Here is a 115,343-nt window from a genome sequence, read left to right as displayed (position 1 = left end):
ATAAGCGTCCGCAATTGCCCTTGTGTCAACCACGAGCCCTCCCCAAAGCGCCCCGGCTGAGTAACGACCTTGGTACGTTCGTCACGGGCACCGCTATTTCGATCGATGCAGGTTGATCATTCGATGAGGCGAGGGATCGCGAGTGCGGATGTTGGGAGCGGAATTACCTGGCGACAACGGATACGGAAACGCGCCTCTCGCCATTGACCGAGCTGCGTAGGTTGCCGATGGGCCAGCCCCTAAGCAGATCGACATTGGCTAAGATTCTCTGGAGATTGGCGTTGCCTTCGACGTCCTCTGGCCGGACCGAGCGATGATCGTTCTTGTCGCCGCCACCGCGAGCCTTGAACCCTATCAACTGCAGCAACATCTTAAGTTGCTTGTTATCGGCCTCGACGATGATCTCCGCGAGTGCCCCCACGGGCAGCAACACGCCGATGTGAAGGAGGACCAGCGCATTCGCGAACCGGTTGGTCGGTACGCGGCGCTTCCTGCCGCGCGCGTCTAGTTTTGAACCCTTGGCCTCCACGATCCAGGTATCGACCACAAGCGCGGCGGGGGCGAACCCGGGCGGGGTGATATGGCTGAAGTCGAGATCGACCGCACCGCCAGTGCCGGCATGCGAGAACTCGGCACCGTCAGCAGTCAGTGGCAGGACGATTGACACCGCGATCGGACGCCATGCCCCCAGCCGACCGTCGGTTTTGAACAATGCGAGGAAAATGTCCGGGCGCCACCGCCACCATCGCTCGTAAAGCCGATTTCGGGCACCACCGTGTAGCTCGACGTGCCGGAGCGCGATGGCGATCTCGGCGTCCGATATCTCGACGAACGGCGCCAAACCCGGCGGGCCATCGGGCATCGAGACATGGTAGGCGTATTTGCTCGGCCGTTCGGGAACAGACATCAGATGCGCCAGTCCGACGTATCCCTGTCGGGGGCGAGTCGAGGCAATCCAGACGAGCACGGTGCCACCGACGGTGGCCGCGACAAGGCTCAGCCCCTCGATGAGCTCAATCACACGCAGGTAGTATTCCGGCAGTTCCGGCAGCTCCCAACCCGTAAACGTCGCGTGGCGGACGTAGCGCAGCGCCTCGGCTCGTACGAACACCACTACTGTCACGATTGAGACGGTCTTGATCTCCTCCCGCTTGCGCAGGCACCACCACATCAACTTTGTCCTGCCCAAGACCATTGACGAGCCCCAAACCGCCTCCGGATGCAAGTAACCGATTGAACAGACCACAACAATTGACAGGACGGAAGCGGCGAGCTTCGCAGCATGGGTCAACCCCATGCAGCCTGTCTCAGGCGCGCCTGAGCTACCCACTCGCCGACGACGACGATTACATGAACGGACGACCGCTTTCCGGGAGCGGCATATGGCCGCTGAGTAGCGGCTTCTGGGTCATTGCCGCGCCCGAAATTCTTCAAAGACCGACCTTCACATCCTCGATGTGGTATGGCTTGCCGGTGATGTGCGCCTTGATGAATGACAACACTGACACGACGCCCGCACCGGGGGTATCCCAATACTCCGCGCCGTCGGCATGAACTTTCACAAGCATGATCTCGGGATCCTCCGGCCCGTTCGGAAACCAGGCTTCGATCCCGGCATTCCAAAGCTGCTTCGCCTTCTCGGTGTCGCGCACCAACTCCGCATTGCCGCCTACGGATATCCAGGCGCTGTTGGACGACAGCGTAATGTTTACGCGCGGCTCGCGGGCGATCTGCTCCGCCTTGCGTCCGCCGACCTTGGTGAAGAACCAGAGGTCGCCATCGAACTCGACCTCCTGGACCGCCATCGGGCGGCTCATCATCTGGCCGTCGGCATCCGTTGTCGTAAACATGGAAACGCGGATGCCGGACATCAGTTTGGCGAGCCGGGCTACCTGCTCTCCATGCGATTGGTCTCTGTCGTGCGCTACTGCACTCATGTCTTTCTCCATCGACGTCCAACGCGTCATCAGGAGAACCCGCGTCGAACGCTGGCGATCCCGGACGAGACAGCCTGGAACGCGGGGCGCCGCGTCGAATGACAGCTTGCATCATCTCGAGTGTTAAAACCTGCGCGTCGGTATCGCCCCTACGCAAGGTCAACGCGTGAAAGATCAGGTATCGGCGAATATTTGGATCACGTCGGGCGGCGAATGGCTTGACCGTCGTTCGCAGGCTGGAGCGACGACTGCCAGTGAGATGAACAGATGACCGCTTGTGGGAAGCGCTCGGGCGATTTTGAGCGTCCGAATCTGGGTCAAAAGTAGCTTAGGCGACGAGCAACTTCTCGATCCGGACCGGTAGTTCGCGAACGCGTACGCCGGTGGCGTGCCAGACGGCATTGGCGACCGCCGCGTTCAGCCCGACATTGCCGAGTTCGCCCAACCCCTTGATGCCCAAATCGTTCACCTTCTCGTCCTGTTCCGGAAGGAAGATCGTCTCGACCCGGGTGATGTCGGCGTTCACCGGGATCAAATACTCGGCGAGATCGTCGTTGTAGTAGCGGGCGGTCCGCCGATCGATCTCGGTCGCCTCGTGCAGCGCGGCGCTGATGCCCCAGATCTGCCCGCCCATCAGCTGGCTCTTGGCGGTTTTGGGGTTCACGATCCGGCCCGCGGCATAGGCACCGACGACTCGTGAGGCGCGCACCTCGCGGGTAAGGCGGTGGACACAGACCTCGGCGAACTGCGCGCCGAACGCGAACTGGATGCGGTCCTTCATCTTGGCACCGCCGGCGAGCTTGCCCTGGCCCTTGTAGAGGCCCTGCAAGGCGTCGGGCTTCACGCCATGGGGGATGTTCTCGGCATAGGCCTCGATCGCGCCGCCAGTGGCGCGGGCCATCGCCTGGGCGAGCGGCTCGGCGCGGCCATCGGGGGTCGTCAGCTTGCCGTCCGCCAGCACCAGCGAGGCTGGCGTGACGCCCGCGAACGGCGCACCGGGCACGACCGCGGCGCTGACGATGCGCTCGCGGATGTCGGCGCAGGCCTTGGCGACGACGTTGCAGACGCTGGCCGTGCTGTTCGATCCGCTGGCGACGGGGGAGGGGGGCAGGCGGCTGTCGCCGACTTCGACCGTCACCTGGTCGAGCGGCACGCCGAGCCGGTCGGCGGCGGTCAGCGCGATCACCGTCGTCACCCCCTGGCCGATCTCGTGCGTGGCAGTCTGCACGATGACGCGGCCCTGCGGCGACAGCGTCACGCGCGCCGACGCAGCGCCCATCTGCGTCGGGTACATCGATGAGGCGCAGCCCCAGCCGATCAGCCAGTCGCCGTCGCGCATCGAGCCGGGCTCCGGCGTCCGCTTCGACCAGCCGAACGCGGCGGCGGCGGCGTCGAAACAGGGCATCAGCGCGCGGCTGGTATAGGGCAGGCCCTTGATCGGCTCGACCTGCGTATCGTTGACGCGGCGCAACTCCACCGGGTCCATCTTCAGCGCCACCGCCAGTTCGTCCATCGCGGACTCCAGCGCGAACAGGTATGGCGTCTCGGGCGGGGAGCGCATGAACCCCGGCGTGTTGCGATCGGCATGGACGATCGTGACGTTCGAATCGACATTCGGGCAGGCGTAGAGCCGAGTCGATGCGTCGGTGCCCGCGACTTTATAGTCGTCGGGGCGCGAGCTGATCTCCCAGCCCTCGTGGATCAGCGCCAACAACTTGCCGTCGTGCCCGGCGGCGAGGCGGACGCGGTGGCGCGTCTCGGCGCGATAGGTAGCGATGGTGAATCCGTCCGACCGCGTCGCCTCGAGCCGCACCGGGCGGCCGACCATCTTTGCGGCCAGCGCCACGATCGCGGTGCGCTGCGTCAGCGATCCGCGCGATCCGAACGCGCCACCGACGAAGGGCGACACCGTGCGGACCTTGTCGGCGGGGATGCCGAGCTGTTCGGCGAGCCCGTTCTTGAAGCCGTACATGTTCTGCGACGACTCCCAGACGGTCAGCTCGTCGCCGCTCCATGCGCAGGTGGTGGTGAACAGCTCGATCGGGTTGTGATGCTGGGTCGGCGTTTCGTAGCGCTGGTCGACTTTCACAGGTGCGGTGGCGAAGGCGCTTCTGGCGTCGCCGACCTTCGGATTCTCGTCGCCGCTCTCCTCGCCTTCCTTGGACTTCGGCTTGGGATTGGTCAGCCCTTCCTTGAGGCCGGGACTGTCGAACGTCGCCGAGGGGCGTTCCTCAGCATAGGCGATGTCGAGCCGCTGGGCCGCGTCGCGCGCCGCTTCGAAGCTGTCGGCGACCACCAGTGCGACGATCTGGCCAGCGTGTTGGATGCGATCCGATGCTAGCGGCGCGATCGAGCTGCCCATATAGCCCTGGTCGGACAAGGTCTTCCCGGGCTTGATCCGGTCACCGACGTTGCGGAAGGTCAGAATCTCCAGAACGCCGGGAACGCGCCGCGCCTCAGTCTCGTCGATGCGGGTGACCCGCCCGCGCGCGATCGCGCTGGTGCGCAGATAGCCATGCGCGGGCTGCCGGCCGCCATCGATGTCGGAGCCGTAGCGGGCACCGCCGGTGACCTTCAGCCGGGCATCGACACGCGAGGTGGCCGCGCCGATCGCGGGCTTGGCGGCATCCTTGGGGGCGAGCAGCATCGGCTCGGAGGGACCGGTGACGGACATCAGACCTGCATGCTCCCGACCTGCATCAGCGCGCGCACCAGCGTGCGCCGTCCAAGTTCGATCTTGTAGCGATTGTGTTCGCGAGGCTGCGCGCCGGCATAGGCGGCGCGGGCTGCCATCTCGGCATTCGCCTCGGTCAGCGGCTTGCCCGCGAGCATTGCCTCCGCCTCGCGCGCCCGCCACGGCCGATACGCGACGCCCCCCAACCCGATCCGCGCCTCGCGCACGGTATCGCGGTCCATGTCCAGCGCCACCGCCGCGCTGGCGAGCGCATAGGCGTAACTCTCCCGGTCGCGGACCTTCACGTACGCCGAGCGACGCGTCCAAGGGCCCGCGGGCACGACGAAGCCCGTGATCAGCTCGCCCGGTGCCAGCACCGTCTCCACCTCGGGCGTGTCGGCCGATCGATGCAGCTGCTCGAACGGTAGGGTGCGCGCACCGTTCGGGCCGAAGAGCTCGACGCTGGCACGCAGCGCGACCAGCGCTTGCGCGAAGTCGCCGGGATATTCGGCGATGCAGCGCTCGCTCACACCCAACACCGCATGCTGCCGGTTGACGCCGTCGAGCGCCGCGCAGCCGCTGCCCGGCACGCGCTTGTTGCACGCCGACCAGCCCGGCTCGCGGAAATACTGGCAGCGGGTGCGCTGGAGGACGTTGCCGCCGAGGCTCGCCATGTTGCGCAATTGCGCGGAGGCGGCGAGGTTGAGCGTGTCGGCGATCACCGGATAGTCGCGCCTGACCGTCGCATCGTCGGCGGCCTGCGCCATCCGCACCAGCGCGCCGAGCCGCAGCCTTTGTGGCGTCGCCTCGATCCCGCCGTGCCGCGTCTCGAGCGCGTTGACGTCGACGAGAACGCCCGGCTGCATCGAGCCGAGCTTCATCAGATCGAGCATCATCGTACCGCCGGCGATGAACTGCGCTCGGGCGGCGGTGGGCGCACCTTGCTCGCCACTGGCGGCGCGCACCGCGTCCGGCACGTTGGCAGCGCGGACATAGTCGAAGGGTCGCATCGGCTCAGGCCTTTTGCATCTGGCGAGCGGCCTGCTCGATCGCCGCGACGATGTGCGGGTAGGCGGCGCAGCGGCACAGATTGCCGCTCATATATTCGCGGATCTCGTCGGCGTCGCGGACGTGGCCCTCGTCGACGCAGGCCACCGCCGACAGGATCTGGCCCGGCGTACAATAACCGCACTGGAACGCGTCTTGATCGATGAACGCCTGTTGCATCGGGTGAAGCGTGCCATCGGCCCCGGCCAGCCCCTCGATGGTGGTCACGGGTTCGCGCACCATCGCCGCCAGCGTCAGGCACGACAGCGTCCGCTTGCCGCCGACGAGCACCGTGCAGGCACCGCACTGGCCATGGTCGCAGCCCTTCTTCGATCCCGTCAGGCCCAGATCGTTACGCATGGCATCGAGCAGCGTCGTGCGGCTGTCGAGCGTCAGCCGGTTGGCGCGCCCGTTCACGACCAGCGTGACCGGCAGCATCTGCGGTCGCCCTTTTTCCGTCGCCGGCGGCGTCGCAGCTTCAAGATGGCCTGCGGCCGACGTCAGCGCGGTTCCGACCACGGTTGCTTTCAACAGGTCGCGTCGGTGAACGCCCGATGCGCATGGCGGGGTCTCGGTATACATGCGTCATCAACGCGGCTGATCGAGCTCGTTTCCGTGATATCCGACACGGCATCGGAAAATAGCGACCGGTCAGAACGGATTGCGAGTTACCGCCGGGCCGCTGTGGTCGCCGCGTGGTCACCAGTTGGTCAGCCAAAAGATTGAAGCTGAACGAGCGACCGAATCTGAAATGCCGAAGAGCGGGCGTGACTGTCCGCAACTGGGTCGGCACCGCCGCGCAGTACGTTCTCCCGACGACGTTAAGGATTAATCGAAACAGCTCACGAAGCCTTTTGCCCTCGGCGACATCGCTTTGATCAATCAGATCTACCCGTGGATCTCGTCCCGCCAGCGATCGGCTCGCGATCGAAATCGACGTTCCATTTGGGAGCGACGATGCCGGCGTTGACGTCGCGAAGCCCGACATCTGCGGCCGTAAAGAGGCCTCAGCCAGTCCAGGCGAGGTCGGCGTCCCAACGTTTGGGCGGTTTGCCCTCTCGCTTAATTACGCCGGAGCAGATCGGCTGTGATGGCAGCGGCTGCATGCTTCCGCGGATGAAGACCTGATCCCTTCCGCAACGATCACGTCGGTTTGTCTCGGGCGCGGGTAGCGCCTCGCTGATTGCGGTTCGCCGAAGCGGAGGTGACGCGCGAGAGCCCGCCGATCGAACGGCGGCACCGAGAGCATCCACATTGGCTCTACGTGTGAGTTGCGTCTGACCATCCATACCCATCGCAAGGTCGATCTCCGTCGCGGTCGCTCCGGCGGCGGCATAGCCTTGCCGAGTTCTCGCCAGGTATTTTGCCACTTTTCCATCAAGGCCGAGATAGTAGGCGTCGTAGGCTCGCCTCGCGGAGCAGCCGAGCTCCTCCAACGCCATCTCGATGTTCATTAGGACGAGCATCTCGTCCTCGACGACGAGCATCCGGCGGCCGGCGAGGAGGCCGGTCATTTCTTCACCGGGTCTGGAGCGGGAATGTCGATCGTGCAGGCCACCCCGTGGCTGTGATAGTCGAGCGTGACCCGGCCGCCCAGCTCGTGCGGGAGACCGCGCTCGATGACCCATGACTCGAAGCCTTTGCGCGACGGCGGCGTCACCGTTGGGCCGTCGCGCTCCCGCCACCGCAGCACCAGGCGATCGCCCGCTGCGTCCGGGACCACCGTCCAATCGATCGCGATCGTTCCCGCGTCGTTCGAGAAGGCCCCATACTTGACCGCGTTGGTCGCGAGCTCGTGGATCGCGATCGCGAGCGAAAGCGTGGTCTTGGGTGTTAATCGCACGTTATCCCCGACGACCGTGAAACGCTCGGGTCGGCCGAAGATGACCTCGAACGGCTGCAAGGCGGTGTCGACCAGATCGTGAAGGCCCGTTCCATCCCAATTGCCGCTCGTGAGCAGGTCGTGTGACCGAGAAAGTGCGAGAATGCGTGACTCGATCGCCTCACCAATTGCAGCGGGCTCGGCTGGCCTGCGCAGCGCTTGGGTGACGATCGACTGCACGGTTGATAGCGTGTTCTTCACGCGGTGATTGAGCTCGTCGATCAGCATCTTGCACCGGGCATTGTCCTGCCGATGATCGGTAAGGTCAACGAGCGATACGAATTGCTGTACGATCGCTCCGCTCGCGTCGCACACTGGGCTGACGAACATCGATGCCCAGAACTCGCTACCGTCCTTGCGCTTGTAATGGATCTCCGGCTCGCTCTCGCACTCTCCGCGAAAGGCCGCTTCGACGATCGGCATCGTTTCCGCGTCGACGCCAACCGCCAGGAGCGACTGAAAGCTTTTGGCGAGCACCTCCTCGCGCGCGTAGCCCGTCAGCGCCAAAAAGGCGTCGTTCGCGAAGATGACAGGGTGACCGGGCTCCTCGCCTGTGAACACCATCGGCATGCGGGTCTTTTCGGCGGCCACCACGAACGGGCCGAGATCCCGGCGAAACGCGTCGACCGACGCTTCGCCCTGTTTCTGAACGTCTGACTTTGCCTTTACGTCCGCCATCCGAATATCCCTGGCCGGCCTCGGCTTACTCCTTAAAACTCAGTGCGCCTAAGTTTACTTGGCACCGCGAGAGTCGGCCGCCGTGCGGATGCACTTGATGTAATCGCTTGCAGCCTGAACGAGCGTCCGCTTTCAATGTTGGCTGAGGGTGCTGTGAGTGGCGGCTCATGGGTCTACGGGACCGCAAGGAGCACGCGCAGCACATCACTTTATTCATGCGCCAAGTTCGGGCATACTGCTGTCGCTGGCGATGACTCGCGAGCTTAGCCCTAAAACTGCATCGCTCGATTGCTCGCCGACCAAGCCGATCACCACTCCTGCAGCAACGTCGCCGACATAGTGTGTTCCACGCGGTATCTGAACGGCTGATACCGCCAATGCCGCTACGTGTGCGGCGATTGCATGGTCCGGGTAGCTGCGCGCAAATGCACGAGCGACGGCAACCGCGCCCGCGCTATGCCCCGACGGGAACGAGTTGTCCTCGTGAGCATGACTATTGCCGCGGCGTACTGCGGGATCGTCGCCAGCGTCAGGTCGGGTGCGATTAATTACCGCTTTGATGCTGCTTTTTCCCCAAGTAGCCACGGTGTGCGCTGCGAGCATTTTCACCCCGGTCTTTGCCAAGTGAAAGTCGCGTCGGCTGAGGCCTATCGCGATGGTGCTGGCGCATAGCAACCGCATCTGCGGCTGGTCCCCAATATCGCTGACGAAGCCTACAACGCGCATCGGCCAGCTATCTTGCTTCCGGTTGACTTTGCGGCTTGCATCACGATCCGCCCGTTCAAGGCGTGTGGCGTTCTTTCTAGTGGGCATGCCGTATTAACCGACGACCGACCAAATCGGCTACAACTCCACCCCTCAAACCTATCGGGCACTGCCGACGTGCCGGCAGATCACCGCTACGTTTTGTCAGCGCATCGGGCGGGCCGACCGCGAGGACTGTTCGATCCTGGTGATGACCGCTGTGGTGAGCCGCCTACCACGCTCGAGGCTCGCTTCCGATGCGTCGTGCTACGTTTTCTTCGACCTCGTTCAGGTCGGCCTGCGATACGAGGCTAGAGGCCATCATTTTACGAATCAGCTGGTCCACCAGTGCCGCAAGAAAGTGGATCTCCGTGCGCGCGGACCCGGTGTCCTCACCCAAAGCATTCACGCTCATGTCCAAGATCCTCTTCCGATTGGCCAGCTTGCCTTAAAACGCATCGGCTGCACAAATTGCCCCAGACAAGGGGCGTACCGTCGTTTGGCAATCGACAATTCGTAATCCCAATGCAAAGCCGGAAGCTGAACGAGTGACCGAACTTGGCAACTACGGGAATCAGGCTGAATGTCGTCTTCTTGGTTTTCGATGCAGTTGGGCGGACTTTCCCCGTCTGCCTTAAGGCACCACACCGTTGTTGCTTCGGTCGCGGTCCGGCAAAAGATGGTCTGGGTCCAGCATGACCGATGATATGCGGCCGGCGGGCACCGCAATGACGAGCTTGATTTTTGCGCTCTTTAGACCGGGCCGCCGCTCCCCTTCGGGATTTTCGATTGTCGCAAGGAAACGCTATTTTTCCAATTCCCAAATGTTCGTAAAGATGTGACGGAGTCCGGTCCCCGACTCCTGTTCTGAACGCACGAGAGATACTCCATGTTGATATGACACTCAGTGGCAGACGAGAATGGTCGGCTTTTGTCTGTCGATCCTCAGATTTGCGAGATCATGCAGCGCGAAAAACGGGAGCTGGTCGGAGTAACGTATGACACACTAACACACGCTGATGATCGATCCAGAAACGTAATGTTGATCGTGCGGCTCGCGATTGGTGATGGACCGGTTACGATCAGAAAACGGTACGTCAGACCAGATAGTACAGTCGTCTGGGCAAACGTTCGGGCTTCCCGACTGTCTGAGAGTGGCCGTATCGTACTAGTCGGCACCATTGAACTGTTTAATCTTCAGAGACTAAATTGTAGTCCGGAAGACTTGCGGCAGTCCGCCCTAAACGCTTTGTTAAATATGGAGCGTCGTCGTAAGGAGTTGGGCGATTCATTGTTTTCCGACTACGCGTGGACTATTCTCGTCCAAATTTACCTAGCGGAAGCAGAAGGCCGGATCGCTGACGTAGCTGACATTTGAGGTGGTGCCGGTTTTCTGGACAGGAGGCTAAGCTATCCCGGACGTGAGGGATGGACGGCAATGAAGACGACGCGGAAGCGCTATACGGGGGAGTTCAAGGCCAAGGTGGCGCTGGAGGCGATCCGGGGGGACCTGACGCTGGCCGAGCTGGCAACCAAGCACGGCATCCACCCGACGATGATCGCGACGTGGAAGCGACAGGCAATCGATGGCATGGCAGCGACCTTCTCGGGCGCGACCGAGGCGGCGAAGGTCGCGGGCGACACCGAGATCGAGAAGCTGCACGCCAAGATCGGGCAGCTGGTGGTGGAGCGGGATTTTTTGTCGAAGGGGTTCGCGCGATGAGCATCGCGCGACGGCGGCAGATGATTGAGCGGGAGCATGCCAGCCTGTCGATCACGGCGCAGTGCCGGCTGGTATCGATCAGCCGGTCGTCCTTCTACTATGCGCCGGTGCCGGAGACGGCCGAGACGCTGGTGCTGATGGCGGTGATCGACGCCTCGTTCCTGGATCATCCCTGGTATGGCAGCCGCCAGATGGCACGGCACCTTTGCCGCCTCGGCCATACGGTCGGGCGTCGGCGGGTGCGACGCCTGATGGCGAGGATGGGGCTGGCGCCCATCTACCAGCGCCCGCGGACGAGCGATCCGCACCCGGAGCACCGTATTTACCCGTACCTGCTGCGCGATCTGGAGATCACGCGGCCGGGTCACGTCTGGTGTGCCGACATTACCTACCTGACAATGCGGCGGGGCTTCCTCTACCTGGTCGCCATCATGGACTGGGCGAGCCGGAAGGTGCTCGCCTGGCGGTTGTCGAACACGATGGATGCGGAGTTCTGCGTTGAGGCTTTGAAGGAAGCGCTGGCGCGCTTCGGCAGGCCGGAGATTTTCAACACGGACCAGGGCAGCCAGTTCACGAGCAGCGACTTCACGGGCGTGCTGCGCGACGCGGAGGTGCGCGTCAGCATGGATGGCCGCGGCCGCTGGATGGACAACGTCTTCATCGAGAGCCTCTGGCGGTCGCTGAAGTACGAGTGCGTCTAATTGAACGCCTTCGAGACCGGCTCTGAGCTGCGGACGGGGCTCGGCAGGTGGTTCACCTATTACAACGGGCAGCGGCCTCACTCCCGCCTCGCCGGCCGAACGCCGGACGAGGTGTTTGGGCGAGGCGGCGCAACGCCATATCCGGGGCATGCCCCGGATATGGCGCTCACCAGAATGGCGGCGTAAACCAACCCGGGTATAGCTTAGCTCAGCCGCCAAACTGTCCAAGAAGGCGGGACCACCTCAGCGCGACGAGTGCCGCCAGCTGTGCCGCAAAGTAGAAGAGGCTGACTCGCTTCGCTGCCCATCCGTCGCACCATAGTGCGAGAGCAGCGGTGGCAAATAGCGCCAGCGTGTAGATCAGCGGGAGCGACATGGTTGGAAAATGCCATTTCCGCTGATTTCCTGCAAATCAGGTTTCGGCCGAAGCCTCGGTTTTGCCAATCATCCAGCGGCCGGCGAAGGAGTCGCCAGGGGGCGGGTCGTCGGGTTTACTGAACATTTCGCTCATGCCGAGCCTTTTCAGGTCGACGTTAAGCGCGCCGTGGGCACGGATCACGTGTTCTCGCGCTTCGACGGCAAGCGCTGCGGCCTTTAATCGGTTCCGTCGCAATCAGATGGGGTTCCGCTTCGACGCCTATTCACAAGCTATGGGCAATTCGTTCGAGCGGTGCGCGTGATCGCGACCCCAGCGGCCGGCGGTAGAGCATCTCGATCCGCATCCGCTTTATCAGCATCGCGACATGAGCCGGCCAACGCTCACGCCTTCCTGCCGGAGCAGGTCGCGCAGCATCCGGCTGCCCGCGAACGGATAGAGCAGATGAAACTCGTCGATCCGCCGCATGATCGCCAGATCGGCTGGCGATACAACTCGCGGCAGATAGTAGATGCTGCCGCGGCTAATCCCGGGCCGCTGCGCCTGGGCGACCAGCGGCAGCGCGTGACCACGGTCGATCATAGTTTTGCACTCGGCAACAGACCGGCCTTCCCGAGCGCACCGGCCAAAAAATCGTTCGCCAGCGTCAACTCGCCGATCTTCGCGTGCAGCACCGTCACGTCGATCGCCGGCTCTGCTGAGGCCGGCTCCGCGCCGAACACGTCCGCCGCACCCTCCAGCAGCCGCGACCGCCAATGATTGATGAGGTTCGGATGCACCTAATACTGCTGTGCCAATTCCGGCCCGCGTCTTCTCGCCCTTGATGGAAGCCAAGGCCACCTTCGCCCTGAACGCCGAGTTTTGGCCCTAAAACGTGAGCCGGCACGAAAGTTCTTCAACTCGACAATATTACATTACAATACCCGAAAAGCTTTTAAGTTAAGATAGACTGACTAACACAGTCCGGAGCTGAAAAATAGAGGCTCTTGCTTTTCACGACTGGTCCAATGGTTTGCGCCAAGGCGATATTTATCATACCAATAGAGTCGAAAGGGACCAATTCCCCCCCTGTTTAAACTATAGACCTGAAATAAATCGCGATATGTATTAAAAGGCCGGGGCGGTGAATAAGAGAAGTCGATTAGCTTATCTCGAATCATATTAGGCCCAGTAAGGTCGAAGATCGAGTATGCCGTTAAAGCGCCACGGTTACTCCTCTCGATATCCCGCTGGAATCGGAGATTAGCAAAGGCCCGCGTCAACAGATCGCCCAGAATATCCGCGTACGGCCTAGCAGAAATTGGGCTATTAAATATTCTATTGAACGGTATCGAGGATTCTTGTGAGTCTATTTCTGGAATTGTCAAATCAAACATAGTTGAAGAATGCATATAATTACGCAAGATATCAAAGTCTCCCGGTACAGTATGGCCATCAATATAAGTACCCCCTCGCGCTTTAAGCAATGCCAATCGCGCTATATCGGAACGACAGGCAGGTATGCGAATATCAAGATAAAGATCGAGAACTACCGCGGGCCATGATGATAGTGCATTCAGGACTGCCGTGTCATCGAATACCTCAAAGCCAGGATCAAACGTCCGCCATGCATCGCGGCATGGAATCGGAAAGCCCTTTCCCAATGGACCAGGACCTTCTGTCCAAAAGCCGAATATAGAAGCTGGTTCTGCGATATGGAACACAGATTAGCTCGAAAAGTAGCGCGCAACGATGGAAATGCGCATCGGATCTGAGTTACTCCGCGTTGCATTGAGAGGGGTAATTTTATGTTCGATATCTACCGCCCGAAACAATAAAGCGTCGCCCGGATACAACGCTACGTCGGACTCTATCCCGTACCTTCTGATCTGAAAAACCCCCCCGCACTCCGGCGGCGGCTGACAAATGCTAAGTAAAATCTGCACAGCACCATATTTATCACGATGCCAGGAAATGTGCTGTCCTGGCGTGTAAGTATTTGCCCAAATCGAAGGTCGGAGCTGGAGTCCCTGATTTGAGACAGATTGCGCCCAGGTGTGAATAACCTCCGAAGCTAAAGTGTCGGCGATCAAACCCGAGTCTTGGATATCATATTCTAGCCAAGACTCACCAAAGTCTCCAACGTGAACGCTCCGTGGTTTAACACCGAATACCTCGTCCCGTAGGGCGTTCGCATTGCTCAACACGGATTGCTTAAAGATGTCCGTCTTTATCAAGCCGTCAATTTCGAACACATTCATTTGCGACAAAACGGATGCCGTGTCGGACTCGTGATTAAACCCGCTCTGCCTTCCATCAATGCTAGATAGCATAAGGTGCCATCCTTCCAAATTAAGTCACTCCGACGCCTATTTATACGGCGTGCATACATTGTAGGGATTGCAGAGGTTAGGATAGCAATCACCGGGACCACAACCGGAGTCATTCGGACCGCAGTTTGGCTGCACCGGCGAGCAGTGATACGGAGTGCAATCTCCGGATGGCGTGCAGCCCATAGGCTGGCATGGGGCCGCTGGTCCACAATCAGGCGTACACATGGAGGACCCTGGCACCTGATCCTTATCTCGCGACCCTAAAACGTGGGCACCATAGTCGCGGCGGAAATTACTCAACGGGCGCGAGATGACGATTTCTGAAATGGACTGCTCTCTTACGTTTCCTACTACGACATCGCGAGACATGATGCAGGGGTAGCATTTACCATCGTATGAAATTGCAAGCTTCCCGTTCCAGCAAGCGCCGCATAGCGTCTCAAACTGTGAGACGAACGGGCTCATCTTTAACCCACGGCCGACTGGTCTCACAGAGTCCTGACCGATCATTCTTCGATCTACACCCTCACTCTCCAAAAAGGCCACTTTTTCGTCGTGCGTCTCACAATCCGGTGATGCATCGATAACGCCCACTCTTAGTCTTAGGCCGCTTGCAACGGCATTACGGATGCCTTCGATTGTGTCATCGAAGCTGCCTTTCGTAAGCGTCACGTATTCATGTAAATCCGCCCTCGTCGAATAGAATGACGTCGCAACATTCACGCGATGTGCTGCGAGAAATGTGGCAGTTTCGTCGTCAAGCAATGCCGCGTTTGTAAACACTTCTAAAAAGTCAAACCCAAGGCTGTACGCCAAGCTTACGAATTCGCGTATTTGTGGGTGGGTCAGGGGCTCGCCCCCTATGAACTGAATTTGACGACACCCTTCGTCGTACACTTGACGAATCACAGACGCCCAGTTAATAGTATTATGCGGCCGAGTCGGAGAAGACGAAGTATAACAATGGCGACAACGAAGATTACAGTGTTGCGTAATCTCGAGCCAAGCGAACGTTAGTTTACTTGGAAGCGACTCATGCGTGACGCGAGGTTCGGATAAAAAATCTATGGCATGGCTGTTCATTTAACACCTCCTTCGAAACACTTAGGACGAAGTTATAGTGGGGCGGTAATATACTTTGTTTAAGAGAGCCTCGTCTAATGATAACTAGAGAGCCCTTTTTGCAATTTCTAGTAAGACTAGCTCTATGCAGAGCCGAAAGTCAACGTGAATAGCAACGAGGGTACACCGCCCTCTTGCGTGGCCGTTCAAACTTGCATATTGGCGACCTATCAGGAACCCCCATTGTATCACGTCGAGCTGGCGGGTGCTGTCGATCTCGCAGGCGACATATCCCGGCTTCGACGGCGAAACGTAATCCTTGTCGACGGTCAGCTCGCTCCGCCCTTCGTCCCTCGACTGGATCTAGTCATTGAACTCGGCGCGGCTGACATTGATGTTATAAAGATTGGACACGCGGCAATTCGCTCACGAGCGGTAGCGCAACACAAGGCTCTTCCAATCGCGTTCATCGGGTAGGCGGCTGCGGTCCTTCGAGCCGATCGCGGCCGACCTCGATCGTTAGTCCCGAGCGATGGCCGTCTTTCCGGCAGGCGAGCAGGCGAACCGGCGCGCGGCGCAGATCGTCGGGTCAGCGGCGTTGCTGGAATAACCACTAAACCGAGATTGTATTGAGGACATGCACTCGTAAATGGCTAGCGCTGGCGTTGAGTTGGTGATTCAAGCTCCGTGAGGGAGCCGATGATGAGCCAGCGGCGGTACGAACTGTCGGATTTCGAGTGGTCGGTGATCGCGCCGTTGTTACCGAACAAGCCGCGCGGGGTGGCGCGGGTTCATGACCGGCGGGTGCTGAACGGGATTTACTGGCGGTTGCGGACGGGGTCGCCATGGGCCGACATTCCCGAGCGCTATGGTCCTTATACGACGTGCTACAACCGCTTCGTGCGCTGGGGGAAGCTGGGTGTGTGGGACCGGCTGTTCGATGCGGTATCAAAGGCCTACGCTGGTAAGGTGCAGATGGTCGACTCCTCGTCGATCCGCGTTCACCAGCATGGCGGCAATGCTAAAAAGGGGGTCCGCACGACACCGGCACTGCCCTTGGGGACGACACTGGAGGCCGCTGCATGGGGCGCTCGCGTGGCGGGCTGACGACCAAGATCCACGCGCTGGTCGACGCCAACGGCCTGCGCATCACGCTCAAGCTGACACCCGGCCAGGCGCACGACGGCCGCAGCGCCGCCGACATGCTCGGCACGGTCGGCGCGGACGACGTGCTGCTCGCCGACCGCGCCTACGACAGCGACGCCCTGCACCGGACCCTCGCCGCGCGGGGCGCGGGCCAACGTCAAGCCGATGCCGCAGCGAACCAACATCCCGCCATTCGATCGCGCCCTCTACCGCCAGCGCAACCTCGTCAAACGCTTCTTCGGCAAGCTCAAACACGTCCGTGCCATCGCCACCCGCTACGAAAAGCACGCCGCCAACTATCTCGCTCTCGTCAAACTCGCCGCCGTCAAAATCTGGATGCGGTTTATGAGTCGATGACCTAGACTAAACGAACGGCCGCTTACGCCATCTGAATGCCCGAACGCGGCCGGGCCGTAATCCACCATCATTCCCGAATTCTGCCGGTCCGCTTTCACCAGCAGTACCGTTTAGATCGGCCTTAACCGTTCCGGGAGCGCGCCTGAATTGCAGATACGGGAGCACCGGACGCAGCCATATAAAAGGAGATTTAGAGCGGTTTCTGATCATTCTGCATCGTATCCTGCGGCAGCGAAGTAGTTCGAGCATTCCTGTGGCGAGTAGAGGTCGACGATGCGGCCAATGGCGTTCCAGAGACCGTGGATGGTGCGCTCAGCGGCCTTCCGCAGATGCGCCTTCAGCTTCGAGAACGCCATTTCGATGGGGTTGAAGTCGGGACTGTAGGGCGGGAGGAACAGGAGCGAGGCACCCGCCTTTTCGATGGTGGCGCGCACGGCCGGCGTCTTGTGGCTCGACAGGTTGTCCATAATGACGACGTCACCGGGCGAGAGCTCGGGCACGAGGACGCGGGTCACGTAGGTGAGGAAGGCATCACCATTTATCGGGCCATCGAGCACCCAAGGTGCAACCATGCCGGAGCGGCGCAGACCGGCGACGAAGGTTGTGGTCTTCCAATGCCCGTGCGGTACGCCGGCGCGCAGCCGCTCGCCGCGTGGTGCCCTGCCATAGCGGCGCGCCATGTTGGTCGACGCCCAGGTTTCGTCGATAAAGACGAGGCGATCCGGATCGAGATCGAGCTGTCCCTCGAACCAGTCCTCGCGCCGTTTCAGGATGTCGGGACGGTCCTGCTCGCTCGCATGCGCCGTCTTTTTTTACGCGTGATCCCGCGGCGATCGAAGAACCGCCATATCGTGCCGAGCGCGACTTGCGTGCCGTGGTCCGCCAGCAGCACCTGCAACTCCGCCAAGGTGATGTCGGGCGTCGCCGCATAGGCGTCCAGGATCAGGTCCGCACGCGCCTCGATCTTACCCGAACGCCGATCGCCGCCCTGCTGCTGAGGCTTCGGCGTTCCCTGCTGCGTCACAAGTTGCTGCCACCGGATCGCGCTTGCCGCGCTCACGCCGAACCGATCCGCCGCCTGCCTGCGAGACAGACCGCTTGCGATCGCCGCCACCACTCTGTCCCGAAGATCTGCCGACAATGCTCGTACCATCCATCCTGGCCTCCAGCACCAGCAAGGATCGTGAATCAGAAAATCAGGCCCGGGGAATCCCCCTCGATCCAGCGAGGTGAGAAACCGCTCTAGGGCGAAGCGCATTAAGCACAACACTGGGCATTCTCGGTAGCTGTATCCGGCGCAACCGGGATGTGAGAACGTGCTTGAGAACACGCGCCAGCGCCTTGTGCTCGAAAGCGGATATGCGCGCCGGCAACCCGGCCCGCCGGACGGCACCTCGATACGATGGGCGCACTGCGCGTCGCAACCGCCAAAGCGATTCGGAATGGATCGAAGCGGCCTGTTGCCCCTTACCAAGCGTCACGGAGGTGCAGAGAATCAAGGCGATGCGCACCGATGTCGATCATCTCCCGCCCGTCCAGCAAGGCGAGCTTCGGCGCGTGCGGATGTGCTGATGGAGGAGTTCGGCGAGGCGATCTCGCGCTCCACCTCCGCATCGCGGAAATACGGCAAAATCTACAAGATCATCCTGTTTGGCAGCTATGCGCGTGATGATTGGGTCGATGAACCAGATAACGGATACCAGTCCGATTTCGATCTGCTCGTCGTCGTCAGCCACCGCGACCTGACGGACATCGAGCATTATTGGTATGTCGCCGAGGACAAGATCCTGCGCGACGCGTCGATCGATCGTCCCGTCAACATCATCGTCCACTCGCTCGACGAGGTAAATCAGGCGCTGGGGCGCGGCGAATATTTCTGGGTCGATATCGCGCGGGACGGAATCGCGCTGTACGAGTTGCCCTGCCATCCGCTCGCGACGCCAATGCCACTGACGTCCGTCGACGCTTATGAGATGTCGCGCGGATATTTCGAGGACTGGCTTGGAAAGGTGGACGACGCGATCGAGATCGCAGAATTCTGTCTAGAAAAATTGAAATTAAAGGACGCTGCCTTCACGCTCCATCAAGCAACCGAGCGCGCCTACATATGCTTTCTGCTGGTCCGGACGCTTTACTTCCCGCGCTCGCACAACATAAAATTCCTGCGTTCGCTGGCCGAGGATCACGAACCCAGGCTGATCGGCCCTTGGCCTCGGGACATGCGCAGCGACCGTCGGCGCTTCGAACTGCTCAAGCGCGCTTATGTGGAGGCTCGCTACTCGAACGCATATGCAGTGACCGCCGAGGATCTCGTTTCGATCCTGACATCCGTCCGCCAATTGCGTGATGTCGTCGAACAGATATCCCGCGAACGTCTCGTCGAACTGCGCGAAATCGCGGGGTTCGACACCTGATCACGGCACCGTCAGCCCGAACTCCTCAAACGTAAACGCATAACGCTCGCTCGACGGAAACGCCGCGAACGCCGTCATCTGTCCGGCCTCGTAGCGCAGGTGCCACGTCTGCTCGATCGAGGGCGCAGGAGCGGCAAATCCGGCCGGATCGAACAGGGCTATGTTGAACCGGTGGTCCGGATCGCGTACCGACGCATATCGAACGACCTGCCCGCCGATACCGCGCGCGGCCGCCGCGAACGTCTGGCAGGCACGATAGTCGTCCGGCTTCATCCACCGCGCGGCATGTGTATCGAACGGCGGGATAGTCAGGTCGAGAGCGCGGTCGACTGCGATCGGCACCGTGAACGCCGAATGCTCGACCACGGTCGTCGGCGGTACTAACCCGGGCGAGCGGGAGAAGAACAGCAGGCGCCAATAGGCGGTCTCGGCCACCGCAGTGGCAACGTGCTCGGAGCCGTAAAAGATACCCGGCCGCTCGTTCGCTCGCCGGAACCGCGATGCCTTGGCGTACCCGTAGCGGAACGGGGTGCCGAGCAGATAGTGCAGCCCACGCGCCGCCTGCGGCATGACCGGCTTGGCCTCCTCGACCAGCCGCTCGAGCAGCGCCTGATCCTCGACGCCTGCCGCCAGCCGGTTGGTCGAGATACGGTGCTGCGCCTCGACCAGCCGCCAGATTTTGCCCGTATACGCCCGGAAGTCCGCCGAGGTCGGGACGACCTCAGACCTGGGCGCGGAAGTCATCGACATAATTCGCTACCGTACCCAGGCCCCGGATCGAGCGGATTAGGTCGATCGGCCGACCATCGAGATCGAGATTGGGGCTGCGCAGCCACGACATCGATGCCTCGTCGTCGCTGCCCATCAGCGCGTCGAGACCGCGGAACAGGCGGACGAGATACTGGCCGAGCTCGAACGCCTTGCTCGACCGGTCGAGTTCGAACCCCCCGGTCCGCAGGCGCGAGGCGGTCGCGGGCGAAAGGCCTAGCACCGCGCCCAACTGCTCGTTGGTGAGCTTCCAGCACGCCGCGACGCGCGACACGGAGGCGGTCAGCACTCGATTCTCGTCGTTCTTCGCCAGCGGTCGCGCGGTTGCCATGATCGTTCCTTGGAATGAAATAGTTAATAAGTGTTTATAGGAACGGAACGTGACGGCGGCAAGTCTGGGAGCTTGGACGGTCGCATGATTGAAGCTGGCGCAAACCAGCGTATTTTCACGCAACAGCACAATTCTGTTTTCGGCACCGTCCGGCGATCCTTGCCCGGCCCGATCGATCGACGATCCGGCGGGGAACGCAACCACCATGACGCCCACGAGACTGTTGATCGGCCAGATCCTCATCGTCTTCGCGATCGTCATCGCGGGCGTGTGGGCGGCGACGCAGTGGGCCGCAGCGATGCTCGCCTATCAGCCCGAACTCGGGTCACCCTGGGCGATCGTCGGCGGTCTGCCGGTCTATCGGCCATGGGCGCTATTCGCATGGTGGTATCACTACGGTGCCTATGCCGAACCCGTGTTCGACCGCGCCGGTATGCTGGCCGGGGCGAGTGGGTTCATCGGCTGCAGCGCTGCGATCGCCGGATCGCTGTGGCGCGCGCGCCAGTCGAACAATGTCACGACCTATGGATCGGCGCGGTGGGCAAGCGGTCGCGAAGTCGATGCGGCGGGATTACACAAGGATGTCGGCGTGCTGCTCGGCAGCCTTGGCGGCAGGTATCTGCGCCACGACGGTCCCGAGCATGTCATGGCGTTTGCGCCAACCCGCTCGGGCAAGGGTGTCGGGTTGGTCGTGCCGACGCTGCTGTCCTGACGGGGTCTGCCGTCATCCACGACATCAAGGGCGAGAACTGGACCCTGACCGCCGGATGGCGGGCGCGCTTCTCGCACTGCCTGCTGTTCAACCCGACCGACTCTCGCTCGGCGCGGTACAACCCGCTGCTGGAGGTGCGCCGCGGCGCGTCCGAGGTCCGTGACGTCCAGAACATCGCCGACATCCTGGTCGACCCCGAGGGCGCGCTGGAGCGGCGCAATCATTGGGAGAAGACCAGCCACTCGCTGCTGGTCGGCGCGATCCTCCACGTCCTCTATGCCGAGGAGGAGAAGACGCTCGCTCGCGTCGCGACCTTCCTGTCCGATCCGCAGCGCAGCTTCGTCGCGACCCTGAAGCGGATGATGTCGACCAACCATCTGGGTGACACCGATCATCCGCGGGTCCATCCGGTCGTCGCGTCTGCCCGCGCGAACTGCTCAACAAGAGCGAGAACGAGCGCTCCGGCGTGCTGTCGACCGCGATGTCGTTCCTGGGCCTCTACCGCGATCCGACGGTCGCCGAGGTCACCTCGCGTTGCGATTGGCGGATTGCCGACCTGATCGAGGGCGAGCGACCGATGTCGCTCTATCTCGTCATCCCGCCGTCGGACATCAGCCGCACCAAGCCGCTCGTCCGGCTCGTGCTCAACCAGATCGGGCGTCGTCTTACCGAGCGGCTAGACCAGCCCGCGGATGGTCCTCGCCGGCACCAGCTGCTGATGATGCTCGACGAGTTTCCGGCGCTCGGGCGACTTGATTTCTTCGAGACCAGCCTTCACCGTCTTTGATCCGACCAATTTCTCGCAGAACGTACTGACTGCGGCGCGCACGCTACAGCAGATCAACAATCAGATCCGCTCGCTCCAGAACGAAGCGGCGATGCTGATCAATCAGGCGAAGAACCTGACAGCTGTCAGCTTTCCCGAACTACAGGCGATCACGAGCACGCTTCGCCAGATCGACCAGTTGAGGGGGCAGGCACAGGGCATCCAGTTCCGTGTCGCCTCGACCGATCAGCAATTCCAGCAGCTGTTTCCATCGGCGTCCAATCCAGCGCTCACGCTCAACGCACAGGTCGCCGCGGCGCGGGCGCGGATGGACGTGTCGATCGCCGCTTTTCGCCAAACCATGTCGGTACAGTCGCAGATTGTCGAGAATGTGACTGCCGACACGCAGACTGTGCATGGTATCGTCGCGCGCAGCCAGGGAGCGGACGGCGCGCTCGGTGTCGGTCAGGCGACCAACCAATTGCTCGCGCTGACGGCCAAGCAGCAGTTCCAGATCCAGACTATGATGGCGGCGCAGTACCGCGTCGAAGCACTGGAGCAAGCGCGGCGGGGCCAACGCGCGTCTTCCATTACTGCGTTGATCCATTTGGCGCACCATGCAGGCGAAAAGTCATCACCGTCCCATGCGTCGGGGACGAAGAGGCTTCCTAGCTTCCAGAGCAGCGCCGACTGATCCGGGGCGGGCATCTCGATCGACGCGCCTTCGGTCGAACACTGGGCGTCGCTCAGGCGATCGCTCTCCTCAAATTCTGCTTCGCCGATCGGCGGATCGTCGACAAATGGCCTGGTCACCTCCTGCACCGCATACCGGGGCGGCTCGATCCCTATTGGCTGGAAGTCGCTGCGCATCGTCCAGCGTTACGCCGCCGTCGATACAACTCACATGCATGAGGCTGTCCAGAATTTGAAATAGCGTCAGCGCCAACCATCAGGGCATCCGTCTGCATAATATCGCCAAGTATGTTCGAGACAACATGCCGCTTTGGCCGAATGATATCCAAGAGTCTCAGCGGATAAATTCTGCGAAAAGATCATTTGAGTGGCAGTGACGAATACCGTAAACTGTTTTCTCCGAACAGTCGACTTGCGGTGCTGCTGGGCACACGCTGGGCATAGCATATTTGATAGGTAGTTAAGATGCTGAAAGATAGGCGAAATATGGCCAATGAAAACGGCTTTGACATCGCAGGGGTCGCAAGTTCAATCCTTGCCACGCCCACCATTTTCTCCTCAGCCGCCAGTCGCTGCACAAGGCGCTGAGCGCGGACGGCAACCCGACGCTCGACATGGTGATGAAGGTGCTCGACGCGCTCGGCCTTCAGCTTGAGGCGAGGGTACGCGTGGCCGAGACGGCCTGAGGCGCGACCGCGCGAGCGAGGCTGCTTCACGGAGCGCGATAGCGCAAGGCGTTGATTCTCCCTATGTTCCTGGCGGGGAGCGGAGCGCCGAGGTGGAACACAGCAAGATCAAGCCGCCACGTCGTCGTGACGGCAATCATAATAGAATGCATCGCGCGCGACGGCATCAGCCCAACCTATGAGGAATTGGGTCGATGGATCAGATCATTACCCGGATCGGCCACGCGCTGCTCATGGCGGTCAGCATGTTCTGGCAGACCGGCTGGAGCCTGGTACCGGGTCCATCATCGCCGCGCGCCTCCAGGCGATCTTTCCCGCCGATCAGATGCGGCGGAAAGGGCTATGCGGTCTGCAAGGGCGGGACTTTAACCCTCGGTGCTGCCCCGGTTACCACCCGAAGCATTACGTCCGATAGCGTCCCTCCCCCAAATGGTGGAAGCGGCGAACGCCCGTCTGCCTCAAGACACACCAGTGGTGCTTTCACGGGAGATATTCGATCATGACGCTGATACCCGAACGTCAGGCTACTCGCCAGAGCCTGTTCAAGAGTGCTTTCGCCATCATTGCTACAGCCTCGATACTGGCAAGCCTGGCGAATGCAAAGGGGATGGCACAGGAGCGCCCCGTTCAGATACCGGGGGCATATGATGACATGAAGAGGCGATTGAGCGCGCTTGAATCCAGCAATCAAGCTCTTAACAATCAGGTTGCCAATCTGCAGTTGCAACTGAACAACAATATTGGGGCGACGACGGCCGTGCGCCGGGAATTGACGAGCTTCCAAGCCACATATTCCAGGCACACGCATGCCCTCGGCTTTGGCTTCATGAACCCGGCGACGGTAGCATCGACAAATAGCCCAATCCTGCTGCCTTTCGTCACTCAGGCAAACATCCGGGCATTGACGAGAACGGGAGGCCCTACCGACTGACGAAGGCTGCTAAGCAATTATCGCAGCATAAGACGCATGGTCGCTCTAGTAATCGTCATGTGGTATAAGTGCATTACCGGTCACGAGCCTTTGCTCAACTGATTATTCACTGGCTTGATTCAATTTTTTGAAGCCGCGGCTAATAATTTATGCCACGAGCCGTCATGCTGTTCAAAAACGGAAAGCGCCTGGATATGGCTTGCACCCTCGGACGCAGCGCCCGTCCGGCAACTCACCGTCGCCGCAGCAGCGCGATCAGCCCGTCGCGCATGGTCATCGCATACGCGCGATCGGAGGAAGCAACCACTACCGCCGTATAATTACCCGTCGCGGTGGTCGATCTGGTGGCGACCAGAACGGAGGCCCTGCCGTTCGATGCCACAAAGGATGCGGCGTTATTAGCTTCTCCCGTCAGGGCCGGCTCGACCTGATATCCCCCATCCTGCACCAGCTTCTCTTCTTTCAGGGACGCTGCATGCACGTTGCCGTGCGCAGCGAACCCGGCGAACTGAATATGCAGAGGATTGCCGGAATTCGATAGTCGCGATCCGCTTACAAAAACTCTTGGTGGAAACCGTTTGCAAGAGCTGACCTTGCCCCTTCAAGGTTCGAACTATCACTGGATGCCACCGCGGCTATAATATCGTTCGTTGTTGACGGCATCCCCGGAATACAAGCGATGAGCGCGGAATAATGCTCAAAATGAAGGACGGCGGCGACGTCATTAGCGGCAGAAGCCTTATAGCCGTTCTTGGCAATCTGGGCTTTGACGAAGTCGGCGCAGCTGGGTGCGGAGCCGCTGTTGAAAGCCGCGCCCATGATCATGACCTGCGACGGCAGCGGGATCGGGGGTTAGAATGCTTCTCGGTCAGCAGGCGCTGCCCCAATGCAGAGCCGGCAATACCGAAAACAGTGGCCAGCAACGGCCAGGCTAAGACTTTCTTCATTACGTTCCCCTCGCTGGTTCTGCGGTTCGATCAAGCGGCCAAAGTGGCGACACGCCATCCTCCTTCACGCGAAAGACAGCTTTGCCGGGCTGGCGAATGCACGGCACTTGTTCTCATCCCGCGTAACTGGGCTTCTCCGAGCAAGCCCGCGTCCTCCGTATAGGGGACCATGCGGGGCGATTTACCGGCTCGACCATGGCAACACGTGCCTCCTCCATCTACGAAAGGCGATGGCGCGTCCGATGTGCTCCGTCACCGCCGTCCGGCCCGGGCGCGACATCGTTCCGGAGATTGCAAATCGCCGATCCTGGATGCTCCGACGGCGCGGAAGCGCTGCAATGCATGGGCGGGGGGGATTTTCGCGTCCACGAACGATCACGACGCCTTCGCTTTCGCGACATCACGCCGTCCCGCGAGCGATGTCTCCCGCAAATGAGGGACGCGCACGCCGCCGCCGCCGTTTATTCAGCGGCGACATCGCAGGACGAACGCGGTTTCTATCGCCAGCTGCATACGCTCCGCCAATGTAGGGCGCGGTGCCGCCGGGGTGCTCGTACATACCGTAATCAGCGGAAGGACATGAAGATGTTTCGCCGGATCCTGTACGGCATTGCGTTCATCGGCGCCGGCCTGCCTCTGAAACCGGCGTCCATCGGCGCGCAAATGCGACCGGGGTCCGGGCCCATAGAGACGGTTGAGACGCCGCTCGCCTGTCAGCTGCTCGCCGGTGCCGCGACATCCGCACCGACGGGTGCAGCGCCCGGATCGATTCAGCAGATCGTCGCGCGCAGCCCCGATATAACGCGCGAAGGTATGCTTGTCCGTGCCTTCGTCCATATGCGCAACGGACAGGTCGTCACCGTCAACCTTTCGACGCCACCAAAGCTTTGGGCCGGACAGTGGGTAAGGGTCGGCGAGGTCACCGGCGGACAGTCCTGTAGCGCGACGCTCTTTACGCGCAGCCAGCGAGGCTCTCCTCGCATGCAGCCCTGACGAGGTGCAGCGCGCTTCGCCTTCGCTCATGGTGAACGGCGTTCGCCGGCCATGCGCAGACGCGGATGCACGAGCAGCCCTCCATGATCGCTAGGATCAGCCTCACCGCAAGCGTGTCGGCCGTCATCGCCGTAACGATGATCGGGTCGCCGCTTCGGGGCGCGGGCGGCTACTCGCCCGAGGACCGCATGGCAATGGGCTCGTATGTTCTTACCACGTCGAAAATGGTACGGTGGATATCCGCCGAAAGCGCGCTCAAGGCCGCACAAAGCGCCGACCCTGAATTGCGGGCGGACGAGGAAGATTTGAGGCGTTCAAACGGCGACCTGGCGCAGTTGCTCGCGGCCATGCGCCGCCATCCGCGGTTTACCCATTTCTTTCGCCGCGCGGGATTATCGGATCGCGATGCCGTTCTCTTTCCGGTCGTGATCGCGAATGCGGCCGTTGCGGCGCTGACCGGGACGGACCTGGACGGCGAGGCATCCTTTTCGACGCCACCGCAGATTGCGTTCTACCGCGCGCATCATGATGAGCTGGACGGTGTCTTGCGACGCTGAAGAACCGGCGCGTCGGCTCGCGGCAAGCGATTTCGCCAACGGGCATCCGTGTCATGCGCTGCCGGGCGACTTTCGTTTGCCTGGCTCATGCCTTTCGCGCTCGCCGGGTCCACCGATGCGGTCGCACAGATGGAGCAGGGTGTCCGAGTCGCGCTCAGTCGGGCCGCGCCGTCGGCACGAGCAGCAGGACTTTCAGGTCGCCGGCCGGCCGGAAATCGGCCCGCGTCAGTTCGAAGGTCGTCGGACCCGTCTTGGTCAACCCGTCCATGCACAGGCTGACGAGCGTCTGGGGGTCGCCCTTGTCGATGGTCAGGTGGAAGCGGCCGATCGGCCCGCGCCAGTTGGCACCGGTGTGCAGGATATAATCGATGCGTTGCTCGCCGAACGGCGGGTAATCGAGATTGCGGCTCCGCATGGCGCTTGCGATCGTATCCAGCAGATCGGCATCGGGGCAATAATCCGGCGCATAATGCGCATTGCCGCGTTTCTGGCGCCAGTTGGGCAGGCCGATGCCGGTTTGCGACGCGCTGCCGATACTCGGCTGATAGTCGTGCTCGATGTGCACGGGACGATCGGACGGGAAATGCTGCGTCCAGTAATATGTCGAGTGCAGCGTCCAGTTCGGTTGCAGATGCTGACGGGCCGGCTCCTCGGTTTCGGCCATGACCATGTTGACCAGCCGCATCGTGACGAGCTTGGCCCGTGTCGCCGCCGGCAGTCGGTCGAGCGCGGCCGAGGTATGACTGGATGTGGGTACGAGCGGGATGCCCAAACCCGTGAGCACCGCCGTACGGTCCACGCCGCCTACGATGGCATGTTGTTCCAGTTGCACCGCAACCGGCATGCCGTCCACCTTCAGCCGGAAGGCGAAAGGGTTGCGCGCATCGTCGGTCGGCACCGTAGCATCCGCGTCGCCGTCCTGCCGTAAATCGGGCAGTGGAAAGGCGACCGGCACGTCGATCGGACGCCCGGCATGATTGATGAAGACATAGGCAACCCGAATCCGGTCAGGCGAGATCGCAAGATCCTCCGATGCCATCTCGATATCGGGACTCGTGGCGATCTGCAGGCCACCGGTCGCCAGTTCCGCGGTGGTGTCGTTCGCCGCCAGTGGCGCCGCGACCGGCACCACCGCGCCGAGGGCGCCAAGGAACGCCATAAACCGGCCGATGTGGCGATGTCGCATGTCTTTCGCCTCCCGATGGCAAGACCCTCCCGTGCCGGGCGGACGGGATGCCGTCGTCGCCCGCATGGGGGAGGAACGCCGTTAATCCCGGCCGCGTCGTGCGCGCCACGATACGGGTCGTCCCGGGCGATGGTGACGGTTACCCAGCGTCTCCCCCAGATGGGTGAGGGCGGCTGGCGGCGTCCTCATCATAATGACGATCGTATCACCGACGTCGCGGCGCGCGGTCATCGATATTCAGGGAAAGAGGTAACGCCCATGTCCGGCATGACCAGTCGCTTCCGGCCCTATGATATCGGCTTGTACCTTCTTACGTCGTTGCTGCTCGCGGTAGCATGCCCGGCCATGGCGCGGCCCGGTACGCCCAACGCGGTTTCTTCCTGGTCGCCCGCGCCCGGCGTGATCGCGATCAAATGGCAGAATACGGCGAACGAAGGCGATATCGTGTTCGACATCGAAGGCCAGCAAGACGCGAGCGTCGCCAACTGGCGCCCCGAGAACGGCGTAGGCATGGGGTCGATGGTGACCTATTATTTCACCAAGCTTCCCGCTGGTCGCCACTGTTTTCGCCTCTGGTCGCGGGTGGGCGTGCAGGGGGAACGGTCGAGCGTGCCGTCGGATTTCACCTGCACCGTCGTGACGGCGGCCGCGGCGGCCGGGCCATCGAAGGTCGCCCCGCCGCCGGTGACCGGCAATGGCCAGGGCGTCGGTTTATTGGGGGTCCTGAGGGGGGGTGCGCCGCGCCTGTCCTCGGTAACCGTTCGCTTTCATGGTAATGGCGATGGGAAGGACCGGGACACCGAAGTCGATCTCGGCGTGTCCGACGGCCGGCGCAACCAGATCGCCTATGCCCATATCGGTCGATCGCCCGGCATCGCCAATCTCTTCCCGGCCAATGGCGATAGCCCAAGCTACACACTCGCCATCAACACGCCCCTTACCCGCGCGCAACTTCAATCGGGCTTTTTCAACATTCAGATCGAACCCGTCGGACACGACACGTGGAACTACACGGCGTATCTGACCTTCACCTTCTCCGACGGCAGCTCGATGCTGGGCTATCTACGCGACTCCGTGAGCGAGACCAACACGCATCACACGACGCCGCTCACACAGTTCTTCCAGCATTGATGGGCGAGGGGGTAACCATGCCGCTCCCTATGGTGCCGTCAGCCATCGCCCGCAGCGCAGGTAGGAGCAGCGCTCCTGCGCACGGATCCGGCCCCGCCGCTTCTCGCGGATCGATCTATTCTCCCCCGCTCGGGGGAGGCGCTCTCGATGCCATGCTCTATTCCGATCGTATCGTCTCGGGGAGCATTCTCATGCGCACTACATTGCTTACGATATCGATCCTGAGCTTCGTGATATCGGCATCGAGCGCCATCGCCGACCCCCTTCCGATCGAATGGTCCGTGACCGCCAGAGCCAACCCAATCCACTATGTCGGCAAATGCCCGGCAGTCATCACGTTCGACGCCCATGTCTCGGTCGTTGGCGCACCGGCGATCGAATACCGGTTCATCCGCAGTGACGGTGCGACCGGGCCCATGCAATCGATCGAGAGCCCGCCCCCCGGTATGCCCACATCAACGACCTGGACACTCGGTGGATCGACTCTCAAGCATTATGAGGGGTGGGAACAACTCGTCGTCAAAGAAATCCGACAGAAAGTTCCTCACGGCAAAGCGTCGAGGACGATCAGCGGCAACCGGGCGGCCTTCTCGATCGACTGCACCGGATGACGACGTCGTGGCGATGCCGCTGGACCATCGGCGTCCAAGCCCGAAGCCGACGGCTTGACGTCGAGCCGATAGCGCAAGTCCGGTAGGCCGCTTCTCTGCCCTAGATGGAGGAGGCCGGCGACCGACCGCGTGATTAGCATCGCCCATCATTGGAAGGAAAATACATGACACGCAAAAACCTGATCGTCGTTCGTTCGCTTGCGCTGTCGACCGCCCTCGCCGTGCTTGGTTTGACGGCCGCGCCGGTATGGGCGCGGCCCGGCACGCCCAACGGCGAAGCCTCCTGGTCGCCCGCTCCCGGCACGGTAGCCGTGCGGTGGCAGAATACCGCGAACGAAGGCCATATCGTTTTCGACATCGAGGGTCAGACCGATGCGAGCGTCGCCAACTGGACACCGGGTAATGTCGGGATGGGTTCGATCGTGACTTATACCTTCACGGGACTGCAGCCCGGCCGCCATTGCTTCCGAATTTGGTCGCGGGTCGGCGCGCAGGGACTTCGATCGGATCAGCCATCGGCCTTTACCTGCGCCAATGTAGGCACGCCGGCCAGCTATGCCGTCAACCATGGCCCGACCTCGGCACCGACTACCACGCCGACGCCGGCACCGACGCCGGTCAAGCCCTGCAAGGGTCTGGTCTGTGGCGGCAGCGGCGGCCTGACTTCGCGCCGAAACTGAGCGTCGTAACCGAGCGTCGACCGGCGTCCCTATACCGGGTGCCGGTCTGCTTTCTTCGACATGAACACGAGCTCGCCGCATGACGAAAAAGAAATTATTGCGCCCGGCACCGCGCCCGACCGAATGGATCCCGCTGGCGCTCGTCGGCATTGTCCTGCTGGCGGTGGGAATGATGATCGTCAGGTACGGGTGGATGGCGAGCGCCGATGGGCAGACAGGCGCTATTTTCATCTACGCGTTTGCCGCTCCGTGGCTACTGTTCGGACTATGGCTGACGGGGTCGGCCATGGACACGATCACGCGGTTATTCGAGATCGGCCGTGGATCGACGATGTTTGCGGCCACCATCGTCGAGGTTCGTATTAATTACATCGAGGGGCCACATGGACGGCGGGCCCGTTGGGTCGTGGTCGCGCAAGCCACGTGGCCAGGCGACGGTACGATTCACGACTTCGATTCCGATAACCTGGGAACCGACGTCAGCGGCCGATACCGGCCGGGGCAGATGGTCAATATCCGCGCGGACCTGCGGTCGGGTATCTACCGGATGGACTTGAAAAGCGTATCGGGTGTCGAGCGCACGCAGGTTCCCCGCGCCGACGCTGCTCAAGGCGACGTCGGCCCGCTCGAGCAGCAGACCGTGATCGTGCCGCGAAAAGCCTATGCGCTGTTCGGCCCGGTGGTCGGGATCGGCGCGCTCGTCGCGATCTTCGGCGGCGAGTTTCGGATGTTCGGCATCATCATATTCGTATTTTTCGGTCTAATTTTGGCGCTCGTCCGCCTCTCGCAAAAACAGGCTGAGCAACTTGCAGCGAAAGGGGTTATGTTTCCGGCAACGGTCTCCAGGATCGTTCACGAACGTTATACCGGGGCGGGCAACGTGCGCGACAGAGATAACTGGTCGGTCAGCGCGACCGGAACATGGCCCGATGGGCTCAGCCAGGTCTTCTACGGTCTACCTGCGCTTCATCTCGGCTCACTCGCTGAAGGCGATACCGTGTGGATCGTCGGTGATCCGACCACACGCATTTACGCGCTCAACCTTATCCACCCGTGATCGAACTGCCCTGCGTCTCTCGCAGACAGGGGTCGCTTCGCGTGCGCAGCCGGTCGGCAACTGCAAATCGTCAGCCGGATATCCCCGACGTGGCGAGCGCTTATCGACGACAAGTTGCGGGTCAGCGCGCAGTATGGCTTCGACTTGCGATTTTGGCCAAGGTGCGCGCGTACAACACGCGTAGCTGCGGGGTGGCACCGGCGGGATCGATCGCCAGCGCCCGGGCAAAGTCGCGCGCAGCGGACGCGACGTAGCCGCGCCGGAGACGAATGCGTCCGCGTTGTGCATAGTAATCGGCCAGGATATCGGAGGAGCCGTTGGTCCGGTTCGCCGGGATGGCGACATGGCTCGCGATCGCCGCGGTGAAATCCCGATCGGCGGCAACCAGCAGGCCGCGGTCTTCATAGACGCCCGCACGATCGGCCAGGATCGTCTCGTCGCCCGGCGTGTCGGCGAGGGCCCGGTCGAAATCCCTGATCGCCTGCGTCCTGCGTCCCAGCATCGCGAGCGCTTCGCCGTGACGGGTACGCAGCAACGACCGGTGAAAGCGCCGTAACGGCCTCGTGCGCAATGCGCTCGCGCAGGCGCGGACAATGACGCGGGGTGCCCCGCCGTCAGTCATGCACCGTATCCAGTCGGCCTGCCGGTCGGATGCCGCACCGGCCGCGCTGCCCGCCATCAGCAACAAGCCGAAAAGGCAGATCGCGATAATACGGTTCAAAAGGCCCCGGCGAAGATTCGTGGGTCGAGGATGGCGCGGATTCCGTGTTGGTCGAAAGCGATCGGAGTGTCACGCACGCTAGGCATCGCTTTATGAGATGCCTTCCCCCGAATGGGGGAAGCAGGCGCGGGATCGGTATTGTCTATCTCCACCATGAAGCAACGAACGGAACGCCGCGGTTCGTCCGGCTGGGCATCGAAAACGGGATGGTTGGCAATCGGCCTCACGCTTGCCACCATGACGCAAGCGCAAGAGGCCCGTCCCGGCGCCGGTCCCAAGCAACCCGATTATCCGCCCCCGCCGGCCGTCGCCGTTACCGGCTTCAAGGTGCCCGGCACCCCCAGTAAGTGTCTCAGCTCGATCGAGCAGAGTGGGCGCAGCGATGCCCTTGGCTTCACCCAGAGTACCGATTCGGTTCGCGTGGCTGGAACATTCCATGTCAACACTGCGACGGTGTGCCTTCCGACCGCGGATCCCAAGGTGCAGCGCGTGGTCGTCGCGACCTTCTCAACCGATCCCGCGACGACGACCTTCTACCAAGCCGACTTGCGGGCGCGAATTTTGCAGTACGCGCAGGGCCAGCCGATGACGGGCAGTGGTGCCGTGCCTATCATGACCGGCAACGGCGCTGGGATCACATTGCGCATGCTTTCGGGCCGGGGGCCGGCGGCGGACATGGCAGCCGCCCGCGCCACCGCAAATCAGCTCGGCATGTCGATCGGTAACCCGACGCCCGGCGGGGAGGTTGTCTTGACGGGACGGGGTGCGCAGGTGGTGGTCGCATCCTCGCGGACCAGTCAGCCGATGGGCGGTCTCGCCATTGCCTATCAGACCAGCGCGATCGTCTTGATCGGTTCCTCGACCTACGACCACGAGCCGCTGGGTCGCGAGGCCACCGACGCGGTACTGGCGCGCATCATGCCGCAGCCTGTTTATCTTCGCTAAGACGATATTCGGTCGACCTCGCCGCGATGACCCAGACACGATCGTCGGCACGATGATTGCCAAAGGAAGCCTTTGATGAAGCCAGTTTTCGCATTTCTCGCGCTCCTGTCGGCTGCATCCGCCATGCCCGCGCTCGCACGACCCGCTACACCGAATCGCGAACAGGCGCAGGTGATCGGCCCGCATGCCATCCGGATCAGCTGGCGTGACGCCACGACCTCCAGCGAAGGCAGCTTTCATTCCGGAGGGCCCAACCTGAACTTCGAGGTCCAGGCCCAGGCACCGGACAGGAGCAGCGGCTATCTTCACTTCGACGTGTTCGACGGCAACACCGACCGTGTCCATTGGGACGCCACGAACCTTGGGCCTGGGCACCATTGTTTCGTGATCTGGTCGCGTGATCCGGACAACGACATGCGCTCCGAACTGCCGACCGCCGCCGCTTGCGCCGACATCCCCCTGGATCGGGCGACCTATGCCGGACCGCCGCTCGGTTTCGGCACGATCCGGCCGATGCGCGGCCAGATCGTATGGCTTGCGCCGGACGGTGCGGGGATACGGGCAATGGAAACCGATGGCTTCGTATTGGCGATCACCCCAGGGCGTCTCTGCCCGGCACAATGGCGAAACGTCGTTCATCAGAATGGCGGCTTTTCCGGACTTGGCGGTGCCGGTGCCCGGAAGGCGGCGGACCCGTATTGGCTTTGCTGGTCGGCGCTCCTGCCGCCAGGCACCTCCGTTACGCCCCCGACATCCAGCCAGCCGCCGCTGCGACGTTGAGGAGGGACGGGGATCGGGCAGGACGAGGTCGCCCCGTTAAAAACCGGGGGGGCTTGGGAGGCCCTCCAGTCGAAGAAAATGGCAACCGAAAGGGTAACGATGCTTAAAGCCATGTTCCGCCTGTTGTCGGCTCTGGCGTTCGCCGCATCGGCCAACGGCGCGTTGGCCCAGTCGAGCCCGCTTCCGCCCGTCCCCGCGCCCTCCGCCGATCGTAGCGCGATCCGCGCCTATCGCCTGACGGTGCCGACGATGGAGCGGATCGCCCGCGCCGCCGCTGCCCTCAAATCGGCGGATCCCTCGCTCAGGGCCGAGGATACGGCGGCCGCGGCGGGCAATACGGTCGCTGAACTAATGTCAAACCTGACCCGTGCTTCCAGGCTCAGGGCATTTTTTCATCGTCAAGGTCTCACCGACCACGATGTCGTATTGTTTCCGCTCGTTATCATGAGCGCGATGATCGCTCTGAACGACCCGACGCTCGCGTACATCCAGCCGGTCTCGGCGGATCAGATCGATTTCTACAAGCGGCACCGGCTGGCGCTGGATGCCATCTTCCTTGACGACAGCCCGCCCGCGAAGCCCGGCAAACGCTGATACGCTTCTATGCGCGTGGACCCTCGCATCGTCGATCATTGCGGTAATGGCCCTCCACGTCCCGTTGGCGGTTTGGGGCCCTCGCTGCCCGGACCCGGATGGTAGGAGACATAAGGATGCAACACGGCCGTACATCGCGGTTTCCAATAGCGAAACGACGGCCCGAACCGGACCGACTTTTCGCTGCCATAGCCCTCCAACACGTACTGCAGGACGTACCCGTGGTCCTGATGGCCATTGGAGTAATCGACCGTCCAATCCCAGCCATCGAGCGGTTGCTTGGTAAGATCACGGGTTGCGAACACGATCTGTGTCCAGCTCGAACCTCCCCGCCCGGTACTGGCCTCTTCGACCATGCACGAAATCGTCGTTGCCCACGCCGATGCCGGGGTCGACAGCGCCAATGCGGCAAATACCCACTTGGAAGGACGCATCGTTTTCTCCCGATATTTGCACCGGCATCGGCCGGAATCGCGCAACGAATACCTTCACCGCTCGGACAAGCGAGATCTTACTCTGTGTAGGTAATGATCAGCTGCGTACCGTTCCGATCGGCATACCGCATTAGACAGGATGCCTGGGTGTTAGCGTTCTCGTCCTCGCTGGCACCCGACAGAATAAAGCCGTAATTCGTCATAGCCTGTCCTGCGGCCAACCAGCCGCGAACCTGACTCGTTACGTCGACACTTTTCTTCGCGCTTACTCGACCGTCCTGGTTTGCCGGCGGAAAATTGTTCGGGTCATGCCAATGGTTGCCCTCCCAAAATTTCTCCTTCGCGACGCCCAGGTATCGAGCGCACAGTGGCACGTTCACAGGTCCTTTTCCACCGGCTGGTATGAGAACCAGCATGGCGGAGAACACGCTTTTACCCGTAATGGCAGCTAAGTTGAAATGCAGGCCTAACCTGTTTATCTGATTAATGGTCACGGGCCCCGAATATATACCGAACTTCACGTTGTTATTGTAACCATACCCGACCTCGACGTATTCACCGCCATCAGATGATTTATCTGACGAGTTTCCACCACTGTCGAAGACAGCATTATCTCCGCCGATCTGTCGAGCTTTCTGCATCCAGACCCGGTGATCCGGATTGAGAGTCACCCTCTTGAGCGGCCCGTTAGCGTAGGGCCCGGTAGGGGTCGAAATCGCAGTACAGGTGAACTGGGATGGCTGACCGGACCTTTCTCCTTGAGCGCCAACCCGCGACCAAATGCTGAAACAATGTTCGCCTGGACCCAGGTTGCGGAACGTGTACGATTACGTGGCGTCCATCCTGACGCCGCCCGGTGGCGCCCAGTTCGCGACGCCGGGATCGCTCTTGCCCTCGATATCGAAGACGATTCCCCCCTCGTTGGCGGTGTTGCGCCAGCTTACCGTGATTTGACCGGGTCCGGTCGAAACGGAACCCTCGCCGTTCGGCGTTCCGGGCCGAGCCAGCGCTTCGGCCCCCGTCATCAACGCGGCGAGGGCAACGGAGGAGCGAAGCAGAACCGAGCATTGTTTTCCGGAAAAACATCGCATGAAGTCGCCCGCCATTCGTCGCCGCGACCATGCGGCCGTCACCTGTCCTGACCAATGATTTCTTCCCTCGCCTCCCCCAAACATATGATGACCGTCGCTTTTCCCCGATCTTGGTTGCGACGTCTTTCGTAGATAAGGTAATCGGGCGCGACACTGCACGGCTCGCGCTGAACGCGAAAACATCGAGCCGCTCGCTAGCTGGGCGTGGTCGGCTCCTTATCGCGCTGGCGATCGTTTTACTCAGGTTGAATCGTTAGAACGTACGTTTCTGCCGTGTCTCTTTGCAAGGACGAAGAACGACACGAGAAGGGGTCATCTGTCAGGTAATACCGTAATATCGGCGCGCTGGTCCAGGGAGCATCGCGTGACCTTGGCGACCAGTTCGGCTTGCCGATTGCTTCCCGTCTTTTCGAAGATTCGTTGCAGATGCGTTTTCGCGGTAGACAATTTGATGCCGAGGCGGCCGGCCGCGACCGGTAGACCTGAGCCATCGGCTACCAACGCATGCAACATCTCCGTCTCCCGCGCAGTCAACCGATGCTTCTTTGCAAAACCTTCAAGCCCGCGACACGAGATTGGTTGCGTCACGCGGATGGTAAGCAATGTAGCGGCAAACCCTTGACCGAAAATATCGGCATCGGGTCCAATCGGGTTGACGTCGATGTCTATACGCGCACCGTCCTTGGAATGAAGCGCCAGGTTCCCGGCTCGAGCGGTCGGGTTGCTTCGACGGCCAACGAGCAAGCGCTGCAAATCGGTATCGGCGCTCGGATCCGTCGCACATAGTGTTCCCTTCCGAACCTCCAGCGTCGTCCCGTCTCGCAGCAGGATCTCGGCGACGCGATTGGCATACACCGGCCGATCGCTCGCATCGAGCAAGATAATGCCGACGTCGAGATGATCGAACCCGTTCTTGAACGCCGCTGCCCGACACTCGAGGTCCACGAAGCGTAAGTTGAATGCCATCGCGCGGATAAGGTGCGGCGAAAGCATCTTCAACAGACGAATGTTACCTTCGTCCGCTTCACCCGCGCCGTCCGGCCTCACCAGCGTCAAGGGCACATACCGCGTTCCTTCCCTATGCAGGACAAGTGAGATGGGACTGCATAAGCCCTGCGGCTTTGCCCAGCCATCATAAAACTCGCTTCTTCTGAACTGAGAGGTTTCCACGACCATCTGGTTGGTAACAACGAAGCCGGGCTTCATCCGAGACTCGATGGAAAACAGCGGATTCATCGGCAGGTAATGCGCGAAGTTCCTGGCGACATGATCTTGATCGAACCCAAAAAATGTCAGCGGCCTGCCCAAGCCCGTGCTGGGGTCTTCGATGGTCAACCCGCCCGCAATACACCCGGTCGTGACGGCGAGGCTTTTTAGTACGGTGGCCCAGCCAGCCGGATCGAGCGCCGCAGCATAGATCATGTCGAGCGTTTCGAGAAAACCCTCATCGGAAAACCCGGGCATCGAGACATTCCTGCGCGAAAGACGCCTTTGTCGAATACGACTTCGTCACTCAATTTACCGTCGGCGCAAGTCACTCAAACGCATAATAGCCGACCCAGGACAGCCCTCTATCAGTCTGGTGATAAGTGATAAACCCCCAGCTGCGATAGGACGCGTTACTCAGCTCGATCCGCCGCCTGGCGCGCCCGGCAAGCGCGATACCCGGGACGAGGTGCGAAGCATCTTGTGGCCGGTTGCATAATGCGCCGTTTATCATCCGAACGGATGACGCCTGTCTGTGCAATCCCGGATAGTTTTCGCGCATTGGCTAGATTCGCCGGTCAAACATCCGGCAAGCCGAAGATCGTCGAGGATAATAGGCGCGTTGCAGGCTTACGACCGAGCTTCATAGCGGCAGAGATGACCGAGGCTGCATAGCCGACAACCACTCTATCATAATAGTCGAAAGCAATACCCCGGGGGCACAATGATCGCTGAAACCGCCGCACCGCTAATCGCCGTTCGGTACGATGACGACCCAACTGGTCTTGGTACCGACGCAACGAACAGGTCGAGCATACCCGCCGCCCGATCTCATCAACGAAACTTTACGGCATCGCTAACCTTGGTCCAAGATCGGGCGTTGCCCGCCGCATTTATCGGACCTGGTAAGGATACGACGCCGAGCGAGACCGACGCCGCGATAATGGCGGCGCAATACGGGATGATGAACGCTTTCGATCTCATCCGCCAAGCCGCAATTATCACCAACCATCTCGGTGGCTCACCGCGTTTTAATCGCACAGCCCAAATCCTGGTCGGCAATGACATTCTTATGATTCACGGGCGGCTGCGTGGCATAACCCCCCCCGCGGACCGCGCGTTGCGCGACCTTCTTCTCAGCATCGTCTCTCCTGACTGCGCGAAGCATCACGACGGGATAATATTAAGGCACCGGAATGGGGGGCTGCTTATCGTACAAGCAACAATCCTAAGCCCAGCCGTCTTTGGCCCATCGAGCATCCTGGTGACGGTTAATGATCCGGCGACCCGGCCGAAACCCGTCGCAAGCCTTGTGGCGCAAGCATTCGACCTGACGTCAGCGGAAACCAAACTCGCCAATCTCTTGGTCAATGGGGGCGGTCTTCGAGTTGCTGCGGAGAAACTGGGGGTATCGATCAGCACCGTACGAACCCATCTCAAAGCGATCTTCGGCAAGACCAATACGCACAGCCAAGCTGAATTGGTAGCATCGCTCGCGACTTTCCAGTCAGCACTGTAGAGTTGCTGATCGACCCCGGTCAGCCTGCAGGCGCGAGGAAGCCAGGCTCGAACGGGTGCGAGCCAGCGCAGTCAGTAGCGGTCCAATACCACTGGATATGAAGAGGAGGTCCCTGCGGTGGGCCATTATAGGCGGACCGTCCCCGATAGCCTGCGCAATAGCGCACGAGATTGACGTCATCGCTTGCCGACAGGTTGACCTGATATCCGTCGCGCTCGAGATCGATCGCGTGGCCGAAGAAGGCATATTGCCAGGACCTTTGTGCTTGCTGCTGCAAACAAGTTCCAATCGGATGTTGGCCAGAATTCGTGGCCACCCCATTCGACATATACCACCGGGTGCCGTAATTCGGCTGGAGCAGGCGTCGAACCAAAAACGCCCGACCGTAGAGCCCGACATTGGTTGCTGCTTGATGTTGAGCGATCACCGTATCGTCGGCTGAAGATAGAGGTTTGCGGGCAGCGCCGGCTGAGCCGTCGTGATCACACCGATGTTGCTCTTGTCCTTGGTTGGATCCAGGATGTCCACGCCCTGACCGATCTCGTGCGCGGCGGTCTGCACGATAACGCGCCCCTGCGGCGACAGCGTCACACGCGCCGACGCCGCGCCCATCTGCGTCGGGTACGTCGAGGAGCACAGCCCCAGCCGATCAGCCAGTCGCGCATCGCGCCGGGCTCGGGTGTCCGCTTCGCCCAGCCGAACGCGGCGGCGAGGACGTAGAAGCACGGCATCAGCGCGCCTGCGGCATCGCGGCGCTCCGTCGACGGCAATATCGTCGTTCATGTGCGCACCGATGCCCGGCCGATTCTGCACGCCCGTTCGGGGGAGATACCCGAGTGGGGAGCGCATGCGACGCGGATTGTAATATCCTTCGATGCAGCGAACGATGCTCGGCACGCCTCGGCGCGCGTTGCCCAGCGATTTCATGTACCAGTTCGACCGGCAACGTGTGGAGGACGCCTCTTCATCGGGCGTGATCGTAGCAGTTGCCGGGCCGGCTCATCAGCCGCATCTCGTCGCCATGTTAAGGAGCGACGGAGTGATCGCCGCTCAAAGTCGATAATAGGGGTTGGACGTGTCGTTGAGCGGTTCGCATCCGGTCGCCGTCACCAGCCATAGATCCTCGAGATGTACGCTACCGCCCATGTCGGTCTGCAGCATCGGGCAATCGATGCTCAGCACCATGTTTTCCTCGATCAACGGATCGTCCTTCACGAAGTACGCCCCGTCATTCTTGAACCCCTCGTCGGTGTGGAACAGCCCTACGCTATGCGGGGACGACGGTGTGGCGATGTCGTGCCCCGCCTTCGCGATCGCTTCCCGGCCGATTCGCATGATGTCGGAAAAGCGGAGGCCCGGGGCGAGCGCCGCGGATACCGTCTCGTTGCACAGCACCGCCGCATCGACCGCGCGCAGCAGGGCCGGGTCGGGCTGACCGACGATGATCGTGCGGCCATAGTCCCCATGATAGCCCGCATAGCTGGCGACCGCGTCGATCGAGAACGCGCGGCCTTCGGTGATGACGCCCTTGCGCTGACGATAGGAGGAGTAATCGGTCGACATGAACACCGGCCGGCCGCCGCGACGTCCGGTTTCGGCGAAGAAGGCGTTCTGGAGATCGACATAGCGGTCTCCCGGGCCGACCGACCGGATCGCCACGGTCGCCGCTTCGCAATTCTGCTGTGCCGCGATTCGCATCAATGCAATTTCGTGCGTCGATTTGATCATGCGGATACGGCGCAGCAGCGGACTGGCCGAGCGATAGATTTCGCCCGTGCCGAGCAAAGCCGTCGCGACTTCGCCGTCGGTCGCGATCGCGCCGTCCAGATCGGCAAGAACCGCACCCAGGGCCAGCGTCGCGCTGGGGAAAGCCGGATGAGCCGCGAGTTGCGCCTCGGTGGTAGCGCGCGTCGCGCGCTCGTACGAGTCGACCGCACCGTCCTGCGCCGACCGAAAGAAGGTCGGCGGCATCGCATTCTCGCCGTCCTGGTCGGGAGCGGTGTAGAGCAGGATCTGCAACGGGCTGCCCGGCGGGACGTCGTCGAGATCGAAGAAGTAATGCAGGAATTGCGCGGTAATTAGAGTCACCGGTTTCGAACGATCGGCCGGCACCACCGCGACCGAAGACCCGAGATGACCCATTACCAGCGTCTGTGGCCAGAAGCCGGTCGCCTGATAGATGTTGGTACTGTCGGCCAGCACCAGCGCCGACACACCGAATTCAGCCATGACCGCCTCGGCGCGAGTGCGATTGATGAGGGGGGTCGGCAGACTCATGAGGTTTTCCGGTTGCTTGATTGACAGTGATGTAGGACGCGCGTGAGACCATGCCAGGGATGTGGCTGAAGTCCGTCCGGGGGCCGGACGCTCACCGGGTGGGCACGACCGGCAGCAGCAGGAACGCGTCGATCCCCGGGCCGGTATGAAGTGTCGTCGTGCCGGCAAAGAGATCGTCCGGCCGGTCGAGCGGATCGTTATGGAGAAACGGGCCGCAGCCCCGCAGTTCGTTCTTGAAGTTCGACTGGTGCCCGCCGCTGACGGGATGCTCATAATCGCTGCCACGGATCGTCAGGGCAAGCCTGTAGCCGGCGGGGACGACGATGCTGGTTGGCCATAACTCGACATCCACGTCGACCGGTATCCCGGGGCTGAGCGCTTGGATCTCGTCATGGCTGTGATACGGGCGGTACTCGGTGGAAAGCGTCGGGTCGAGCTTGCGATGCGACGCGCGCAGCCAGCCTTGAGCGACCGGCGTGTGCGGATCGATGGCGCCTTGAAAGGTGACCTCGGTCAGGTCGGGAGAGAAGACCCGCAGTATCGCGAACAGATCGGCGTCCTGCGTCGAGGACGACACGCGCAGCTTGAGCGCGAGCGGACCGGTGAACTCGGTATCCACGGCCAGGGGTGCGGTCAGCAGCGTTAGCCCCGCGCCGGTCGAGGCAAAGCCCTGCGCGACTGCGACGTCGCCGGGCGTTTCCGCCAGCCGACCATGCGTCAGGTCGAGGTGTAGCCGTGTCCATTCGGTGTCCGGGATGGGCCAGGCCGTTTCGGTCCGCTCGACGAAATGTTTCAGGTGCCGCACCTGCAGCCGCACTGCCGGCTCGTCGCGCCATGAGTCGGGGTCGCCTTTCAGGAAATGATCGAAAAAGCGCTTCTGCAGCTCGCGTCCATAATCCGTGTAGAAATGGGTCCAATGCTCCAGGCCGTGCGCTTCCAGCCACTTGTGCGACGAGGCCGCCCGCACGAATCCTTCGAAATTGCCGCGCGTATGCAGCCCCTGTCCGCTCCAGTTCGCTGCGGTCAGCAGCGGCACCGTCACGCGTGCCCAATCGGGCGACCGCGCGCGGTGATAGGCATCGTCGAGCGGGTGCGCGCGGATTTCGCTGCCGAAATCGCAGCGACCGGCCGCCAGTGTCGCCGCGTCGAGCAAGGCGTTGCCGCAAACCAGCTGGCCGGTCACGGCGCTGCGCCGGCCGGCCTCGCCGATACCATGCTGCACCGTCTTCACCTGCATGTCGGACCAGTTCGCCCAGAAGGTGCTGAGGATCCCGCCATGATGCGTCATGTCGCGATAGAAATCGGTGGCACCCTCCCAGACGCATATCGCTGCGAGATGCGGTGGCTGTAGCGAGGCCACCTGCCACTGGTTGATTCCGAAATAGGACACGCCATTCAGCCCGACCTTGCCGTTCGACCAGGGCTGCACGCCGGCCCATTCGATGCAATCGTAGAAGTCGCGCGTTTCGCGCGGCGAGAAATGGTCGATGTAGCCGGGCGACGCTCCACAGCCGCGGCTGTCGACGCGGACGACGGCATAGCCCTCGGGAACCCATTTTTCCGGATCGACCACCTCCCAATTCTGGTAACGATTGCTCGATCCCGCGGTAACGTCGGGATGCTTCTCCGCCATCGTTCGCCATGCGGTGGGATAGCCTTCTTGGAACGAAAGGCCCTTGGCATAGGGGCCATGCGTCAGGAGCACGGGATACTCGCCATCCTCGACCGGGCGGAACACGTCGGCGCGTAACGTCAGGCCATCGTCCATCAGGATGGCCACGTTCCACGCGATACGCATGCCGTCCCGCAACTCGCTCGTCATCATGCGCTCCCGTCGTCGAGTTTCGGGCCGAGTGTGCCCGAAGATCGAGCGTAACTGATGACGCGATCGCGAGCCGCCGATCAGTGCCAAATGCGGCATGAGGTCCGTCGTCATGCGCATGAGTGGCCCGCGAGGCGCGCAGGAGCCGCGATCGACGCTCATACCGAACCCGTATGCGGTAAGTCGCAGTTGGGAGCTTACCAATGGCAGATGTTGCAGGAATACTCCGGCGAGCAGTGACATCCGAAAGGATCGACACCCAAATCGTGACAACCGTCGCTGGAGTCAACATGCGCCGACGCTCATTCCTTGGCGGGCTCGCGATCTCCCCTTTGGCGGGAGGGGTTGGAGTGCCGTCATGCGCCGAGGCGAGCGGCAACGCGGCGGCGACGTGGCGCGGGGCGAGCGTGCTACGCGGCGGCAAGGGCTATGCCGAAGGTCCGCTCGGTCAAGTCCATTACCGCCATATGGGGGGGCATGGCGGCGTGCCGATCCTGCTGCTTCACCAGACGCCGCTCAGCATGGCCGAATTCGCCGAAATCCAGACCGCGCTGGCGCGGCTCGGCCGGGATTCGATCGCGGTCGACAACCCCAGCTACGGTCTGTCCGACCCGGCCCCCGCCGGTGCCGACATGGGCCAGCTCGCCGACAATCTCGTCGCCGTGCTGGATCACCTCGGCATCGAGAAAGCGGTTATCGCCGGGCACCATACCGGGGCCTCGATCGCGATCGCGTTCGCTGCGCGGCATCCCGGGCGCACCGCCGCGCTGATCAGCCATGGCACGCCGTTCTACTCGGAACCGGAACGGACCGAGCGGCTCGCGCGGCCGCCCTTCTGTCCGGAGCTCAAGCCCGACGGCGGCCATCTCGCCGACGTATTCCGTGAAGTCTTCACGCGGCTCGGCGGCACCTCGGACAGCCTGGTTCCGGCCACATGGTCGGCGATCGGCCAGTTTCTCGCGGACAGCGACAGCCCGGTTTATCACGCCGTCTTCACCTACGATATGGCGCAGGACCTGCTGCGCATCCGCGCACCGGCACTGATCCTATCGAGCCCGGGCGACGTGTTGCACGACAATGACGCGCGCGTTGCCGCGCTGCGCCCCGATTTCACGTTTCACGAACTGCCCGCGGGGCACACATTCTCTTTGCTGGATCATGCCGACCTTTGGGCCGGCGCGGTCCATACGTTCGCAGGGCATGCCGCAGTCTAACGCACAACGCGGGACGGCGGTTCTATCTCAACAGACTAAGGGGTTAACGGCATGCAAAGAAAATACTTGTTCGTGGCATCGTGCCTGGCGCTGAGCGTCGCGAACGTCGCCCACGCCCAATCGGCACCACCGGTCGCGACACCGGCGGCGGACTCCGCTGGCACCGGCACCGGCACCGGCAACGGCCCCGCCGCTGCCGAGCCCGGATCGGTGGGCGACATCGTCGTCACTGGGCGCAAGCGCGATGAGCGCCTGCTGCAGGTCCCTGTGTCGATAACCGCCTATACCGACGCCAAGCTCGCCGATCTCAACCTCGTCAGCATCGCCGACATCGGCAAGATCACCCCGGGCTTCAAGTTCGAGCAGCAGGCGTTCAACAACGGCTACCGGTTCCTGTCGCAGACGCGCTTCCGCGGCATGGTCGCGTCAAGCCCGCGCCCGAACACGCAGGTTGGTGCAGTGTTTGTCGATGGCGCCTTCGTGGCAGTCGGTGCCGGCTCGCTCAACACCGACGACGTCGAACGCGTCGAAGTCATCAAAGGCCCGCAAAGCGTCTATTTCGGCCGGAACACCTTTGGCGGCGCGGTCAACTTCATCACCCGCGAGCCGGGCGACGAACTGCGCGTCACCGGCAAGAGCGAAGTCAAGACTTACGGCGGATACGACGTCGGCGGCAGCATCGAAGACGCGATCATTCCGGGGTTGCTGAACGGACGCGTGGTGATCGATTCCTACCGCAACGGCGGCCAGTATGATTCCGGGGACGGCAACAAGGTCGGCGAACAGGATACCAAGTCGATTTCCGCCTCCTTCCTGTTCACACCGACCGACCGCCTCAAGGTGCGCGCTCGCGTATCGTATCAGCGCGACGACGATTACGGCGACCTGATCGAGAATTACAGCCTTGTCGATGCCAATTGCGTGGTCGGCGCGCGGCCGTTCTTCTGCGGCGCTATCCCGCATAGCGGGAGCACCTATCGAAATTATCTTGGGCAGACCGTCACGGTCGATAGTAGACTGGCCTATCAGGACACCAGCCTGCTCGCGCCGGCGCTGGTCGTGTCTGGCCGACCCAATGCGCTGAACGACCTGATCCACAACACCAATGGCGCGCTCAACGACGTGTCCTTCATCAACAAGGTGCCGTCGCTCAATCATTTCGGATCGACGGACCGCATCCTGCGCGCCAACGGCAGCGCTGACTATGATCTCGGTGGCGGATACGCCTTCTCCACGTCGGTCGGCTATGGCCAGGATCGTGGCGCAGCCCTGCGCGACGACGACAACGTGCTGGGCTACGCCACCGCCCGTCCGAACTGCGCGTCGACGCTGCCAGCGGCGGCGTTTCAGACGTGCATCCTCAACAACACCAACTTCGTGTACATCCCCTTCATCGAGTCCGACCTCACCGCCGAAGCACGCGTCAGTTCGCCGCGCGACAGGCGTTTGCGGCTTGTGTTCGGCGTTAGCTACTTCAAGCAGTGGATCGACGGCAATCTGAGCTCTGCGGGCAAGACGCTGGTGGCGGGTACCGGCTCCATCACCCCCTTTGTCAACAACGATCGCGATCGGTCGTATGCAGCGGCGGTGTTCGGCTCGGCCAGCTTCGACATTCTCAAGACGCTGACGCTGGATCTCGAAGGTCGCTATCAGAAGGACGCGCTGCGCCAGTTCACGCAGTCGGGCAGCTATGCCGCCGGCACGATCGCCTTCACGCCGGTCGGCGCGGACTTCAATAAGTTCCTGCCGCGCGCGATCCTGACGTGGAAGCCGACGCGCGACACGACGCTCTATGCGAGCTATTCGATCGGCGAGCTTGCCGGCGTATCGAACGTCAGCTTCAACAACGAAGTCGCAGCGGTCGCGCGCAACCCCACCAATCCGATCGGCTCGACCGATCCCGCGGTGATCAGCAAGTATCTCGCGGGCCTGTTGGGATATAGCGGCACGGTGCCGACGATTGTCCCGGCCGAGCAAATCAAGCAGGTCGAACTCGGCTGGAAACAGTCGTTCTGGAACGGTCGCGGCGCGCTGACGGTGGCGGGCTACCATATCGACTGGACCAACATGAAGACCAGCGCGGCGGTCACCGCGCCGTCCGATCTCGACGGCAATGGCGTGCTCGATCCGGTCGGTGCGACGCTGCCGGGCAAATCACGCATCTGGGGTGCCGAGTTCCAGCTCGACTTGCAGCCGGTCCGGCGGCTTTCCCTGACGCTCCAGGGCGAGAAGGTCAGCCAGAAATTCACCAGCTACACGATCTACGGCGTTGCGGCGCAGATCATCAGCCCGAACGCACAGGCGTCGGGCGTCGGGACGACCTTGCCCCAATATCCTACCTCCACGCTGTTCGGTTCGGCGCGCTATTCTGCTCCGATCAGTGCGAACGTCAGCGCCTATGGTCAGGTCGAGAGCACGCTGACCGGCCGGCAATATCTCGACGAAGGCAATCAGGCATGGATCGCGCCGTACGATACCGTCAACCTGCGCCTCGGGGTCAGTATGAAGGCGTATCGCGTCGAAGCGTATGTCACCAACCTGTTCGACTATAGCGGGCCGGTCGGCGGCCGCCGCAACACACTGGGGGACGGGTTCGTCGGCGTGACGATCTATCCGGCGCAGTTGCGCACGTTCGGCTTGCGCGGATCGTTCGCCTTTTGACCGACATCGCGCGGCACGGAGCTCATGATGTGACCGAACCGATCATCATCATGGGTGCCGGGATCGGCGGGTTGACCGCCGCTCTGGCGCTGCTGCGCCAGGGCGTGCCGGTCAGGATTTTCGAACAGGCCAGGGCGATCGGCGACGTCGGTGCCGGGATCAGTCTCGGCGCGACGGCAAGCCGGGGACTTTATTCGCTTGGCCTCGAGGATACGCTGCGTGCGGCGTCGGATGCTCCGCTCGCTTCGGAAGCACGGCATTTCCGGACTGGGGCGCTGCTCGCACACGGGTTCGCCGATCGCCCTGGCAAAGCGCCCGAGCGACACCTGACCAACCAGATCCACCGCGCCGATCTGTTCGCGCTGCTGCTCGCCGCGGTACAGGCGCATGATGCCGACGCTCTCCGGCTTCACCACCGCTTCGCCAGCGCCACCCAGGATGCGTCGGGCGTTACGGTGCACTTCGCCGAGGGCGGGTGCGTGCGCGGCGCGGCGCTCATCGGGTGTGACGGAATCAAGTCGCGCGTCCGGGAACAGATGTTCGGGGCGAAGGAACCGCGCTTTGCCGGACGACTGGTCTATCGCTTCCTCGTGCCGATCGAGGCCGCACGACCGTTCCTGTCCAACCCCGGCACGGTTTCGTATGTCGCGCCCGATCGCTCGCTGCTGCGCTATGCGGTGCGGCATGGCCGGCTCATCAATTGCGTCGCCTTCGTGCGGAGCGATCAACCGACCCGAGAAAGCTGGACCGAGCGCGTCGACGCCGATGAGCTGATGGCGATCTTCGATGGCTGGCATCCCGACGTGCGCGGTCTTGCCGCCGCCGCGCCGCGCGAGGGTACCGCGAAATGGCCTCTGTTCGATCGCGATCCGCTGCCCGTTTGGATCGATCGGCGTATCGCGTTATTGGGCGACGCGGCGCATCCGATGCTGCCGTTCCTGGGGCTGGGCGCGGCGATGGCGATCGAGGATGCCGTCGTGCTCGGTCGTGTCTTCGCAGAAGGCGGGACTCCGGAAGATGTGCTGTCGCGTTATGCGCGCGCGCGTGCGCCGCGCGCTGCGGAAATGCTGCTCGCTTCGCGCGAGCAGGCCGAAATCTACGCCGAAGGACCCGACACCAAACGCCGATTGGCCACCACCCATGCCGAGCGGATGCGCTACGATCCGGCGACGGTGGCACTGTAGCGACGCTGGATTAAAGCCTCCGCGGAAGGGGTGAAACGCGCTACTTCGTCGGCGGCGCGCGCAGCGGCATCGCCTGGTCGAGATCGGCAATGGTCACCTGCAGGAAAAGGCAGACGCGCTTCCCGGTCGGTGCCACGCAGCGGAACGTGTGACCACGCCCGGTCCAGTCTTCGGCGAGCGTCGCTGTGCCCGGCATCAACTGATGTTCCACGCCGTCGCCGGTCGAAACGAGCAGTTTCCCCTGCAGATAGATCAACAGGTTCTTGTGGCCCGCATAGTGGAAGTCGCGAAAATCGCCATCTTTCCAGTAGCCGATCGTGAACTTCTGCACCGGCTCGTCGAAATAGGTGGTGAGCTTGCCGTTGAGCTTTTCGGGCACCGCCATTTCCTCGATATGGCTTTGGCCATCCGAGGCGGAATAGAGGTGGTTCATCGTCATGATGTTTCCGAAATTCTCGAGCAGGCTGCTCGCCTGCGCGTGCGCCGCGGTATGCCCGAGCAGGGCTCCGCCGAGGCAGGCGGTCATGCCGGCCGCGACGAGGCAGCGACGCAGCCGGGTCATACGCGTGGTGGCGGGTTTGATAGGGTCAAACATGGCGGCTCCTGTGCGTCTTGTGACGCGGCAGTATGCAAAGCATGCTTCACGCTGAACAGCGCAATACGAGAGCATTGCAGATTCCGTATGAGCCAATAGGGACCAGCACGCGCAGCCCCTTCGTGCTAGACCGCTACCGAGCCCTCCCATAGCTTTCGCCGTACCGCACCAGGCGACGACGGGGAACGGCCATCATGGCATCGACATTTCACGACCAGATCGCGCTTGTGACCGGCGCCTCGGGCGGCATCGGCGGCGAGACCGCGATCCGTCTCGCCGCGCGAGGCGCGAAGGTGGCCTTGCAATATAATTCGAACCCCGCCGGTGCCGAAGCAACGCTGAAGAAGATCACCGCTGCCGGCGGCACTGCGATCACCGTGCAGGGGGACGCCAGCGACGCCGCCGATGCCGCTCGCGTCGTCGACGCGACGGTCGGCGCCTTCGGCAAGCTCACCCTCCTGATCAACGGCGCAGGCATTTCGACCCCGCTGGCGTTCGGGGAGATGACGGCGGAAACGATCGACCGCGAATTCGCCGTCAATGTCCGGAGCGTCATTCTGATGACGCAGGCCGCCGCCCCGCATCTCGCGAACGGCGGCCGCGTGGTCAATGTCAGTTCGAACCTCGCTTTCGGGCCCTTGCCCGGCCTCACGCTGTATAGCGCCGCAAAGGCAGCGGTCGCTTCGCTCACGCACGGCCTGGCGCGCGAACTCGGCGGGCGCGGCATTACCGTCAACGCGGTCGCGCCAGGCGCGACGCTCACGCCGATGACCGACTGGCTCGACCGCTCGGTGATGGACGGGATCGCCGCCAATACCCCGCTCGGTCGCATCGCGCAGCCGGACGACATCGCCGACGCCATCCTGTTCCTCGCTTCGCCCGACAGCCGCTGGATCAACGGCCGCACGCTGATCGCCGACGGCGGCCTGATCTAGCCCATTCCTACAGGAGACTGACGTGACCGACGCCAAGGCCCCACAATCGATCTGGCCCGATATTCCGCAGCCGCTCATGCCATACAGCCCAGCGGTCAAGGCAGCCGACTGGGTGTTCGTCTCCGGGCAACTGGCGAGCGACTTCAAGACCGGCATCGCGCCCGCCGCCAAGGCGACCAACGCAAATCTCGAGGACGAGCTCGGCCTGCAGTCTCGCTTCGTCATGGAGACGCTGAAGCCCACACTCGCCGCCGCCGGTGCCGACATCGCGAGGGACGTCGTCCGGATCTGGCAGTGGTTTCCCTACGACACGCCGACGTACGAGCAATTCGAGCAGGGCGACAGCTGGCCCGGCCTGTCGATCACACCTTATCTCGACGTGCGCAACGATTACATCTTCGAGCCCCGCCCCGCCTCGACCGCGGTCAGCATCCGTGCGCTCCCCGTGCGCAAGGCGCGGATCGAAGTCGACATGATCGCGATCGCGGATGGCGGCACCTCGGTCGGCTTCGCCGCGCCGGAGGGCGTGCCGATGCCGCTTGCCGGCTATTCCCCCGCGCTGCGTCGCGGCGATTGGGTGTTCCTGGCGGGGGAGGTGCCGACCGACTGGGTCGGCGACTATGGCGAAGCGCGCAACATGGGAATGCCGAGCGCGCTCGCGCGCGAGGCGCGCGTCAACCCGCACGTCTGGTACGGCTCGTCGATCGAGGCGCAGACCGACTACACGCTAGCCAAACTCGCCAAGATCGCGGAAGCCGCCGGCGCTTCGCTCGAACGCGCGGTCAAGGCCGATGTCTATATCGGCCATCCGAGCGATTACGCGGGCATGGACCGGGTGTGGAAACGCTGGTTCCCGAACAACCCGCCGGCGCGCTGCGTCATCCCGTACATGGGTCTCGGCACGCGTGGCAGCCGCATCGAAATCGCCTTCACCTTGCTCGCCAATGACTCCGCGTTGACGATCGAGCGAATCGAAACCTCCGACGCGCCCGAGCCGTGGAGCCACGAGCCGCAGGCGGTCAAAGTCGGCAATTTCCTGTTTCTCAGTCAACAGATGGCATGCGACAGTCGCGGGGCGCTCGCCGACGGAATGGTGCGGCACCCCGAATTCCCCTGGTACGGCCTGCCGGGAAAGAATCAGATGCGTTACATGTTGGGGAATGTCGCGGCGATCTGCGAAGCGGGCGGGACACAGCTCGAAAATATCGTGCGCCGCGCCTGCTTTCATGACGAAGGCACTTGGTTCGCCGATTCGATCGAGGAATGGGCGGCGCACTTCCCGGGCGTGAAGCCGGCGTCGACGACGATGAAGATCGGCGGCCCGCTGGTCGTTCCGGGGGCCAATGCGTTGCTCGATCTGATCGCGTACGTGCCGGATTGAGGTTATGTCTCCCGCCGAGCCTCTCCTTCGGGGGGAGAGGCTGAAGTCGCCGTTTCCACCCGCTCAGCCAGTTCGGCGGCCGCTTCGCGGAAGGGTGCGAGCATCGTCGCGACCAGGCCCTTGAGCGCCGCCTCGCGCTGCACCCGCACGATCTCGTCGGGTTCGAAGCCGGTGACGGCCGCTGGCGTCACCGCGGCCTGCGCCTCCAGCAGGCGCACCACGGTGTCGAGCTTTTCGTCCACTGCCGAGATTTCGGCCCCCAGCGCCATCACCATCGCAAACAGCCGATCGACATTCTGTTCCGGAAAGAAGAATTTGGGAGCACCCTTCACCACGAATTCTCTGTCTGCCACGTGCGTCATCCTCTGTACGTTCGCCAGCACGCGTTCCCCCGCGCGCGGTCGAACAGTTCTGCATGAATATCAGGCTCCGCCCCCGTCAGCGAGCGTTCGCAAATGTCCGAGCAGACGCTGGATCAAATGCAGATTGGTACAATCGGTGCGATGCATCAGGCCGGTAACATAGCGGAAGTCGAGCGCCGGAACGTCCAGCCGCACCAGCCGCCCGTCGCCCACCTCGCTTACCACCGAGCTTGCCGGCAGCATTGCCAACAGGCCCAGCCGCAACGCCCCGATCTTGGTCATCGAGATCGACGACGCGTTGAGGCTCTGGATGGGGATCGGCAGATTGTTGCGGAAAAACGCGCTTTCGAATCGGTAGCTCACCGACATTTCGAACGGCACCGCCCAGCAATGCTGGACCATCGTCTCGAGCCGCGGTGCCTCGCGCAATGCCGGATGGCCGGCCGCTGCATAGGCCGAAACGAGGTCCTCCTCGATGGAATGGAACACCAGTTGCGAGGCGTGTTCTTTCTCGGTGTAGATGTAATCGGGGATCTGACAGATACCGACGTCGCTGTCCCCGGTCAGCAGATTGTCGATCAACGCCTCGCGCGTGCCCGAGGAGACGCGCACGTTCAGCCCCTGCTCGTCGGCGGTCAGGCGCGCGATCGCTTCGGGCAACAGGTCGAGATAGAAATTCGGTGACGCGCCGATTAGCAGCCGCCCCCCGCTGCGCGCGCGGCGTACGCCGATGTCTGCGGTCAGCCGCTCGGCTTCGTTCAGCACCGAGGCCGCGAGCGGGAGCAGTCGGCTCCCTTCCGCGGTCAGCAGGGATCCGCGCGGCGATCGCTCGAACAGGACGATACCGAGATCCGCCTCGAGCGAGCGGATGTTGCGAGTCAGCGTCGGCTGGCTGAGGTACAGCGCCTTGGCGGCTTGGCCGTAACTGCCAAGCCTGGCGACTTCCATGAACTGCGCAAGATGCTTGAGGTTCAAGCCGGGTCCTCGCCCAAAAACGCGCGCAACGCGTCCACCACTTGCTCGCGGTCGAGCTTGAAGAAGCCATGCGCCACGCCGGGAAACTCCAGCAATCGTCCGTTCGGGATGATCGAGACGACCTTGCGGGTATTGTCCCACAGATCATCCTCTGGACACAAGATCAGCGTGGGCTGGTTCAGCGCTGCGAGATTACCGAGGAAGTCATATTGATACACCGCCCTGAAACCCCAGGGCAGCCGACTGCCCGCGCGCAGGCATTCGGCGAACGACAGCTGACGCCATTCGGGGTCGATACGCGGATCGTTCAGGCTCTCGACGAGCGTCCATAGCGCGACGATGTTCGAGCCATCGGCCTGCGGAACAGGGAAACGGTCGATTGCCGCGAGCCGACGGGCGCGTTCCGCTGCATCGTAGGCGGCGAGGCCCAGTAGGCCGATCCGCCGAATGCGGTCAGGCCGGGACCGGCCTAGTTCGGTGCAGATCACCGAGCCGGTATGATAGCCCAGCACGTCGATCGGTCCGTCCGGCAATTCGCCCGCGGCCAGCATCCCGTCGACGAAGGCCATCATGACCTGCGCATAATCCTCGATCGTCGTCGGCGCGTCGGGCGCATCGCTGCCGCCGTAGCCCGGCGTGTCGGGCGCGAGGACCACCCGGTCGCGCGCGAGCCCCGCCATGATCGGCTCATAGTCCCAACCCGATTTAGGCGACTGGTGGAAGCAGACCAGCGTCGGCCGCGTCGGGGCGGTCGACGGGCGGGCGATGCGATAATGCAATTGGCCGTAGCGGCTGGCGGCATATGCGCGTTCGACATGGGGGACGCGCAGGCTCATGCGATTGACTCCGGATCGTCTGGAACGGGGAGGCTTACGAAGCGAGATGGGAGCGGTCTAGCGGGCCCATGGGCCGCCTTCACGGATCAGGGAACCCGATACACTTTGCGCATGAGGCGCTCGGCGCAAGTCCCGTTGCGATCCGCGCGCACGTCTGCGGGGTTTTGGGAACCAGGAACGCGAAGATCGATATGGATCGGCTTCGTGGCTGCCGCAGCGCATTGCCCCATACGCAAGGCGCATTGCACCTGTATCGAGCCTGTACGCCCTGCCGCAGGGTCCCTAAAATTTGTCATGTCGAACCCGACATCGTCCGACACGGAGGCTTTCCGTGTCGGCTGACCCACTCCTCAAGCGCATGGCGACGATGATGCGATTCCATCCTGAAAGTCCCGATATCGATGGCGAAGCGATGTCGCGGCTGCGCTTCGTCGCTGCGTTCAAGAAGGAATTGCACGGTCTCACTACAGGCAACGCCGCGGCGTATCGCGCCGATGTCGCCGCCCTCCCGACGCCCGAAGCCCCGGACGATCGGCGGGCGGCGCTCCGGCAACGGATGGAGCAACATCCCTATTTTATGGGCTGGTCCAGTTTGATGCGCGCGTCGCAGGACTTGATGTGGCACTATACCGGCCGGGCCGTCCAGGGCAGCGGCGAACGGCTCGCGACGCGTTACAAGTCGATGTCGAACCAGGCGAGGGGGACGGTGGCGCTCGATCCCGGTCTTGCCGCGCCACGCTATCTGGTCGACACCGATGTCCACCGCATGCCCGGCGGCTACGCGACCGATACCGATCGCGACGACCTCCATGCCGGCGCCCTCTACGATGTCGGAGGCGCGATCTATCAGCTCGGCATGAGCAACGCCGCCGGTGGCCTGCTCAACGATACGCGCGGGCGCACGCTGATCGCGCATCTGGCGACGCGCTTTCCGGGCTTCGCGCCTTCACGCATTCTCGATATGGGCTGCAATGTCGGCCACAATACCTTGCCGCTTGCTTCAGCCTTTCCGGACGCCGAGACCGTCGGCATCGACGTCGGCGCGGCATTGTTGCGTTACGCCCACCTCCGTGCGGAGGGCCTCGGCATCGCGGTCCACTTCGTCCAAGCCGATGCCGAGCGGACTGGTTTCGCCGACGCGAGCTTCGATCTCGTCGTGTCGCAGATCGTGCTACACGAGACCTCGCCCGAGGCGACTGCCAATATCATTCGCGAAAGTCGGCGGTTGCTGCGACCCGGCGGCGTGGCGGCGCATCTGGAAATTCCGTTCCAGGCGGCCGAAGGCGATGATTATCAGCAATTCATGTGGCTATGGGAAGAATATTACAACGCCGAGCCCAATATCGCGGGCGTGGTGGACGGTGACCTGGTTGGCCTGGCAGAGGCGGCCGGACTGACGGAGGTGCAAATGGGCTATCAGGACATTCCCCAGGCGGACGGCTCATCGGCCTTCCACGCCAGGCCGCGGCGCGGCAGCGGATTGTCGCAATGGCTGGTCGTATCGGGTAGCGCGGCGTGAAGCTGCGCACCGCCGCGCCTGCGCTCGCGCTCGCCGCCGTTCCGGCGCACGCCCGCCCCGACAATCTGTTCGGCGCGTTCGGACAGTCGTAAAAGGGTGCATTAGCCTTCCGCGGGCGTTCGGACTCCCAGTCTCCATCCGCGTCGGCAGGATCACCCGCCCGCCGATCAGGCCGTGGGATAGACCCAGTTCCGGACCGTGCGATCACGGGCGATGAAGCGGGCGATGTCGTCGCTGCGTTTGAGCGTGAGGTCGATGGCATCGAGCCCTCCGAGCAACATTTCTCTCGCTTCCTCGGCGATCGGGAAAGCGTCGGTCCCGCCGTCCGGCCCGACGATGGCCTGCGCCGAAAGGTCGATCGTGATTCGCAGCCGTTGCGGATCGGGCGCGACGGCGGACGCGAGCCTGGCGATCCGGTCCGCCGCGAGCACCGCCGGTACGATGCCGTTGCGAATGCAATTGCCGTAGAAGATCGGATTGAACGACGGCGCGACGATCGCGCGGATGCCGTATTCCGCCAACGCCCAGGCGGCGTGCTCGCGGCTCGACCCGCATCCGAAATTGGTGCCGGCGAGCAGGATCTGCGTGCCGGCATAGGCGGCCTGGTTGAGCACGAAGCCCGGATCGGGATCGCGGCCGCCGGTCGCGCTGCCGAGATAGCGCCAGCCGGCGAACAGGCCGTCGGCGAGCCCGGTCTTCGACACGGACGTCATCTCGCGCGACGGGATGATCGCATCGGTGTCGATGTTGTCGCGCAACAGCGGCGCGGCGACCGCGGTGAGCACGGTGAACGGGCGCATGGTCAGCGTTCCGGCGTGCGGGGGTCGGCGATGCGGCCGGCGATCGCGCTCGCCGCAACCGTCTCCGGGCTGGCAAGGTGCGAGCGCGTCCCGGGCCCCTGACGGCTCTCGAAGTTGCGATTGGTCGAGGTGACGACGCGTTCGCGCGCGCCGAAGCTCTCGCCCCCCGCGAAGAAGCACATCGAACAGCCCGATTCGCGCCACTCGAAACCGGCGGCGAGAAAGATCTGGTCGAGCCCCTCGGCCTCGGCGGCGTGCTTGACCGCGGTCGAGCCCGGGACACAGATCGCGCGCACACCGGGCGCGACATGGCGACCGTCGAGGATCGCGGCGGCGCGGCGCAGATCGGACAGGCGGGCGTTGGTGCACGAGCCGATGAACGCGGCATCGATCGGCAGGCCGAGCACCTTTGCGCCCGCTGCCACGCCCATGTAATCGAGCGGGCGCGCTGCCGCATCGGCGGGCACGATGCCGTCGATCGCGATCGCATCCTGCGGGCTCGTTCCCCAGCTGATCGAAGGCGCGACGGAGCCGGCGTCGACCGCCAGCTCGATGTCGAAGGCCGCGTCGGGATCGCTGCGCAGCGTACGCCAGTATGCGATCGCTGCATGCCATGCTGCGCCCTTGGGTGCGTAGAGCCGCCCTTTCAGATAGGCGAATATCTTTTCGTCGGGCGCTATGATCGCGCTGAAGGCGGAAAACTCGGTCGCCATATTGCACAAGGTTATGCGCGCCTCGACATCAAGCGCCTCGACCGCCTGCCCGGCATATTCGACGATGCAGCCCTTCCCGCCCGACGCGCCATATGATGCGAGGATATGGAGCGCGAGATCTTTGGCGGTTACGCCTCGACCAAGCCTGCCCGACACCGTGATGCGCATTGTCTTGGGTTTGAGCACGCGGAGGGTCCGCGTCGCCAGCGCATGCTCCGCCTCGGTCGAGCCAATGCCCCAGGCGAGCGCCCCGATCGCGCCTTGCGTGCAGGTATGGCTGTCGGGGCAGACCAAGGTCACGCCCGGCAATACGATCGCCTGTTCCGGGCTGATCACATGGACGATCCCTTGTCCCGGATCTCCGATGTCGAACAGCGTGATCCCGGCCGCGAGCGCTTGCACCCGCGTCGCGCGGATGAAGTCGGTGCCGGTCGGCATCATCGTGACATCGGCGCGACCGGGAAGTGTATCGACGACATGGTCCATCGTTGCGAACACCTGATCCGGTGCCGCCACCGTGCGCCCCGCTTCGGCGAGCGTCTGCAGCGCGATGCCGCCGGTGCGTTCGTGCAGCAGCACGCGATCGATCAGGATCAGTCCGCCACCGGCGATCGGCATGACCTGATGCGCGTCCCAAAGCTTCTCGAAGAGCGTGGTGCTTCGGGCGGGGTCGTTGAGCATCAGGTCCGATCCCTATAGGGAAGGTCGGAACAGCGAGAGGGGCGGCCTTGGTCGATCGCGATGCGGCGATGCCGCTCTACCACCAAATCTTCCTGCAACTGCGCGACGAGATCGTCAGTGGCGCACGCGCGCACGGCACGCTGCTGCCGACCGAGCAGGAACTGTCCGCGCTGTTCGGCGTATCGCGCATCACGGCACGGCGCGTGCTCGATGAACTCGCGGCGCAGAACTTCGTCGAACGCAAGCGTCGCGTCGGCACCACCGTAACCTTCAACTCGCCGATCAAATCGATCGAGGCGAACATCGACACTGCGCTCGATTCGCTGCTCAAGCTCGGCCGCGCTACCCAGGTGCGCGTCGTCGAAGTGGGACTGGGGGCTGCCCCGCTCGCCGTCACCGATACGTTGGCACTGCCGGCCGGAACATCTGTCCTGCGCGCGGTGCGCGTTCGCGCGCTCGACGGCATCCCGTTGGGCTATGTGCTGAGCTACATGCCGGCGCACTTCGCGCCGATCGTCACGCGCGAGGCACTGGAGGAGCGGCCGATGCTCGAGCTGCTCGCGCTCGCCGGGCACGGTGCCGAAACCGCCGAACAGACCATCGGTGCGATGATCGCCGACGCCCCGATGGCCGATGCGCTGGAGATCGAGCCGCGTTCGGCACTGCTGCGGATCCAGCGCACCGTATACGACAAGAGCGGTGCGCCGATGCTGTTGACGTTCGCGCATTACCGTTCGGACCGCTTCCACGTTCGACTGGATCTTTCGCATCTGTCGCATCAGGCGACCGAACCGCCGGCGAAGAGTGCGTCGACTGCATCGCCCGTCATTCCCGCCGCCAGCAGCAGCGCTCGCGTATCCGCGCCTGGTGCGCCGAGATGACGCCGCACGCCGAATCGCCGCCCGTCGATTTCGACCGGCAGAGCCGGCAGCCGTGTCGGCGTGCCATCGGCCAGCGTCATGTCGACCAGACCGCCTGCTGCGTTGAGGTGCGGATCCTCGAACAGGTCCTGCGGTCGCGCGATCGGCGCAACCGGTAGCCCGATCGCTTCGCATTTGGAGAGCAGTTCGGCCAGGTTCATATGAACGAATAGCGCGCGCAAGGTCGGTAGGATGCGCTCACGCGCCAGCACGCGGTCATTGTTGAGCGCGAGGCTTTCGTCGGCGGCGAAAGCGTCGAGCCCGAACGCCGCGCAGAAGGCGACCCATTGCTGGTCGCTGACCACGCCAATGAAAATCTGGCCATCCCCGGCGGTGGTAAACACGTCATAGATGGCCCAGGCCGAGATGCGGGCGGGCATGGGTGCCGCAGCCTGACCCGTCACCGCTTTCTGCGCCATATGCTGGCCGACAAGGAACGCCGTCGTCTCGAACAGCGAGCATTTGACGCGCCCGCCCTTCCCGGTGCGGTGGCGGCGTTCGAGCAGGCCCATGATGCCGATCACGCCGAACATTCCGCCCGTCACGTCGATCACCGAGGCACCGGCGCGCAACGGCCGCCCCGGCGGTCCGGTCATGTAGGCGAGTCCACCCATCATCTGAGCGACTTCGTCGAGCGCGGCGCGATTCTCATACGGGCCGGCGAGGAAACCTTTGGCCGAGCAATAGATGAGCCGCGGATTGTCCTCGGCCAGCGCCTCATAACCTAGACCAAGCCGGTCAAGCGTGCCGGGGCGGAAATTTTCGATGACGATGTCGGCATCGCTTGCCAGCAGCCGCGCCGCCGCCACTCCATCCGAAGATTTGAGGTCGAGACACGCGCTCTGCTTGTTGCGGTTGTACATCGGGTAATAGCCAGCGCCCGAGCCCAGCAGCCTCCGCGTCCGGTCGCCCCCGATCGGCTCGATGCGGATCACCTCCGCTCCCATGTCACCCAGGATCAGTCCGGTTGACGGGCCCATTACCATATGCGTGAACTCGACGACCTTGAGGTCCGCGAGGGGCAGTGTGTCCAAATCTGACATCGACCAAATCTCTCTACGCCCCCATCTCCCTAATGACAGCATGGAGCATTTGATATAGAGATAGTACAAATGTTCGCAGAATGGAACACCGGTGGCTGAAGTCGAGATCCTGGTGAGCGAGGTCGGTCCGCGCGACGGGCTGCAAAGCGTCACGCGGATCATGCCGACCGACGCCAAGAAGGCGTGGATCACGGCCGAAGCCGCAGCCGGAGTACGTGAGATCGAGGTCGGCAGCTTCGTCCCGGTCAAGCTTCTGCCGCAGCTCGCGGACACCGCCGAGATCGTCGCGCATGCGCGAACCATACCGGGGCTGACTGTTGCGGTGCTGGTGCCCAACGCGATTGGCGGCGAGGCTGCGATAAAGGCCGGCGCGCACAAGATCACCTTGCCGCTGTCGGTGAGTGAAACGCATAGCCTCGCCAATCTGCGTCGGACCCACCCGCAAGTGCTGGCCGAGGCGAAAACGATCGCGGAGATGATCAAGGGGCTGCCCCAGGGCGATCGACCGCATTTCGAGGGTTCGCTCTCGACCGTGTTCGGCTGCACGCTCGAAGGCAGGATCCCTGACTCGCAAGTCGCCCGCCTTGCCGAGTCGCTGATGGCGGCGGGCTGCGACGAGGTCGGCCTGTCCGACACCACCGGCTTCGCCGACCCGGCCGCGGTCAAGCGGTTGATCAAGCTGGTCAAGGGTGCGGCAGGCGACGCCGCGCTGAGCGGCATTCATCTCCATAATACGCGCGGGCTCGGGCTCGCCAATGCGCTGGCTGCGCTCGAATGCGGGCTGACGACGCTCGATGCGTCGCTGGGCGGTCTGGGCGGTTGTCCGTTCGCACCGGGTGCCTCGGGCAATATCGTCACCGAGGATCTGTGCTTCATGCTCGCCGCGATGGGGCTGGAGACCGGCATCGATCTCGGCGCACTGGTCGCGGTGCGGTCGATCCTCGCCGAGGCTTTGCCGGGCGAACCGCTCTACGGCTTCCTGCCAGACGCCGGCCTCCCGCTTGGATGGAAAGACGCAGCATGACGATTGGTACGAAGATGGTGCGTTCGGACAAGACCGCACGCGAGCTGTTCGAAGAAGTGATGGCCAACCCGGCGCGCAGCAAGTTCGGCTTCGGCGAGAAGCTCGCGGTCGTGAACATCGATTTCCAGAACGCCTACACACGGATCGACGAGTTCAAGACCGCGTACGAGGCCGACCCGCGCCAGATCGAATATGCCAACACCATCTCGGCGCTGGCCCGCGCCAGGGGCATGCCGGTGATCTGGACCCACGTCGCGTATATGGACGACGCCAGCGACGCTGGCGTGTGGGGCACGCGCACCGACACGCCCGACAGCTTGCAGAACATCAAATACGATTCGCGCCGCCACGCCTTCGACGACCGCTGCGAAATCCATCCCAGGGACGCGGTCTACACCAAGCGCATGCCATCGCCCTTCTTCGAGACGCCGCTGCAGAGCCTGCTCGTCTGGCACAAGGTCGACACGGTCGTGATCACCGGCGGTTCCACCTCCGGCTGCGTCCGCGCCGCGGCGGTCGATTCGCTCAGCCGGGGCTATCGCACGATCGTCCCGATCGAGACCTGCGCCGACAAGCACGAGAGTTATCACTTCGCCAACCTGACCGATCTCCAGCTGAAATATGCCGATGTCGAGCCGGTCCAGACGGTGATCGACTGGCTGGAGGCACGCTGATGCACGAAGGTGCCCCCGACCCCGAGCTGTACGACTTCGCCCCCTATCGCGGTCGCAAGCCGTTGGTGTGGCCCGGCGACAAGAAGGTCGCGGTGTGGGTGTCGCCCAACCTCGAATATTACGAGATCGACCCGCCCGCCAACCCGCACCGCAAGAGCTGGGCGAAGCCGCACCCCGACGTGGTGGGCTATGCGCACCGCGACCACGCCAATCGCGTCGGCCATTGGCGGATGGCCGAGGTGATGAGCAAGCACGGCTTCCCCGGCTCGGTCTCACTGTCGGTGGCGCTCTGCCAGCATCACCCCGAGGTCGTCGCCGACGGCGCGGCGCGCGGCTGGGAGTTCTTCAGCCACGGCATCTACAACACGCGCTATTCCTACGGGATGGACGAGGCGCAGGAGCGCGCGATCATCGAGGATTCGATCCGCACCGTGCGCGACGCGACCGGGCAGACGATCCGTGGCTGGCTCGCGCCGGCGCTGACGCACACGCCGCGCACGCTCGACCTGATCGCCGAATACGGCTTGGAGTATACCTGCGACCTGTATCACGACGACCAGCCGATGCCGGTCAAGACCAAGCGCGGCGACCTGATCTCGATGCCGTACAGCCTCGAGGTCAACGACCATTACGGCTTCTTCGTCTACAATATGAGCCCACGCAAATATGCGAAAACGCTCATCCGCCAATTCGAGCGGCTCGCCGACGAGGCGGAGACGGTGACGGGCGCGGGCGGCACGGTGATGTGCATCCCGCTCCACGCCTATCTCATCGGCCAGCCGCACCGGATCGGCGCGTTCGAGGAGGTGTTGCGCCACATTGCGGCTGATGGTCGCGCCTGGATCACCCGTGCCGGCGATATCGCCGACGCCTACCGTGGGCAGATCGCATGAGCCTCGATCCGACGTATCTCCAATATGCCAAGCGCCGCTTGGGTTATGATCACGATCTCTATCCGTACGAGACGTTGCCGAAGCGCACGCCGATCGCTTGGCCAAACGGCAAGACGGTGGCGACGTGGATCGTCGTCAGTCTCGAGTGGTTCCCGATCATGCCGTCGGACAAGCCGTTTCGCGCGCCCGGACACATGCAGACGGCGTATCCCGACTACCGCCACTACACCGCGCGCGAATACGGCACGCGGGTCGGCTTCTACCGGCTGCTCGACGCCTTCGCGAAGGCGGGGGTGAGCGTCTCGGTCGCGGCGAACAGCGCGATCGCCGAGCGCTATCCCTCCATCATCCGCGACATCGTTTCGGCGGGGCACGAGATCATCGCGCACTCGACCGATATGAACGGCACGATCGCCGGCGGGCTGCCGATCGACGAGGAGCGCGCGCTGATCGCGCAATCGCTCGACACGCTGGAAAAGGTTGCGGGCACGCGCCCGCGCGGCTGGCATTCGATCGCGCGCTCGCAGAGCTTCAACACCGTGCCGCTGCTCAAGGAATTGGGCGTCGACTATTGCGTCGACTGGGCCAATGACGAGGCACCCTGGGCGTTCGCCAACGGCGTGGTCAACGTCCCGCTCAACCATGAACTGTCGGACCGCCAGATCCTCACCGTGCAGCAGCAATCTGTCGACAGCTACGCCGAGCAGATCCTTGACGCGCATGACTGGCTGACCAGGGAAGCCGCGGCGCAAGGCGGCGGGCGGCTGCTGCCGCTGCACCTCACGCCATACATCATCGGCCTGCCGTACCGGATGGACGCGTTCGAGGCGTTGCTCGCCGCGCTGGCGGGGCGGGGCGGAACCTGGTTCGCGCGGGGCGACCAGATCATCGACAGCTATCGCGCCGGGTGATGGTGCGCGCCGCTCTACCAGATCTCGGGTTTTGCGCGCAGCGACGGATCCGTGTCGAACCGATTGGCTGGCCGCGCCAGCCCAAGGTTTTCCCGCAACGTCCTGCCTTCATAACGGGTTCGAAACACGCCGCGCGCCTGCAGCACCGGCACGACCTGGTCGACGAAATCGTCGAGCCCGCCCGGCAGGAATGGCGGCGAGATGACGAAGCCATCGGCCGCGCCGTGCGTGTACCAATCCTGGAGTTCGTCCGCGATGTCGGCTGCGGTGCCGACGGCGGTCCGGCTGGTGCGGCCCGCCGCGACGCGCTGCGCGACCTGCGTAATGGTCAGATCTTCGCGCCTCGCCATGGCGACGACGCGGTCGCGCGTTGAATTTTGCCCCTGCATCATCTCTGCGGGCAGCGTCGGGAAGGCCGCGTCCGGAGCGAAAGCGGAAAGATCAAACCCGGCGAGATACTCTTGCAGCTTGCTGATCGCGATCGCAGGCGGGATCATCTCGTCAAGTTCGCGCTGCAGCGCTTCCGCGGCCGCGTGCGTCGCACCGATGATCGGGGTGATCGCGGTCATGATCTTGAGGCTTTCCGGGGTGCGACCGCATTCGGCGAGCAGCGCATGCATCTCGCTGCGAAAGGCAATCGCCGATTGCCGCGTGGGATGCGAGGTGAAGACGACCTCGGCAAAGCTTGCGGCAAAGCGCTTGCCGGTATCCGAAGCGCCAGCCTGCACCAGCACCGGATGCCCCTGCGGCGGGCGCGGCACGGTCGATGGGCCTGCGACCCTGAAATAGGCTCCCTTGTGAGCGAGCGCGTGTATCCGCGACGGATCGGTATAACGACCGGCCGCCTTGTCGCCGACTACGGCGCCGTCTTCCCAGCAGTCCCACAGTCGCTGCACGACATCGACGAATTCTGCGGCGCGGGCGTACCGGTCACCATGCGCCAAATGCGCCTCGCGCCCATAATTGTGCGCCTCATTCTCCATCGTCGAGGTCACGATGTTCCAACCGGCACGACCGCGGCTGACATGGTCGAGCGTCGCCATGCGGCGCGCGAGATCGTACGGCTCGTTATAGGTGGTCGAGGCGGTCCCGATCAGCCCGACCCGGGTTGTCGCGGATCCCATTACCGCAAGCAGCAGCGCCGGATCGAGCTTCGGCGACTCGATCCCCGCAAAGAGATCCGCGCTTTTGACCGGGTGGTAACCGACATAGTCGGCGAGGAAAACCGCATCGAACAGCCCGCGTTCGGCCACCTGCGCGAGGCCCGTGAAATAGTCGATGTCGGTCAAAGCCCCGGTCGCGGCGCGCGGGTGCCGCCAGCCCGCCATGTGGCCACCGGTCTGAAGGAGAAAAGCGAGGAGTTTCATGGCCGCATCCCGCGCGATGAGGGTTTGCCGTCGAACCCGACGGTGCCGGTATGGCGCACGGCCGGTTGCCGTAGCAGTGCATCCCTAGCGCGTGCGCCGTTGGTGCCAAGACCTGCCATCCTATAACCCATGCGGAGATGTGCATGACGCTACCGATCGATCCGCTCGACACGCGCGACGCCGGTCCGCGCTCCTCGGGGGCGATGGCCTGGTTCGCCGTCGTGATCTTGTGCGCTGCGCAGATCGTATCGACGATCGATCGTGGGATTCTTGCGCTGGTGGTCGATCCCGTGCGGGCCGATCTCGGCATCAGCGATTTGCAGATCGCGCTGCTGCAGGGGTTTGCTTTTTCGGTGTTCTACGTGACCGTCGGGCTACCGCTCGGCGTGGCCGCCGACATGACCAATCGGCGGCGGCTGTTGGTGTGTGGAATTATCGTGTGGAGTTTCGCGACCATCGGCGGCGGTCTGGCGCAGAATTTCGGGCAAATGTTCGTCTCCCGCTTGCTCGTCGGCGTGGGTGAGGCTGTGCTCGGGCCGTGCGCGGTGACGATCATCAGCGATCTCTTTCCCCCGGCCGGGCGGGGACGGCCAATGGCGATCTATGTGTTCGGGAGCATGATCGCCTATGGCATCGGCGCTCTGGTCAGCGGCCTGATCCTGCAGGTCGCGCCACGGGGAGCCTTCAGCGATATTCCGCTTCTGGCCACGCTGGCACCGTGGCGCATCGCGTTCGTGCTGGTTGGCGGTTTCGGGTTCGCGATCGCGGGCCTGCTCTTGTTGCTGCGCGAGCCGCCGCGCAGCGGTGATGGCGGCAATGCGACCGACAAAATCCGTTTCCGCGAAAACCTGCATTTCCTCGTGCATCACAAAGGGATTTTCCTGCCGCTCTATGGGGCGCTCGCCGCCTTCGCCGCAGGGAATTCGATCGCCACGGGTTGGGGCGCAGTGCTGCTGTCCCGTAGCTTCGGCTTCACGATCGGCGCGGCGGGCAAAAGTATCGGCAGCAGCTTGGTACTATGGGCGGTGGCGGGTGCCCTGGTCGCCAGCGTGCTGGTCGATCGCGTCGCACGCCGCGGCGGATCGGCGGGCAAGGTCAAGCTCGCGGCGTTGCTTGCGCTGCTGGCGATTCCCTCGACGCTGGCAGTGCTTGCGCCAGATGGAAGCGGCGCAGTGATCCTGCTGGGCGAGATCATGTTCGCCAGCGCGATCTATGGTACCACGATGCTTTCGGTGGTCGCTGAAATCACCCCGCCCCGCATGCGCGGCCTGTCGATCGCACTCTACGCGTTCGTCATGACGATGATCGGTGCCTCGATTGGACCGATCGCCGTAGCGACGATGACGGAGCGCGTGTTCCGCGACGCGAATGCAGTCGGTTGGTCGATGGCGATCGTCGGGATCGCTACGCTGTGCCTGTCGGCGCTGCTTGCCCTCGCCGCGGCGCGGCGGCTGCGAGCTGTCCGCGATCATGGCGGTACGATGGCGACCTTGTTTACGACGGTCGCCTGATCGGCAAAGGCATGTCCCGATATTTCATCCAGCTGCGATGCGCCGCACCGCCGCAGCCTGGCGCGTAGTTGCCCGCAGATACCGTCAGCGTGCTCGCAGTCGCGTATGGCGTGATACATTTCAAGCACCATACCGCATTGCGTATTCCCGACATACGCCTTCCCCTATTACACCTCGATGCGGCCGACGATTGCCGGCCGGGAGCGAACCGGACCCGACCAAGGGTACGGCGGCGCGCATGTAGGGGCGATACGCGATGGCTGCATGCAAAGATTGATGCTGATCGTCAGGGGCCGCGGTCCATGTTCGAGCTGCGGCACCAATGCGCGATGGGTGGTGCGCAATGTCCGGCGCACCGGCGTGACGATGATGCCGGACGGCTTGTCTGCCGCCGGTGTTCGGCCCGGTGGCAGAAGGCCGGCTGCAGGGATGCAAGCGCGGAACGGTGAGAAGGCGCGGGTCGCACAACCATTTCCGGTCGCGCCATGAGTCTACCGGATTCCGCCCCGTCTCCCCGTGCGGATGCACATTTCCCGGGCTTCCGTAAGAGCTGGTGGCCCATGCTGCTGCTGTTTCTGGCAGCCGCCATCTACAGCATCGACAAGGCGATCGTCGGCGTGCTGGCAGAACCGATCAAACACGATCTGGCGATCAGCGACGTGCAGATGAGCCTGCTGCTCGGTCTCGCGTACACGATGTTCGGCGCAATCCTGGGCGTGTGGTTCGGTAATCTTGTCGACCGCAAGGTCCGGCGCACCCTGATAGCCGGCGCAATAATCCTGTGGAGCCTGTCCACTGCCGCGGGCGGCCTTGCCCCCAGCTTTCAATGGTTCTTCATATTTCGGGCGATGGTCGGTCTGGGCGAAGCCGCGATCACCCCGGCGTCCTTTTCGCTGATTGCCGACATGTTCCCACCGCACCAGCGTGGTCGCGCACTCGGCACCTATCTTATCGGCGCGACGGTCGGCACGGCGCTCTCGTCCGTCATTCCGGGCTGGATCATAGCCTCCGATTTGCACCTCATGATTCCCGGTTTCGGGGCGGTGGCCCCCTGGCGCAGCGCTTTCCTGATCTGCGGCATGATGGGTCCGATCGTCGGCATCCTCTTCCTGACCGTGCGTGAGCCTGCCCGTCTCGGGATGTCGCTATCGCGTGGGCGCAGCGCGACCCTTGGAGAAAAACTGCGCTATCTTTGGTCGCAAAGCGCGGTGATCGGGCCGATGTTTCTCGGGTTCGGCCTGTTCTATACGGGGTTCATCGGCATTAGCGCCTGGACGGCACCCTTCGTCATACGGACTTACCACCTGACGCTGCCGCAATTCGCCAATATGATGGGACTGATCCTGCTGATCGGCGGCGCGATCGGATATATCGCGGGCGGCCTACTCGCCGACTCCCCGATCGGAAGGCGGCGTGGCGGCAAGCTTGCGATCATGATCGCGCTGCCGATTATTGCATTGCCATGTGCCTTTGCGGGTTTCGCTCCGAGCGCGACGGTCGCGCTGATCGCGCTCGCGACCGTCGCGCTCGCCACGCCGATGCTCAACGTGGCGATGAACGCGTCGGTACAGGACCTCATCCCAAACGACATGCGCGGCTTCTCGATCGGTTTGCTCAGCGTCCTGATCGCGTTGCCTGCGGGCGCGGGCGGTCCGTTCGCGGTCGCCTATGTGACCCAAGTTCTTCTCGCCGACCCCGAAAGGATCGGCACCGCCTTCCTCATCGTCGGCGCGCCGTGCTTCATTGCGGCGTCCGCGAGCTTCTTCTTCGCGTACCGGGGTATCCTCGCCGCGCCGCCACCGGAGCCCGACCATGTCTGATCGCAAGATGATCCTCGCCACCTTCATTCACAACAGCGGCGCGCATCCCGGCGGCTGGCGCTATCCGGGTGCTGCGCCGGTCGATCAGCACGACTTCCAAAGCTATGCCAGGCTCGCGCAGACCGCCGAGCGCGGCAAGTTGCATTGTTATTTCTCCGGTGATTCGCAGGCGTTTCCGAGCATCTCCGGACGCGACGCCTTCACCGCGACCGACTATGCCGGCAAGCTCGAGCCCACCACCCTGCTCGCCGCGCTGGCCGCCGTAACCCGCGACATCGGCCTGATCGCGACCGTCTCGACCACCTATAACGAGCCTTATTCGATCGCGCGGCGCTTCGCCTCGATCGATCATATCTCGGGGGGACGCGCCGGCTGGAACGTCGTCACGTCGGCAGGCGGCAACGAAGCCAAAAACTTCGGTCGCGACGAGCTGATGGACCATGAGGATCGGTACGAGCGGGCGGAAGAGTTCGTCGATATCGTGAAAGCGCTGTGGGATTCGTTCGAGGACGACGCGCATATCCGCGATCGGGCGAATGCGCGATATATCGACTGGCGAAAGCTCCACCAGCTCAACCATCGCGGGAAACATTTCACGGTCGCGGGCCCGCTCAACATCGGTCGACCACCGCAGGGCCATCCGGTCATCGTCCAGGCCGGCGGGTCGGGCCCGGGGCGGGCGTTGTCGGCACGGACCGCCGACCTGATCTTTACCGCGGCAAGTTCGCTCGATGCGGCAAAGATCTTTTATGCCGATTTGAAGGAACGCGCGGTCGGGTTCGGCCGCGATCCCGACCATATGCTCGTCATCCCGTCGATGCAGCTCATGGTCCGCAGCACCGAGGCGGAGTGCCGCGCGCTCGATGAAGAGCTGCTCGGCCTGATTCCATCGGCGCTCGCTCTGCGCACGCTCTCGTTCCAACTCGGATTCGACCTGTCGGGATATGCACCGGGCGACGCGCTCCCCGAGATTCCGCTGACCAATGGGGGGCAGTGGGTGCAGCAGCAAATCATCAAGATGGCGCGCGACGAGGACCTCACGATCGAAAAACTCGCGCAACGCGTGTCGGTGAGCCGCGCGAGCTACTCGCAGACGGGCACGCCCGAGCAGATCGCCGACATGTGCGAGACCTGGTTTCGTGCGGGCGGCGCCGACGGTTTCGCGCTTTCGCCCAACTATCTGCCGGGCGCGCTGGAGGACTTTGTCGATCAGGTCGTGCCGATCCTGCAAAAACGCGGGCTGTTCCGTACGGACTATGAGGGTGCGACGCTCCGCGAGAATCTCGGCATTCCCCGGCCTGCGAACAGTTTCGTCGCGAACCCGACGCTCGGCAGCGAGCCGACGATATGGGCCTGATATAGGCTGCTCTCGAGCAAATTCCGTCACGGGGGCCCGTTCTTCACCTGCCTGGAGGTCTAGCGCTTTGTCCGGGTGCCAAGCGTCCTGAGATACGACTTCACGCGCCGGGCGGCGTTCGCCCGGACATCGGCGTAGAATAAGCCGAGATCATGATAGTGCATCACTGCGCCGCCCGGGATCGGCTTGAGCGCGAGAGCCGGGCTCGGATCCACGATCAGCAGTCCCTGGGCACAATGTGCCGCGACGGCATGGATCAGCAACGGGCGCAGCGGGCCCTCGCCCGGATCACCCGGCACCGCGCCCTGCGCCTGCGCAGTTGTGGCCGCGGGCTTCGACCGGTCGAACGTCAGCGGGTTGACACACAATGTCACCTTACCGGGATCGTCGCCACGTTTCGCCACGTAAGGTGCTTGATACTGGGCGGCGATCTTCGTGAGATCGGCGCTTGCGAGGACCGAATTCCACTGCACTGCGCACCCCGTCTGGTCGGGCGTCGCGCATGGTAGCACGTGCTTGAAGCGTCGGCCGAAATCACCCTCGGCGAGGTTGATACCGACGATGTAGGCGGCAACCAACTTGTCCTGCAGCGGTGTGCCGTCGATCTTCTCCTCGAGCAATCGCGCGATCATCCATGCGCCCTGGCTGTGCCCGGCGAGGATGAAGGGGCGGCCGCGGTTCTGCGTCGTCAGATAGTGATCGAATGCCCGTGCGACGTCCTGATATGCGAGGTCGAGCGCCTTGTCGCGCTCGCCGCCGACATTACGGAACGACGCTTGGCGATAGCGTGGTGCGAACACGCGGCAACATGCATTGAAAATGCTCGCCTGCCGCGCGATGACGCTCACGTCCGTCCAGGCGTCGGTCGTCGCGTCCGCCAGGTCCTGGTTCCACACGGTCGTGCTGCGAAACGTCGTCGGGTAGACATAGAAGACGTCCACCGCAGGATCGCGCGACGCGGGGGTGGCACCCTTCGGCACGACCGCGCTCGCGCCTGGTCCGAACGGACCCGCCGCCCAGGAGGATGCGAGCGCATAATCGGGCGGCGGCGGCGGCGTTTGCTCGGCAAAGGACTGGGCTTGAGCGACGCCCGCGCCGCAAATGCCGAGCGCGACGATCAGCGGTAGGAGCGTGGGTGACAGTTTCATCGTCGCGGATTCCCTTGAAACGCTGGCAGGCCGCTGCAACGCCGTCAGGCCCGCTGCGGCTTGATCGTCGTGACGGCTTGCATCCGCATCGCGCCTTTGATGCCATGGTCGGCGTAATCCACCCCCATGCCCGACTGCTTGATCAGCGGGAACGGAATTTGGGGATCGAACGCGGCGTGGCGGTTGATCGCCGCCGAACCCACGGCGAGCTGGGCTGCGATCGCCTCGCCGCGCGCCAGGTCGGTGGTCCAGATCGAGGCGGTCAGTCCATAGGGCCCGGCATTGACGCGATCGACCACGTCCTGAACGGCGTCGTAGCCAACGACCGGGATGACCGGGCCGAACTGCTCCTCGTCGACCAGCCTCGCGCCGTCGGTGAGATCGGCGATGACGGTCGGCGGAAAGAAATAGCCCGGGCGATCGAGCGGCGTGCCGCCACTCAGCACCCGGCCGCCCGCGACCAGCGAGTCTGCCACGATCGCGCGGACCTTGTCGTACTGCGCCTTGTTTTGGATCGGCCCCAGCGTGACGCCCGGCTCGAACGCGCTGCCGATCACGAAGCCGTCGGCTACCGCGGCGAGCTTCGCACCGACCTCTTCGACCAGGGCGGCGGGCGCGTAGATACGCTTTATCGCCGCACAAAATTGTCCACAGTTGCTAAAGCCGGTCTGCGCCGCCGCCGCCACCAGATCGTCGATCGATCCGTCAGGGAGCAGTATGGCAGCATCGTTGCCGCCCAGTTCGAGAGTCATTGGACGTAGAAATGCCGCGGACTGCTTGGCGATCGCAATTCCCGTCGCGGTTGATCCGGTGAAGGATATCTTGTCGAAGCCGCTGTGCGCGACCATTGCAGCCCCGACCAGGCGGCCGCCAGCAACGGCGTTGAACACGCCGTCGGGCAGGATTCCAATGCCCAGCCGCGCGATTTCGAGCGTGCTCAGCGGCGTCAGTTCCGACGGCTTGAGGACGATCGTATTGCCGCCGATCAGCGCGGAGGCGACCTTGACCATGCCCAGCATGAGAGGCCCGTTCCACGGTGCGATCGCGGCGACCACGCCAAGCGGATGCCAGCACTCGACGACGCGGCGCGTGTCGTCATCGACCAGCACCCGATCCGGAACGCGAAACGTCGCAAGCAAGCGTACGCGGGCCGCCATATATTGGGTGAAGGCAAGCGACTGCGAATAGGGCATCCCCTGCTCCATCGATTGCAGCGCGGCGATCCATCCGATCTCGCGGTCGATCGCGTCGGCCAGCTGCGTCAGGTGCTCCGCGCGCGAATTCCAGTCCAGCGCCGCCCAACCCGGTTGCGCCGCTCGCGCCGCCGCCACCGCGCTGTCGAGTTCGTCCGCTGTGGCCACCGGGCTACGCTGGAAGGCAGCCGCGGTCGACGGGTCGATAACGTCTTCGAACCCGGTCGCGAGCAGGGCCCCGTTGACGACCTGCTGAAACACGGTCCGCTCGATTCGCTCAAGAAAGGGGTTCAAGAAGGGCCTCCGGTCCGAAAAGAGATGCCGTTACTGCAAGGTAGCCGCAAGTGGCAGCGGCTTCGACCCCGAGACCGCTGATCGGTACCCGCCACCATCGCAACTGCGGCCTACAGGGTGTCGAGGACGATGTTGAACCCGCGATGGACAACCGCGGTCGCACTTGGCGAGCACGGCGCACTGCGTGCAGAATGCTCGAACCAGCGGAGCGCACGGGGGAGGGGGTCGACGGGCAGCAGCTAGCGCCCGCCTGACCGCTCGCCATCGTTCGATTTGACCGGTGCGGCGTCATCCGCCACCAATGGTCGATGGATTTTTGGATGCTGACCCGCCGCGATACCTTGAAGGGGATCGTTACCGCGACCGCGCTCGTCGGCGCGCCCCTCCGCGCCGGGATACCGTCGTCGCCGGCTGCGGCGCTGCTCGATCGGCTCGCCTGGCAATTGCTGGAACTGGAACCGACCGAGGCGACGCGGCTCGGCGTGGATACGGGACCCCGTGCCGCGCTGCGAAGCCGGCTTGCCGATCGTTCGGATGCCGGCGTGGCGGCGCGCCGACGGTTTCTGTCGACCGCCCTGACGGAACTGGCGCGGGTGCCGCGCGGCGGGCTCGATCCGTCCACGCTGACTTCGCTCGCCGTCACCGAGACCGCGTTTCGTACCGCGCTCGACGGCATGGCGTTGCCATATGGCGTCGCCACCATCGGGAACTGGCGCAATACACCTTATGGCGTCGTGCAGAATGTCGGGGCGTGGCTCGACGTCGCACAGTTGCTCGACGGCGAACAGCCGGTCCATGATGCGGCCGATGCCGAGGCCTATCTCGCACGCCTGTCGGCGATGGGCGCGCAGCTGGATGGCGAGACGGCGCGGGTCCGGCGTGCGCGGGCGCTGGGGCTCGTGCCGCCGGCTTTCCTGCTGGACAAGACCATCGCCGGGATGACTCGGACGCTGGCCGAGGCCGCGCGCAGCGACGGACCGCTGATCGGTCCGCTGGCGCGCAAGACCCGGGCGATCCCCGGTGACTGGGTCGCGCGCGCCGAACGTATCGTTCGCGAAGTCGTAATCCCGGCGCTGGAACGCCAGCTGGTGGAAATCCGCGCGCAGCGGGCGGTGGCGAACGACGTCGCCGGTCTGGGATCGCGACCCCATGGTGCCGAATGGTATGCATGGGGCTTGCGCGCCAGCACGACGACGCGGCGGACGCCGGCCGATCTGCACGCGATGGGGATCGCCCAGCTCGTCGATCTGCAAGCGCGGATGGACGTTGTCCTCAAGGGCTTCGGGCTGACTGAAGGCACGGTCGCGGAGCGTGCGATCGCGCTGCAGCGCCGGCCCGACATCGGGTTCGCGAACGACGACGAAGGGCGGCGGCAGATCGTCGCCTATATGCAGGCCAAGATCGCCGCGATCCGCCCGCGCCTGCCGCATGCCTTTCGCCGATTGGTGAAGGGCAATCTCGAAATCAGGCGCCTCCCGCTTGCCGAGGAGCCCGGTGCCCCCGCCGCTTATGGCGGCCCCGGATCGCTCGACGGGTCGGTGCCCGGCAAGATCTGGGTGAACCTCGGCGATCCGTCGATCCACAACAAGGTCACGATTCCGGACCTGGTCTTCCACGAAGGGATCCCGGGACATGTCTGGCAAGGCGAATATGCGCAGCAGCTGCCGCTGATCCGCTCGATCTTGGCATTCAACGCCTATTCGGAAGGCTGGGCGCTCTATGCCGAGGAGCTGGCCGACGAACTGGGCATGTATGCCGACGACCCCGCCGGGAAGCTCGGCTATCTGATGGGGCTGTCGTGGCGTGCGGTTCGGCTGGTGGTCGATACCGGCATCCATGCGATGGGCTGGTCGCGCGAGCGGGCCTTGACCGAATTCGTCGCCGCGACCGGGCTTCCCCGCACCAATGCCGCGAGCGAGGTCGACCGGTACTGCGCATGGCCGGGGCAGGCGTGCGGCTACAAGGTCGGACAGACGGAGATCGTCGCGCAGCGCGACCGGGCGAAGGCGGCGCTGGCCGCGCGGTTCGACTTGCGGGATTTCAACCAGGCGGTGGTCGAGGGGGGCAACGTACCGCTCGACGTTCTCGCCGCCAATGTCACCCGCTACATCCAGTCAAGCCGCGCCTGAGGCTTTTGCGGCATCCGCCCGCCGCGGTGCCGTCTCGCGGATCGCGATCATCGCGCCGATACCGGCTGCCAGCGCCGCGATCATGTAGAATGCCGGCGTCAGCGGGTTGCCGGTCGCGCGGATCGACCATGCCAGGACGAACTGCGTCGATCCGCCGAACACCGATATCGCGAACGCGTAGATCAGCGCGAAGCCACCCGCCCGCTGTCGCTGCGGCAATGCCTCCGCGACCGCGACCAGGATGGTGCCGGTCGACAGGTCGAGCATGCAGGCGAGGATCGTACTGACCGCATAGAGCATCCCCGGCGTCGGATAATGCACGATCGCCCGGAATGCGGGCAGCACGACCAGCAGAAGCAGGACCGCCGGCACGATCATCACCGGTCGCCGGCCATAGCGATCGGACAGCCAACCGCTCAGCGGATCGCACAGCACGCCGCCCAGGCCGACGAGCATCGTGGAGGCGAAGGCCGAGGTCTGCGCGATGCCGAGCGTCGTCCTGGCGTAAGTGCCTAGATAGATCAGCACGTAATTGGCGATGGTGGCGGCGGCCAGCATCGTGAGACCGAGCGCCACGATCCGCCGCGTCGCCGGACTGGTCGTGGCGGTGGGGACGTCGTTCAGTTCCAGCGTCTCGGTTATCGTCCGGCGGATGGCGAGCCCGAACGGCACGATCGCCACGCCGACCAGCAGCGCGACGCGCCAGCCCCAGCGGTCGAGCGCATCGGCATCCAGCCGGCTCGACAATGCCATGCCGATGCCACCGGCGGCCAGCACCGCGCCGTCCGCGCTCATCGCCTGGAACGACACGTACAGGCCGTGGCGATGTGCGGGTGCGCTTTCGAGCAGAAGCGCGGTGCTCGGTCCGACCTCGCCGCCGAGCGCGAAGCCCTGCAACAGGCGGAAGACGATCGCCAGCAGCGGGGCCGCGGCACCGATCGTCGAATAGCCGGGCGTCAGCGCGAGACCGCCGACCGATATTCCGATCAGCGCGAACGATACCAGCATCGCCGGCTTGCGCCCGATCCGGTCCGCCCATCGCCCGATGACGAGCGCACCGAGCGGACGAGTGACGAAACCGACGCCGAAGGTCGCGAGCGAGGCGAGGAGGCTGACCCCCGGCACGTCCGACGGGAAGAACGTCCGCCCGATCTGCGCGGCGAAGATCGCGTAGACGACGAAATCGTAGAACTCGAGCGCGTTGCCCGACGCGATCGCCACGATCTGCCGCTGCGACAGCAACCGCTTGCGCGGTCCCGATCGGGCAGCATCTCCAATGCTCACTCCAGGTCGCCCATCCAGTCCGCCTCTCCGCCGATCGGGTCGCCCGGGGGAATCTCCGCGGTCCGCGGCCGGTCCGCCAGCAACCGCTCGCGCGCGAGCGGATCGAGCAACTGGCGCGAGAGGCTCGACGCCCAGGCACGGCCGTCCGGATCCTGCACATGCTTTGCCAGCGTTTCGGCGATCGAACGGACCTGGGCATCGAGCAACGCGGCAGTGTCGGGATCGGTATCGGCGCGCCGCGCCGTCTGCGCCATGATCACGATCGTCCGGTAGGCGATCCGCCGGGACAGCGCGTCTCCGGTCGTGGCGACGGCCGCCGCGGTCAGCCGGTCGAGCATTTCCTGCGCGCCAAGCGCCCTGGCGTCCGCGGCATGCTGGATCGCGAGCCGCTGCAGCCGCTTGGGCGCGAGCAGCGTGTTGATCGCGAGTTCGACCGCGACGTCGGCGGCGACCAGCGGATCGAATACCGGGCCGCCCGCAGACCGGAAGAGTTCGATATCGAATTGCCGGTTTGTGCTGCCGTTGCGCGCCGACGACAATAGCGGCAGCAGGGCATTCGGCACGGCAAGTGCCTGCGGTGTGATCGTCGCCAGCACGGCGGTCAAGGCGGCGCGCTGACGCTCGGGCGACACGGGCGGCGATACCGCGTTCGGACTACCCGCGACCGCGTAAGCGAAGTCGACGCCACCGATCGATTTGGCCGCGGCGGCGAGCTGGTAACGATGCAGCAGCCAGATCGGCACGAACCGCCGGCGCAGGTCTGCCGCGGGTTCGCCGGGGGCGAGCATCGCCGGGCCGAACCGATCGATCGCGGCACGCCGCACGCGCATCAGCCGGTCGAGTTCGGCGATCGGGTCCGCACCGTCATCCCACAACGCGCCCCATGGCTGTGCGGTGTCCGGAGCCCGCGCATTGTCGTCCTCGACAAAGCGCATACCCTTTGCGACCACGTCGGCGGCCTTCGCGCTGGCTGCGGCGTCGTTCGGCGCGCCGTACAGCCAGTCGACCGTCGCCATGTCCCACACACCGACGCCGACGCCGTAGGCATCCGACAGATCGGGCTTGCCGTCCTTCAGCCCGATCCGCGGGGCAGGGTAGTCCATCACCGATGCGCGGTCCTGCGTACTGGCCGCGAAGTTATGCGCGAAGCCGAGCGCATGGCCGACCTCGTGCGCGCCGAGTTGCCGCAGCCGGGCGAGCGCGACCCGGACGGGATCGTTCGAGCCGCCCGTGCCGATCGCGCTTGCGCCGACCAGCCCTTCGAAGATCTGGATATCCTGGCGCGCGCGAAGCGAGCCGAGGACGACCATGCCCTTGACGATCTCGCCGGTACGCGGATCCACGATCTCCTGTCCGTACGACCAGCCGCGGGTCGCACGGTCGACCCAGTTCACGATATTGTACCGCACATCCAGCGGATCGGCACCTTCGGGCAAAGGCTTGACCTGGAAAGCGTCTACCAGCCCCGCCGCGTCGAACGCCTTGGACCACCAGCCGATGCCTTCGATGAGCGCGGTACGGACCGGTTCCGGCGCGTTGCGATCGACATAGAAGATGATCGGCTTCCTGACCGTCGAGCGCGCCGCGGTGGGATCGGTCCGTTCGAGCCGGAAGCGGTTGGCGATGTCGCGGACGACGTCATCGCCGAGCGGCGCGCCGAATTCCACCCTCTGGGTCGCGAAGCCGCCGATCCGCTGATCGAACGCGCGTGGCACGAAGCCGGGCGCGGGCAGGCGGACGAAGCTGTGGTGGACGGTGAAGCTGACCGCGCGCGGGTCGGGTGCGATATTCTCGACCTCCGCGCCGGGCTTCGCCGAGGCGAAGGTCTGGACCGCGTCGATCTCCAGATTGTCGGGGAAGAGCCTGACCGATCCCGGATCGGCGGCGCTGCGTTTGTCGTCCAGCGTGAAGCCGCTGCCGGCCCCCTGTGCACGGTCGCCGGTGCCCATCGCATCGCCTTCCTGGCTCAGCGAACGGGCGATGCCGAGCGTGTCCGCGGTCAGGAACCCGGCGATGTCGACGACCATGCTGCCGTCGGGAAGCGTGGCCGCCACATCGCCCATCCAGGCGACGGACGTCGCGAAGTCGCTGCTTGCCCCGCCGATCGCGCGAAAGCGAGGGTTCTCGAACTGGATCGCGATTCGCTTGCCCAGCCGACGAAAGGCGATGATCTGCGTCGGGCCGACCCGCCCCCGATCGAGAAAGGTCGGCGCGGCACCAAGGCCTGTCCGAAGTGCGGTCGCGTAGAGCAGCCGCAGCGAAACCCCGTCGGCGGCCGCGGGCGGCAGGGTGACGAGGATACGACCGCCCGTTCGGTCGACATGGACCGGCACGACCCCTTCGAGCGCGGTGCTGTTGGCGTAGATCGGTGCGCCGGTTTCCACGGACGGCGCGGCCGTCGCAACCGCAGGAAGCGCAATCGCGCCGACGCATAGCAGAAAGCGCAGCATTCGTTCCCCCGGTGCCCTTCGCGGACGGTCGAGGATCATCCAAACGCCGTTGCGACGCAAGCGTCGGCGGGCGACACAGTTAGTATCCATCGTCGTTATCGTCGATGCATCACGCACCCCGATCTTGGCCAGAGGCTCCGTAATCTCGTCCCCAATAGCGTGTGGGATGGACCGACAACAAAATGGATCAGGATGGGCTTGCGACGGTTGGCAAATACCTGCGCTAACGCGCCGCCGGCGCGCCCGCCGTTCCGATCGCGCTGTCCGGAACATCGGCGCCTTGCAGTTGTCGCTCCACCAGCGCCCGAACATCCACCCGCGCTTTGAGCCGGGCCGCGAGCAGCGCGGTGCCGCTGATCTTGCGTTGGACGAACAGGATGTCGATCGGCGGCACATGCCATGTCGCCTGATCGCCCGCCATTTCCATACCCTGATCGCGCAGGACGCCGACAAAGGCGCGGTCGCCGAAGTCGAACGGGCCGGGGCGGTTCAGTTCGCCGAGCACGATGCCGATCATCGTGTCGACCCGCTCCCGGTGTCGCACGACCGCTTGTTCGCCGAGGAAACCGGCGGCGACCGCCGCGGCGCGGACCGCATCCGGATCGCCGGCCAGTGCCGCACGCAATAAGCGTTCATACCCGCCCGACGTCGCCGCGCCGACCGGCCGCGCCGCACCGAAATCGAGCAGCACCAGGCGTCCGGTGTCGGGCTGGTAACGGTAATTCGCGAAATTGGGATCGGTCTGCATGACGCCGAATTCGAACAATTCGCGCAAAACGAGCGCGATCAGCGCGCGGACCGCCTCGTCCCGCACCGCTTGCGACGATTCGACCAGCGACTCGATCGGGCGACCTTCGACGAAGCTCATCGCCAGTACGCGCTCGGTCGTGAACTCCGGATCGAGCGTCGGCACCACATAATCCGGTGCCGCGGCAAGTAACCGACCGAACAGGGCCAGCTGTTCGCCTTCACGGACATAGTCGGCCTCTTCCGCAAGCTGCCGCTTCGCCTCGGCAAGCAAAGGCGCGATGTCGAGCGCGCGGGGCAGCAGGCCCGAAACGCGGAGCAACGTCGCGACATTGTCGACATCGGCACCGATGCTTTCGCGCACGCCCGGATATTGGACCTTGATCGCCAGCACGCGGCCGTCCCGCGTCGTCGCCCGGTGGACCTGGCCGATCGATGCCGCCGCGATCGGCGTGGCATCGAACCGCGCGAACCGCGTCCGCCAGTCCTTGCCCCATTGCTCGGCAAGGACCTGCTGGAGCTGCGCGGGCGGCATGTGGTGGGCCCGGTCGCGCAGCCGTGCCATGATCTCCGTCAGTTCGGGCGGCAGCACGTCGCCGGCGTCCATCGAGATCATCTGCCCGAGCTTCATCGCGGCACCACGAAGATGCGACAGGCGATCGGCGACCCGTCCGACATTGCCCGGCGTCAGCACCAGATCGCGCATCCGCGGCCGTTCGCCATCGGCCAGGCGGCGTGCGCCCTCCGCCAGCATTCCACCGGCGACGCCGCTCGCCAGCCGTCCGAACTGCCCGAGCCGCGACAGCCGCCCGCTCGGCACCGCGCGACCCTCCTTGCCGTTGCGAGCGTCCTCGTCGTTCCGATCGTCGGTCATTGCGCTACCATCCCATGCTGCCGGGCACGCCCTTGAATGGCCCGGCGAGATCGGCGGTGATCCAGCCCCCGTAAAACCCGCCCGGCTGCGGCACGACCGTCTCGCCGTCCACCGTACACCGGTCGAACGGGCCGGCGTAGAAGGCGACGTGGTCGCGCAGCGCGGCGAATGCGCGGGTCGGGTCGGGATAGCTCCAGCCGATCCGGGGCAGCGTGACGCCGTCGACGACCACGTCCCAATAGACCGCATGGCCCTTATATTCGCAGAAGGATCCCCCGCCTGCCGGGCGAAGGACGCCCGGGATTATGTCGTAGGGCGGAATGTAATAGGTCGGCGGATGACTGGTCTCCAGCGTCCGGATGCTCTCGCGCGTATCGGCGACAAACACGCCGCAATGCTCGATCGCGACACGCGCGTCGGTCGGTTCGGCGCGCGGCGGCCTTGGATAGGACCAGACGCTTTCCCGTCCGGGGTCGACCGGATCCGGTCGCGGTCTCATGTCGCTACTCGCCGGGCGATACGCTGCAGGAACGGCCGAATCGTAAGAAACCGTGCATAGAGCCATTCCAGCGAGGCAAGGACCGACGCGTTGCGCGCGGCAAGACCGATCGGACGGAGCAGCGGGATCGCACGCCACATCGCGGCGAACGCCGCCGCGCCATCGAGCATCACCCCGTCCTCGCACACGTGGAACCGTGCCAGTAGCTCGGTGCGGTCGATCGGGCAGGCCGATCCGTCGCCCGTCGACGCATCGACGAACCGAATCGCGCCGCGCCGGTCGAACCGGCGCATCAATGCGATCTCGCGTCGGCACAAGGGGCACGCGCCATCGTGCCAGACGGTCAGGTCGGTCATCCACCGGACATGGGGAATGGAAGACGGTTTCGCACCGGAGCCGGCGGCACGAATGGCGATTGCGTTAACCGGCGGCAACTTTGCCGGAATGGTCCGCAAAGCGTATCGGCGAACAAACGGCGTAGCGTCGACCGTCGATCAGTCGTCGCCCTTGGGTTCCGCCATCTTGCGATGCTGTTCCGCCAGTACCGAAGCGGGCATGACGTTGGCCAGCACGCCCTGCACCTTGGTCGACCAGCCCGAGAAGATGCTTGCCTTGCCCGCCATCAGCGCGTCCCAGCCGTCCTGCGCGACCAGTGCGGGGTCGCGCTTGGACTCGGACTGGCCGACTTCGGTATCCAGCATGTCGCCACGTTCGAAGAATTCGGTATCGACCGGGCCGGGCTTCAGCGTCGTCAGCGTGACGCCGTCCGAATCCTTGATCTCGTTGCGCAGCGCATCGGTAAAGAAATCGACGAACGATTTGGTCGCATTGTAGACCGCCTGGTACGATCCCGGGATGTAGCCCGCGATCGATCCGGTCACCAGAACCTTGCCGTCGTTGCGCGCGACCATCGGCGTCAGCACCTTCTGCAGCAGGTACAGCGTGCCGGTGATGTTGGTGTCGACGACCTTTCGCCAATCCGCGACATCCTGTTCGAGGAAGGCGTGGCCAAGTCCGCGACCGGCATTGGCTGCCAGCAGATCGACCTGGCGTCCGTTCGTCGCCGCCAGCAGCGCGTCTACCCCTTCGATCGTCGACAGGTCGGCCTCGACCGACTGCACTTGCGTCCCGAACTGTTCGAAGTCCTTCGCCGCCGCTTCGATCAGCGGTTCGTCGGCCACGACGAGGATATCGTATCCGTCCTTCGCGGCGATCGTCGCCAGTTCGAAGCCGATGCCGGTCGATGCGCCCGTGACGATCGCGAATTTGTTGGCCATGGTTCTTGTCCTGTCCGAGAGGGTGTGGATCAGCCGTTCAGGCCGGGCTTCAATACGACTTTCGTCACGACATTCTGGTCGTCGTGGAACATCTTGTAGCCCTTGGGCGCGTCCTCTAGGTCCATGCGGTGCGAGATCAGGAAGGTCGTGTCGATCTTCTCCTCCAGGATCGCGTTCAGCAGCGCGGGCATGTAATGCTGGACATGCGTCTGACCGGTCTTGAGCGTCAGGCCCTTTTCCATAAACGCGCCGAGCGGCCATTTGTCGACGAAGCCGCCATAGACGGCCGGCATCGAGACGCGCCCGCCTTTGCGGCAGGCGAGGATCGCCTGGCGATTGGCATGCGCCCGATCGGTGCCGAGAAACGTCGATTTCTTGATCTGGTCGAGCACATTGTCGACGAAGAAGCCATGCGCTTCCAGTCCGACGGAATCGATGACCGCATCGGGGCCGATCCCGCCGGTCATCAGCATCAGTGCCTCGTACACCGCGCTTTCCTCGAAGTTGATCGTCTCCGCGCCGAACGTCTTCGCCAATTCCAGCCGGTGCGGAAAATGGTCGATCGCGATGACGCGCTCGGCCCCCATCAGGAAGGCCGACTGCACGGCAAACAACCCGACCGGGCCACATCCCCAGACCGCGACGGTGTCGCCGGGTTCGATATCGGCGTTCTCCGCCGCCTGCCAGCCGGTCGGAAGTATGTCCGACAGGAACAGCACCTTCTCGTCGTCGATACCGTCCGGGATGACGATCGGTCCGACGTCGCTGAACGGGACGCGGACATATTCCGCCTGGCCGCCGGCATAGCCGCCGGTCATGTGGCTGTAGCCGAACAGCCCCGACATCGGCTGGCCGTACAGTTCCTGCGCGATATCCTGATTGTCGGCGGGCAGGCCGTTGTCGCACGCCGAATATTGGTGCTTGCCGCAATGGTAGCAACTGCCGCACGCGATGGTGAACGGCACGACGACGCGCTGGCCCTTCTTCAGCGTCGATTTGGCACCGGTTTCGACGACTTCGCCCATGAACTCGTGACCCAGCACATCGCCCGCCTGCATCGTCGGAATGTAGCCGTCGTACAGATGAAGGTCGGATCCGCAGATCGCGGTCGCCGTCACCTTGATGATGCAATCGCGCGGGTTCAGGATTTCCGGGTCGTCGACGGTGTCGACGCGGACGTCGTGGCGACCATGCCATGCCAGAGCGCGCATCAGGCTGCTTCCTTTTCGCGTTGCTTGCGGGTGAAGGCCCCGGTCGCGATCTCGCCGGTTTCCATCAGCTGCTTGAACCGGCGCAGGTCGCGGCGGGCCTGGATCGCAGGTTCGCGCTGGAACATCTTGGCGATCACCTTGCCGACGACGCCGCCGGGAGGATCGTAGCGGATCGTCGCCGTGACGACGGTGCCGCGCGCGCCGGCATCCCGGAATTCGACCCGGCCGCCGTTCGCGACATCGGCCCCGGGGTCCGACGTCCAGTCGATGAAACGGTTTTCGGCCTCATCGGTGACCGTCGCATCCCATTCGACCGTCCGCCCCGCCGGGGCCTTCACGACCCAGTGCGAATGCGTGGCATCGCGCACATCGATACGATCGACATTCTTCATAAAGGTCGCGAGATTGGCGAAATCGCGAAAGAATGCAAACACTTCGCCGACCGGCCGATTGATCGTTACCGCCGCCGCGGTCATCGCCGAGCCTTCTCCTGCGGGACCATCGGCGGCCGCAATGGCGTCGCCCTTTTTCCATGTCGTCACGGGCGCGTCGTCGATATGGTCTGCTATGTCGTTCGACATAAACTGTCCTTCGATGAATTATGAATAGTCGTGGCCTGTCCCCGCACCACGCGCAGACCGGGTTTCGACTGAAGTTAAAGACATGAAAAGCTTGGTAGATATGTAAGCGGTCAACCATGAATGACCGACATTGTTCCGCTCCTTGCGCCACGAAATCGACTGCGATCGTGCTTGCTCCGCACGACGCTTTGGTCGAAACGGCCTATGCTGGGAATCAGCAGCCACTTAAGGGGATGCATATGCAAAAATCGTTCATTTTCGTCGCGGGCGTTTGCTTGCTGTCGCTCACCGCATGCGACCACAAGACCGCCGGGGCGGATAACGTGATCTCGTCGGCCGACAATACCGCCGATATGATGCAGGCGAACGCCACCGCGATCCGCGACACCGCGGACAGCGTCGGCGGCAATGCCGAAGTCGCCATGGACAACCGCGCCAACGCGCTGGACAACGGGGCAGACGCCGTACGCGGTGCTGCCGCGAACAAGGCCGACGCACTGGATGCGACGGTCAAGGGCAAGTAATCCCGCTGCATCCATCGCCGGGATGCCTTCGCATCTCCGGCGGTGGTCGTCGTCGGTCAGGCCATCATCGGCAGCCCGGCCATGTGCTTTTCCAGCGTGACCGGATAATCGCGCACCCGCACGCCGGTGGCGTTGTAGACCGCGTTGGCGATCGCCGCACCCACCCCGCACAGGCCGAGTTCACCGACGCCCTTCGCCTTCATCGGCGACGACAGCGGATCGACCTCGTCGAGAAACACGACCTCCTGGTGCGGAATGTCGGCATGCACCGGCACTTCGTAGGTCGCGAGATCGTGATTGACGAAGAAGCCGAAGCGCGTGTCGACCGCGAGCTCTTCCATCAGCGCCGCGCCGACTCCCATCGTCATCGCGCCGATAACCTGGCTGCGCGCGGATTTCGGGTTGAGGATCCGTCCCGCGGCGCACACCGCCAGCATCCGGCGGACGCGCGTTTCACCGGTATAGCCGTTGACCGCCACCTCGACGAAATGCCCGGCAAAGGTCGATTGCTGATAGTCCTTGTCCAGCGTGCCGTATTCGATCCGGTCCTCCGCGACCAGCGGGCCGGTCTTCGCGGCATCCGCCAATTGCGCGCTGCGTCCGCCCGCCCGAACCCGACCGTCGGCAAAAGCCACGTCGGCTGCGTCGAAGCCGAGGCGCTGCGCCACCTGCTCGCGCAGCTTGACGCAGGCAGCGTATACCCCCGACGTCGAGTTGTTCGCGCCCCATTGGCCACCCGACCCCGACGATGCCGGGAAGTCGGAGTCGCCGAGCTTCACGACGACCCTCTCGATCGGCACGCCCATCATCTCGGCGGCGGTCTGCGCGATGATCGTGTAGGTGCCGGTGCCGATATCGGTCATGTCGGTCTCGACGGTAACGATCCCGCCCGAGTCGAGGCGGACCCGCGCGGCGGACTTCGTCAGGATGCTGTTGCGAAAGCCCACAGCGACACCCATCCCGACCAGCCACGTGCCCTCGCGAACCTGCGCTGGCTTCGGGTTACGCTTGCGCCATCCGAACCGGTCCGCACCCAGCTTCAGGCACTCGACCAGCTGGCGCTGCGAGAATTTGCGGGTCGGCTTTTCGGGATCGACCTGCGTGTCGTTCGCGATGCGCAGCGCAACCGGGTCCATCCCGAGCTTCTCGGCCAATTCGTCCATCGCGATCTCAAGCGCCATGAGGCCCGGGGCTTCGCCGGGCGCGCGCATCGCATTCGCTTCGGGCAGGTCCATGACCGCGAGGCGGGTGGCGATCATGCGGTTAGCGCCCGCATACAGTAATTTGGTCTGCGACGTCGCGGTCTCTGGACCGCCGCCGGGCAGGTTGCCGCTCGTGCCTTCATGCGCGATCGCGGTCAGCGTGCCGTCGCGGGTCGCGCCAAGTCGGATGCGCTGGATGGTCGCCGACCGGTGGGTCGCGTTGTTCGCCATCATCGGCCGCGTCATCGCGACCTTGACCGGACGCCCCGCCGCCTTCGCCCCGAGCGCGGCGAGCGCGATGTCGGCCCGGACGAAGAGCTTCCCGCCGAAACCACCACCGATATAGGGCGAATCGATCCGGACGTTTTCGGGCGATAGGCCAAGCGTCTTGGCGAGATCGCCCTTCGCCCAAGCGATCATCTGGTTGGACGTCCACACCGTCAGTCTGTCGCCGTTCCAGGACGCGATACTGGCGAACGGTTCCATCATCGCATGAGTCTCGTCGGGGGTCGTATAGGTCCGGTCGATCGTCACCGGTGCCGCGGCGAAGGCCGTCTCGAAATCCCCGACCCGGTCGATCTTGGGGGCAGCGCTGCCTTCGCCGCTACCGGCACCGTGCAGCGGCGCGGTCGGGGCCAGCGCGGCCAGATCATACCGGCCCTTCGCGCGAACATAATCCACGCGGATCGCGGCGGCGGCGGCGCGCGCCTGCTCGAACGTATCGGCCACGACCAGCGCCACCGCTTGATGGTAATGCGCGATCTCCGAGCCGCCGAACAAATGCGCGGTGTTGGCCCGCCCCAATGGCAGCTTGGGCATGTCGAGCGTCGATACGATCGCCAGTACGCCGGGCATCGCCTTCGCGTGCGCCAGGTCCATGCTCGCGATACTGCCCTTGGCGATAGCGGAACCGAGGATGAAGCCGTACGCCTGGTTGGGTGCGACGTCGTGGCGTTCATAGGCGTAGGGCGCGGTGCCGGTCGTCTTGAACTTGCCGTCGATGCGGTCGTGCGGCTGGCCGACGACCTTCAGCTGATCGATCGGATTGCGGCCGGCGGGGGTGTCGAACTTCATGGGATCAGGCCTTTGCGTCGGCCAAGGCGGCGGCGAGCGTACGCTCGACCAGCGGCACCTTGAATGCATTGTCGTGGGTCGGTCGCGCGCCGGCCAGCAACGGCGCGGCGACGGCGCGCGCGCCCTGCGGCAGATGCGCCTCCGCAGCTTCCATCCGCCAGGGCCTGGGGGCGATCCCGCCGACCGCGACGCGCCCGGTGCCGTCCTTCCGGACGATAGCCGCGACCGAGACGAGCGCGAAGGCGTAGGACGCACGGTCGCGGACCTTGCGATAGACATGGGTGCCCCCGATCGGGCGGGGTAGGGTAACCGCTGTTATCAGTTCGCCCGGCACCAAAGCGGTTTCGATATGCGGCGTGTCGCCCGGCAGCCGGTGGAAATCCGCGATCGGGATCGCGCGCGTACCCCCGGCGGGATCGACGGTTTCGACCACCGCATCCAGCACGCGCATCGCGACCGCCATGTCGCCGGGATAGGTCGCGATGCAGGCATCGCTCGTGCCGATCACCGCCAACTGCCGGCTATACCCGCCGATCGCCGCGCAACCGGAACCGGGCGTCCGCTTGTTGCACGGTTGGTTGGTATCGTAGAAATACGGGCAGCGCGTCCGCTGGAGCAGATTGCCCGCGGTCGTCGCCTTGTTGCGCAATTGCCCGGACGCGCCGGCGACGATCGCCCGCGTCAGGACGCCGTAATCGCGACGGACGCGGTCGTCCGATGCGAGCGCGGTGTTGCGGACCAGTGCGCCGATCCGCAGGCCACCGTCCGGGATCGGTTCGATCCGGTCGAGCTTCAGGTCCTGCACGTCGACCAGATGCGACGGCGTCTCGATCTGCAGCTTCATCAGATCGAGCAGATTGGTCCCGCCCGCGATGAACTTCGTGCCCGGTTGCGCGGCGGCGGTCGCGGCCTCCGCGGGGGTCTTCGCGCGGCTGTACGTAAACGGCTTCATGCGTCGTGCTCCGCCACTTCGGCCATCGCTTCGGCGATGTTCGAATAGGCACCGCATCGGCAGATATTGCCGCTCATCCGTTCGCGCATCTCGATGTTGGTGGCGCGGGGACGATCGGTCAGGCTGGCGCTGACATGGCTCGGGATACCGGCCTTGATCTCCGCGAGCACGGCGACCGCGGAACAGATCTGGCCGGGCGTGCAATAGCCGCACTGATAGCCGTCATGCTTCACGAACGCCGCCTGCATCGGATGCAGCCTGTCGGGGGTGCCGAGCCCCTCGATCGTGGTGACCGTGTCGCCGTCGTGCATGACCGCGAGGGTGAGGCAGGCATTGATCCGCTGCCCATCGACGATCACCGTGCAGGCCCCGCACTGGCCATGGTCGCAGCCCTTCTTGGTGCCGGTCAGCTGAAGATGTTCGCGCAGCGCGTCGAGCAGGGTCGTGCGCGTGTCGAGGTCGAGCGTCCGGTGCTTGCCGTTGACCTCCAGCGCGACCCGCATCGTGGCCGGGGCGTGCTTCGCCGCCGCCTGCGCCTCGACCGTCGGCACCGCGCTCAGCGCGACGGTCGCCGCTCCGCCGGCCAGGATATTGCGGCGGGAAAGTTCGACCTCGCCAAGGATGGACATCGGGTTTCCTTCACTGTGCGACGACGCCGGTCGATCGATGGCGTCGATATCGGCACGGACCGTCCGTTTCGGACGGTCGTTCATTACCGTACATAACTCGCGAACGGAAAAGGATATTCATGCGAAGGCGCGCATGGACCGATATTTATTCGTTTATTCGGGGCTACAGTATATCCCACGGAATATAGCGATCGCCTTCAGTGCGGCATACTCGGCATCTCGGCTCGAACCGCGGAAAGACGGCCGTGAGCGCGCCAAGGATTACCGCAACGCGCGCAGATGCTTTCCGCCGTAGCGTTGCCCGATATAGCTCGTCAGCCGCTGCATGACGCCGGAGGCGCTGTGCGCGGCCTCGGAACAGCAGGGCAGGGGGATCTGACTTTGGCCGGTCGCGCGGCGTTCGACCTTCTGGCAGAGTTCTTCCATGTCGGCGCGGCTGAGGAGGTTCTTCTCCCGCAACAGGCACAACAGGCTTTGCAGGATGATGAGGCTTTCACTGCCCGGATCGCTCTCGGGCTGACTGCCAGCGCGGGGGCCGCTTTGCGGCGGCACGATCGATGCCATCGGACTCTCCTCGTCGTTTTCGACACGCTACGCCGATTCGCGGCGCTGGCAAGCCGTTCCGACAAGGCTCAGTTCAACCCGCCGCCGAGCGCGCGATAAAGCTCGACCAGATTGCCGCCGCGATTGAACCGTGTGGTGACCAGCTGCTGCCGCGCGGCATAGGCGGTCCGCTGCGCATCCAGCGTGGTCAGGAACGAGTCGACCCCGGCGCGGTAGCGGGCGTCGGACAGGTTGGCGGCGATGTTCGCGGCATTGACCCGCGCGGACTGCGCGGCGATCTGCTCGTCGATCGTACCGCGTTGCGCCAATGCGTCGGCGACCTCCCGGAATGCGGTCTGCACGGTCCGTTGATAGGTTGCGACGGCGACCTTTTGCGACGCGCGCGCATAGTCCAGATTGCCCTTGTTGCGTCCGCCGTCGAACAACGGCAGGGTGATCGTCGGCGCGCCGGTATAGGTGCCTGATCCACCGGCGAACAATCCGCCGAGCGCGGTGCTGAGCGTACCGAGCGTGGCGGTCAGCGAGATGGTCGGAAAGAACGCAGCGCGGGCCGCGCCGATATTCGCGTTCTGCGCGATCAATTGATGCTCGGCCTGCAACACGTCGGGTCGCCGCAATAGCACGGTCGAGGATAGATCGGTCGGCAGCACCTCGATCCCGGCGCGCGCATCGCCGAGCGCGTCCGGCAGCATCGATGTCGGCACCGGCGCGCCGACCAGCAGGTCGAGCGCGTTGCGGTCCTGCGCGATCCGCGTCCGAAGCACCGCGATGTCGTTGCGCGCAGCCTGATAGTTCGTCTCCGCCTGGCGCGATTCGAGTTCGGACGCGGTGCCGATGCGGAACTGCGCGCTCGTCAGGTCGAACGTCTGCTTGAAGGTCCCCAGCGTCTGCTGCGACAGCGCGAGCTGGTCCTCGTCCGACGCGACGGTCAGCCATGCTGTCGCGATCTCGGCGATCAGGCTGATGCGGGCGGTTCGCTGCGCCTCCTCGCTTGCGAAATACTGCTCCAGCGCGGCTTTGCCGAGGTTGCGGACCCGGCCGAATAGATCGAGTTCGAACGACGAGAAGCCGACATTCGCGGCGAAATACTTCACATTGGTCGATCCACCGCCGACCGACGTCCCGACCGCATTGGTCCCGGTCGCGCTCGTTCCCGTTGCGCCCGTTCCCGTTGCGCCCGTTCCCGTTGCGGCTGTTCCGGTCGCACCTGTCGTCGTTCCCGCACTGGCCGAGCCGCCCGTCGTCGCGCCCGAGGCACCCAGCGCGTTGTTGGTATAGGTGGCCGATCCCGAAACGGCGGTCGTGGGCACCAGATCGGCGCGCTGGACACGGTATTGCGCGCGCGCCTGCAGGATATTGGCGGCGGCGATCTGCAAGTCGCGGTTGTTGTCAAGGCCGAGCTGGATCACCTGGCGTAACCGGTCGTCGACGAAGAAATCCCGCCAGCCGACCTTCGTGACGTCGCGTGCGTCGGTCGCTGCGGCGGGGTAGACCCCGCCCTGTGGCAGCGCAGGCGGCACCGCGCTTTCCGGCCGGACATAATGCGGTGCGAGGTTGCAGCCGGCGAGCGCGGTACTGGCCGCAAGCATGGCGATGAGCGGGAAACGGGCTGACGACGAAGGGTCTGGCACGGCCATCAGGCTCCCTGCGGCGCGGGGCGTGCGCCATCGGTATCGGGGGTGTCGCGGTGAACCCGCTCCTCGTCGCCGTGGCGACCGAACAGGCGGAGCACGACGACGAAGAACATCGGCACGAAGAAGATCGCCAGGATCGTCGCGGACAACATGCCGCCGACTACCGCGCGTCCGATCGCGTTCTGGCCGCCGGCCCCGGCACCGGTCGAGATCGCGAGCGGGAACACGCCCAGGATGAACGCGAACGACGTCATCAGGATCGGCCGCAACCGGAGCTTGGCCGCCGCGATCGCCGCGTCGAACGCGTTCATGCCGTCGCGCATCCGCTCCTCGGCGAACTCGACGATCAGGATCGCGTTCTTCGCCGACACGCCGATCGTCGTGATGAGGCCCACCTGGAGGTAGATGTCGTCGTTCAGCCCGGTGACCGTCGCCGCCAGCAGCGCGCCGATGATACCAAGCGGCACGACGAGCATGACCGAGATCGGCACCGACCAGCTTTCGTACAGCGCGGCAAGGCACAGGAACACGATCAGCAGCGACAGCCCGTAGAGCGCGGGGGCCTGCCCGCCGGACAGCCGTTCCTCATAGCTGAGACCGGTCCATTCCAGCCGGGTACCCGGCGGCAGCTTGGCGTGCATCGCCTCGATCGCCTTCATCGCCGCGCCGGACGAGACGCCGGGTGCGGGCTGGCCGAGGATCTCCATCGCCGGCAGCCCGTTATAGCGCGTCAGCTGCACCGGTGCCTGTACCCAGGACTGGCCGGAAAAGGCGGTGAACGGTGCCATCGTGCCGGTCGCGCCGCGAACGTAGAAATCGCCGATGCTCTCGGGAGCCTGCCGGTATTGCTCGTCCGCCTGGAGGTACACGCGCTTGACGCGGCCGCGATCGATGAAGTCGTTGATGTACGATCCGCCCCATGCGGTCGAGATCGTGTCGTTGATCGTCGCCAGGTCGAGCCCGAGCGCGCGGGCCTTGTCGTGGTCGATGTTGACCTTCAGCTGCGGCGCGTCGTCGAGCGCATTGGGCCGGACGCCCACCATCGACGTGTCCTGCGACGCCATGCCGAGCAGCATGTTGCGCGCCGCCAGCAGCTTGGCATGACCGATCCCGGCCTCGTCGACCAGCTGCAGATCGAAGCCGGTCGCGTTGCCCAGTTCCTGCACCGCGGGCGGCACCACCGCGAAGATCATCGCGTCCTTGAACTGCGAGAACGGCCCCATTGCGCGCGCCGCGATGGCGGGAGCCTTGTTCGCGCTGCCGCCGCGGTCTTCCCATCCCTGGAGCGGAATGAACGCGATACCGCTGTTCTGGCCCGTCCCGGCGAAGCTGAACCCGTTGACGGTGAAGACGCCCTGGATGTTCTTGCCCTCGGTATTGAGGAAATGATCCTGGATCGCGTCGAGCGCCTTCTCGGTGCGCGCACTGGTCGAGCCGGACGGCCCCTGGACGAGCGCGATCATGATTCCCTGGTCTTCCTCGGGCAGAAAGCCGGTCGGCAGGCGAACGAAGAGGATAGCCATGCCGACGACGATCAGCGCATAGACGACGAGCGAGCGCTTCCAGCTGCGCGCTGTGCCTTTCACCGCGCCCTCGTATTTCACCTGGCCGCGGTCGAACTTTTCGTTGAACCAGCGGAAGAAACGGGCGAGCAGACCATGGCTCTCGGCCTTGTCCGGATCGTGCGGTTTCAGGATCGTCGCGCAGAGTGCCGGCGTCAGGATCAGCGCGACCGACACCGACAGGACCATCGCAGACACGATCGTGATCGAGAACTGGCGATAGATGACCCCCGTCGATCCGCCGAAGAACGCCATCGGCAGGAACACGGCCGACAGGACGAGCGCGATGCCGACGAGCGCGCCGGTGATCTCGTCCATCGATTTGCGCGCCGCGTCCTTGGGGCTCAGATGTTCGGTCTGGATCAGCCGTTCGACATTCTCGACGACCACGATCGCGTCGTCGACCAGCAGACCGATCGCCAGCACCATGCCGAACAGCGTCAGCGTATTGATCGAATAGCCGGCGATCGCGAGCACGCCGAACGTGCCGAGCAGCACCACCGGCACCGCGATCGTCGGAATGAGCGTCGCGCGGAAGTTCTGCAGGAACAGGAACATGACCAGGAAGACGAGGACCACCGCCTCGACCAGCGTCTCGATGACCTGTCTGATCGACAGGCGGACGAACGGCGATGTGTCGTAGGGGAATATGACCTTCACGTCGGGCGGGAACTGCTTGGCGATCTCGTTGACGCGCGCCTTCACCGCGGTGACGGTGTCGAGCGCGTTGGCACCCGGTGCCAGCTTGATACCGATGCCCGACGCGGGCCGGCCGTTCCATTTGGCGGAGAAACCGTAATTTTCCGCGCCGATCTCGACCCGCGCGACGTCGCCCAGCCGGACGATCGACCCGTCGGTATTGGTTTTCAGGCTGATCGCGGCGAACTGCGCCGGCGTCGTCAGGCGCGACTCCACCGATACCGTCGCGTTCAGCATCTGCTCCTTAGGCGCGGGCTGCGCGCCGATCTGGCCAGCGGACACCTGCGCGTTCTGCGCGATCACCGCGGCGCGGATATCCACCATCGTCAGCGCGAAATTGTTGAGCTTCAACGGATCGACCCAGATCCGCATCGCGTATTGCGATCCGAACACCTGCGTATCGCCGACGCCGTTCACGCGGGCGAGCGGGTCCTGCAGCTTGGAGACGATATAGTCCGACAGGTCGTCCGCATTGTGCTTGCCGTTTTCCGAATACAGCCCGACGAACAGCAGGAAATTCTGCGTTGCCTTGGCGACCAGGATGCCCTGTTGCTGGACCTCCTGCGGCAACAGTGGCGTCGCCGCCTGCAGCTTGTTCTGGACCTGCACCTGCGCGATGTCGGGGTCGGTGCCCTGTTCGAACGTCAGCGTGATGGTGACGGTGCCGGCGGACGACGACGAAGACGAGAAGTAGCGAAGGTGGTCGATCCCCTTCATCTGCTGCTCGATGATCTGCGTCGTCGTGTTTTCCAGCGTCTGTGCGTCGGCACCCGGATAGGTCGCGGTGATCGACACCGCAGGCGGCGCGATGGCGGGGAATTGTGCAATCGGCAGCGACCGGATCGCCAGCACGCCCGCCATCATCAGGATGATCGCGATCACCCAGGCGAAGATCGGGCGATCGATGAAATAGCGCGCCATGACGGATTACTGGCCTTGTACCGGAGGCCGTGTCGGGGCCGGCCTGGCGTTCGGGTTCCAGGGGGCGGGCGTGACCGGCATGCCCGGGCGCAACATACCGCCGCCCTCGACGATGACATGGTCGCCCGGCCTCACGCCCGCGGTGACCAGCCAGTTCTCGCCGACCGTTCGCGTCGTCTGGAGCGTACGCGGTTCGACCTTGTTGCCCTTGCCGACGACCATGACGGTCGCGTTCCCGCGCTCGTCGCGGCCGACGGCACGCTGCGGCACCAGCATCGCCTGCGCCTGGGTCCCCTCCACCAGCTGCGCGCGGACATACATGCCGGGCAATAGCAGCCCATCGGGATTGGGGAACAACGCGCGGATGACCTGCGATCCGGTCGTCGGATCGACCGTCACGTCCGCGAAGCGAAGCGCCCCCTCGGGACCGTAGCGCGTGCCGTCCTCCAGCAGCAGCTTCACGCGAGCGTTACCGTCGCGCGCGACTTGCCCGGACAGGATCTGCTGGCGCAGTTTCAGCAAGTCCGAACTCGACTGGGTGATGTCGACATAGATCGGGTCGAGCCGCTGGATCGTAGCGAGCGGATCGGCCTGCGATGCGGTGACCAGCGCACCGGTCGTATAGACCGAACGTCCGATCCGCCCGGTGATCGGCGCGCGGATGGTCGTCCGCGCGAGGTCGATCTGCGCGGTCTTCAGCGCCGCCTGCTGCGCCGCGACGTCCGCCTGCGCCTGCGCGGCGGTGGTCTGCGCATTCTCGTAATCCTGTTTCGAGATCGCGTTGATCTTGACCAGTTCGCCGTAGCGGCGGGACAGCGCCGCGCTCGACGCGATCGCGGCACGTGCCTTCGCCAGCGCGGCGCGGGCGTTGGCGACCTGTGCTTCATAAGGCTGCGAGTCGATCCGGTAGAGCGCCTGCCCCTTGTCGACGACATCGCCTTCGGTAAACAGTCGCGCCTCGACAAGGCCGTTCACCTGCGGACGGACCTGCGACGTCTCGTAGGCGGAGGTGCGGCCCGGAAGCTCATTGGTAAGGGTCACCGATTGTTCATTTACCGTGATATATCCGACACTTGGCGGCGGGGGCGGTGGCGGTGCCGCGGGCTTCCCGCAGGCGGCGAGCGCCAACGCCATCGCAGGGGCGGTGTGACGAAGAAATGCCATGCTTAGCTCTGCCGGATAGGTTATGTGAGTGAACGATCACTCACAATGCTGCTACTGCGAACGGGATCGCCGGGTCAAGCGGAATACGGACGGGTAAGGGATGGACGAGACAAACCTGTGTTGCGGAATGATGCGAGACCGTGCGGGGCTGCGTCGTCAGCGGATCATCGACGCCGCGCGTACCCTGTTCGTTTGCAACGGTTTCCACGCGACCGGCGTGGCGCAGATCGCCAAGGCCTCGGGCGTGGCGGTCGGGCAGATCTACCGCGATTTCGCGGCGAAGGAAGACATCGTCGCAGCGATCGTCGAGGGCGATTGCGCGCGTTTGCTCGAACGTGACTCGTTGCAACGGGCGATTCAGGCGAGTGATACGGACTCGGTCTGGCATTGGATCGGGCAGTTCGTCCGGCCGACGACCGGACGCGAAGCCGTCGTGATGCTGGCGGAGATCACCGCCGAGTCGACGCGCAACGAGCGGATCGCGGCGATCTTCGCACGCACCCGCGCCGACGTCTGGGTGAATATACTGGCTGCGCTCGCGCTGTTGATGCCGGGCGACCGGGCCGCTGGACGCCGCGAATTGCTGGCCGAATTGGCGTTGACGCAATCGCTGGGATTGAGACAGCAATTGCTGCTGCAGCCCGACATGGACGTCGAGCGGCTGGCCGATGCGATCATCGCCGTCATCATGCGCGAGGTCGAAGCCGTCAACGCGGTAACCGCCGCGGGCTCCGACACGGGCATTGGCGGCGAGACACGCGCGCCGAACGGATAGACGGTTCGTCCTTACGCCATCTTCAAGATGGCGTGCCGCCGATCGCACGGACCGTATCGACCGCGACCTGCAGCCGCGCGCTCTCGATCGCCAGCAGCGCCCGTTGGGCATCGAGCGCCGCGGTTTGCGCGGTGACGACCTCGAGATAATCCGCCGCGCCGTCGCGGTACCGGATGAGCGCCAGGTCGCGGGTCTTTTCCGCGGCGCGGGTCGCATCCGCCTGGTCGCGCTCCTGCTGCACCAGGCTTTGGCCGCGCGCGAGATCGTCCTCCACCTCGCGAAAGGCGGCGAGCACGGTAGCGCGATAGGAGGATGCCGCCTCGTCATATTGCGCGCGACTGATCCGGACCCGCGCCCGTCGCGCGCCGCCGTCGAACACCGATAGCGCCGCGGACAGGGGACCGAGCGCCCAGAAGCCGTTCGACGCGCCGAGGAGCGCGCCGCTGCCCGCCTCGAACCCGCCCGCCGCGCCCAGGGTCAGCGACGGATATTGCGCCGCCCGCGCGACGCCGATCCGCAGATTGGCGGCGGCGACGCGGCGCTCGGCAGCGGCGATGTCGGGGCGACGCTGCAGCAATGTCGAGGGCAGGCCCGCCGGGATCGCCGGTGGATTGCGTTGCCCATCGACGACGGCCAACGAAAAGGACGATGGCGTTTCGCCGACCAGCGCTGCGATGGCGTGCTCGAACGAAGCGCGGTCGGCGGCGACCGCCGACAATTCGGCCCGCGCGCTCGACAGCAGCGATTCGGCGCGGCTGACGTCGATCCCCGAAGCGATGCCGCCGTTATGGCGGGTGGCGGTCAGGTCATAGGCCCGCTGGAACGCGGCGACCGTCTGTCGCAGCAGCACCGTCCGCGCATCCAGTCCCCGCATCTGGAAATAATCGTCCGCCAGCGTCGCTTGAAGCCCGAGCCGTATCCCGGCGACGTCGCGGTCGCTCGCCTGCGCCGAAGCGGCGGCGGCGCGTGCGGTATCGCGGACGCGGCCGAACAAGTCGATCTCGTACGCCAGCGAAGGGCCGATGCGCAGATCGGTATAGGTCGCTGCGGTTCCCGGCGATAGCGGCCGATCCGCCGATACGCGCGCTCGCTCGCCCGAAGCACCGACGTCGACGCTGGGATAATAGCCGGCGCGTGCCTCCCCCAATACCGCGCGCGCTTCGTCATACCGCGCGACCGCGCTTGCAAGGTCCGGATTGCCCGCCTCGATCCGGCTTTCCAGCCCGCTCAGCACCGGATCGCCGAACGCCTGCCACCAGGGTCCGGACGGGGGCAGATCCGTCGTCGCGACCGCCCATACCCCGCCTTCCTTATACGCCGGCGCGGTCGGGGTCGGCGGGACGTGATAGGCGGGCGCGAGCGAACAGCCGGCCAGGCCGGCGGCGGCAGCCAGCCCGATCAGGCGATCAATGCGCCGCACGACCTGCTCCACGGCCTGCCGCAAGGGCCGCGATCCGCACCGGATCGCCGGTCTGCAGCGAGTCCGGGGGGTTGTCGATCACTTGGTCCGCGGTGGTCAGACCTGCGCTGATCTCGACGGTATCGCCGTCGTCACGGCCGATCGTGACGGTCTTCATGACGGCCTTGTCCCCCGCGCCGACCGTTGCGACGCGCGTCCCCTCGGTACCGACGACCAGCGCGCTGGCGGGCAGGCGGACACCGGCGCTGGTATCACCGCCCAGCGGGAACTTCACTTGTGCATAGGCACCCGGCTTCAGCGCGTGATCGCCGTTCGCGCGTTGCAGTTCGATCAATACCGTGCCCGATTGCGGATCGACCGCACCCGCAGTGCGAGTCAGAGTCGCGTCGAATTCGCGCCCGGGAAACTCGGGTACGGCAACCGACGCATGCATGCCCTGACGGATCTGCCCCGAATAGGATTGCGGCACGCGGACATAGATGCGGATGCGGTCGAGGTCGGACACGGTGAAGAGCGGCATCGACGCCGCAGCGGACCCCGCGGTCACCAGTTGCCCGATCTGGGTCGATCGGCTGGTGACGACCCCGCCGAAGGGCGCGGCGAGCTTGGTGAAGCCCTGCAGCGCGCCCAGCCGGCGGACATTGGCGGCGGCGGCGTTGGCGATCGCGGTCTTGGCGGCGAGATCGCCGATCTTCTCGTCGGTTTCCTGCTTCGACACCGCATCCTTCGCCAGCAGGTCGCGCCAGCGAGTCGCGGTGGAGGCGGCGAGCGAACGATTGGCACGTGCGGTCTGCAGGTCCGCCTGCGCGGCCTCGACCTGCTGGTCGACCTCTGGCGCATCGAGGATCGCGAGCGTCTGCCCGGCACGGACGGTGTCGCCGATATCGACGAACCAGCGGCGGACATAGCCGTTGGTCCGCGCGTAGATCGGCGCGCTGTTATACGCCTGGACCGCGCCGGGCAGCGTCAGCGCGTCGCCCTGACCCGCGGCCTTCGCGTGGATCACCGACACGATCGGGATCGATTGCGCGGTCGTCCAGGTCGCCAGATCGCTGTGCGACCGCGATCGCGATCCGATGCCGATCGCTACCAGCACGACCGCGACGATCGCCGCGACGATGCCGATCCTGGCCAGCCGGCCGCGCCGCTGGACGGGTTCCGGTTCAAGCATGCGCTTCTTCCAATCTCTGCGCGCGCCCGACGCGTTTCTCGGCATCGCGCGCATGGACGCGACTGAAGATCACGGGCACGAACAGCAAGGTCGCGACGGTGGCGGCCAGCAGCCCGCCGATCACCGCGCGGCCCAGCGGCGCGTTCTGTTCGCCGCCCTCGCCAAAGCCCATCGCCATCGGCAGCATCCCGATCACCATCGCCAGCGCGGTCATCAGCACGGGGCGGAAGCGTGTAACCCCTGCCTCCAGCGCCGCCTTCGTCGAATCGCCGAGCTCCGCCAGCCGCTCGCGCGCAAAGCTGACGACCAGGATCGAGTTCGCGGTCGCGACGCCCATACACATGATCGCACCGGTCAGCGCGGGTACGGACAGCGTGGTGCCGGTCAGGAACAGCATCCACACGATCCCGGCGATCGCGCCCGGCAGCGCGGTTATGATGACGAACGGATCGAGCCAGCTCTGGAAATTCACCACGATGAGCAGATAGATCAGCACGATCGCGCCGATCAGCCCGAAGAACAGCCCCGAAAACGCGCCGTTCATCGTCGCATATTGCCCGCGCAGCACGACGCTGCTGCCCCTGGGCGCGGTCGCCTTCAGGTCGGACAGCACCGTCTTGATGTCGCTCGCGACCGCGCCCAGATCGCGGTCGTTGGGGGTCGCGTAGATGTCGATCGCGCCCTGGATGTTATAGTGCGAGACGACCGCGGGCGAACTGCCGCGCACGATGGATCCGACCCCGCCCAGGACCTGCGACGATCCGCCCGCCAGCGATCCGGTGACGGGGATGTTGGCCAGATCGTTGATCGAACCGACGCGGTATTCCGGGGTCTGCGCGACGACCGAATAGGATACGCCGTTCTCCGGGTTCAGGTAGAATACGGGGGCGGTCTGCTGCGTGCCCGCGAGCGAGGAGGCGACGCTGTTGGTCACGTCACGCTCGGTCAGGCCCAGTTGCCCGATCCTGCTGCGATCGACATCGACACGCAGTTCGGGGTAGCGCGCGGATTGCTCGATCCGGGCGTCGGCGACCCCCGGGATCGTGCCGATCCGACGCAGGATCCGGCGCGCATAGTCGTAATTCTCGGCCGCATTCTTGCCGCTTACCTGGATATCGATCGGTGCCGGCGCGCCGAAATTCAGGATCTGGCTGGTGATGTCGGCGGGCAGGAAGGCGAAGCTCGCCCCGGGGAAGGCGCGCGGCAGCTGTTCGCGCATCCGGCGCACATAGTCCGCGGTGGGGGCGTGATCCTTCGACAGCTGAATCAGGATATCGCCGTCCTGCGGGCCGATCGTCCCGGAGTTGTTATAGGTGACGTTTATCGAACTGACCGGCAGGCCGATATTGTCGACGACCGAAACCAGCTGGCCGGCGGGAATGATCTGACGGATACGCGCCGCGATCCGATCGAATTGCGCGGAGGTGTCTTCGATCCGGCTGCCGACGGGCGCGCGGACATGCATCGTGATCTGGCCGGCATCGACGCTGGGGAAGAAATTCTGCCCCAGGAACGGCACCAGGAGGAACGACAAGGCGACGACGCCGAGAAACCCGAGCAGGAACGGCCGTCCGCTCGCCAGCGCGCGCTCCAGCAATCGCCCGTACCCTGCGCGCACCCGCTCGAACCGCACCTCGAACCCGCGCTGGAACCGGATCAGCGGGTTGCGCGACCCCGGCTCGCCCGCGGCATGCTGGTCGCCTTCATGCAGCCGCATCAGGTACATCGCCATCGTCGGCACCAGCGTGCGCGACAGGATGAACGACGCGATCATCGAGAATACCACCGACATCGCCAGCGGCACGAACAGGAAGCCCGCGACCCCCGGAAGGAAGAACATGGGGATGAAAACGATACAGATGCACAGCATCGAAACGAAGGCAGGCGTTGCGATCTGCGCCGCGCCGTCCAGGATCGCGCGAAGCACCGGTTTGCCCTGTTCGAGGTGATAGGTGATGCTCTCGATCGTCACCGTCGCATCGTCGACCAGGATACCGACCGCGAGGCTGAGGCCCCCCAGCGTCATGATGTTCAGCGTCTGCCCGGTCGCCGCCAGCGCGATGATCGCGGACAGGATCGACAGCGGGATCGAGACCGCGACGATGACGGTCGACCGCCAGGAACCGAGGAACATTAGGATCATGATGCTGGTCAGCACCGCCGCGATCGCACCTTCCTTGACGACCCCCGACACCGCCGCCTTCACGAACAGCGACTGATCGCCGATCGCCACGATCTTCAGGGTATCGGGCAACGTCGCCTGGATCTTGGGCAGCGCGTCCTTGATCCCCTGGACGATCGCGAGCGTCGAGGTCGAACCGTTCTTCAGGATCGTCATCAGGACGGAACGCGATCCGTCGACATGGACGACATTGGTCTGCGGCGCGGTACCGTCACGGACATGCGCGACGTCGCGCATGTAGATCGTCGCGCCGTTCACCACCTTCACCGGCAGCGCGTTCAGGTCGTCGATCGATTCGGGCGCGTTGTTCAGTCGGACATTATACTGAAACCCGCCGATCTTCGCGAAACCCGCGGGGTTGATCTGGTTCTGCGCGGCGACGGCATTGCCGACATCCTGCGCGGACAGCCCCTTGGACTGGAGTGCCTGCGGATCGAGGTCGATCTGCACCTGTCGCTGCCGTCCGCCGGACGGATAGGGGATCGCCGCGCCGGGGACGGTGACGAGACCGGGACGGATCTGGTTCTGCGCCAGATCGAACATCTTGCCTTCGGACAATCCCTTGCCCGACAGCGCAAGCTGCAGGATCGGCACGGTGGAGGCGTTGTAGTTCAGGATCAGCGGCGGCGTGGTGCCGGGCGGCATCTGTTTCAGGACGGTCTGCGACACCGACGTCACCTGCGCGGTCGCGGTGCGGATGTCGGCGCCCGGCTGGAAATACACCTTCACGATGCCGATGCCGGGCATCGACTGGCTTTCGATATGGTCGATATCGTTGACCGTCGTCGTCAGCGTGCGTTCCAGCGGCGTGAGGATCCGGCCGCTCATGTCGTCGGGCGACAGGCCCTGATATTGCCAGGCGGTCGCGATCACGGGTACGCGGATGTCGGGAAAGATGTCGACCGGCGTCCGTGCCGCCGCGAGCACGCCGACGATCGCGATCAGGATCGCCATGACGATGAAGGTGAGCGGTCGTGCGAGCGCCAACCTGACAAGCGCGTTCAACGGGTAATCTCCGACCGGTCGTTCGGCACGACTGGTGGCGACCCCCTGAGCCGCCAGACCTGCCCGATCCGCGACCCTTGCCGCAATGCAGCAGAGATTGGCAAGGGACAATCATGCGTTTCGGGAAAAGCAGATCGGGACGGCTGCGGTTGGACCCACCGCCCCATCGTGCATGGTCGCTTGCTCCCCCTGGATGCCAGGACGGGCCCGGCATGACGAAGGGAGGCGAATTACCCGAGACGACCGCGCAGGCTTCCGATAGGTGGCGGGAAACAACCGATCAGGAGAAGATGATGCCGAACCCCGGACTCGAACTGCGCTCGACGATTTCCGCCGACGGCCGACTGACCTTGTCGCTGGAGCCGGTCGATGTCGGCGATCCCGGTGCGGGTGAGGTTGTCGTGCGGATAGAGGCCGCACCGATCAACCCGTCCGATCTCGGCCTGCTGATCGGGCCGGCGGACGTTTCGACGATGGAGACGGGTGGCACCGCGGATCGTCCCGAACTGCGTTTCACCGTACCTGCCGATCGGCTCGGGTCGGTCCAGGCGCGGCTCGGCGAATCGATGGCGGTCGGCAACGAGGGTGCGGGTACGGTGATCGCGGCGGGCGACGGCGCGCAAGGACTGATGGGCAAGCGCGTCGCGGTGCTGGGCGGTGCGATGTATACGCAGTTCCGCAAGCTTAAGGTGCGCGACTGCGTTGCGTTGCCCGACGATGCGACCTCGGCGGACGGCGCAGCAATGTTCGTCAACCCGCTGACCGCGCTTGGTTTTACCGAAACGATGAAGGCGGAGGGGCATAAAGCCATCGTCCACACCGCCGCGGCGTCGAACCTCGGCCAGATGCTCAACCGAATCTGCATCGCGGACGGCATCCCGCTGGTGAACATCGTCCGCTCGCCCGCGCAGGTCGCGCTGCTCGAAGGCCAGGGGGCAAAGTACGTCCTCGACAGCAGCGCCGACGGGTTCGGCGACAAGCTCGTCGACGCGATCGCGGAGACCAAGGCGTCGATCGGCTTCGACGCGATCGGCGGCGGCGATCTGGTCGGGCGCATCCTCGACGCGATGGAGAAGGCGGCGAACCGTCAGGCCGGCGAATATAGTCGCTACGGATCGAACACCTTCAAGCAGATGTACCTGTACGGCATGCTCGACGTATCGCCGACGGTGATCCGCCGGACGTTCGGCTTCGCCTGGAGCATCGGCGGCTGGCTGCTCACGCCGTTCCTGCAAAAGGCCGGTGCGGAAACGGGTGCGAAGCTGAGGCAGCGCATTCTTGACGAACTGAAGACGACGTTCGCCAGCAACTATACCGCGACGATCGGCCTCGCCGAGGCGCTGACGCCGGAGACGTTCCTGGCCTATGAGCGCAAGACGACGGGCGAGAAGTATCTGATCGACCCGACGATCGCCGGCTGATCCGTATCGGCTCCGTTCGACTATTCGGCCTCCCCGGCGAAGGCCGGGGTCCGGTCGCAATGGTCGATGTAATGAAATGCATCGCGCCGCCAGAGCGGTCTCGCAACTGGGCCCCGGACTTCGCCGGCGTGGCAAAACTGCTGCGAGGCAATGCAATCATGGGGTGTTCTGTCCGACGGCAAACACCTCTAAGGCAAACCGCGATGCAGACCGATATCGCAATTTCACGCGCCGCCACGCTGCTGCCGATCGGGCAAGTCGCCGATCGGCTGGGCATTTCCCCCGATGCGGTAGAGCCGTACGGCCGGTTCAAGGCCAAGCTCGACCTCTCCCGGATCGAACGCCGCCCGGGCCACCGCGGCAAGCTGATCCTCGTCACCGCGATCAACCCGACGCCCGCGGGCGAGGGGAAGACGACGACGTCGGTGGGCCTCGCGGATGCGCTCAATCGCACCGGACGGCACACGGTGCTGGCGCTGCGCGAACCGTCGCTCGGCCCGTGTTTCGGGACCAAGGGCGGCGCGACGGGGGGCGGCCATGCGCAGGTCGTGCCGATGGAGGACATCAACCTCCATTTCACGGGCGATTTCCACGCCATCACCGCCGCGCACAATCTGCTCGCGGCGATGCTCGACAACCATATCCACTGGGGCAACGCGCTCGACATCGACGTGCGCCGCGTGGTCTGGCGGCGGGTGCTGGATGTCAACGACCGTGCGCTGCGCGATATCGTCCAGTCGATCGGCGGGGTGGCGAACGGCTTCCCACGCGAATCGGGGTTCGACATCACCGTCGCGTCCGAGGTCATGGCGATCCTGTGTCTGGCGGAGAACCTGACGGACCTGGAGGCGCGGCTCGGCCGGATCATCGTCGCCTACACCCGCGACCGCGGCGCGATCACCGCGCGCGACCTGAAGGCGGACGGCGCGATGGCGGTGCTGCTGAAGGAGGCGATCAAGCCCAATCTCGTCCAGACGCTGGAGGGCAATCCCGCGCTGATCCATGGCGGGCCGTTCGCGAACATCGCGCACGGCTGCAATTCGGTGATCGCGACGCGCACCGCGCTGGCGCTGGGCGACTATGTCGTGACCGAGGCGGGGTTCGGGGCGGATCTGGGTGCCGAGAAGTTCTTCGACATCAAATGTCGCCAATCGGGGCTTTCGCCCAGCGTCACCGTGCTGGTCGCGACGGTGCGGGCGCTCAAGATGAACGGCGGCGTCGCGAAAGCCGATCTGGCCGGCGAGGATGTCGATGCGGTGCGGCGCGGGTCGGTCAATCTGGTCCGGCACCTGGAGAATATCCGCGCGTTCGGCGTGCCCGTCGTGGTCGCGATCAATCATTTCGCCGGCGATACCGAGGCCGAGATCGCGGTCGTGCGCGACGCGGCGGCGGAGCAGGGCGCGGCGGCGATCCTGTGTCGCCACTGGGCGGACGGCGGCGCGGGCGCGGTCGATCTGGCTGACGCGGTCGCGAAACTCGCCGACGCGGACTTGGCGCAATTCGCGCCGATCTACCGCGACGACATGCCGTTGTTCGACAAGATCGAAACCGTCGCCCGGCGCATCTACCGCGCCGACGGCGTGACGGCGGACGCAAAGATCAGCGCACAACTGGCGCGGTGGGAAGCGGAAGGGTTCGGCCTTCTGCCCGTGTGCATGGCGAAGACCCAATACGGCTTCACCGCCGATCCTGCGGTGCTCGGCGCGCCGACGGGCCACGTCATCCCGGTGCGCGAAGTCCGGCTGGCGGCGGGGGCGGGGTTCGTCGTCGCGATCTGCGGCGACCTGATGACGATGCCCGGCCTGCCACGCGTACCGGCCGCCGAACATATCCGGATCGGCGCGGACGGGGAGATCGTGGGGCTTAGCTGACTTGCTCCCTCCCGCACGCGGGAAGGGAGCAGCACTGCCCTAACCCGCAAACAGCGCCACCGCCTTCACCGCCGTCGTCCACAGGCCCCACGCCAGCGGCACGCACACCACCGCCCAGGCGAGCAGTACCCGCGCATCGATGCCGCCGATACCGATCGTCCCATCGTGGCCCGCACCCGTCGTCCCGACCGGACGAACCGCCTCCAACGCCGCATCGGTCATATGAAACCGCGCCGCCACCGGCCGCACGAACAGGTTCGCGACGAACCCGGCAACGAGCAACGCCGCCAGCACCCAGTAGATCGGCGGGTAGATCGCGGCGCGCGGCGTGCCCGCGGCGATCGCGGAGTCGCGCATTCCGGTCACGATCAGCGGCCCAAGCACGCCCGCGGTGGACCACGCGGTCAGCAACCGGCCGTGGATCGCCCCCACGAACTGCGTCCCGAAGATATCCGCCAGATACGCGGGCACCGTCGCGAACCCGCCGCCATACATCGATGCGATCAGGCCGAACGTCAGCGCGAACACCAGCAAGGCAGCCGCACTCGCCGACCACGGCGCGACGAGCGCGTACAGCACCGCACCCGCCGCCAACATCACCGCGTAAGTGACCTTGCGTCCGACCCGATCGGAGATCGACGCCCAGAAGAACCGACCGCCGATGTTGAACAGGCTGATAAACCCGACGAACCCGGCTCCCGCCGCGGCGGCCGTCGCCTTTTGCGTATCGTCGAACGCGAGGAAGGGTACCTGCGGCTGGTGGAACAGCCGCCCGGCGAAGATCTCCTGGATCATCGGCGAGGCGACCCCGATGATTCCGATCGAGGCGGAGACGTTGAGCAGAAGGACCAGCCAGATCAGCCAGAATTGCGGCGTCCTGTGCGCGTTCTTCAGATGCACGTTGAAGCCCGACACCAGCCCGGTGCCCGCCCGCGCTGTCCATCCCGCAGGCTTCCAGTCGGCGGGCGGCACCCGGTAGCCGAGCGCGCCGCCCATCATGAACACGAAATACACCGCGGCGAGAACGAGGAAGGTCTGCCAGACGCCCACCCCGGTCGCGCTCGCGAAATGCTTCATCAGCCTGTCGGCGAGCGGCGAGCCGATCAGCGCACCGCCGCCGAACCCCATGATCGCCATCCCCGTCGCCATTCCGCGCCGGTCGGGAAACCATTTGATCAGCGTCGAAACGGGGGAGATATAGCCGAGCCCGAGGCCGATCCCGCCGATGAACCCGGTGCCCAGCCACAACAGCCAGAGCTGGTGAACCGACACGCCGACCGCGCCGATCGCGATGCCACCCGACCAGCAGCAGGCGGCGACGACGCCCGCCTTGCGGGGCCCGGCGCGCTCCAGCCACCCGCCCCAGATCGCGGCGGAGGCACCAAGCACGACGAAGAACAGACTATACGTCCAGGTCAGGTCGCTGACGCGCCAGTCGCAGGTGGACGTCGCGTACGCCTGCAGCAATGTCATTCCCTTGCAGGCCACCGGGTCCTTGATGCCGATCGCGCGCGACAGCGGCAGCCAGAACACGCTGAACCCATACGCCATGCCGATGCACAGATGGATCGCCAGCGCGCAGGGCGGCAGCAGCCAGCGATTATAGCCCGCCGTCGCTACGGTCCGCTCGCGCGCGAGCCAGCCCGTGGTGTCGTTCGCCGATGCCATGATGACGTCCCCCTCCGCTCTTACGGCCGTTCTCGTAAGCATCCCGGAACGTCACGATAAAGCGGCGCGGCACAAGTATAATCGCCGGGTGCGGGGCTTGAATCGGGCGCGGCGGCGGTTAGGTCCGCGGGGTGGAGGGTCGTGTCGTGTCTGGTCGTCATCGTCTCGTCGCAGTCGCGCTCGCGCTCGCGGCGACCGGCTGCAGCCATGGCGTGCGTTCGCCCGCGCCGCCGCGCGTCGACGGCGCACCCGATTTTCCGATCGAGGCATCGACGATCGTCGTTCCGATCTCGGCCTCGCTCGACGACATACAGGCAGCGATCGAACAGCAGACGCCGAAGACCTTATGGCGCATCGACCAGCATCTCGACGCTTGCGTGCCCGCCAAGCGGGTCGATCTGGGGATCGGCAAGCTGAAAATCCTGCCCAGGCTGGGTTGCCGGATCGTGGGTGATGTGGTGCGCGGGCCGCTCAGGCTGGCCGGGCGTGGCGATCGGCTGACGATCACGATGCCCGTTCACGCGACGATCGCCGCGCAGGATGTCGGCGGTCTGGCGTCGAAGACCGCGACGGGCGATGCGGTCGTCCACGCCGTCGCGCGGCTGTCGATCGCCGGGAACTGGACTCCTTCGGCAAAGGTGTCGATCGATTACGACTGGACGACGCCGCCCGGGATCGATTTCCTGGGCCAGCGGATCGCATTCGCCGGCGTGGCGGACAAACGATTGAGACCCGTCATCGCGGGGCTGGAGCACAGCCTGCCGCGCGAATTGGCCAGGTTCGATCTGCACGCCAAGCTGGCCGATGCGTGGCGGCAGAGCTTCACCTCGATCATGCTCAACCGAGACAAGCCGCCGGCATGGATGCGGATCACCCCCAAGCGGCTCGGGTTCGGCGGCTATCGCATCGCCGGGCGCACGCTCGACCTGCTGCTGTCGGCCGATGCGCTGACCGAGACCTTCGTCGGCAACCGTCCGGCCGATCCGGCGGCGACCCCGCTGCCGCCGCCCGCCAGGGCGGTCGGTAGCCAGGGGCTGAATTTCTTCATCCCCGTACTCGCGGATTATGCGCAGCTGGAACCCGTGGTGCAGCGTACGCTCGTCAGGCGTGCGCAAAAGGGGATCGTGCTGGCGGGGATCGGCCCGGTCGACGTTCGGATCGACAAGGTCACGATCTATGCGACGACTGCGGGACATCTCGCGGTCGGCGTCATCGCGAAAGCAAAGGCCAGGAATCACTCGCTGCTGTCGACCAGGGGCGAGATCTGGCTGACGGCGATGCCCTTCAACACACCCAGTTCGCAGATCGTGCACGCGCGAGACGTGGCGATCGCCACCAATACCGACAGCCACATCACCAATCTGCTCGTGTCGGTGTTCGACGACGCGTCGGTGCGCGACAGTATCCGCGCCGGCCTGACGCACGATTTCGCGCCCGATTACGCCAAGGTGCTGGGATCGGCGCGCAAGGCGATCGGCGCGAAACGGGAAGGCGATTTCGTCCTCTCCGCCGACGTGACCAAGGTGGAGAACGGGCCGCTGGCGGTGACGGGGCAGGGGCTGTTCATGCCGGTGCGGGCTTCGGGGCAAGCGACGATCGCGTATCGCCCGCGATAAAGGCGGGGTGCGTCAGGCGCTGCCCAATATCCGCCGGTACAGTGCCAGATAATCGTCCGCCATTCGGTCGACGGTAAATCGTTCGGCGACCGCCCGGCGAACGGCGATGCGGTCGATGTCGCCGGCGCGCGCGATCGCGCGGATCGCCTCGGCCGGCGTGTCGACCAGGAATCCGGTCACGCCGTCGTCGATGATCTCGGACATCGATCCGCGGCGGTTGGCGATCACGGGGGTGCCGCAGGCCATCGCCTCGATCACGGACAGCCCGAACGGTTCGTCGAAGTTGATGAGGTGCAGCAGCGCACGGGCCTGCCCCAGCGCACGCACGCGCTTCTCCCCGCCGACCACGCCGTGAAAGGCGACCGATACGCCGTCGCACGCCGGTACGACTTCGCGGTCGTGATAGCCCGCGTCCTGTACCAGGCCGTACAGGTCGAGCCGCCGCCCGCTCGCGCGGGCGGCTGCGATCGCCTCTGCCGCGCCCTTGTCGGGATGGATGCGGCCGAAGAACAGCAGATCCTCGCCGCCCTTCGCATCGAACGCGAAATCGCGCAGCGGAATGCCGTGGTGGATCGTGGCGGCGTAACGCAGCGCCGGATGCCGATCCGCCGCACTGATCGCGACGAAGTGCACGCGATCCTGAAAGGGTGCGTACATCGGCAATATCCGTTCGGACGAAAAACCGTGGATCGTCGTCACGATCGGCGTTTCCGTCAACGGTGCGAAGGCATGCGCGGGGAAGTCGGCCTGGTTATGGATCAGGTCGAAGCGGTCGGCCTGCGCGAACAGGTGCGACAAATGGCGAAATTCCCAGACCTTCGCATCGATCGACGGATCCTCCGAATAGGGGGCGGGGACGACGCCATCCAGCACGGCGGTCGTCAGGCTGTCCATCGTCGCGAACAGCGTGACGTCGACGCCGCGCGCCACCAGCGCCTCGGTCAGCAGGCTGGTGACGAGTTCCCAGGGTCCGTAGCCGCGCGGCGGCGTGCGCCATGCGATCGGGGCGAGCATCGCGATCCGCACGTCAGTCGATCTCCGCCAGGCGCAGGATCAGCCCCTCGTCGGGGGCAAGCATCCCGTCGATCGCGCGAAGGGGGAGGGTGGACGCCAATGTCTCGGCGACCATCGCCCCCGCCGGCAACCGGAACCTTCGCCGTTCCGCGCCCAGATTGAGTACGACCAGCAACCGCTCCGCCGCGGACCGGCGTTCATAGGCCAGAACATCCGCATCCGCCTCGACCAGCGCGAAGTCACCGACCGAAAGCGCTGCATTTGCACGGCGCAAGGCCAGCAGCGATCGGTAGAGATGCAGCATCGATCCCGCCCCCGCCTCCTGCGCCGCGACGTTGCGGGTCGACCAATCGGCGTTGAGCGGCAGCCACGGCTCGACGCTGCTGAAACCGGCGGACGGCGATGCATCCCATGGCATCGGGGTACGCGACCGATCGCGGCCCAGGCCGATGCCGGGCTGGCGGATTTCCTGCGGATCGCGCACCCGGTCGGGTGGTATCGCGACCTCGCCGATGCCGATCTCGTCGCCCTGGAACAGCGTCGGCGTGCCGCGGAGCGTCAGGAGCATCATGGCCGCCACGCGCGCCTGCGCCTCGCCGATCCGCGCGGCGATGCGCGGGGCGTCGTGGCTGCCGAACACCCAGTTGGGCCAGCCATGCGCCGGGATCGAAGCGTCGTATTCGCCGATCACCCGGGCCAGAACCGCGGCGTCCCATGCATTTTCGATCAGCTGGAAATTGAACGGCAAATGCACCTCCGGCCGGTCGGGCGTGCCGAACCAGCGGGCGTGGCGATCGTTGGGCAGGAAAATCTCGCCGACCAATGCGCGGTCGCCGAAGCTGTCCGCCAGCGCACGCATGTCCGCGGCGATCGCGTGCGCTTCGGGCTGATCGGTGGAGAAGGTCTGGATCACCTGATCGCGCGCGTTGAGACCGGGATGCCAGTCCGGATTGACCGGGTTGTCGGGCAGCTCTCGCGCCTTGACGATGTGCCACAGTACGTCGATCCGGAACCCGTCGACGCCGCGATCGAACCAGAATCGCATTGCCGCCATCATCGCGGCGCGCAGATCGGGATTGCGCCAGTTGAGATCGGGCTGTTCCTTCAGGAACGTGTGCAGGAAATATTGGCCCGTCGCCGCGTCATGTTCCCAGGCCGAGCCGCCGAAATCGCTGATCCAGTTGTTGGGCGGGCCGCCGCCGGGGGCCGGATCGCGCCAGATATACCAGTCGCGCCTGCGGTCGTCCCGCGACGATCGGCTCCGCTGGAACCAGGGGTGCCGGTCCGAACTATGGTTGGGCACGAAATCCAGCAGCAGCTTCAACCCGCGCGCGTGCACCGCCGCCAGCAATCGGTCGAACGCCGCGAGGTCACCGAACATCGGGTCGATCCCGCAGTAATCCGCCACGTCATAGCCGAAATCGGCCATCGGCGAAGGGAAGATCGGCGACAGCCAGATCGCATCGACGCCTAGCGTCGCGACGTGATCCAGCCGCGCCTCGATCCCCGCCAGGTCGCCGATCCCGTCGCCGTCGCTGTCCTGGAACGAGCGTGGATAGATCTGGTAGATGACGCCGCGTTCCCACCAGGGACGATTGGTTGAACCATGCTGCATATGACCGCGCTACTCCACCGCAGCGGGCGGGGCGAGCGTCGTCGGCGGCGATACCGTCAGCAATCGCCAGCCCGCGGGCAGATAATCCACCGACATGTAGAAATAAAATGCGCAGCGGCCGTCGCTGCGATAGCTCCCGCCCTTGACGATGCCGAACCCGATCGTGTCGATGAACACCGGCGCACCGCTGTCGCCGCCCCCGCAATGCGGGCCGGCGACGGTGATCCAGCTTGGCGTGCAGGCCCCGCCGCACAAGTCGCCTGCGGGGGCGAAATCGGTGAGTTCCACGAGCGCGCAGCTGTAACCGGTGCGTTCGCCGCGATGACACACGAAATCGCCCGTCGTGGTTTGCGCGACGCCGCGTTGGCCGGTCACCGACCGCGAGACCGAGCGCGCGGTGTCGGCGAAGAACAAAGGCGATAGGGGTAGGTCGCTCGCGTTGATCTGCACGTCCTGATAGCCCCAGCCCCATTGGCCGACGAACGCGAGCGGCCATTCGCGCCGGTCCGCATCGATATAGGCGATCGTGTCCGGGCAGTGCGCCGCGGTCGCGATGGCCGTGCGCGTGCCGTCGGTGACGACGAAGCCGGCCGTGCAGACATAGCGCTTGCCGTCGAGAGGATCGGTACCGATCAGTCGCGATCCCCCTTCCGCGGCCAGGTCGACGCCGGGCACGTCGATCGACCGGATGCGCAGCGGCACGCCGGCGATGTCGCGCAGGCGCGCGGTGAGCGATTCGCTCCCTTCGGGTATCAGGTCTCCCTTGCCGACGATGATCACCAGTTCGCCGGTTCGCTGGTCGATCCCGATCCCGGGTGGACTGGTCAGCGCGGCACGCAGATCGGCCTGGGAATTGGCGAGCGCGGCGCGCAATTGTTCCAGCGTCGCCCCGGCACCCGTGGCGAACGTGACCGGGACGCTCGACCCGGCCGCGACGATGACGCTATCGGCGACGGGCGTCGGCCCGGTCAGCAGAACGCGAACCCCGAGCGCCGGCGAATGATCGAGCGCGATGCCGGCCAGCCGATCGCGGTACGCGACGCGCAGCGCGGCGATCGGCGCGACCAATGCCGCCAGCGCGTCCAGCCGCCGGCGTGCGGCGGCGACCGATACCCCGAACGCGGCGGCATAAGCGGCGGCATCGCCGGGGTCCGTCGGCAAAGCGACGGGTGGAGCCGGTGCGGGGGGCGTCTGCACGGGTATCGCCTGGGTGGCCGAGGGCGGGGGCGGATCCTGCGCCGCTGCGGCGGACACCAGACCGGTCGCGGCGGCGACTGCCGGCAGGATATGCGCGAACGATGGCACCGGCGGACCCTAGTCGTTCCGGGCGGATGTCGGAAGGACGATCGCGCCGTCCGATGCGGTTCTACCCGGCCCGATCGCGGTTCAGCCGTCGATCGGCGTGACGGACAGGACCATGATCGCGTCCTCACGCTCGCCGAACGGCAGCACATCGCCCGGTTCCGCGGCCATCAGCGCACGCGCGAGCGGTGCGGAATAGGCGAGGCGATCGCTCGCCGGATCGGCCTCGTCGTCGCCGACCAGCGCGATACGACGGACGCGTCCGTTCATCCGAACCTCCACCACCGTCCCGAACCCCGCGCTGCCGTCCGCTGGCGGGAGCGTCGGCGCGGCGGTGGTGCGGCGCGTATGCCAGTAGCGCAGGTCGCGTCGTATCTTCTCCGCATCGTCGCCTGCCGCGGTCGCCAGAGCGGCGTCGAGTGCGGCGATCCGTTCGGCGATCAGCGCCAGGCCGCGGGCGGTGACCAGGTTCGCCGCAGCCGGGATCGGCCGTTCGAATTTGGGTTCGAGATGCTCCTCATCGCTTTCGCGACGGAATGCCACGCTCATTTCTCGTCGATCCTTTCCTGCTGCCTGTTCGTCCCGATCGAGGACATCCGCGCCATGTCCGTGGCTTAACCACCTTTGCGGATAGCCGAATTCGTAAACGACGCGTTAAGACGGCATCATGACCAGACGCCTCGTCCTCACCAACGAATCCGCCCGCCATCCGTTTCGCGCGTCGCTGCCACCGCCGGGCGCCATCAGCCCACCACGCGGCGACGACCATGATTGGAAGCTGTTCGTGCTTAGCTTCGGTGCGTTCTTCACCTGTTTCTACACATTCCTGTTCTAGGCACGCTCAATCGCAGGCGCGGTGGAGGAGCTGCGCCAGCCATGCGGCGACCAAGCACATGCCGGCGACCAGGAACAGCATGTCCGCCGGGCCGACGCCGAGCGAACTGATGAACAGCACCGCCACCGATCCGATCGCCATCGCGAACGAATTGACGACGTTGTTCGCCGCGACCGTCCGCGCGGTCTGATCCGGCGCGACCGTCGTCGTCAGGAATGCGTAGAGCGGCACGACGAACATTCCGCCGGTGATCGCGATCGCCAGCAACGTCGCGAAAATCGGGATCGCGCCGGGCTGGTGAACGAATTCGGGCCAGCGATAGAAGATGCCGGGCGGTGCCTTCGTCCAGTGGCGAACCAGGAACGAGAACAGGCACACGAAACCGCCCATCGCGATGACCGATGCGGGCGCGAACTTCGCCGATACCTTGCCCTTCAACATGGCGTTGATCGCGACCGACCCGATCGCGATGCCGACCGAGAATATCGCGGTGACGACGCTCGCCACCTCGCGGCTGGCAGTCAGTTCGTTTTTCACGAGCGGCGGGAACATGATGATCAGCACCGCCCCGATCGTCCAGAAAAAGCTGATCGCGCAGATCGCCAGGAACAGCCGCGGAATGTGGAGCGTCGCGTTGATCAGCCGCCAGGACGAGGTGAACGGATTCCAGTTGATCGCGAGCTTTGGTCCCTCGCGCGGGGCGGGCGGGACTTGCCGCGCCGCGAACCAGCCGATCGCGGCTACTACCAGCACGCCGATCGCCGCACCCTCCGGCGAAATATAACCGGCGACGACCGTGCCGATCAGAATCGCCAGATAGGTGCCCGCCTCGACCAGTCCTGTTCCCCCAAGCACGTCGTTCGCGGGCAGATGCTGCGGCAGGATCGCGTATTTGATGGGACCAAAAAAGGTCGAATGCACCCCGAGGAACAGCACGGCACCCAGCATGAGCCCAAGCCCGATCGCGCCATGACCCGCATGCGCGATCAGGAGCCCGGCAGCCCCCAGGACCATGATCGCGATTTCCGCGGTCTTCACGATCCGGATGATCTTCGCTTTGTCGTGCGAGTCCGCCAATTGCCCCGACAGGGCCGATAGGAGAACGAATGGCAGGATCGACAGGCCGGTCGCCAGCGCATTGAAATTCGCCTCGCGCTGCGGATCCGCGAAAATCTCGTAGGTCGCGAACAGCACCATCGACTGCTTGAACAGATTGTCGTTGAACGCCCCCAGGAACTGGGTGGTGAACAAGGGCAGGAAACGGCGCTCCTTCAGCAAACCGAGCGCATTGATCATGACATCGAACGGCCTCGACTATGGCGTGAACGGATCATGGGATAGCGGAGCCGGGTGCGGACGCCAATGGCGAAAGCCGGTTTCGCGCGGGCTCAGGTGCCGCTACACCGGGGGGATGTTGTCGCTTCCCAACGTGTTGACGCTGTCGCGTATCGTCGCGCTGCCCGTGCTCGTGGCGTTATTGTGGTGGCCTGGCTGGACGTTTGGCTATGCGGCCGCCTTCATCTTGTACTGCGCGATGGGAATCACCGATTATTTCGACGGTTACCTGGCGCGCGCGCAGGGTGCGGTATCGCGGTTGGGTGTGTTCCTCGATCCGATCGCGGACAAGATCATGGTCGCCGCGGTCATCCTGATGCTGGTCGCGACGGGGCATATCGGCGGCGTAAACGTCGTCGCCGCGCTCGTCATCCTGTTACGTGAGATCGCGGTGTCGGGACTGCGCGAGTTCCTGGCACCGCTTCACGTATCGGTACCCGTATCGCGGCTGGCGAAATGGAAGACGACGTTGCAGATGGTCTCCCTCGGCGCGCTGATCCTCGGCGGGGCCAGTCCGGCGGCAATATGGGTGCACGATGTCGGTCTGGTCGCCTTGTGGGGTGCAGCGGTGCTGACCGCGATCACCGGCTGGGACTATCTGCGCGTCGGCATCCGGCACATGGATTGATGACGATCCGGATGGTGTATTTCGCCTGGGTGCGGGAGCGCGTGGGCGTGGCGGAGGAACTGGTCGATCCGCCCGCTACGGCCACGACGGTCGCCGCGCTGGTCGACTGGCTCGCCGCGGAGAGCGACCGCCACGCGGCGGCGTTCGCCGATCGCGGACGTCTACGCGCGGCGGTGGATCAGGATTTCGTCGCGATGGAAGCCTCGATCGCCGGCGCGCGCGAAGTGGCCTTGTTCCCGCCGGTGACGGGCGGATGATCCGGATCGCGGTGCAGCGGGACGCAATCGATCTGCCGGCCGAGATGACGCTGGCGGAAGCCGCCGGGACGGGAGGGATCGCAACCTTCACCGGGCTGGTCCGCGCGGACGACGGTGTGGAGACGCTGGAGCTGGAACATTATCCCGGCGCGACCGAGGCGGCGTTGCACGCGGTCGCGGCGGGCGCGGTCGCGCGCTGGTCGTTGTCCGCCGCGACGATCGTCCACCGGGTCGGGCCGATGGTGCCGGGCGACCGGATCGTGTTCGTGGCGGCGGCGGCGGCGCACCGGGCGGCGGCGCTGGAGGCGTGCGCGTACCTGATCGACCGGCTGAAGACCGACGCGCCGTTCTGGAAGCGGGAGGTTCGCGACGGGGATGCGGCCTGGGTGGAGGCGCGGGCGGCGGACGCGGATGCGGCGGGGCGGTGGGGGTAGCTTTGGTCGTCGGCGACAATTGTTCCGTCATCCCCCGCGGAGGCGGGGCCAAGCTTCTTGTCCGGGGCTAAGAAATTTTGATAGACCAGGAAACGATAACGATCTTCGATCGGTTGCGCTCTACCCGGGGATTGGATGAGTGCGCTCACTTCTTTCGCTCCATCGTGGAACCGCTTGGATTCGACGCGTTCGCATGCGGGGTCGTTGATCTGGAGGAACGGGATCGCAGCGTTTTTTACATCATAAATTGGCCCGAGCGCTGGCGCCGTTATTATGTATCATCGGGATTGGTGAATAACGATGCGGTCGTTGGTGCCCTCAATCTCCGCAGAGATGTTTACACCTGGAGCGATCTGCGAGCGGATCGGAAGATGGCCGAAGCAGGACGCTAAGCGCTTGATAAAATCGCGGCGGAGGGTTGGGCCGAGGGGCTGGTAGTCCGGTACCTCTCGGCGAACATCGGGTCGGTATCGTAAGTTTGAGCGGGCCTGATCCATTGGTGACGGCGAAAACACGCGCATCTCTCCATGTGCTGGGAACCTTGCTACATGGTCATCTGCGATCCCTTGTGACGAACCATGGCTTCGCGCTGCCGCCGGCAGGACTGACCGGTCGCGAGATCGCCTGTCTACGCCTCGTCGCGCAAGGACTATCGGACAGCGCGATCGGGGCCGCGCTACGGATCGCGCCATCGACGGCTCACGAGTTTGTCGAGAAGGCGAAGGCTCGTCTTAGGGTTCGTTCCCGCACCAAACTCGTGGCGATTGCTGTCGAGCTCGGTATAATTTCGGCGTAAATTAAATGATGAACCCCTCTGATCGGAGGGTTCCGCTGACCTGACCTTCCGCTAGGAACAAGCTCGTGGACAATTGATAATGCGGGCACTGAAGCAATCAGCCGCTGAATATTATAATATTACGACAGTATAACTGGAAACACGGCTGATCGTTGATCGGACACGAGCGGCAGTCATTGCCGGGCGAATGATCCGTTTTGCGTACAACGGTGGCGCAGTCGAAGATAAAGCGAAGGGGGCGATGATGACGTCATTGGCGAGCAGCGCGGAGCCGCGCTCATGGGGCGAGACGGGAACATCCAACCTTGCGCATTGGTTCGAGAGCGTCGCGGTCAGGGTCTTCATCCTCGGCCTTCTTGCGATCGCATTTTTGCTCAGCGGCTGCGGAGACGGCGGTTCGGCATCCGCGACGTTGCCGACTATGGTAGCATCGACGCCGCCGCCTACGACCGTCACGACAACCCCACCGCCGACGACCGTCTCTCCGCCAAACCTCGGGGTGCCGCCGGGTCTTAACCAGGCAGTGCCGCCGCCGCCGCCTTCGTTTACTCCGAAGGCACCGTCGGCTATGCGCTTCGCCGGCAGTGTTGCATTACTCAAGAACTTCGCTCGAACGAACGCGATCGGCAGGTTCGGCTTGCTTGCGGCCTCCTCTTCAAGGACCTCTAATCAACCGGCGGCATCTTCTACGCCTAACCCAGTCGTGCGCTTTACCACAAGTCTTGGTAACATTGACGTCGAACTTCGGCCCGACGTAGCACCGAAAAACGTCGCAAACTTTCTGTCCTACGTAAACAGCGGTGCTTATGGCAGTACGAGCTTTATTCACCGCTCCGTACCGGGTTTTATCCTACAGGGTGGAGGCTACTACTACAACAATGGCCAAGCCGTTGCTATTCCAAACCAGGCACCTGTATCAAACGAGTTCAACCTGAGTAACGTACGCGGTACGCTTGCGATGGCCAAGATCAACGGCGATCCAAATAGCGCAACCTCCCAATGGTTTTTCAATCTCGTGGATAATTCGACCAATCTCGATACCCAAAACGGTGGTTCTACCGTAATTGGTACAATCGTCGATACCCAAGGCCTGGCCGTGATGGACGCGATCGCGGCTCTCCAGGTTATAAATGTCAATTCCCCATTCGATGCTCTACCGGTGATCGATTACAGCTCCGGGAGTGTGGCGGCAAAGAACTTCGTCTATTCTCAGATATCGACGCTTCCGTCCCATCCGGGATTTTTCAATGGTGAACAGAATGTAGGCAATGGCGTATATTCTTTAACTTTTCCAAACGGAAATAACTTTGGGTTTTATTCGTATCTGAGCGATCCTAGTTATATTTACCATACCGACTTAGGATACGAATACATCTTCGACGCAAACGACGGTGTCAACGGTGTCTACCTGTACGATTTTGCAAGCGGGAGCTGGTTCTATACTAGAGCAATTTCCGCACGGCGTGAATCGTTGCGGGATTCCCAAGCGGGTTGAAGTCTGATTCAGCCGTGGCTTCCG

General features: G+C 64.3%; 104 protein-coding genes and 4 pseudogenes. 46 read left to right on the top strand and 62 right to left on the bottom strand.

The features are described from left to right. Positions 1 to 163 precede the first annotated feature (163 nt). The 9 genes from HUU99_RS04270 to HUU99_RS04230 all read right to left on the bottom strand — a co-directional run bounded on the left by HUU99_RS04270 (position 164) and on the right by HUU99_RS04230 (position 9,377). Positions 164 to 1,297 carry a hypothetical protein gene (locus tag HUU99_RS04270; protein ID WP_217430767.1) on the bottom strand — a complete coding sequence of 378 codons (1,134 nt, stop codon included), beginning with the start codon at positions 1,295 to 1,297 and terminating at the stop codon, positions 164 to 166. Positions 1,298 to 1,430: 133 nt separating this feature from the next. Further along, complete coding sequence (locus HUU99_RS04265) at positions 1,431 to 1,967, bottom strand: pyridoxamine 5'-phosphate oxidase family protein (RefSeq protein WP_217430766.1); 537 nt, start codon at positions 1,965 to 1,967, stop codon at positions 1,431 to 1,433. 298 nt (positions 1,968 to 2,265) lie between these two features. Next, on the bottom strand, positions 2,266 to 4,611 hold the full coding sequence (locus tag HUU99_RS04260) for a xanthine dehydrogenase family protein molybdopterin-binding subunit (RefSeq protein WP_217430765.1): 2,346 nt from the start codon (positions 4,609 to 4,611) through the stop codon (positions 2,266 to 2,268). Next, positions 4,611 to 5,621: an FAD binding domain-containing protein gene (locus HUU99_RS04255; RefSeq protein ID WP_174285338.1), complete on the bottom strand. Its 1,011-nt coding sequence runs from the start codon at positions 5,619 to 5,621 to the stop codon at positions 4,611 to 4,613. The genes HUU99_RS04260 and HUU99_RS04255 overlap by 1 nt, the downstream gene beginning before the upstream one ends. 4 nt (positions 5,622 to 5,625) lie before the next feature. Further along, positions 5,626 to 6,240, bottom strand: coding sequence for a (2Fe-2S)-binding protein (locus HUU99_RS04250; protein ID WP_174285337.1), 615 nt, complete (start codon positions 6,238 to 6,240; stop codon positions 5,626 to 5,628). 425 nt (positions 6,241 to 6,665) lie between these two features. Then, the gene (locus tag HUU99_RS04245) at positions 6,666 to 7,172 is read right to left on the bottom strand and encodes a hypothetical protein (protein WP_174285336.1); all 507 of its coding nucleotides are present in this window, start codon (positions 7,170 to 7,172) and stop codon (positions 6,666 to 6,668) included. Beyond that, entirely contained in the window at positions 7,169 to 8,218 is a 1,050-nt protein-coding gene (locus HUU99_RS04240) for an HWE histidine kinase domain-containing protein (protein ID WP_174285335.1), read from the bottom strand. Before HUU99_RS04240 ends, HUU99_RS04245 begins: the two co-directional genes overlap by 4 nt. Before the next feature lie 213 nt (positions 8,219 to 8,431). After that, positions 8,432 to 9,031 (bottom strand): phosphatase PAP2 family protein, encoded by a 600-nt coding sequence (locus HUU99_RS04235; protein ID WP_174285334.1) that lies wholly within the window; start codon positions 9,029 to 9,031, stop codon positions 8,432 to 8,434. A gap of 163 nt (positions 9,032 to 9,194) precedes the next feature. Next, positions 9,195 to 9,377, bottom strand: a complete 183-nt coding sequence (locus HUU99_RS04230) for a hypothetical protein (RefSeq protein WP_174285333.1) — start codon at positions 9,375 to 9,377, stop codon at positions 9,195 to 9,197. Positions 9,378 to 9,869: 492 nt separating this feature from the next. Here HUU99_RS04230 and HUU99_RS15755 point away from each other — a divergent pair, with 492 nt between their 5' ends. Both HUU99_RS15755 and HUU99_RS04220 read left to right on the top strand, forming a co-directional pair. Further along, positions 9,870 to 10,340, top strand: coding sequence for a PAS domain-containing protein (locus HUU99_RS15755; RefSeq protein ID WP_174285332.1), 471 nt, complete (start codon positions 9,870 to 9,872; stop codon positions 10,338 to 10,340). Positions 10,341 to 10,400: 60 nt separating this feature from the next. Continuing rightward, positions 10,401 to 11,572: pseudogene (locus tag HUU99_RS04220) on the top strand (IS3 family transposase). A gap of 226 nt (positions 11,573 to 11,798) precedes the next feature. Here HUU99_RS04220 and HUU99_RS04215 read toward each other — a convergent pair. The 5 genes and pseudogenes from HUU99_RS04215 to HUU99_RS15750 form a co-directional block, all read right to left on the bottom strand. Further along, complete coding sequence (locus HUU99_RS04215) at positions 11,799 to 11,945, bottom strand: hypothetical protein (RefSeq protein WP_174285331.1); 147 nt, start codon at positions 11,943 to 11,945, stop codon at positions 11,799 to 11,801. A 121-nt stretch (positions 11,946 to 12,066) separates the two neighbouring features. Then, positions 12,067 to 12,602 (bottom strand): annotated as a pseudogene (locus HUU99_RS15475) (transposase); the annotation flags it as partial. Between the two features lie 113 nt (positions 12,603 to 12,715). After that, positions 12,716 to 13,465, bottom strand: coding sequence for a hypothetical protein (locus HUU99_RS04200; RefSeq protein WP_174285328.1), 750 nt, complete (start codon positions 13,463 to 13,465; stop codon positions 12,716 to 12,718). 3 nt (positions 13,466 to 13,468) lie between these two features. Next, positions 13,469 to 14,002, bottom strand: a complete 534-nt coding sequence (locus HUU99_RS15350; RefSeq protein WP_217430764.1) for a hypothetical protein — start codon at positions 14,000 to 14,002, stop codon at positions 13,469 to 13,471. A 108-nt stretch (positions 14,003 to 14,110) separates the two neighbouring features. Then, on the bottom strand, positions 14,111 to 15,157 hold the full coding sequence (locus tag HUU99_RS15750) for a radical SAM protein (protein ID WP_174285327.1): 1,047 nt from the start codon (positions 15,155 to 15,157) through the stop codon (positions 14,111 to 14,113). A 681-nt stretch (positions 15,158 to 15,838) separates the two neighbouring features. On the opposite strand from HUU99_RS15750, the gene HUU99_RS15865 reads away from it, so the two are divergent. Together HUU99_RS15865 and HUU99_RS15860 are read left to right on the top strand one after the other, a co-directional pair. Continuing rightward, a complete protein-coding gene (locus HUU99_RS15865; RefSeq protein WP_375380038.1) occupies positions 15,839 to 16,243 on the top strand; it encodes an IS5 family transposase in 405 nt (134 codons plus the stop codon). Then, complete coding sequence (locus HUU99_RS15860; protein ID WP_375380037.1) at positions 16,219 to 16,644, top strand: transposase; 426 nt, start codon at positions 16,219 to 16,221, stop codon at positions 16,642 to 16,644. The genes HUU99_RS15865 and HUU99_RS15860 overlap by 25 nt, the downstream gene beginning before the upstream one ends. 201 nt (positions 16,645 to 16,845) lie before the next feature. Here the strand turns inward: HUU99_RS15860 and HUU99_RS04185 are convergent. Continuing rightward, positions 16,846 to 17,792 (bottom strand): IS630 family transposase gene (locus HUU99_RS04185; protein ID WP_174285326.1). Its coding sequence is split into 2 segments (ribosomal slippage): positions 16,846 to 17,453 and positions 17,453 to 17,792, totalling 948 coding nucleotides; the frame shifts between segments, so codons are not numbered across the junction. Positions 17,793 to 18,081: 289 nt separating this feature from the next. On the opposite strand from HUU99_RS04185, the gene HUU99_RS04180 reads away from it, so the two are divergent. After that, entirely contained in the window at positions 18,082 to 19,053 is a 972-nt protein-coding gene (locus HUU99_RS04180) for a nucleotidyltransferase and HEPN domain-containing protein (protein ID WP_217430763.1), read from the top strand. Here HUU99_RS04180 and HUU99_RS04175 read toward each other — a convergent pair whose 3' ends face one another. After that, positions 19,054 to 19,797, bottom strand: coding sequence for an RES family NAD+ phosphorylase (locus HUU99_RS04175; protein WP_254602910.1), 744 nt, complete (start codon positions 19,795 to 19,797; stop codon positions 19,054 to 19,056). Then, positions 19,775 to 20,395, bottom strand: a complete 621-nt coding sequence (locus HUU99_RS15470; protein ID WP_254602909.1) for an MbcA/ParS/Xre antitoxin family protein — start codon at positions 20,393 to 20,395, stop codon at positions 19,775 to 19,777. Before HUU99_RS15470 ends, HUU99_RS04175 begins: the two co-directional genes overlap by 23 nt. Here HUU99_RS15470 and traG point away from each other — a divergent pair. The 4 genes and pseudogenes from traG to HUU99_RS04155 form a co-directional block, all read left to right on the top strand. Beyond that, positions 20,358 to 21,639 (top strand): annotated as a pseudogene (gene traG / locus HUU99_RS04165) (IncP-type conjugal transfer protein TraG); the annotation flags it as partial. The gene HUU99_RS15470 and the pseudogene traG overlap by 38 nt on opposite strands. Next, positions 21,617 to 22,324 (top strand): P-type conjugative transfer protein TrbJ, encoded by a 708-nt coding sequence (gene trbJ, locus HUU99_RS04160; RefSeq protein WP_174285324.1) that lies wholly within the window; start codon positions 21,617 to 21,619, stop codon positions 22,322 to 22,324. The pseudogene traG and the gene trbJ, both read left to right, overlap by 23 nt. 568 nt (positions 22,325 to 22,892) lie before the next feature. Then, positions 22,893 to 23,009: pseudogene (locus HUU99_RS15745) on the top strand (hypothetical protein); the annotation flags it as partial. A 499-nt stretch (positions 23,010 to 23,508) separates the two neighbouring features. Then, positions 23,509 to 23,940, top strand: a complete 432-nt coding sequence (locus tag HUU99_RS04155) for a hypothetical protein (RefSeq protein WP_174285323.1) — start codon at positions 23,509 to 23,511, stop codon at positions 23,938 to 23,940. Between the two features lie 232 nt (positions 23,941 to 24,172). On the opposite strand, the gene HUU99_RS04150 is transcribed toward HUU99_RS04155, so the two are convergent. Together HUU99_RS04150 and HUU99_RS04145 are read right to left on the bottom strand one after the other, a co-directional pair. Further along, the gene (locus HUU99_RS04150; protein ID WP_217430762.1) at positions 24,173 to 24,421 is read right to left on the bottom strand and encodes a hypothetical protein; all 249 of its coding nucleotides are present in this window, start codon (positions 24,419 to 24,421) and stop codon (positions 24,173 to 24,175) included. Positions 24,422 to 24,492: 71 nt separating this feature from the next. Then, positions 24,493 to 24,765 carry a hypothetical protein gene (locus HUU99_RS04145; RefSeq protein WP_174285321.1) on the bottom strand — a complete coding sequence of 91 codons (273 nt, stop codon included), beginning with the start codon at positions 24,763 to 24,765 and terminating at the stop codon, positions 24,493 to 24,495. Between the two features lie 701 nt (positions 24,766 to 25,466). On the opposite strand from HUU99_RS04145, the gene HUU99_RS04140 reads away from it, so the two are divergent. Both HUU99_RS04140 and HUU99_RS04135 read left to right on the top strand, forming a co-directional pair. Next, positions 25,467 to 25,880 carry a hypothetical protein gene (locus HUU99_RS04140; RefSeq protein ID WP_174285320.1) on the top strand — a complete coding sequence of 138 codons (414 nt, stop codon included), beginning with the start codon at positions 25,467 to 25,469 and terminating at the stop codon, positions 25,878 to 25,880. 83 nt (positions 25,881 to 25,963) lie between these two features. Next, positions 25,964 to 26,437 carry a hypothetical protein gene (locus tag HUU99_RS04135; protein WP_217430761.1) on the top strand — a complete coding sequence of 158 codons (474 nt, stop codon included), beginning with the start codon at positions 25,964 to 25,966 and terminating at the stop codon, positions 26,435 to 26,437. 154 nt (positions 26,438 to 26,591) lie between these two features. Here HUU99_RS04135 and HUU99_RS04130 read toward each other — a convergent pair whose 3' ends face one another. Further along, the gene (locus HUU99_RS04130) at positions 26,592 to 27,623 is read right to left on the bottom strand and encodes a DUF4424 domain-containing protein (RefSeq protein WP_174285318.1); all 1,032 of its coding nucleotides are present in this window, start codon (positions 27,621 to 27,623) and stop codon (positions 26,592 to 26,594) included. A 129-nt stretch (positions 27,624 to 27,752) separates the two neighbouring features. Between HUU99_RS04130 and HUU99_RS04125 the strand changes: the two genes are divergently transcribed. The 4 genes from HUU99_RS04125 (at position 27,753) to HUU99_RS04110 (ending at position 31,102) form a co-directional block, all read left to right on the top strand. Further along, positions 27,753 to 28,754: a hypothetical protein gene (locus tag HUU99_RS04125; RefSeq protein WP_174285317.1), complete on the top strand. Its 1,002-nt coding sequence runs from the start codon at positions 27,753 to 27,755 to the stop codon at positions 28,752 to 28,754. Between the two features lie 152 nt (positions 28,755 to 28,906). Next, positions 28,907 to 29,365 carry a hypothetical protein gene (locus tag HUU99_RS04120; protein ID WP_174285316.1) on the top strand — a complete coding sequence of 153 codons (459 nt, stop codon included), beginning with the start codon at positions 28,907 to 28,909 and terminating at the stop codon, positions 29,363 to 29,365. A gap of 164 nt (positions 29,366 to 29,529) precedes the next feature. Then, positions 29,530 to 30,045, top strand: coding sequence for a hypothetical protein (locus HUU99_RS04115; protein WP_174285315.1), 516 nt, complete (start codon positions 29,530 to 29,532; stop codon positions 30,043 to 30,045). Between the two features lie 79 nt (positions 30,046 to 30,124). After that, on the top strand, positions 30,125 to 31,102 hold the full coding sequence (locus tag HUU99_RS04110) for a hypothetical protein (protein ID WP_174285314.1): 978 nt from the start codon (positions 30,125 to 30,127) through the stop codon (positions 31,100 to 31,102). A gap of 121 nt (positions 31,103 to 31,223) precedes the next feature. On the opposite strand, the gene HUU99_RS04105 is transcribed toward HUU99_RS04110, so the two are convergent. Then, positions 31,224 to 31,823, bottom strand: coding sequence for a tetratricopeptide repeat protein (locus HUU99_RS04105; protein WP_174285313.1), 600 nt, complete (start codon positions 31,821 to 31,823; stop codon positions 31,224 to 31,226). A 153-nt stretch (positions 31,824 to 31,976) separates the two neighbouring features. Here HUU99_RS04105 and HUU99_RS04100 point away from each other — a divergent pair, with 153 nt between their 5' ends. From HUU99_RS04100 to HUU99_RS04090, 3 genes are all read left to right on the top strand, one after another. Continuing rightward, entirely contained in the window at positions 31,977 to 32,768 is a 792-nt protein-coding gene (locus HUU99_RS04100; RefSeq protein ID WP_174285312.1) for a hypothetical protein, read from the top strand. Between the two features lie 75 nt (positions 32,769 to 32,843). Then, the gene (locus HUU99_RS04095) at positions 32,844 to 33,548 is read left to right on the top strand and encodes a hypothetical protein (protein WP_174285311.1); all 705 of its coding nucleotides are present in this window, start codon (positions 32,844 to 32,846) and stop codon (positions 33,546 to 33,548) included. Between the two features lie 240 nt (positions 33,549 to 33,788). Then, entirely contained in the window at positions 33,789 to 34,142 is a 354-nt protein-coding gene (locus HUU99_RS04090) for a hypothetical protein (RefSeq protein ID WP_217430760.1), read from the top strand. A gap of 511 nt (positions 34,143 to 34,653) precedes the next feature. Here the strand turns inward: HUU99_RS04090 and HUU99_RS04080 are convergent. The 3 genes from HUU99_RS04080 to HUU99_RS04070 form a co-directional block, all read right to left on the bottom strand. Continuing rightward, positions 34,654 to 35,247 carry a hypothetical protein gene (locus HUU99_RS04080; protein ID WP_174285308.1) on the bottom strand — a complete coding sequence of 198 codons (594 nt, stop codon included), beginning with the start codon at positions 35,245 to 35,247 and terminating at the stop codon, positions 34,654 to 34,656. A gap of 156 nt (positions 35,248 to 35,403) precedes the next feature. Then, entirely contained in the window at positions 35,404 to 35,682 is a 279-nt protein-coding gene (locus tag HUU99_RS04075) for a hypothetical protein (RefSeq protein ID WP_174285307.1), read from the bottom strand. A gap of 297 nt (positions 35,683 to 35,979) precedes the next feature. Beyond that, positions 35,980 to 37,131 carry a helix-turn-helix transcriptional regulator gene (locus HUU99_RS04070; protein ID WP_174285306.1) on the bottom strand — a complete coding sequence of 384 codons (1,152 nt, stop codon included), beginning with the start codon at positions 37,129 to 37,131 and terminating at the stop codon, positions 35,980 to 35,982. A 622-nt stretch (positions 37,132 to 37,753) separates the two neighbouring features. On the opposite strand from HUU99_RS04070, the gene HUU99_RS04065 reads away from it, so the two are divergent. Next, positions 37,754 to 38,392 (top strand): helix-turn-helix transcriptional regulator, encoded by a 639-nt coding sequence (locus tag HUU99_RS04065; RefSeq protein ID WP_174285305.1) that lies wholly within the window; start codon positions 37,754 to 37,756, stop codon positions 38,390 to 38,392. 19 nt (positions 38,393 to 38,411) lie between these two features. On the opposite strand, the gene HUU99_RS04060 is transcribed toward HUU99_RS04065, so the two are convergent. The 4 genes from HUU99_RS04060 to HUU99_RS04045 all read right to left on the bottom strand — a co-directional run bounded on the left by HUU99_RS04060 (position 38,412) and on the right by HUU99_RS04045 (position 42,491). Further along, entirely contained in the window at positions 38,412 to 38,819 is a 408-nt protein-coding gene (locus HUU99_RS04060) for a hypothetical protein (RefSeq protein ID WP_174285304.1), read from the bottom strand. Next, positions 38,816 to 39,319, bottom strand: a complete 504-nt coding sequence (locus HUU99_RS04055; RefSeq protein ID WP_174285303.1) for a hypothetical protein — start codon at positions 39,317 to 39,319, stop codon at positions 38,816 to 38,818. Before HUU99_RS04055 ends, HUU99_RS04060 begins: the two co-directional genes overlap by 4 nt. Positions 39,320 to 39,442: 123 nt before the next feature. Continuing rightward, positions 39,443 to 40,621, bottom strand: coding sequence for a M24 family metallopeptidase (locus tag HUU99_RS04050; protein ID WP_174285302.1), 1,179 nt, complete (start codon positions 40,619 to 40,621; stop codon positions 39,443 to 39,445). A 139-nt stretch (positions 40,622 to 40,760) separates the two neighbouring features. Then, complete coding sequence (locus HUU99_RS04045; protein WP_217430759.1) at positions 40,761 to 42,491, bottom strand: CocE/NonD family hydrolase; 1,731 nt, start codon at positions 42,489 to 42,491, stop codon at positions 40,761 to 40,763. Between the two features lie 350 nt (positions 42,492 to 42,841). On the opposite strand from HUU99_RS04045, the gene HUU99_RS04040 reads away from it, so the two are divergent. The 3 genes from HUU99_RS04040 to HUU99_RS04030 are packed head-to-tail and all read left to right on the top strand — an operon-like array spanning position 42,842 to position 47,550. Further along, positions 42,842 to 43,705: an alpha/beta fold hydrolase gene (locus tag HUU99_RS04040; protein ID WP_174285301.1), complete on the top strand. Its 864-nt coding sequence runs from the start codon at positions 42,842 to 42,844 to the stop codon at positions 43,703 to 43,705. A 51-nt stretch (positions 43,706 to 43,756) separates the two neighbouring features. After that, positions 43,757 to 46,366 carry a TonB-dependent receptor gene (locus HUU99_RS04035; RefSeq protein ID WP_174285300.1) on the top strand — a complete coding sequence of 870 codons (2,610 nt, stop codon included), beginning with the start codon at positions 43,757 to 43,759 and terminating at the stop codon, positions 46,364 to 46,366. 29 nt (positions 46,367 to 46,395) lie between these two features. Next, positions 46,396 to 47,550 (top strand): FAD-dependent monooxygenase, encoded by a 1,155-nt coding sequence (locus HUU99_RS04030; RefSeq protein WP_174285299.1) that lies wholly within the window; start codon positions 46,396 to 46,398, stop codon positions 47,548 to 47,550. A 40-nt stretch (positions 47,551 to 47,590) separates the two neighbouring features. Here the strand turns inward: HUU99_RS04030 and HUU99_RS04025 are convergent, their stop codons facing one another. Continuing rightward, positions 47,591 to 48,145 (bottom strand): hypothetical protein, encoded by a 555-nt coding sequence (locus HUU99_RS04025; RefSeq protein ID WP_174285298.1) that lies wholly within the window; start codon positions 48,143 to 48,145, stop codon positions 47,591 to 47,593. A 194-nt stretch (positions 48,146 to 48,339) separates the two neighbouring features. Here HUU99_RS04025 and HUU99_RS04020 point away from each other — a divergent pair, with 194 nt between their 5' ends. Continuing rightward, positions 48,340 to 49,080 (top strand): SDR family NAD(P)-dependent oxidoreductase, encoded by a 741-nt coding sequence (locus tag HUU99_RS04020; protein ID WP_174285297.1) that lies wholly within the window; start codon positions 48,340 to 48,342, stop codon positions 49,078 to 49,080. A gap of 22 nt (positions 49,081 to 49,102) precedes the next feature. After that, positions 49,103 to 50,461 carry a RidA family protein gene (locus HUU99_RS04015; protein WP_174285296.1) on the top strand — a complete coding sequence of 453 codons (1,359 nt, stop codon included), beginning with the start codon at positions 49,103 to 49,105 and terminating at the stop codon, positions 50,459 to 50,461. A 2-nt stretch (positions 50,462 to 50,463) separates the two neighbouring features. On the opposite strand, the gene HUU99_RS04010 is transcribed toward HUU99_RS04015, so the two are convergent. From HUU99_RS04010 to HUU99_RS04000, 3 genes are read right to left on the bottom strand one after another with little or no spacing between them, the layout of a single operon-like run. Then, positions 50,464 to 50,823 (bottom strand): hypothetical protein, encoded by a 360-nt coding sequence (locus HUU99_RS04010; protein ID WP_174285295.1) that lies wholly within the window; start codon positions 50,821 to 50,823, stop codon positions 50,464 to 50,466. Positions 50,824 to 50,883: 60 nt separating this feature from the next. Next, positions 50,884 to 51,798, bottom strand: a complete 915-nt coding sequence (locus HUU99_RS04005) for a LysR family transcriptional regulator (RefSeq protein WP_174285294.1) — start codon at positions 51,796 to 51,798, stop codon at positions 50,884 to 50,886. Continuing rightward, positions 51,795 to 52,634: an alpha/beta fold hydrolase gene (locus tag HUU99_RS04000; RefSeq protein ID WP_174285293.1), complete on the bottom strand. Its 840-nt coding sequence runs from the start codon at positions 52,632 to 52,634 to the stop codon at positions 51,795 to 51,797. Before HUU99_RS04000 ends, HUU99_RS04005 begins: the two co-directional genes overlap by 4 nt. A 370-nt stretch (positions 52,635 to 53,004) precedes the next feature. On the opposite strand from HUU99_RS04000, the gene HUU99_RS03995 reads away from it, so the two are divergent. Then, the gene (locus tag HUU99_RS03995; RefSeq protein WP_174285292.1) at positions 53,005 to 54,153 is read left to right on the top strand and encodes a class I SAM-dependent methyltransferase; all 1,149 of its coding nucleotides are present in this window, start codon (positions 53,005 to 53,007) and stop codon (positions 54,151 to 54,153) included. Between the two features lie 167 nt (positions 54,154 to 54,320). Here HUU99_RS03995 and leuD read toward each other — a convergent pair whose 3' ends face one another. Both leuD and HUU99_RS03985 read right to left on the bottom strand, forming a co-directional pair. After that, complete coding sequence (gene leuD / locus HUU99_RS03990) at positions 54,321 to 54,953, bottom strand: 3-isopropylmalate dehydratase small subunit (RefSeq protein ID WP_174285291.1); 633 nt, start codon at positions 54,951 to 54,953, stop codon at positions 54,321 to 54,323. Between the two features lie 2 nt (positions 54,954 to 54,955). Beyond that, entirely contained in the window at positions 54,956 to 56,347 is a 1,392-nt protein-coding gene (locus HUU99_RS03985) for a 3-isopropylmalate dehydratase large subunit (protein WP_174285290.1), read from the bottom strand. A gap of 47 nt (positions 56,348 to 56,394) precedes the next feature. Here HUU99_RS03985 and HUU99_RS03980 point away from each other — a divergent pair, with 47 nt between their 5' ends. Next, on the top strand, positions 56,395 to 57,228 hold the full coding sequence (locus HUU99_RS03980) for a GntR family transcriptional regulator (protein ID WP_254602908.1): 834 nt from the start codon (positions 56,395 to 56,397) through the stop codon (positions 57,226 to 57,228). On the opposite strand, the gene HUU99_RS03975 is transcribed toward HUU99_RS03980, so the two are convergent. Further along, positions 57,126 to 58,310: a CaiB/BaiF CoA transferase family protein gene (locus HUU99_RS03975; protein WP_174285289.1), complete on the bottom strand. Its 1,185-nt coding sequence runs from the start codon at positions 58,308 to 58,310 to the stop codon at positions 57,126 to 57,128. The genes HUU99_RS03980 and HUU99_RS03975 overlap by 103 nt on opposite strands. 91 nt (positions 58,311 to 58,401) lie before the next feature. Here HUU99_RS03975 and HUU99_RS03970 point away from each other — a divergent pair, with 91 nt between their 5' ends. Genes HUU99_RS03970 through HUU99_RS03955 form a run of 4 tightly spaced genes read left to right on the top strand, consistent with a single transcriptional unit; the run spans position 58,402 to position 61,812 of the window. Then, on the top strand, positions 58,402 to 59,334 hold the full coding sequence (locus HUU99_RS03970; protein ID WP_174285288.1) for a hydroxymethylglutaryl-CoA lyase: 933 nt from the start codon (positions 58,402 to 58,404) through the stop codon (positions 59,332 to 59,334). After that, entirely contained in the window at positions 59,331 to 60,008 is a 678-nt protein-coding gene (locus tag HUU99_RS03965; protein ID WP_174285287.1) for an isochorismatase family protein, read from the top strand. The genes HUU99_RS03970 and HUU99_RS03965 overlap by 4 nt, the downstream gene beginning before the upstream one ends. Then, positions 60,008 to 60,901 carry a polysaccharide deacetylase family protein gene (locus HUU99_RS03960; RefSeq protein WP_174285286.1) on the top strand — a complete coding sequence of 298 codons (894 nt, stop codon included), beginning with the start codon at positions 60,008 to 60,010 and terminating at the stop codon, positions 60,899 to 60,901. Before HUU99_RS03965 ends, HUU99_RS03960 begins: the two co-directional genes overlap by 1 nt. Next, a complete protein-coding gene (locus tag HUU99_RS03955; RefSeq protein WP_174285285.1) occupies positions 60,898 to 61,812 on the top strand; it encodes a polysaccharide deacetylase family protein in 915 nt (304 codons plus the stop codon). Before HUU99_RS03960 ends, HUU99_RS03955 begins: the two co-directional genes overlap by 4 nt. A gap of 14 nt (positions 61,813 to 61,826) precedes the next feature. Here the strand turns inward: HUU99_RS03955 and HUU99_RS03950 are convergent, their stop codons facing one another. Then, positions 61,827 to 63,179 carry an LLM class flavin-dependent oxidoreductase gene (locus HUU99_RS03950; RefSeq protein WP_174285284.1) on the bottom strand — a complete coding sequence of 451 codons (1,353 nt, stop codon included), beginning with the start codon at positions 63,177 to 63,179 and terminating at the stop codon, positions 61,827 to 61,829. A 143-nt stretch (positions 63,180 to 63,322) separates the two neighbouring features. Here HUU99_RS03950 and HUU99_RS03945 point away from each other — a divergent pair, with 143 nt between their 5' ends. The 3 genes from HUU99_RS03945 to HUU99_RS03935 all read left to right on the top strand — a co-directional run bounded on the left by HUU99_RS03945 (position 63,323) and on the right by HUU99_RS03935 (position 67,867). Next, a complete protein-coding gene (locus tag HUU99_RS03945) occupies positions 63,323 to 64,690 on the top strand; it encodes an MFS transporter (RefSeq protein WP_174285283.1) in 1,368 nt (455 codons plus the stop codon). A 560-nt stretch (positions 64,691 to 65,250) separates the two neighbouring features. Beyond that, a complete protein-coding gene (locus HUU99_RS03940; protein WP_174285282.1) occupies positions 65,251 to 66,510 on the top strand; it encodes an MFS transporter in 1,260 nt (419 codons plus the stop codon). Further along, positions 66,503 to 67,867 (top strand): LLM class flavin-dependent oxidoreductase, encoded by a 1,365-nt coding sequence (locus HUU99_RS03935; RefSeq protein ID WP_174285281.1) that lies wholly within the window; start codon positions 66,503 to 66,505, stop codon positions 67,865 to 67,867. Before HUU99_RS03940 ends, HUU99_RS03935 begins: the two co-directional genes overlap by 8 nt. A 59-nt stretch (positions 67,868 to 67,926) precedes the next feature. Here HUU99_RS03935 and HUU99_RS03930 read toward each other — a convergent pair whose 3' ends face one another. Together HUU99_RS03930 and HUU99_RS03925 are read right to left on the bottom strand one after the other, a co-directional pair. Continuing rightward, positions 67,927 to 69,015, bottom strand: coding sequence for a DUF3089 domain-containing protein (locus tag HUU99_RS03930; protein WP_174285280.1), 1,089 nt, complete (start codon positions 69,013 to 69,015; stop codon positions 67,927 to 67,929). Positions 69,016 to 69,059: 44 nt separating this feature from the next. Beyond that, positions 69,060 to 70,469, bottom strand: a complete 1,410-nt coding sequence (locus HUU99_RS03925; protein WP_217430758.1) for an aldehyde dehydrogenase family protein — start codon at positions 70,467 to 70,469, stop codon at positions 69,060 to 69,062. A 353-nt stretch (positions 70,470 to 70,822) separates the two neighbouring features. Here HUU99_RS03925 and HUU99_RS03920 point away from each other — a divergent pair, with 353 nt between their 5' ends. Continuing rightward, a complete protein-coding gene (locus HUU99_RS03920) occupies positions 70,823 to 72,631 on the top strand; it encodes a DUF885 domain-containing protein (RefSeq protein WP_254602907.1) in 1,809 nt (602 codons plus the stop codon). On the opposite strand, the gene HUU99_RS03915 is transcribed toward HUU99_RS03920, so the two are convergent. From HUU99_RS03915 to HUU99_RS03880, 8 genes are all read right to left on the bottom strand, one after another. Beyond that, the gene (locus HUU99_RS03915) at positions 72,617 to 73,915 is read right to left on the bottom strand and encodes an MFS transporter (RefSeq protein ID WP_174285278.1); all 1,299 of its coding nucleotides are present in this window, start codon (positions 73,913 to 73,915) and stop codon (positions 72,617 to 72,619) included. The two genes, HUU99_RS03920 and HUU99_RS03915, sit on opposite strands and share 15 nt — an antisense overlap. After that, positions 73,912 to 76,365, bottom strand: a complete 2,454-nt coding sequence (locus HUU99_RS03910) for a zinc-dependent metalloprotease (RefSeq protein WP_174285277.1) — start codon at positions 76,363 to 76,365, stop codon at positions 73,912 to 73,914. The genes HUU99_RS03915 and HUU99_RS03910 overlap by 4 nt, the downstream gene beginning before the upstream one ends. 223 nt (positions 76,366 to 76,588) lie before the next feature. After that, entirely contained in the window at positions 76,589 to 77,986 is a 1,398-nt protein-coding gene (locus HUU99_RS03905) for an ABC1 kinase family protein (RefSeq protein WP_174285276.1), read from the bottom strand. Between the two features lie 4 nt (positions 77,987 to 77,990). Then, a complete protein-coding gene (locus tag HUU99_RS03900) occupies positions 77,991 to 78,485 on the bottom strand; it encodes a DUF427 domain-containing protein (protein WP_174285275.1) in 495 nt (164 codons plus the stop codon). Beyond that, positions 78,482 to 78,841 (bottom strand): thiol-disulfide oxidoreductase DCC family protein, encoded by a 360-nt coding sequence (locus HUU99_RS03895; protein WP_174285274.1) that lies wholly within the window; start codon positions 78,839 to 78,841, stop codon positions 78,482 to 78,484. The genes HUU99_RS03900 and HUU99_RS03895 overlap by 4 nt, the downstream gene beginning before the upstream one ends. 138 nt (positions 78,842 to 78,979) lie before the next feature. Beyond that, a complete protein-coding gene (locus tag HUU99_RS03890) occupies positions 78,980 to 79,762 on the bottom strand; it encodes an SDR family NAD(P)-dependent oxidoreductase (protein ID WP_174285273.1) in 783 nt (260 codons plus the stop codon). Positions 79,763 to 79,791: 29 nt separating this feature from the next. Further along, a complete protein-coding gene (locus HUU99_RS03885; RefSeq protein ID WP_174285272.1) occupies positions 79,792 to 80,973 on the bottom strand; it encodes a zinc-dependent alcohol dehydrogenase in 1,182 nt (393 codons plus the stop codon). After that, positions 80,973 to 81,554: an SRPBCC family protein gene (locus tag HUU99_RS03880; RefSeq protein ID WP_174285271.1), complete on the bottom strand. Its 582-nt coding sequence runs from the start codon at positions 81,552 to 81,554 to the stop codon at positions 80,973 to 80,975. The genes HUU99_RS03885 and HUU99_RS03880 overlap by 1 nt, the downstream gene beginning before the upstream one ends. Before the next feature lie 188 nt (positions 81,555 to 81,742). Between HUU99_RS03880 and HUU99_RS03875 the strand changes: the two genes are divergently transcribed. Beyond that, entirely contained in the window at positions 81,743 to 82,078 is a 336-nt protein-coding gene (locus HUU99_RS03875) for a hypothetical protein (RefSeq protein WP_174285270.1), read from the top strand. A gap of 56 nt (positions 82,079 to 82,134) precedes the next feature. Here HUU99_RS03875 and paoC read toward each other — a convergent pair whose 3' ends face one another. The 7 genes from paoC to HUU99_RS03840 all read right to left on the bottom strand — a co-directional run bounded on the left by paoC (position 82,135) and on the right by HUU99_RS03840 (position 92,356). Beyond that, a complete protein-coding gene (gene paoC, locus HUU99_RS03870; protein ID WP_174285269.1) occupies positions 82,135 to 84,354 on the bottom strand; it encodes an aldehyde oxidoreductase molybdenum-binding subunit PaoC in 2,220 nt (739 codons plus the stop codon). A gap of 4 nt (positions 84,355 to 84,358) precedes the next feature. Beyond that, the gene (locus HUU99_RS03865) at positions 84,359 to 85,306 is read right to left on the bottom strand and encodes an FAD binding domain-containing protein (RefSeq protein ID WP_174285268.1); all 948 of its coding nucleotides are present in this window, start codon (positions 85,304 to 85,306) and stop codon (positions 84,359 to 84,361) included. Beyond that, positions 85,303 to 85,935 carry an aldehyde dehydrogenase iron-sulfur subunit PaoA gene (gene paoA, locus HUU99_RS03860; RefSeq protein WP_174285267.1) on the bottom strand — a complete coding sequence of 211 codons (633 nt, stop codon included), beginning with the start codon at positions 85,933 to 85,935 and terminating at the stop codon, positions 85,303 to 85,305. Before paoA ends, HUU99_RS03865 begins: the two co-directional genes overlap by 4 nt. 261 nt (positions 85,936 to 86,196) lie before the next feature. Then, positions 86,197 to 86,499: a hypothetical protein gene (locus HUU99_RS03855; RefSeq protein WP_174285266.1), complete on the bottom strand. Its 303-nt coding sequence runs from the start codon at positions 86,497 to 86,499 to the stop codon at positions 86,197 to 86,199. A 68-nt stretch (positions 86,500 to 86,567) separates the two neighbouring features. Then, on the bottom strand, positions 86,568 to 88,136 hold the full coding sequence (locus tag HUU99_RS03850) for an efflux transporter outer membrane subunit (protein ID WP_174285265.1): 1,569 nt from the start codon (positions 88,134 to 88,136) through the stop codon (positions 86,568 to 86,570). Continuing rightward, positions 88,136 to 91,315: an efflux RND transporter permease subunit gene (locus HUU99_RS03845; RefSeq protein ID WP_174285264.1), complete on the bottom strand. Its 3,180-nt coding sequence runs from the start codon at positions 91,313 to 91,315 to the stop codon at positions 88,136 to 88,138. Before HUU99_RS03845 ends, HUU99_RS03850 begins: the two co-directional genes overlap by 1 nt. A gap of 6 nt (positions 91,316 to 91,321) precedes the next feature. Then, positions 91,322 to 92,356, bottom strand: a complete 1,035-nt coding sequence (locus HUU99_RS03840; RefSeq protein ID WP_254602906.1) for an efflux RND transporter periplasmic adaptor subunit — start codon at positions 92,354 to 92,356, stop codon at positions 91,322 to 91,324. A gap of 223 nt (positions 92,357 to 92,579) precedes the next feature. Between HUU99_RS03840 and HUU99_RS03835 the strand changes: the two genes are divergently transcribed. Next, complete coding sequence (locus HUU99_RS03835; protein ID WP_254602905.1) at positions 92,580 to 93,254, top strand: TetR/AcrR family transcriptional regulator; 675 nt, start codon at positions 92,580 to 92,582, stop codon at positions 93,252 to 93,254. 22 nt (positions 93,255 to 93,276) lie between these two features. Here the strand turns inward: HUU99_RS03835 and HUU99_RS03830 are convergent, their stop codons facing one another. From HUU99_RS03830 to HUU99_RS03820, 3 genes are read right to left on the bottom strand one after another with little or no spacing between them, the layout of a single operon-like run. Further along, complete coding sequence (locus tag HUU99_RS03830; RefSeq protein ID WP_174285262.1) at positions 93,277 to 94,674, bottom strand: efflux transporter outer membrane subunit; 1,398 nt, start codon at positions 94,672 to 94,674, stop codon at positions 93,277 to 93,279. Then, a complete protein-coding gene (locus HUU99_RS03825; protein ID WP_174285261.1) occupies positions 94,661 to 95,845 on the bottom strand; it encodes an efflux RND transporter periplasmic adaptor subunit in 1,185 nt (394 codons plus the stop codon). Before HUU99_RS03825 ends, HUU99_RS03830 begins: the two co-directional genes overlap by 14 nt. Then, on the bottom strand, positions 95,838 to 99,032 hold the full coding sequence (locus tag HUU99_RS03820; protein ID WP_174285260.1) for an efflux RND transporter permease subunit: 3,195 nt from the start codon (positions 99,030 to 99,032) through the stop codon (positions 95,838 to 95,840). The genes HUU99_RS03825 and HUU99_RS03820 overlap by 8 nt, the downstream gene beginning before the upstream one ends. A 290-nt stretch (positions 99,033 to 99,322) precedes the next feature. Between HUU99_RS03820 and HUU99_RS03815 the strand changes: the two genes are divergently transcribed. Together HUU99_RS03815 and HUU99_RS03810 are read left to right on the top strand one after the other, a co-directional pair. Further along, entirely contained in the window at positions 99,323 to 100,453 is a 1,131-nt protein-coding gene (locus tag HUU99_RS03815) for a zinc-binding dehydrogenase (RefSeq protein WP_375380197.1), read from the top strand. 203 nt (positions 100,454 to 100,656) lie between these two features. Then, a complete protein-coding gene (locus HUU99_RS03810) occupies positions 100,657 to 102,324 on the top strand; it encodes a formate--tetrahydrofolate ligase (protein ID WP_174285258.1) in 1,668 nt (555 codons plus the stop codon). Positions 102,325 to 102,363: 39 nt separating this feature from the next. Here HUU99_RS03810 and HUU99_RS03805 read toward each other — a convergent pair whose 3' ends face one another. Then, positions 102,364 to 103,992, bottom strand: a complete 1,629-nt coding sequence (locus tag HUU99_RS03805; protein WP_174285257.1) for an OFA family MFS transporter — start codon at positions 103,990 to 103,992, stop codon at positions 102,364 to 102,366. Positions 103,993 to 104,138: 146 nt separating this feature from the next. Between HUU99_RS03805 and HUU99_RS03800 the strand changes: the two genes are divergently transcribed. Next, on the top strand, positions 104,139 to 105,608 hold the full coding sequence (locus HUU99_RS03800) for a DUF4403 family protein (protein WP_254602904.1): 1,470 nt from the start codon (positions 104,139 to 104,141) through the stop codon (positions 105,606 to 105,608). A 12-nt stretch (positions 105,609 to 105,620) separates the two neighbouring features. On the opposite strand, the gene HUU99_RS03795 is transcribed toward HUU99_RS03800, so the two are convergent. From HUU99_RS03795 to HUU99_RS03780, 4 genes are all read right to left on the bottom strand, one after another. Continuing rightward, entirely contained in the window at positions 105,621 to 106,634 is a 1,014-nt protein-coding gene (locus HUU99_RS03795) for a glycosyltransferase family 4 protein (RefSeq protein ID WP_217430757.1), read from the bottom strand. A gap of 1 nt (position 106,635) precedes the next feature. Next, positions 106,636 to 108,237 (bottom strand): alpha-amylase family glycosyl hydrolase, encoded by a 1,602-nt coding sequence (locus tag HUU99_RS03790; protein ID WP_174285255.1) that lies wholly within the window; start codon positions 108,235 to 108,237, stop codon positions 106,636 to 106,638. Positions 108,238 to 108,246: 9 nt separating this feature from the next. Next, positions 108,247 to 109,542 carry a hypothetical protein gene (locus HUU99_RS03785; RefSeq protein WP_174285254.1) on the bottom strand — a complete coding sequence of 432 codons (1,296 nt, stop codon included), beginning with the start codon at positions 109,540 to 109,542 and terminating at the stop codon, positions 108,247 to 108,249. 81 nt (positions 109,543 to 109,623) lie between these two features. Continuing rightward, positions 109,624 to 110,088 (bottom strand): GreA/GreB family elongation factor, encoded by a 465-nt coding sequence (locus tag HUU99_RS03780; RefSeq protein WP_174285253.1) that lies wholly within the window; start codon positions 110,086 to 110,088, stop codon positions 109,624 to 109,626. Positions 110,089 to 110,206: 118 nt separating this feature from the next. Here HUU99_RS03780 and HUU99_RS03775 point away from each other — a divergent pair, with 118 nt between their 5' ends. After that, entirely contained in the window at positions 110,207 to 110,374 is a 168-nt protein-coding gene (locus HUU99_RS03775; protein WP_174285252.1) for a hypothetical protein, read from the top strand. Positions 110,375 to 110,380: 6 nt separating this feature from the next. Here the strand turns inward: HUU99_RS03775 and HUU99_RS03770 are convergent, their stop codons facing one another. Beyond that, the gene (locus tag HUU99_RS03770) at positions 110,381 to 111,670 is read right to left on the bottom strand and encodes an MFS transporter (RefSeq protein WP_174285251.1); all 1,290 of its coding nucleotides are present in this window, start codon (positions 111,668 to 111,670) and stop codon (positions 110,381 to 110,383) included. A gap of 115 nt (positions 111,671 to 111,785) precedes the next feature. On the opposite strand from HUU99_RS03770, the gene pgsA reads away from it, so the two are divergent. The 6 genes from pgsA (at position 111,786) to HUU99_RS03740 (ending at position 115,319) form a co-directional block, all read left to right on the top strand. Then, positions 111,786 to 112,337 (top strand): CDP-diacylglycerol--glycerol-3-phosphate 3-phosphatidyltransferase, encoded by a 552-nt coding sequence (pgsA, locus tag HUU99_RS03765; RefSeq protein ID WP_174285363.1) that lies wholly within the window; start codon positions 111,786 to 111,788, stop codon positions 112,335 to 112,337. Then, positions 112,337 to 112,594 carry a molybdopterin converting factor subunit 1 gene (moaD, locus tag HUU99_RS03760; RefSeq protein WP_174285250.1) on the top strand — a complete coding sequence of 86 codons (258 nt, stop codon included), beginning with the start codon at positions 112,337 to 112,339 and terminating at the stop codon, positions 112,592 to 112,594. Before pgsA ends, moaD begins: the two co-directional genes overlap by 1 nt. After that, positions 112,591 to 113,028 (top strand): molybdenum cofactor biosynthesis protein MoaE, encoded by a 438-nt coding sequence (locus HUU99_RS03755; protein WP_174285249.1) that lies wholly within the window; start codon positions 112,591 to 112,593, stop codon positions 113,026 to 113,028. Before moaD ends, HUU99_RS03755 begins: the two co-directional genes overlap by 4 nt. Before the next feature lie 77 nt (positions 113,029 to 113,105). Further along, positions 113,106 to 113,420 carry an autoinducer binding domain-containing protein gene (locus HUU99_RS15740; protein ID WP_174285248.1) on the top strand — a complete coding sequence of 105 codons (315 nt, stop codon included), beginning with the start codon at positions 113,106 to 113,108 and terminating at the stop codon, positions 113,418 to 113,420. Between the two features lie 107 nt (positions 113,421 to 113,527). Further along, the gene (locus tag HUU99_RS15735; RefSeq protein ID WP_368039913.1) at positions 113,528 to 113,824 is read left to right on the top strand and encodes a response regulator transcription factor; all 297 of its coding nucleotides are present in this window, start codon (positions 113,528 to 113,530) and stop codon (positions 113,822 to 113,824) included. Between the two features lie 187 nt (positions 113,825 to 114,011). Next, positions 114,012 to 115,319 carry a peptidylprolyl isomerase gene (locus HUU99_RS03740; protein WP_174285246.1) on the top strand — a complete coding sequence of 436 codons (1,308 nt, stop codon included), beginning with the start codon at positions 114,012 to 114,014 and terminating at the stop codon, positions 115,317 to 115,319. Positions 115,320 to 115,343: the final 24 nt, after the last annotated feature.

The sequence above is a fragment of the Sphingomonas bacterium genome, assembly GCF_903642285.1.
In the GTDB taxonomy this organism is placed as follows: Bacteria; Pseudomonadota; Alphaproteobacteria; order Sphingomonadales; family Sphingomonadaceae; genus Sphingomonas.
The sequence above is the reverse complement of the archived record's forward strand: the minus strand, read 5'-3'. Positions and strand labels throughout refer to the sequence as shown.

Coding starts and splice junctions, on each gene's coding strand:
- HUU99_RS04270 (WP_217430767.1), bottom strand. CDS start 1,297: ATGGGGTTGACCCATGCTGCGAAGCTCGCCGCTTCCGTCCTGTCAATT.
- HUU99_RS04265 (WP_217430766.1), bottom strand. CDS start 1,967: ATGACGCGTTGGACGTCGATGGAGAAAGACATGAGTGCAGTAGCGCAC.
- HUU99_RS04260 (WP_217430765.1), bottom strand. CDS start 4,611: ATGTCCGTCACCGGTCCCTCCGAGCCGATGCTGCTCGCCCCCAAGGAT.
- HUU99_RS04255 (WP_174285338.1), bottom strand. CDS start 5,621: ATGCGACCCTTCGACTATGTCCGCGCTGCCAACGTGCCGGACGCGGTG.
- HUU99_RS04250 (WP_174285337.1), bottom strand. CDS start 6,240: ATGTATACCGAGACCCCGCCATGCGCATCGGGCGTTCACCGACGCGAC.
- HUU99_RS04245 (WP_174285336.1), bottom strand. CDS start 7,172: ATGACCGGCCTCCTCGCCGGCCGCCGGATGCTCGTCGTCGAGGACGAG.
- HUU99_RS04240 (WP_174285335.1), bottom strand. CDS start 8,218: ATGGCGGACGTAAAGGCAAAGTCAGACGTTCAGAAACAGGGCGAAGCG.
- HUU99_RS04235 (WP_174285334.1), bottom strand. CDS start 9,031: ATGCCCACTAGAAAGAACGCCACACGCCTTGAACGGGCGGATCGTGAT.
- HUU99_RS04230 (WP_174285333.1), bottom strand. CDS start 9,377: ATGAGCGTGAATGCTTTGGGTGAGGACACCGGGTCCGCGCGCACGGAG.
- HUU99_RS15350 (WP_217430764.1), bottom strand. CDS start 14,002: ATGAATGTGTTCGAAATTGACGGCTTGATAAAGACGGACATCTTTAAG.
- HUU99_RS15750 (WP_174285327.1), bottom strand. CDS start 15,157: ATGAACAGCCATGCCATAGATTTTTTATCCGAACCTCGCGTCACGCAT.
- HUU99_RS15865 (WP_375380038.1), top strand. CDS start 15,839: ATGAGCCAGCGGCGGTACGAACTGTCGGATTTCGAGTGGTCGGTGATC.
- HUU99_RS15860 (WP_375380037.1), top strand. CDS start 16,219: ATGGGGCGCTCGCGTGGCGGGCTGACGACCAAGATCCACGCGCTGGTC.
- HUU99_RS04180 (WP_217430763.1), top strand. CDS start 18,082: ATGGATCGAAGCGGCCTGTTGCCCCTTACCAAGCGTCACGGAGGTGCA.
- HUU99_RS04175 (WP_254602910.1), bottom strand. CDS start 19,797: ATGACTTCCGCGCCCAGGTCTGAGGTCGTCCCGACCTCGGCGGACTTC.
- HUU99_RS15470 (WP_254602909.1), bottom strand. CDS start 20,395: ATGAGGATCTGGCCGATCAACAGTCTCGTGGGCGTCATGGTGGTTGCG.
- HUU99_RS04155 (WP_174285323.1), top strand. CDS start 23,509: ATGACGCTGATACCCGAACGTCAGGCTACTCGCCAGAGCCTGTTCAAG.
- HUU99_RS04145 (WP_174285321.1), bottom strand. CDS start 24,765: ATGATCATGGGCGCGGCTTTCAACAGCGGCTCCGCACCCAGCTGCGCC.
- HUU99_RS04140 (WP_174285320.1), top strand. CDS start 25,467: ATGAAGATGTTTCGCCGGATCCTGTACGGCATTGCGTTCATCGGCGCC.
- HUU99_RS04135 (WP_217430761.1), top strand. CDS start 25,964: ATGATCGCTAGGATCAGCCTCACCGCAAGCGTGTCGGCCGTCATCGCC.
- HUU99_RS04130 (WP_174285318.1), bottom strand. CDS start 27,623: ATGCGACATCGCCACATCGGCCGGTTTATGGCGTTCCTTGGCGCCCTC.
- HUU99_RS04125 (WP_174285317.1), top strand. CDS start 27,753: ATGGTGACGGTTACCCAGCGTCTCCCCCAGATGGGTGAGGGCGGCTGG.
- HUU99_RS04120 (WP_174285316.1), top strand. CDS start 28,907: ATGCTCTATTCCGATCGTATCGTCTCGGGGAGCATTCTCATGCGCACT.
- HUU99_RS04115 (WP_174285315.1), top strand. CDS start 29,530: ATGACACGCAAAAACCTGATCGTCGTTCGTTCGCTTGCGCTGTCGACC.
- HUU99_RS04110 (WP_174285314.1), top strand. CDS start 30,125: ATGACGAAAAAGAAATTATTGCGCCCGGCACCGCGCCCGACCGAATGG.
- HUU99_RS04100 (WP_174285312.1), top strand. CDS start 31,977: ATGAAGCAACGAACGGAACGCCGCGGTTCGTCCGGCTGGGCATCGAAA.
- HUU99_RS04095 (WP_174285311.1), top strand. CDS start 32,844: ATGAAGCCAGTTTTCGCATTTCTCGCGCTCCTGTCGGCTGCATCCGCC.
- HUU99_RS04075 (WP_174285307.1), bottom strand. CDS start 35,682: ATGGCGGGCGACTTCATGCGATGTTTTTCCGGAAAACAATGCTCGGTT.
- HUU99_RS04070 (WP_174285306.1), bottom strand. CDS start 37,131: ATGCCCGGGTTTTCCGATGAGGGTTTTCTCGAAACGCTCGACATGATC.
- HUU99_RS04055 (WP_174285303.1), bottom strand. CDS start 39,319: ATGAAATCGCTGGGCAACGCGCGCCGAGGCGTGCCGAGCATCGTTCGC.
- HUU99_RS04050 (WP_174285302.1), bottom strand. CDS start 40,621: ATGGCTGAATTCGGTGTGTCGGCGCTGGTGCTGGCCGACAGTACCAAC.
- HUU99_RS04045 (WP_217430759.1), bottom strand. CDS start 42,491: ATGACGAGCGAGTTGCGGGACGGCATGCGTATCGCGTGGAACGTGGCC.
- HUU99_RS04035 (WP_174285300.1), top strand. CDS start 43,757: ATGCAAAGAAAATACTTGTTCGTGGCATCGTGCCTGGCGCTGAGCGTC.
- HUU99_RS04025 (WP_174285298.1), bottom strand. CDS start 48,145: ATGTTTGACCCTATCAAACCCGCCACCACGCGTATGACCCGGCTGCGT.
- HUU99_RS04020 (WP_174285297.1), top strand. CDS start 48,340: ATGGCATCGACATTTCACGACCAGATCGCGCTTGTGACCGGCGCCTCG.
- HUU99_RS04010 (WP_174285295.1), bottom strand. CDS start 50,823: ATGACGCACGTGGCAGACAGAGAATTCGTGGTGAAGGGTGCTCCCAAA.
- HUU99_RS04000 (WP_174285293.1), bottom strand. CDS start 52,634: ATGAGCCTGCGCGTCCCCCATGTCGAACGCGCATATGCCGCCAGCCGC.
- HUU99_RS03995 (WP_174285292.1), top strand. CDS start 53,005: ATGCGATTCCATCCTGAAAGTCCCGATATCGATGGCGAAGCGATGTCG.
- leuD (WP_174285291.1), bottom strand. CDS start 54,953: ATGCGCCCGTTCACCGTGCTCACCGCGGTCGCCGCGCCGCTGTTGCGC.
- HUU99_RS03985 (WP_174285290.1), bottom strand. CDS start 56,347: ATGCTCAACGACCCCGCCCGAAGCACCACGCTCTTCGAGAAGCTTTGG.
- HUU99_RS03975 (WP_174285289.1), bottom strand. CDS start 58,310: ATGTCAGATTTGGACACACTGCCCCTCGCGGACCTCAAGGTCGTCGAG.
- HUU99_RS03965 (WP_174285287.1), top strand. CDS start 59,331: ATGACGATTGGTACGAAGATGGTGCGTTCGGACAAGACCGCACGCGAG.
- HUU99_RS03960 (WP_174285286.1), top strand. CDS start 60,008: ATGCACGAAGGTGCCCCCGACCCCGAGCTGTACGACTTCGCCCCCTAT.
- HUU99_RS03955 (WP_174285285.1), top strand. CDS start 60,898: ATGAGCCTCGATCCGACGTATCTCCAATATGCCAAGCGCCGCTTGGGT.
- HUU99_RS03950 (WP_174285284.1), bottom strand. CDS start 63,179: ATGAAACTCCTCGCTTTTCTCCTTCAGACCGGTGGCCACATGGCGGGC.
- HUU99_RS03945 (WP_174285283.1), top strand. CDS start 63,323: ATGACGCTACCGATCGATCCGCTCGACACGCGCGACGCCGGTCCGCGC.
- HUU99_RS03940 (WP_174285282.1), top strand. CDS start 65,251: ATGCTGCTGCTGTTTCTGGCAGCCGCCATCTACAGCATCGACAAGGCG.
- HUU99_RS03935 (WP_174285281.1), top strand. CDS start 66,503: ATGTCTGATCGCAAGATGATCCTCGCCACCTTCATTCACAACAGCGGC.
- HUU99_RS03930 (WP_174285280.1), bottom strand. CDS start 69,015: ATGAAACTGTCACCCACGCTCCTACCGCTGATCGTCGCGCTCGGCATT.
- HUU99_RS03920 (WP_254602907.1), top strand. CDS start 70,823: ATGCTGACCCGCCGCGATACCTTGAAGGGGATCGTTACCGCGACCGCG.
- HUU99_RS03910 (WP_174285277.1), bottom strand. CDS start 76,365: ATGCTGCGCTTTCTGCTATGCGTCGGCGCGATTGCGCTTCCTGCGGTT.
- HUU99_RS03905 (WP_174285276.1), bottom strand. CDS start 77,986: ATGACCGACGATCGGAACGACGAGGACGCTCGCAACGGCAAGGAGGGT.
- HUU99_RS03900 (WP_174285275.1), bottom strand. CDS start 78,485: ATGAGACCGCGACCGGATCCGGTCGACCCCGGACGGGAAAGCGTCTGG.
- HUU99_RS03895 (WP_174285274.1), bottom strand. CDS start 78,841: ATGACCGACCTGACCGTCTGGCACGATGGCGCGTGCCCCTTGTGCCGA.
- HUU99_RS03890 (WP_174285273.1), bottom strand. CDS start 79,762: ATGGCCAACAAATTCGCGATCGTCACGGGCGCATCGACCGGCATCGGC.
- HUU99_RS03885 (WP_174285272.1), bottom strand. CDS start 80,973: ATGCGCGCTCTGGCATGGCATGGTCGCCACGACGTCCGCGTCGACACC.
- HUU99_RS03880 (WP_174285271.1), bottom strand. CDS start 81,554: ATGTCGAACGACATAGCAGACCATATCGACGACGCGCCCGTGACGACA.
- paoC (WP_174285269.1), bottom strand. CDS start 84,354: ATGAAGTTCGACACCCCCGCCGGCCGCAATCCGATCGATCAGCTGAAG.
- HUU99_RS03865 (WP_174285268.1), bottom strand. CDS start 85,306: ATGAAGCCGTTTACGTACAGCCGCGCGAAGACCCCCGCGGAGGCCGCG.
- paoA (WP_174285267.1), bottom strand. CDS start 85,935: ATGTCCATCCTTGGCGAGGTCGAACTTTCCCGCCGCAATATCCTGGCC.
- HUU99_RS03855 (WP_174285266.1), bottom strand. CDS start 86,499: ATGGCATCGATCGTGCCGCCGCAAAGCGGCCCCCGCGCTGGCAGTCAG.
- HUU99_RS03850 (WP_174285265.1), bottom strand. CDS start 88,136: ATGGCCGTGCCAGACCCTTCGTCGTCAGCCCGTTTCCCGCTCATCGCC.
- HUU99_RS03845 (WP_174285264.1), bottom strand. CDS start 91,315: ATGGCGCGCTATTTCATCGATCGCCCGATCTTCGCCTGGGTGATCGCG.
- HUU99_RS03835 (WP_254602905.1), top strand. CDS start 92,580: ATGGACGAGACAAACCTGTGTTGCGGAATGATGCGAGACCGTGCGGGG.
- HUU99_RS03825 (WP_174285261.1), bottom strand. CDS start 95,845: ATGCTTGAACCGGAACCCGTCCAGCGGCGCGGCCGGCTGGCCAGGATC.
- HUU99_RS03815 (WP_375380197.1), top strand. CDS start 99,323: ATGATGCCGAACCCCGGACTCGAACTGCGCTCGACGATTTCCGCCGAC.
- HUU99_RS03810 (WP_174285258.1), top strand. CDS start 100,657: ATGCAGACCGATATCGCAATTTCACGCGCCGCCACGCTGCTGCCGATC.
- HUU99_RS03805 (WP_174285257.1), bottom strand. CDS start 103,992: ATGGCATCGGCGAACGACACCACGGGCTGGCTCGCGCGCGAGCGGACC.
- HUU99_RS03790 (WP_174285255.1), bottom strand. CDS start 108,237: ATGCAGCATGGTTCAACCAATCGTCCCTGGTGGGAACGCGGCGTCATC.
- HUU99_RS03780 (WP_174285253.1), bottom strand. CDS start 110,088: ATGAGCGTGGCATTCCGTCGCGAAAGCGATGAGGAGCATCTCGAACCC.
- HUU99_RS03775 (WP_174285252.1), top strand. CDS start 110,207: ATGACCAGACGCCTCGTCCTCACCAACGAATCCGCCCGCCATCCGTTT.
- HUU99_RS03770 (WP_174285251.1), bottom strand. CDS start 111,670: ATGATCAATGCGCTCGGTTTGCTGAAGGAGCGCCGTTTCCTGCCCTTG.
- pgsA (WP_174285363.1), top strand. CDS start 111,786: ATGTTGTCGCTTCCCAACGTGTTGACGCTGTCGCGTATCGTCGCGCTG.
- moaD (WP_174285250.1), top strand. CDS start 112,337: ATGACGATCCGGATGGTGTATTTCGCCTGGGTGCGGGAGCGCGTGGGC.
- HUU99_RS03755 (WP_174285249.1), top strand. CDS start 112,591: ATGATCCGGATCGCGGTGCAGCGGGACGCAATCGATCTGCCGGCCGAG.
- HUU99_RS03740 (WP_174285246.1), top strand. CDS start 114,012: ATGATCCGTTTTGCGTACAACGGTGGCGCAGTCGAAGATAAAGCGAAG.